This is a genomic window from Vibrio sp. 2134-1 (assembly GCF_033339495.1).
In genome coordinates this window covers 1-115,343 of record NZ_JAWOUS010000010.1, presented here as the reverse complement: position 1 = coordinate 115,343, position 115,343 = coordinate 1, and the positions used below count along the sequence as shown (strand labels likewise).

Annotated in this window: 113 protein-coding genes and 1 riboswitch (1 of these 114 running past the window's edge); of the genes, 58 read left to right on the top strand and 55 right to left on the bottom strand. The window is 45.2% G+C overall.

The window, feature by feature from the left end; genetic code table 11:
- The 5 genes from R7R78_RS13195 to R7R78_RS13175 all read left to right on the top strand — a co-directional run.
- A protein-coding gene (locus tag R7R78_RS13195) for a glycogen/starch/alpha-glucan phosphorylase (protein WP_005374836.1) crosses the window boundary here: on the top strand, positions 1-2,011 show its 3' portion. The gene continues 443 nt to the left of window position 1, outside the view; 2,011 of the gene's 2,454 nt are visible here — the last part of the coding sequence; its start codon lies beyond the left edge, outside the window; it ends in the stop codon at positions 2,009-2,011.
- Between the two features lie 117 nt (positions 2,012-2,128).
- A complete protein-coding gene (malQ, locus tag R7R78_RS13190; RefSeq protein ID WP_005374838.1) occupies positions 2,129-4,309 on the top strand; it encodes a 4-alpha-glucanotransferase in 2,181 nt (726 codons plus the stop codon).
- A gap of 232 nt (positions 4,310-4,541) precedes the next feature.
- A complete protein-coding gene (gene glgB, locus R7R78_RS13185) occupies positions 4,542-6,785 on the top strand; it encodes a 1,4-alpha-glucan branching protein GlgB (RefSeq protein WP_170893975.1) in 2,244 nt (747 codons plus the stop codon).
- A gap of 151 nt (positions 6,786-6,936) precedes the next feature.
- Positions 6,937-7,614, top strand: a complete 678-nt coding sequence (mtgA, locus tag R7R78_RS13180; RefSeq protein WP_151515271.1) for a monofunctional biosynthetic peptidoglycan transglycosylase — start codon at positions 6,937-6,939, stop codon at positions 7,612-7,614.
- Between the two features lie 180 nt (positions 7,615-7,794).
- Positions 7,795-9,855, top strand: a complete 2,061-nt coding sequence (locus R7R78_RS13175) for an alpha-amylase (protein ID WP_225473753.1) — start codon at positions 7,795-7,797, stop codon at positions 9,853-9,855.
- A 69-nt stretch (positions 9,856-9,924) separates the two neighbouring features.
- Here the strand turns inward: R7R78_RS13175 and R7R78_RS13170 are convergent, their stop codons facing one another.
- Both R7R78_RS13170 and R7R78_RS13165 read right to left on the bottom strand, forming a co-directional pair.
- Complete coding sequence (locus R7R78_RS13170) at positions 9,925-10,641, bottom strand: DsbA family protein (RefSeq protein ID WP_005374842.1); 717 nt, start codon at positions 10,639-10,641, stop codon at positions 9,925-9,927.
- Positions 10,642-10,737: 96 nt separating this feature from the next.
- Complete coding sequence (locus R7R78_RS13165; RefSeq protein ID WP_049872671.1) at positions 10,738-11,025, bottom strand: hypothetical protein; 288 nt, start codon at positions 11,023-11,025, stop codon at positions 10,738-10,740.
- Between the two features lie 448 nt (positions 11,026-11,473).
- Between R7R78_RS13165 and R7R78_RS13160 the strand changes: the two genes are divergently transcribed.
- The 4 genes from R7R78_RS13160 (at position 11,474) to R7R78_RS13145 (ending at position 14,399) form a co-directional block, all read left to right on the top strand.
- On the top strand, positions 11,474-12,214 hold the full coding sequence (locus tag R7R78_RS13160) for a nucleoside recognition domain-containing protein (protein WP_213891063.1): 741 nt from the start codon (positions 11,474-11,476) through the stop codon (positions 12,212-12,214).
- The gene (locus R7R78_RS13155; protein ID WP_005374849.1) at positions 12,214-12,681 is read left to right on the top strand and encodes a YjiG family protein; all 468 of its coding nucleotides are present in this window, start codon (positions 12,214-12,216) and stop codon (positions 12,679-12,681) included. The genes R7R78_RS13160 and R7R78_RS13155 overlap by 1 nt, the downstream gene beginning before the upstream one ends.
- 9 nt (positions 12,682-12,690) lie before the next feature.
- Positions 12,691-13,815 carry a M20 family metallopeptidase gene (locus R7R78_RS13150; RefSeq protein ID WP_225473750.1) on the top strand — a complete coding sequence of 375 codons (1,125 nt, stop codon included), beginning with the start codon at positions 12,691-12,693 and terminating at the stop codon, positions 13,813-13,815.
- 209 nt (positions 13,816-14,024) lie between these two features.
- A complete protein-coding gene (locus R7R78_RS13145) occupies positions 14,025-14,399 on the top strand; it encodes a YkvA family protein (RefSeq protein WP_225473747.1) in 375 nt (124 codons plus the stop codon).
- Between the two features lie 104 nt (positions 14,400-14,503).
- Here R7R78_RS13145 and R7R78_RS13140 read toward each other — a convergent pair whose 3' ends face one another.
- From R7R78_RS13140 to R7R78_RS13130, 3 genes are all read right to left on the bottom strand, one after another.
- The gene (locus tag R7R78_RS13140; protein ID WP_017820133.1) at positions 14,504-15,808 is read right to left on the bottom strand and encodes a dicarboxylate/amino acid:cation symporter; all 1,305 of its coding nucleotides are present in this window, start codon (positions 15,806-15,808) and stop codon (positions 14,504-14,506) included.
- A gap of 389 nt (positions 15,809-16,197) precedes the next feature.
- Positions 16,198-17,463 (bottom strand): DUF1835 domain-containing protein, encoded by a 1,266-nt coding sequence (locus R7R78_RS13135; RefSeq protein ID WP_085569412.1) that lies wholly within the window; start codon positions 17,461-17,463, stop codon positions 16,198-16,200.
- Between the two features lie 280 nt (positions 17,464-17,743).
- Positions 17,744-18,634 carry a LysR family transcriptional regulator gene (locus R7R78_RS13130; RefSeq protein ID WP_042521726.1) on the bottom strand — a complete coding sequence of 297 codons (891 nt, stop codon included), beginning with the start codon at positions 18,632-18,634 and terminating at the stop codon, positions 17,744-17,746.
- A gap of 109 nt (positions 18,635-18,743) precedes the next feature.
- Here R7R78_RS13130 and R7R78_RS13125 point away from each other — a divergent pair, with 109 nt between their 5' ends.
- Together R7R78_RS13125 and R7R78_RS13120 are read left to right on the top strand one after the other, a co-directional pair.
- Complete coding sequence (locus R7R78_RS13125; protein ID WP_005374871.1) at positions 18,744-19,052, top strand: monooxygenase; 309 nt, start codon at positions 18,744-18,746, stop codon at positions 19,050-19,052.
- A gap of 7 nt (positions 19,053-19,059) precedes the next feature.
- Positions 19,060-19,431: a hypothetical protein gene (locus R7R78_RS13120; RefSeq protein WP_017634450.1), complete on the top strand. Its 372-nt coding sequence runs from the start codon at positions 19,060-19,062 to the stop codon at positions 19,429-19,431.
- A 65-nt stretch (positions 19,432-19,496) separates the two neighbouring features.
- Here the strand turns inward: R7R78_RS13120 and R7R78_RS13115 are convergent, their stop codons facing one another.
- The 3 genes from R7R78_RS13115 to R7R78_RS13105 all read right to left on the bottom strand — a co-directional run bounded on the left by R7R78_RS13115 (position 19,497) and on the right by R7R78_RS13105 (position 23,405).
- Positions 19,497-21,665, bottom strand: coding sequence for a polysaccharide biosynthesis tyrosine autokinase (locus R7R78_RS13115; RefSeq protein WP_005374875.1), 2,169 nt, complete (start codon positions 21,663-21,665; stop codon positions 19,497-19,499).
- A 51-nt stretch (positions 21,666-21,716) separates the two neighbouring features.
- A complete protein-coding gene (locus tag R7R78_RS13110) occupies positions 21,717-22,157 on the bottom strand; it encodes a phosphotyrosine protein phosphatase (RefSeq protein WP_031780905.1) in 441 nt (146 codons plus the stop codon).
- A 129-nt stretch (positions 22,158-22,286) separates the two neighbouring features.
- Positions 22,287-23,405, bottom strand: coding sequence for a polysaccharide export protein (locus R7R78_RS13105; RefSeq protein ID WP_017820139.1), 1,119 nt, complete (start codon positions 23,403-23,405; stop codon positions 22,287-22,289).
- A gap of 458 nt (positions 23,406-23,863) precedes the next feature.
- On the opposite strand from R7R78_RS13105, the gene R7R78_RS13100 reads away from it, so the two are divergent.
- Positions 23,864-24,757 (top strand): hypothetical protein, encoded by an 894-nt coding sequence (locus R7R78_RS13100; protein WP_017820140.1) that lies wholly within the window; start codon positions 23,864-23,866, stop codon positions 24,755-24,757.
- A gap of 69 nt (positions 24,758-24,826) precedes the next feature.
- Here R7R78_RS13100 and nfsA read toward each other — a convergent pair whose 3' ends face one another.
- Positions 24,827-25,549: an oxygen-insensitive NADPH nitroreductase gene (gene nfsA / locus R7R78_RS13095; RefSeq protein ID WP_149191710.1), complete on the bottom strand. Its 723-nt coding sequence runs from the start codon at positions 25,547-25,549 to the stop codon at positions 24,827-24,829.
- A gap of 194 nt (positions 25,550-25,743) precedes the next feature.
- Between nfsA and R7R78_RS13090 the strand changes: the two genes are divergently transcribed.
- The gene (locus tag R7R78_RS13090) at positions 25,744-26,385 is read left to right on the top strand and encodes a MarC family protein (protein ID WP_005374889.1); all 642 of its coding nucleotides are present in this window, start codon (positions 25,744-25,746) and stop codon (positions 26,383-26,385) included.
- A gap of 190 nt (positions 26,386-26,575) precedes the next feature.
- Positions 26,576-27,448 carry a patatin family protein gene (locus R7R78_RS13085; protein WP_017634445.1) on the top strand — a complete coding sequence of 291 codons (873 nt, stop codon included), beginning with the start codon at positions 26,576-26,578 and terminating at the stop codon, positions 27,446-27,448.
- A gap of 52 nt (positions 27,449-27,500) precedes the next feature.
- Here the strand turns inward: R7R78_RS13085 and gbpA are convergent, their stop codons facing one another.
- The 3 genes from gbpA to R7R78_RS13070 all read right to left on the bottom strand — a co-directional run bounded on the left by gbpA (position 27,501) and on the right by R7R78_RS13070 (position 31,498).
- Positions 27,501-28,964, bottom strand: coding sequence for an N-acetylglucosamine-binding protein GbpA (gene gbpA / locus R7R78_RS13080; protein ID WP_225473745.1), 1,464 nt, complete (start codon positions 28,962-28,964; stop codon positions 27,501-27,503).
- Between the two features lie 98 nt (positions 28,965-29,062).
- Positions 29,063-29,163: riboswitch (cyclic di-GMP riboswitch) on the bottom strand.
- A gap of 272 nt (positions 29,164-29,435) precedes the next feature.
- Complete coding sequence (locus tag R7R78_RS13075) at positions 29,436-29,936, bottom strand: fasciclin domain-containing protein (protein WP_005384595.1); 501 nt, start codon at positions 29,934-29,936, stop codon at positions 29,436-29,438.
- Positions 29,937-30,016: 80 nt separating this feature from the next.
- Complete coding sequence (locus R7R78_RS13070; protein ID WP_225473742.1) at positions 30,017-31,498, bottom strand: cryptochrome/deoxyribodipyrimidine photo-lyase family protein; 1,482 nt, start codon at positions 31,496-31,498, stop codon at positions 30,017-30,019.
- Positions 31,499-31,606: 108 nt separating this feature from the next.
- On the opposite strand from R7R78_RS13070, the gene R7R78_RS13065 reads away from it, so the two are divergent.
- Positions 31,607-31,912, top strand: a complete 306-nt coding sequence (locus R7R78_RS13065; protein WP_136976810.1) for a DUF6482 family protein — start codon at positions 31,607-31,609, stop codon at positions 31,910-31,912.
- Between the two features lie 68 nt (positions 31,913-31,980).
- On the opposite strand, the gene R7R78_RS13060 is transcribed toward R7R78_RS13065, so the two are convergent.
- Both R7R78_RS13060 and R7R78_RS13055 read right to left on the bottom strand, forming a co-directional pair.
- Positions 31,981-32,961, bottom strand: coding sequence for a rhodanese-related sulfurtransferase (locus R7R78_RS13060; protein ID WP_005374899.1), 981 nt, complete (start codon positions 32,959-32,961; stop codon positions 31,981-31,983).
- A gap of 455 nt (positions 32,962-33,416) precedes the next feature.
- Entirely contained in the window at positions 33,417-34,712 is a 1,296-nt protein-coding gene (locus R7R78_RS13055) for an alpha/beta fold hydrolase (RefSeq protein WP_225473741.1), read from the bottom strand.
- Positions 34,713-34,922: 210 nt separating this feature from the next.
- On the opposite strand from R7R78_RS13055, the gene R7R78_RS13050 reads away from it, so the two are divergent.
- On the top strand, positions 34,923-36,080 hold the full coding sequence (locus tag R7R78_RS13050) for a D-alanyl-D-alanine carboxypeptidase family protein (protein ID WP_077283423.1): 1,158 nt from the start codon (positions 34,923-34,925) through the stop codon (positions 36,078-36,080).
- An 84-nt stretch (positions 36,081-36,164) separates the two neighbouring features.
- On the opposite strand, the gene R7R78_RS13045 is transcribed toward R7R78_RS13050, so the two are convergent.
- Both R7R78_RS13045 and R7R78_RS13040 read right to left on the bottom strand, forming a co-directional pair.
- The gene (locus R7R78_RS13045) at positions 36,165-38,822 is read right to left on the bottom strand and encodes an alpha-amylase family glycosyl hydrolase (protein ID WP_225473738.1); all 2,658 of its coding nucleotides are present in this window, start codon (positions 38,820-38,822) and stop codon (positions 36,165-36,167) included.
- A 129-nt stretch (positions 38,823-38,951) separates the two neighbouring features.
- Complete coding sequence (locus tag R7R78_RS13040) at positions 38,952-40,415, bottom strand: helix-turn-helix transcriptional regulator (protein ID WP_225473736.1); 1,464 nt, start codon at positions 40,413-40,415, stop codon at positions 38,952-38,954.
- Positions 40,416-40,582: 167 nt separating this feature from the next.
- Between R7R78_RS13040 and R7R78_RS13035 the strand changes: the two genes are divergently transcribed.
- Together R7R78_RS13035 and R7R78_RS13030 are read left to right on the top strand one after the other, a co-directional pair.
- Positions 40,583-41,236 carry an oxygen-insensitive NAD(P)H-dependent nitroreductase NfsB gene (locus tag R7R78_RS13035; protein WP_005374924.1) on the top strand — a complete coding sequence of 218 codons (654 nt, stop codon included), beginning with the start codon at positions 40,583-40,585 and terminating at the stop codon, positions 41,234-41,236.
- Positions 41,237-41,305: 69 nt separating this feature from the next.
- Positions 41,306-41,596, top strand: coding sequence for a putative quinol monooxygenase (locus R7R78_RS13030; RefSeq protein WP_005374925.1), 291 nt, complete (start codon positions 41,306-41,308; stop codon positions 41,594-41,596).
- On the opposite strand, the gene R7R78_RS13025 is transcribed toward R7R78_RS13030, so the two are convergent.
- A complete protein-coding gene (locus tag R7R78_RS13025) occupies positions 41,593-42,516 on the bottom strand; it encodes a LysR family transcriptional regulator (RefSeq protein WP_025768616.1) in 924 nt (307 codons plus the stop codon). The two genes, R7R78_RS13030 and R7R78_RS13025, sit on opposite strands and share 4 nt — an antisense overlap.
- A gap of 132 nt (positions 42,517-42,648) precedes the next feature.
- On the opposite strand from R7R78_RS13025, the gene R7R78_RS13020 reads away from it, so the two are divergent.
- Complete coding sequence (locus R7R78_RS13020) at positions 42,649-42,867, top strand: VF530 family DNA-binding protein (RefSeq protein ID WP_005374929.1); 219 nt, start codon at positions 42,649-42,651, stop codon at positions 42,865-42,867.
- A gap of 970 nt (positions 42,868-43,837) precedes the next feature.
- Here the strand turns inward: R7R78_RS13020 and R7R78_RS13015 are convergent.
- Positions 43,838-44,290, bottom strand: a complete 453-nt coding sequence (locus R7R78_RS13015) for an acyl-CoA thioesterase (protein ID WP_005374933.1) — start codon at positions 44,288-44,290, stop codon at positions 43,838-43,840.
- A gap of 210 nt (positions 44,291-44,500) precedes the next feature.
- Here R7R78_RS13015 and R7R78_RS13010 point away from each other — a divergent pair, with 210 nt between their 5' ends.
- Positions 44,501-45,265, top strand: a complete 765-nt coding sequence (locus R7R78_RS13010) for a ferredoxin--NADP reductase (protein ID WP_005374935.1) — start codon at positions 44,501-44,503, stop codon at positions 45,263-45,265.
- Between the two features lie 180 nt (positions 45,266-45,445).
- On the top strand, positions 45,446-45,892 hold the full coding sequence (locus R7R78_RS13005; RefSeq protein WP_025768614.1) for an RDD family protein: 447 nt from the start codon (positions 45,446-45,448) through the stop codon (positions 45,890-45,892).
- A gap of 59 nt (positions 45,893-45,951) precedes the next feature.
- On the opposite strand, the gene R7R78_RS13000 is transcribed toward R7R78_RS13005, so the two are convergent.
- The 10 genes from R7R78_RS13000 to R7R78_RS12955 all read right to left on the bottom strand — a co-directional run bounded on the left by R7R78_RS13000 (position 45,952) and on the right by R7R78_RS12955 (position 57,151).
- Positions 45,952-46,623 carry a DUF2057 domain-containing protein gene (locus tag R7R78_RS13000; RefSeq protein WP_017634411.1) on the bottom strand — a complete coding sequence of 224 codons (672 nt, stop codon included), beginning with the start codon at positions 46,621-46,623 and terminating at the stop codon, positions 45,952-45,954.
- Between the two features lie 216 nt (positions 46,624-46,839).
- Positions 46,840-47,988: an AI-2E family transporter gene (locus R7R78_RS12995; protein WP_005386936.1), complete on the bottom strand. Its 1,149-nt coding sequence runs from the start codon at positions 47,986-47,988 to the stop codon at positions 46,840-46,842.
- Positions 47,981-48,667 carry a potassium channel family protein gene (locus R7R78_RS12990; RefSeq protein WP_225473733.1) on the bottom strand — a complete coding sequence of 229 codons (687 nt, stop codon included), beginning with the start codon at positions 48,665-48,667 and terminating at the stop codon, positions 47,981-47,983. The genes R7R78_RS12995 and R7R78_RS12990 overlap by 8 nt, the downstream gene beginning before the upstream one ends.
- 16 nt (positions 48,668-48,683) lie before the next feature.
- The gene (locus tag R7R78_RS12985; protein ID WP_033906681.1) at positions 48,684-49,574 is read right to left on the bottom strand and encodes an HlyD family secretion protein; all 891 of its coding nucleotides are present in this window, start codon (positions 49,572-49,574) and stop codon (positions 48,684-48,686) included.
- Between the two features lie 12 nt (positions 49,575-49,586).
- Complete coding sequence (locus tag R7R78_RS12980; protein ID WP_005374946.1) at positions 49,587-49,790, bottom strand: DUF1656 domain-containing protein; 204 nt, start codon at positions 49,788-49,790, stop codon at positions 49,587-49,589.
- Positions 49,790-51,433: a TolC family protein gene (locus R7R78_RS12975; protein WP_033906682.1), complete on the bottom strand. Its 1,644-nt coding sequence runs from the start codon at positions 51,431-51,433 to the stop codon at positions 49,790-49,792. The genes R7R78_RS12980 and R7R78_RS12975 overlap by 1 nt, the downstream gene beginning before the upstream one ends.
- A 10-nt stretch (positions 51,434-51,443) precedes the next feature.
- Positions 51,444-53,618, bottom strand: coding sequence for an FUSC family protein (locus tag R7R78_RS12970; RefSeq protein WP_054574893.1), 2,175 nt, complete (start codon positions 53,616-53,618; stop codon positions 51,444-51,446).
- Between the two features lie 388 nt (positions 53,619-54,006).
- Positions 54,007-54,876, bottom strand: a complete 870-nt coding sequence (locus R7R78_RS12965) for a DMT family transporter (protein WP_225473731.1) — start codon at positions 54,874-54,876, stop codon at positions 54,007-54,009.
- Between the two features lie 141 nt (positions 54,877-55,017).
- Entirely contained in the window at positions 55,018-55,986 is a 969-nt protein-coding gene (gene yidZ, locus R7R78_RS12960) for an HTH-type transcriptional regulator YidZ (RefSeq protein WP_054579373.1), read from the bottom strand.
- Complete coding sequence (locus tag R7R78_RS12955; protein WP_138939454.1) at positions 55,961-57,151, bottom strand: MFS transporter; 1,191 nt, start codon at positions 57,149-57,151, stop codon at positions 55,961-55,963. The genes yidZ and R7R78_RS12955 overlap by 26 nt, the downstream gene beginning before the upstream one ends.
- A gap of 132 nt (positions 57,152-57,283) precedes the next feature.
- Here R7R78_RS12955 and R7R78_RS12950 point away from each other — a divergent pair, with 132 nt between their 5' ends.
- The gene (locus tag R7R78_RS12950; RefSeq protein ID WP_033906687.1) at positions 57,284-57,754 is read left to right on the top strand and encodes a GNAT family N-acetyltransferase; all 471 of its coding nucleotides are present in this window, start codon (positions 57,284-57,286) and stop codon (positions 57,752-57,754) included.
- Positions 57,755-57,778: 24 nt separating this feature from the next.
- On the top strand, positions 57,779-58,237 hold the full coding sequence (locus tag R7R78_RS12945) for a GNAT family N-acetyltransferase (protein ID WP_213866712.1): 459 nt from the start codon (positions 57,779-57,781) through the stop codon (positions 58,235-58,237).
- Between the two features lie 26 nt (positions 58,238-58,263).
- Here R7R78_RS12945 and R7R78_RS12940 read toward each other — a convergent pair whose 3' ends face one another.
- Positions 58,264-58,776, bottom strand: a complete 513-nt coding sequence (locus R7R78_RS12940) for a DUF2799 domain-containing protein (protein WP_225473730.1) — start codon at positions 58,774-58,776, stop codon at positions 58,264-58,266.
- 259 nt (positions 58,777-59,035) lie between these two features.
- On the opposite strand from R7R78_RS12940, the gene R7R78_RS12935 reads away from it, so the two are divergent.
- From R7R78_RS12935 to R7R78_RS12915, 5 genes are all read left to right on the top strand, one after another.
- On the top strand, positions 59,036-59,746 hold the full coding sequence (locus tag R7R78_RS12935) for a response regulator (RefSeq protein ID WP_182016018.1): 711 nt from the start codon (positions 59,036-59,038) through the stop codon (positions 59,744-59,746).
- Positions 59,746-61,188: a two-component system sensor histidine kinase CreC gene (gene creC / locus R7R78_RS12930; protein WP_213876152.1), complete on the top strand. Its 1,443-nt coding sequence runs from the start codon at positions 59,746-59,748 to the stop codon at positions 61,186-61,188. The genes R7R78_RS12935 and creC overlap by 1 nt, the downstream gene beginning before the upstream one ends.
- Before the next feature lie 75 nt (positions 61,189-61,263).
- Positions 61,264-62,604, top strand: coding sequence for a cell envelope integrity protein CreD (creD, locus tag R7R78_RS12925; protein ID WP_213875848.1), 1,341 nt, complete (start codon positions 61,264-61,266; stop codon positions 62,602-62,604).
- The gene (locus tag R7R78_RS12920; RefSeq protein ID WP_017634425.1) at positions 62,591-63,019 is read left to right on the top strand and encodes a DUF2809 domain-containing protein; all 429 of its coding nucleotides are present in this window, start codon (positions 62,591-62,593) and stop codon (positions 63,017-63,019) included. Before creD ends, R7R78_RS12920 begins: the two co-directional genes overlap by 14 nt.
- Positions 63,016-63,150, top strand: a complete 135-nt coding sequence (locus R7R78_RS12915) for a hypothetical protein (RefSeq protein ID WP_255201262.1) — start codon at positions 63,016-63,018, stop codon at positions 63,148-63,150. Before R7R78_RS12920 ends, R7R78_RS12915 begins: the two co-directional genes overlap by 4 nt.
- A gap of 108 nt (positions 63,151-63,258) precedes the next feature.
- On the opposite strand, the gene R7R78_RS12910 is transcribed toward R7R78_RS12915, so the two are convergent.
- Entirely contained in the window at positions 63,259-63,933 is a 675-nt protein-coding gene (locus R7R78_RS12910) for a fructose-6-phosphate aldolase (protein WP_031778878.1), read from the bottom strand.
- A gap of 254 nt (positions 63,934-64,187) precedes the next feature.
- On the opposite strand from R7R78_RS12910, the gene R7R78_RS12905 reads away from it, so the two are divergent.
- Positions 64,188-65,129: a glycyl-radical enzyme activating protein gene (locus R7R78_RS12905; protein ID WP_029788304.1), complete on the top strand. Its 942-nt coding sequence runs from the start codon at positions 64,188-64,190 to the stop codon at positions 65,127-65,129.
- A 2-nt stretch (positions 65,130-65,131) separates the two neighbouring features.
- Complete coding sequence (locus tag R7R78_RS12900; protein WP_225473728.1) at positions 65,132-67,555, top strand: formate C-acetyltransferase/glycerol dehydratase family glycyl radical enzyme; 2,424 nt, start codon at positions 65,132-65,134, stop codon at positions 67,553-67,555.
- Positions 67,556-67,639: 84 nt separating this feature from the next.
- On the opposite strand, the gene R7R78_RS12895 is transcribed toward R7R78_RS12900, so the two are convergent.
- A complete protein-coding gene (locus R7R78_RS12895) occupies positions 67,640-68,185 on the bottom strand; it encodes a TetR/AcrR family transcriptional regulator (protein ID WP_054574902.1) in 546 nt (181 codons plus the stop codon).
- Positions 68,186-68,283: 98 nt separating this feature from the next.
- Between R7R78_RS12895 and R7R78_RS12890 the strand changes: the two genes are divergently transcribed.
- The 4 genes from R7R78_RS12890 to R7R78_RS12875 all read left to right on the top strand — a co-directional run bounded on the left by R7R78_RS12890 (position 68,284) and on the right by R7R78_RS12875 (position 69,830).
- The gene (locus R7R78_RS12890) at positions 68,284-68,757 is read left to right on the top strand and encodes an HPP family protein (protein WP_005386883.1); all 474 of its coding nucleotides are present in this window, start codon (positions 68,284-68,286) and stop codon (positions 68,755-68,757) included.
- A 138-nt stretch (positions 68,758-68,895) separates the two neighbouring features.
- A complete protein-coding gene (locus R7R78_RS12885; protein ID WP_225473725.1) occupies positions 68,896-69,111 on the top strand; it encodes a TIGR02450 family Trp-rich protein in 216 nt (71 codons plus the stop codon).
- A 112-nt stretch (positions 69,112-69,223) separates the two neighbouring features.
- A complete protein-coding gene (locus R7R78_RS12880) occupies positions 69,224-69,601 on the top strand; it encodes a PH domain-containing protein (RefSeq protein ID WP_005375000.1) in 378 nt (125 codons plus the stop codon).
- 10 nt (positions 69,602-69,611) lie between these two features.
- Positions 69,612-69,830: a DUF6500 family protein gene (locus R7R78_RS12875; protein WP_065275490.1), complete on the top strand. Its 219-nt coding sequence runs from the start codon at positions 69,612-69,614 to the stop codon at positions 69,828-69,830.
- Here the strand turns inward: R7R78_RS12875 and R7R78_RS12870 are convergent.
- The 9 genes from R7R78_RS12870 to fliD all read right to left on the bottom strand — a co-directional run bounded on the left by R7R78_RS12870 (position 69,827) and on the right by fliD (position 76,458).
- Positions 69,827-70,114: a hypothetical protein gene (locus tag R7R78_RS12870; protein WP_005375002.1), complete on the bottom strand. Its 288-nt coding sequence runs from the start codon at positions 70,112-70,114 to the stop codon at positions 69,827-69,829. The two genes, R7R78_RS12875 and R7R78_RS12870, sit on opposite strands and share 4 nt — an antisense overlap.
- A gap of 77 nt (positions 70,115-70,191) precedes the next feature.
- Positions 70,192-71,187 (bottom strand): flagellar motor protein MotB, encoded by a 996-nt coding sequence (locus R7R78_RS12865; protein ID WP_053307940.1) that lies wholly within the window; start codon positions 71,185-71,187, stop codon positions 70,192-70,194.
- Complete coding sequence (motA, locus tag R7R78_RS12860; protein WP_005375006.1) at positions 71,187-72,044, bottom strand: flagellar motor stator protein MotA; 858 nt, start codon at positions 72,042-72,044, stop codon at positions 71,187-71,189. The genes R7R78_RS12865 and motA overlap by 1 nt, the downstream gene beginning before the upstream one ends.
- A 10-nt stretch (positions 72,045-72,054) precedes the next feature.
- Positions 72,055-72,783, bottom strand: a complete 729-nt coding sequence (locus R7R78_RS12855; RefSeq protein ID WP_005375008.1) for a FliA/WhiG family RNA polymerase sigma factor — start codon at positions 72,781-72,783, stop codon at positions 72,055-72,057.
- A gap of 12 nt (positions 72,784-72,795) precedes the next feature.
- Positions 72,796-73,296, bottom strand: a complete 501-nt coding sequence (gene fliL, locus R7R78_RS12850) for a flagellar basal body-associated protein FliL (protein WP_005375011.1) — start codon at positions 73,294-73,296, stop codon at positions 72,796-72,798.
- Positions 73,297-73,318: 22 nt separating this feature from the next.
- Entirely contained in the window at positions 73,319-74,392 is a 1,074-nt protein-coding gene (locus R7R78_RS12845) for a flagellar hook-length control protein FliK (protein ID WP_005375012.1), read from the bottom strand.
- A complete protein-coding gene (locus R7R78_RS12840; protein ID WP_005375013.1) occupies positions 74,389-74,709 on the bottom strand; it encodes a hypothetical protein in 321 nt (106 codons plus the stop codon). Before R7R78_RS12840 ends, R7R78_RS12845 begins: the two co-directional genes overlap by 4 nt.
- Complete coding sequence (gene fliS / locus R7R78_RS12835; RefSeq protein WP_005375014.1) at positions 74,693-75,079, bottom strand: flagellar export chaperone FliS; 387 nt, start codon at positions 75,077-75,079, stop codon at positions 74,693-74,695. Before fliS ends, R7R78_RS12840 begins: the two co-directional genes overlap by 17 nt.
- Before the next feature lie 32 nt (positions 75,080-75,111).
- On the bottom strand, positions 75,112-76,458 hold the full coding sequence (gene fliD / locus R7R78_RS12830) for a flagellar filament capping protein FliD (RefSeq protein WP_225473723.1): 1,347 nt from the start codon (positions 76,456-76,458) through the stop codon (positions 75,112-75,114).
- A gap of 416 nt (positions 76,459-76,874) precedes the next feature.
- Here fliD and R7R78_RS12825 point away from each other — a divergent pair, with 416 nt between their 5' ends.
- The gene (locus tag R7R78_RS12825; RefSeq protein WP_137283020.1) at positions 76,875-77,162 is read left to right on the top strand and encodes a hypothetical protein; all 288 of its coding nucleotides are present in this window, start codon (positions 76,875-76,877) and stop codon (positions 77,160-77,162) included.
- Positions 77,163-77,232: 70 nt separating this feature from the next.
- Here the strand turns inward: R7R78_RS12825 and lafA are convergent, their stop codons facing one another.
- From lafA to R7R78_RS12780, 9 genes are all read right to left on the bottom strand, one after another.
- A complete protein-coding gene (gene lafA, locus R7R78_RS12820) occupies positions 77,233-78,084 on the bottom strand; it encodes a lateral flagellin LafA (protein ID WP_213897517.1) in 852 nt (283 codons plus the stop codon).
- A gap of 302 nt (positions 78,085-78,386) precedes the next feature.
- Complete coding sequence (locus R7R78_RS12815) at positions 78,387-79,157, bottom strand: EAL domain-containing protein (protein WP_005375023.1); 771 nt, start codon at positions 79,155-79,157, stop codon at positions 78,387-78,389.
- Between the two features lie 19 nt (positions 79,158-79,176).
- Positions 79,177-81,267, bottom strand: a complete 2,091-nt coding sequence (gene flhA, locus R7R78_RS12810) for a flagellar biosynthesis protein FlhA (RefSeq protein WP_005375024.1) — start codon at positions 81,265-81,267, stop codon at positions 79,177-79,179.
- 31 nt (positions 81,268-81,298) lie between these two features.
- Positions 81,299-82,426 (bottom strand): flagellar biosynthesis protein FlhB, encoded by a 1,128-nt coding sequence (flhB, locus tag R7R78_RS12805; RefSeq protein WP_005375025.1) that lies wholly within the window; start codon positions 82,424-82,426, stop codon positions 81,299-81,301.
- On the bottom strand, positions 82,423-83,199 hold the full coding sequence (gene fliR, locus R7R78_RS12800) for a flagellar biosynthetic protein FliR (protein WP_005375027.1): 777 nt from the start codon (positions 83,197-83,199) through the stop codon (positions 82,423-82,425). Before fliR ends, flhB begins: the two co-directional genes overlap by 4 nt.
- Positions 83,199-83,468 carry a flagellar biosynthesis protein FliQ gene (gene fliQ / locus R7R78_RS12795; RefSeq protein WP_005375036.1) on the bottom strand — a complete coding sequence of 90 codons (270 nt, stop codon included), beginning with the start codon at positions 83,466-83,468 and terminating at the stop codon, positions 83,199-83,201. The genes fliR and fliQ overlap by 1 nt, the downstream gene beginning before the upstream one ends.
- Positions 83,469-83,480: 12 nt before the next feature.
- On the bottom strand, positions 83,481-84,239 hold the full coding sequence (gene fliP, locus R7R78_RS12790) for a flagellar type III secretion system pore protein FliP (RefSeq protein WP_005375037.1): 759 nt from the start codon (positions 84,237-84,239) through the stop codon (positions 83,481-83,483).
- An 18-nt stretch (positions 84,240-84,257) separates the two neighbouring features.
- Positions 84,258-84,629: a flagellar motor switch protein FliN gene (fliN, locus tag R7R78_RS12785; protein WP_005375038.1), complete on the bottom strand. Its 372-nt coding sequence runs from the start codon at positions 84,627-84,629 to the stop codon at positions 84,258-84,260.
- The gene (locus tag R7R78_RS12780) at positions 84,626-85,444 is read right to left on the bottom strand and encodes a FliM/FliN family flagellar motor switch protein (RefSeq protein ID WP_005375039.1); all 819 of its coding nucleotides are present in this window, start codon (positions 85,442-85,444) and stop codon (positions 84,626-84,628) included. The genes fliN and R7R78_RS12780 overlap by 4 nt, the downstream gene beginning before the upstream one ends.
- A gap of 379 nt (positions 85,445-85,823) precedes the next feature.
- On the opposite strand from R7R78_RS12780, the gene R7R78_RS12775 reads away from it, so the two are divergent.
- Genes R7R78_RS12775 through fliJ form a run of 8 tightly spaced genes read left to right on the top strand, consistent with a single transcriptional unit; the run spans position 85,824 to position 93,847 of the window.
- Complete coding sequence (locus R7R78_RS12775; RefSeq protein ID WP_213893260.1) at positions 85,824-86,843, top strand: OmpA family protein; 1,020 nt, start codon at positions 85,824-85,826, stop codon at positions 86,841-86,843.
- On the top strand, positions 86,843-88,174 hold the full coding sequence (locus tag R7R78_RS12770) for a sigma-54 interaction domain-containing protein (RefSeq protein WP_031778880.1): 1,332 nt from the start codon (positions 86,843-86,845) through the stop codon (positions 88,172-88,174). The genes R7R78_RS12775 and R7R78_RS12770 overlap by 1 nt, the downstream gene beginning before the upstream one ends.
- A gap of 15 nt (positions 88,175-88,189) precedes the next feature.
- Positions 88,190-88,546 (top strand): flagellar hook-basal body complex protein FliE, encoded by a 357-nt coding sequence (gene fliE / locus R7R78_RS12765; protein ID WP_005375045.1) that lies wholly within the window; start codon positions 88,190-88,192, stop codon positions 88,544-88,546.
- Positions 88,547-88,549: 3 nt separating this feature from the next.
- Positions 88,550-90,301, top strand: coding sequence for a flagellar basal-body MS-ring/collar protein FliF (gene fliF, locus R7R78_RS12760; RefSeq protein WP_005384024.1), 1,752 nt, complete (start codon positions 88,550-88,552; stop codon positions 90,299-90,301).
- Complete coding sequence (locus tag R7R78_RS12755; RefSeq protein WP_005375048.1) at positions 90,270-91,283, top strand: flagellar motor switch protein FliG; 1,014 nt, start codon at positions 90,270-90,272, stop codon at positions 91,281-91,283. Before fliF ends, R7R78_RS12755 begins: the two co-directional genes overlap by 32 nt.
- A gap of 4 nt (positions 91,284-91,287) precedes the next feature.
- A complete protein-coding gene (gene fliH, locus R7R78_RS12750) occupies positions 91,288-92,043 on the top strand; it encodes a flagellar assembly protein FliH (protein WP_064354936.1) in 756 nt (251 codons plus the stop codon).
- On the top strand, positions 92,036-93,382 hold the full coding sequence (gene fliI, locus R7R78_RS12745; RefSeq protein ID WP_137283022.1) for a flagellar protein export ATPase FliI: 1,347 nt from the start codon (positions 92,036-92,038) through the stop codon (positions 93,380-93,382). The genes fliH and fliI overlap by 8 nt, the downstream gene beginning before the upstream one ends.
- Before the next feature lie 24 nt (positions 93,383-93,406).
- The gene (fliJ, locus tag R7R78_RS12740) at positions 93,407-93,847 is read left to right on the top strand and encodes a flagellar export protein FliJ (RefSeq protein ID WP_005384016.1); all 441 of its coding nucleotides are present in this window, start codon (positions 93,407-93,409) and stop codon (positions 93,845-93,847) included.
- 16 nt (positions 93,848-93,863) lie between these two features.
- Here the strand turns inward: fliJ and R7R78_RS12735 are convergent, their stop codons facing one another.
- Complete coding sequence (locus R7R78_RS12735) at positions 93,864-94,916, bottom strand: S1 family peptidase (protein ID WP_225473720.1); 1,053 nt, start codon at positions 94,914-94,916, stop codon at positions 93,864-93,866.
- 73 nt (positions 94,917-94,989) lie between these two features.
- Positions 94,990-95,883 (bottom strand): LysR substrate-binding domain-containing protein, encoded by an 894-nt coding sequence (locus R7R78_RS12730; protein ID WP_033906699.1) that lies wholly within the window; start codon positions 95,881-95,883, stop codon positions 94,990-94,992.
- A 128-nt stretch (positions 95,884-96,011) separates the two neighbouring features.
- Here R7R78_RS12730 and R7R78_RS12725 point away from each other — a divergent pair, with 128 nt between their 5' ends.
- From R7R78_RS12725 to R7R78_RS12700, 6 genes are all read left to right on the top strand, one after another.
- Complete coding sequence (locus R7R78_RS12725) at positions 96,012-96,935, top strand: DMT family transporter (RefSeq protein ID WP_225473717.1); 924 nt, start codon at positions 96,012-96,014, stop codon at positions 96,933-96,935.
- 99 nt (positions 96,936-97,034) lie between these two features.
- Positions 97,035-97,481 carry an SRPBCC family protein gene (locus tag R7R78_RS12720; RefSeq protein WP_005375065.1) on the top strand — a complete coding sequence of 149 codons (447 nt, stop codon included), beginning with the start codon at positions 97,035-97,037 and terminating at the stop codon, positions 97,479-97,481.
- 83 nt (positions 97,482-97,564) lie between these two features.
- Positions 97,565-98,317, top strand: a complete 753-nt coding sequence (locus R7R78_RS12715; protein WP_005375066.1) for a phosphatase — start codon at positions 97,565-97,567, stop codon at positions 98,315-98,317.
- 156 nt (positions 98,318-98,473) lie between these two features.
- The gene (locus tag R7R78_RS12710; protein WP_225473714.1) at positions 98,474-98,863 is read left to right on the top strand and encodes a cytochrome b562; all 390 of its coding nucleotides are present in this window, start codon (positions 98,474-98,476) and stop codon (positions 98,861-98,863) included.
- A gap of 173 nt (positions 98,864-99,036) precedes the next feature.
- Positions 99,037-99,396, top strand: a complete 360-nt coding sequence (locus R7R78_RS12705; protein WP_225473713.1) for a hypothetical protein — start codon at positions 99,037-99,039, stop codon at positions 99,394-99,396.
- Between the two features lie 151 nt (positions 99,397-99,547).
- Entirely contained in the window at positions 99,548-100,987 is a 1,440-nt protein-coding gene (locus tag R7R78_RS12700) for a PepSY-associated TM helix domain-containing protein (RefSeq protein WP_225473709.1), read from the top strand.
- 51 nt (positions 100,988-101,038) lie between these two features.
- On the opposite strand, the gene R7R78_RS12695 is transcribed toward R7R78_RS12700, so the two are convergent.
- The 3 genes from R7R78_RS12695 to R7R78_RS12685 all read right to left on the bottom strand — a co-directional run bounded on the left by R7R78_RS12695 (position 101,039) and on the right by R7R78_RS12685 (position 102,914).
- Entirely contained in the window at positions 101,039-101,422 is a 384-nt protein-coding gene (locus R7R78_RS12695) for a VOC family protein (protein WP_041053963.1), read from the bottom strand.
- A gap of 11 nt (positions 101,423-101,433) precedes the next feature.
- Positions 101,434-102,363 carry a LysR family transcriptional regulator gene (locus R7R78_RS12690; protein WP_041053959.1) on the bottom strand — a complete coding sequence of 310 codons (930 nt, stop codon included), beginning with the start codon at positions 102,361-102,363 and terminating at the stop codon, positions 101,434-101,436.
- Positions 102,364-102,440: 77 nt separating this feature from the next.
- Complete coding sequence (locus R7R78_RS12685; protein WP_225473707.1) at positions 102,441-102,914, bottom strand: hypothetical protein; 474 nt, start codon at positions 102,912-102,914, stop codon at positions 102,441-102,443.
- Between the two features lie 288 nt (positions 102,915-103,202).
- Between R7R78_RS12685 and R7R78_RS12680 the strand changes: the two genes are divergently transcribed.
- The 4 genes from R7R78_RS12680 (at position 103,203) to R7R78_RS12665 (ending at position 106,933) form a co-directional block, all read left to right on the top strand.
- Positions 103,203-103,886, top strand: coding sequence for a spondin domain-containing protein (locus tag R7R78_RS12680; protein WP_225473704.1), 684 nt, complete (start codon positions 103,203-103,205; stop codon positions 103,884-103,886).
- A gap of 9 nt (positions 103,887-103,895) precedes the next feature.
- On the top strand, positions 103,896-104,591 hold the full coding sequence (locus R7R78_RS12675) for a spondin domain-containing protein (RefSeq protein ID WP_005383999.1): 696 nt from the start codon (positions 103,896-103,898) through the stop codon (positions 104,589-104,591).
- Between the two features lie 146 nt (positions 104,592-104,737).
- Positions 104,738-105,469, top strand: coding sequence for a response regulator transcription factor (locus tag R7R78_RS12670; protein WP_017635499.1), 732 nt, complete (start codon positions 104,738-104,740; stop codon positions 105,467-105,469).
- Positions 105,470-105,559: 90 nt separating this feature from the next.
- Positions 105,560-106,933, top strand: coding sequence for a sensor histidine kinase (locus R7R78_RS12665; protein ID WP_104976433.1), 1,374 nt, complete (start codon positions 105,560-105,562; stop codon positions 106,931-106,933).
- 27 nt (positions 106,934-106,960) lie between these two features.
- On the opposite strand, the gene R7R78_RS12660 is transcribed toward R7R78_RS12665, so the two are convergent.
- Complete coding sequence (locus R7R78_RS12660; protein ID WP_104976434.1) at positions 106,961-107,476, bottom strand: superoxide dismutase family protein; 516 nt, start codon at positions 107,474-107,476, stop codon at positions 106,961-106,963.
- Between the two features lie 541 nt (positions 107,477-108,017).
- Here R7R78_RS12660 and R7R78_RS12655 point away from each other — a divergent pair.
- The 5 genes from R7R78_RS12655 to tdh all read left to right on the top strand — a co-directional run bounded on the left by R7R78_RS12655 (position 108,018) and on the right by tdh (position 115,231).
- Positions 108,018-109,427: an aminotransferase class V-fold PLP-dependent enzyme gene (locus R7R78_RS12655; RefSeq protein ID WP_225473702.1), complete on the top strand. Its 1,410-nt coding sequence runs from the start codon at positions 108,018-108,020 to the stop codon at positions 109,425-109,427.
- A gap of 62 nt (positions 109,428-109,489) precedes the next feature.
- Entirely contained in the window at positions 109,490-110,422 is a 933-nt protein-coding gene (locus R7R78_RS12650) for a transporter substrate-binding domain-containing protein (RefSeq protein ID WP_005375093.1), read from the top strand.
- The gene (locus R7R78_RS12645; protein WP_225473700.1) at positions 110,419-112,749 is read left to right on the top strand and encodes a putative bifunctional diguanylate cyclase/phosphodiesterase; all 2,331 of its coding nucleotides are present in this window, start codon (positions 110,419-110,421) and stop codon (positions 112,747-112,749) included. The genes R7R78_RS12650 and R7R78_RS12645 overlap by 4 nt, the downstream gene beginning before the upstream one ends.
- Before the next feature lie 212 nt (positions 112,750-112,961).
- Positions 112,962-114,155: a glycine C-acetyltransferase gene (locus tag R7R78_RS12640; RefSeq protein ID WP_005375095.1), complete on the top strand. Its 1,194-nt coding sequence runs from the start codon at positions 112,962-112,964 to the stop codon at positions 114,153-114,155.
- 44 nt (positions 114,156-114,199) lie between these two features.
- Positions 114,200-115,231: an L-threonine 3-dehydrogenase gene (gene tdh, locus R7R78_RS12635; protein ID WP_005383983.1), complete on the top strand. Its 1,032-nt coding sequence runs from the start codon at positions 114,200-114,202 to the stop codon at positions 115,229-115,231.
- Positions 115,232-115,343: the final 112 nt, after the last annotated feature.

The window sequence follows — 115,343 nt, the reverse complement described above, 5'->3', positions numbered from 1 at the left end:
CGAATACGGTCTATTTAAACAGTCATTCAAAGATGGTCGCCAGCAAGAAGCACCTGACGCTTGGCGCGGTGTAGAAGGCTACCCTTGGGAAATTGCGCGTCCAGAACTTGCGCAAGAGATCGGTTTCTACGGTCACGTTGAAGTGATTAACGAGAACGGTAAAGAAGTTCGCAAATGGGTACCAGGCATGACAGTAAGAGCAATGCCTTGGGATCTTCCAATTGTGGGTTACGAATCAGACACGGTTTACCCGCTACGTCTTTGGGAATGTCAGGCGATTGCACCATTCTCACTAGCAAGCTTTAACAATGGTGATTACTTCGAAGCTCAGCACGCACTGATCGACGCAGGTAACATCACTAAAGTGCTTTACCCGAACGACAACCACGAGAAAGGTAAAACACTGCGTCTAATGCAGCAGTACTTCCACTCAGCAGCGTCTGTACGTGACATCCTACGTCGCCACGAAGCTGCGGGCTACTCGCTAGCGGATCTACCTAAGCAAGAGACTATCCAGCTTAACGATACGCACCCAACGATTGCGATTCCTGAACTAATGCGCATCCTGATGGATGAAAAAGGTTTAGCTTGGGAAGCGGCTTGGGAAATCAGCTCTAAGACATTTGCGTACACCAACCACACGCTACTTCCAGAAGCACTAGAGACATGGCCAGAGTCGCTAATCCAGCACCTGCTACCACGTCATATGGAGATCATTTACGAGATCAACCACCGCTTCCTACAAGACGTACGTGCAATGTGGCCGGGTGATGTCGCGAAGCAACAGAAGCTTTCTATCATCGAAGAAGGTTTCCACCGCATGGTTCGCATGGCAAACCTATGTGTAATCGGCTCTTACGCAGTAAACGGTGTAGCAGCACTTCATTCTGAATTGGTTAAGAAAGACCTATTCCCAGAGTTCCACGAAATGTACCCGACACGTCTACACAACGTAACGAACGGTATTACGCCACGTCGCTGGTTGAAGTTCTGTAACCCAGGTCTGTCTCAGCTTATCACTGAGAAAGTCGGCCCAGAATGGCCAGCGAAACTAGAGCAACTTGAAGGTATTGCGAAGTACGCCACTGACGCGACATTCCAAAAAGAATTCATGGCAGTGAAGAAAGAGAACAAAGAACGCCTAGCAACTTGGGTGAAAGAGAACATGGGTATCGAGCTCGATACTAATGCAATCTTCGATGTTCAAATCAAGCGTCTACACGAGTACAAACGTCAGCATCTAGACTTGCTACACGTACTGTCTCTGTACCACCGTATTCTTAATGAACCAGGTTTTGAGTGTACGCCACGCGTTGTGTTCTTCGCAGCAAAAGCAGCACCGGGTTACCACCTAGCGAAAGAAATCATCTTCGCAATCAACAAGATTGCAGACAAGGTGAACAACGATCCTCGCATCGGTAACAAGCTGAAAGTGGTATTCATCCCTGACTACCGTGTGAGCATGGCTGAAATCATTATCCCTGCGGCTGACGTTTCTCAACAAATCTCGCTAGCGGGTAAAGAAGCATCAGGTACAGGTAACATGAAGATGGCGCTAAACGGTGCCCTAACTATCGGTACGATGGATGGTGCGAACGTTGAAATTCGTGAAGAAGTGGGCGATGAGAACATCTACATCTTCGGTCTAGACGTTGAAGGTGTGAAAGCGCTAAAAGCTCAAGGTTATAACCCATTTGACTACTACAACGCGGATCACCTACTCAAAGCGTCCATGGACCTACTACTGGGTGAAGAATTCACTCCAGGTCAACCGGGCCTACTACGTGCAACGTACGATAGCCTGCTGGATGGCGGTGACCCATACCTATGTCTTGCGGACTTCGCATCGTATGTGAAAGCGCACGAAGACATGAGCGAACAATATAAAGATCAAGCTGGCTGGGCGAAGAAGGCCATTCTTAATACCGCCCTTGTTGGCAAGTTCACGTCAGACCGCTCAATCCGAGACTACGTGAACAATATCTGGAAACTTGAAGCGGTGAAACGCTAATAGAACCTAGTTAAGACCAAGGTAGCCAAGCGCTACCTTTGGTCATTTTCCAAAAGAAGTTATTGATAACAATAAAACCCTACATGGAAGGTGTTGGTATTACCTTCGGAGAAAGCGATGAAAGAACAAACAGCATTAAAGAAAGTCGCGGAAATGGCGAGATTGGCTGATAGCTATGTCAGTGCTTGGGGAGATGAGGCTAAAGTGTCTGAGGAGACGCTACGCCGCTTGCTCGCTTCGCTTGGCTACGATACTAGCAGTGATGAAAAACTACTGGCTTCTGCTGAAAAGAAACATAAAAAAGACGTACTAGCCCCTGTTCTTGTTTTACGCGACGGCGAACCAGTCGAAGTGGAACTAAACCTAGGTACGAGTGCTCGTGAGAGTGAATTCAGCTGGCGTTTAGAAACAGAACAAGGAGAGGTACTTGAAGGCTATCTTCAGTCCCAAATTGTTCGTGATGAGCGTGCTGAGGGTGGCCCTCTAGTGTTTGCATTGCCAAAGAACTTGGCTTGGGGTTATCACAAACTGATCATCAGTCGTAAGCGTCGTAAAACACCTTACGAGATGTCATTGATCATTACGCCGAAAGCGTGTTTCAAACAAGACGATCTAAACCAACACAAAAAGCTATGGGGTCCTAGTATCCAGCTTTACACACTGCGTACTCAGCATAACTGGGGCATCGGTGATTTTGGCGACCTAAAACAACTGGTGAGTGATATTGCCTCTCGTGGCGGTGACTTCATTGGCTTGAACCCTATTCACTCGCTGTTCCCTGCGAATCCAGAAGGGGCAAGCCCATACAGCCCGTCTTCTCGTCGTTGGTTGAACATCATGTACATCGACGTAAGCTCTGTACCTGAATTCGCGCTAAGTGCAGAAGCACAACAGCGTGTTGGTAGCGCAGAGTTCCAACAACGTTTACAAAAAGCGCGAGACTCTCATTGGGTGAATTACACCGAAGTTTCGCAACTAAAAATGAGCGTTCTTCCGCTACTATTCAGTGAGTTTAAAGCTCGCCATTTAGACAAGAACACCGATCGCGCTCGTGCCTTCTTGGACTTTGTTGAAAAAGGCGGCGACAGCTTGCTACATCAAGCTGCATTCGATGCACTTCATGCTGATTTACATGCAGAAGATGCAAACATGTGGGGTTGGCCTGTATTCCCTGAGAAATACCGCACATTCGACGCAGCTGGTACTCAGAAGTACATTAAGGACAACCAAGATCGTGTTCACTTGTACATGTACCTGCAATGGATCGCAGACGATCAAATCAAAGAAGCGCAAGCGCTAGCCGAAGAAAAAGGCATGGCTGTGGGTTTATACCGTGACCTTGCGGTTGGTGTTGCTGATTCTGGTAGTGAAACATGGGCTGATGAAGGCGCGCTAGTATTGGATGCAAGCATCGGTGCACCACCAGATGTACTTGGTCCACTAGGCCAAAACTGGGGTCTGCCTCCGCTTAACCCTCAGGTTTTAGAAGCGACTGGCTACGACGCTTACATCAAATTGCTACGTGCTAACATGAAGCATTGTGGAGCATTGCGTATCGACCACGTACTTGGCCTGCTTCGCCTTTGGTGGATTCCAAAAGGCGAGAAAGCGACAGAAGGCGCATACCTGTACTACCCAGTTGAAGACATGCTAGCAATCCTAGCGTTGGAATCTCACCGTCATCAGTGTTCTGTAATCGGTGAAGACTTGGGTACTGTACCTGATGAAATCGTTGATATCCTTCGTGATGCGGGTGTGCATTCGTACAAAGTCTTCTTCTTCGAAACATCAAAAGACGACGGCGGTTTTATTTCTCCGAAGCACTACGCTGAGCAGTCTATGGCTGCGCTGTGTACGCACGATATGCCAACACTACGCGGTTTCTGGCACTGTGATGACTTGAAGATGGGGCGTGAGATTGGTCTGTACCCTGATGAGCAGCAGTTGGAAGGCCTATTCGCTGACCGCTTGAAGTGCAAACAAGGCATTCTAGACAGTGTTCGCTGGCATGGCTATCTGCCAGAAGGCATTGGTCATGATGCTCAGTACGTGCCAATGGATTCATACCTAAGCGAAGCGCTGCAACTGCACGTAGCCGCGGGTGACTCTGCACTGCTTAGCGTTCAGCTTGAAGACTGGCTAGAAATGGATCAACCTGTCAATATTCCTGGTACGGTGGATGAGTATCCAAACTGGCGTCGTAAATTGTCGATGAACCTAGATGAAATCTTCAGCCGTGAAGATGTGAATCGTATTTCTAAACGCCTTACTGAAGTTCGCGCACAGGCGAGTAAGTAAGATGCCTAGAGTGACGTAGATGGACGAGCTGATTACCAATTTTGTTAGCTCAGAGGTACGAAAGTTCCGTCTAGGTCACTCATTCCTAAAACACAATCCGTTAGGATGAAGTACCGTTATTATGCCCGCGACAATAGCGGGCATTTTTGTATTTTGACGCCGTTTACGCAACGAACGTGAGAAGCGGAGTCTTTTTGTGAGTTCACAACGTTGGCTGTGGAGAAACCGATGTTTGATTCAGATCTCTGGTCTTGAAAAGGATGTTGGCTCTAGGGAGAAAGATTTGAAAACCACCAAAACCAAGAAAATAAAGAAACAACACGAACGCGCATACGAACTGCTTGCTGAGGCGGCTTACTCAGATCCATTTGCGGCGCTGGGTCCATTCATTGACGACGAAGCTTCGCTGAGAGTTTGGATGCCGGGCGCAAACAAGGTTGAACTGCTTGTTAATGGTGAACCTCGCGTGGCGCTTGAGCGTGATGGCGACAGCGGTTTCATCTTAAAAGAGCAACGCGATTTACACCTGACCCACTACCGTTTAGCGGTCGATTGGAATGGTGTTGAACAAATTATTGATGACCCGTACCAGTACCACAATATCTACCAAGAGTACGAGCATCTGCATACGCCAAAAGACATGTATCACTACATGGGCGCACACTTTGTCACGCTAGAACGTGGCGGTGAAAACATCTCTGGTGTGCGTTTCCTTGTTTATGCACCACATGCATCTGCTGTTAGCCTTGTGGGTTGCTTCAACCAATGGGATGGCCGTCGTCATCCAATGCAACGCCTAGACTACGGTATCTGGGGCCTATTTATTCCTGGCTTAGAAGAAGGCGTTCAGTACAAATTTGAGCTAAAAGGGCCAAATGGGGAAGGGCTGCCACACAAACAAGACCCTTGGGGTTTCTACTCTGAGCAATACCCATCGTTCGCATCCATCACCTACGATCACAAGCGTTACCAATGGCAAGATGCGAAATGGCAAAACCGCGCAGTGACACAAAAGCGTGATGAAGCGTTATCGTTTTATGAGCTGCATGCTGGATCATGGAAGCGCGACGAGAACGGTGATTTCCTCAACTACCGCGAACTCGCGGAGCAGTTGGTGCCATACCTTGTGGATATGGGCTACACCCACGTTGAGCTGATGCCTGTGTCTGAGCATCCATTCTATGGTTCATGGGGCTATCAACCCGTTGGCTTATTTGCGCCAACTAGCCGTTACGGCTCTCCGGATGATTTCAAATTCTTCGTGGATGCGTGTCACCAAGCTGGTATCGGTGTGGTGCTGGATTGGGTTCCGGCGCATTTCCCATCGGATGACCACGGTTTAGCAAACTTTGACGGCACACCGCTGTTCCACGACCCGGACCCACGTCGCGGTTGGCACCAAGATTGGAATTCCTACATTTACGATTTAGGCCGTGAACATGTGCGTCGCTTCCTTGTGTCGAATGCGCTGTACTGGTTTGAACAATTCCATATTGATGGCATTCGCGTGGACGCAGTCGCATCGATGCTCTATCTCGATTATTCACGTAGCCACGATCAGTGGGTCCCGAACGTTGATGGTGGCAACGAAAACTACGACGCAATCGCAACCTTAAAATGGATGAACGAAGAAGTGTACAAGCACTTCCCGAATGCGATGACGATTGCGGAAGAGTCAACGGCGTTTCCGAGTGTGTCTGCGCCAACCTTTATGGGTGGTTTAGGCTTTGGCTTCAAGTGGAATATGGGGTGGATGCACGACAGTCTTTCATACATCAAAGAAGATCCTGTTCACCGCAAATACCACCACAATACCATCACATTTCCGCTGGTTTATGCGCACAGCGAGAACTACGTCTTGTCTCTCTCTCACGACGAGGTGGTGTACGGCAAAGGCTCTATTCACAACAAGATGCCGGGCGATGAATGGCAGCAAACCGCAAACCTACGAGCATACTACGGTTATATGTATGGTCAACCGGGCAAAAAGCTGAACTTCATGGGCGCGGAAATCGGCCAAACGGCGGAGTGGAACCACGATGATCAGTTGCAATGGTTCTTGCTGGAATACGAACGTCATCAAGGCGTTCAAAAGCTGATGCGCGATTTGAACCACTTGTACCGCAATGAAGCGGCGATGCACGATCAAGATTGTGTTCCTGCTGGTTTTGAGTGGCGTCTACAAGACGAAGCGGATGCGAGCATCCTAGCGCACGAGCGTATTAGTAAAGAAGGTGAGCGTATTCTGATCATCACCAACTTTACGCCCGTACCACACGAGCGCTTTCGTTTAGGCGTTCCAAATGCAGGTCAATACGAACTGCTACTGAATACAGACGATAGCAAATACGGCGGCAGCGATTTTAAAGTGCTGACCAGTGTGAAAACGGAAAAAGTTGAAAGTGAATCACTGCCTCAATCACTTGAGCTTCGTTTGCCTCCACTTTCAACCGTGTTCTACAAGCTGCACAAATAATTTAGTCTAATCAAATTCTAAGCCCGTTTTACATTGTAAATCGGGCTTTTTTTGACCTATTTTTTACCTCTAAAACTTGTTGTTCTTGATTGAATCAGGCAAGCTCACGGGTTTGTTTATCATCAATCGCTAATGCATTGGGGAACTACACATGTTGAAAAGGCTTAAGTCATTTCTATTTAAAATGGTGTTGATATTGCTGATCGCCCCAGTCGTTTTGGTTGGTTTGGTGAAATATGTCGATCCACCAATATGGGGATGGAAGTTAAGCCGCATTGTTGCGCCACCAAAGAACTATCCAGACAATAGTCAACACGAATGGGTATCCTTGTCGCGCATTTCAAAAAATATGCAGTTAGCGGTGATTGCGACCGAAGATCAAAAATTCCCTCATCATTATGGTGTCGATTTCGAATCGCTATTCGACGTGATTTCCGAGGCTGGTGATAATGGTCCGTCGAGAGGCGCGAGCACTATTACCCAACAGGCTGCGAAAAATGTGTTTTTGTTTCCTTCTCACTCCTACGTTCGCAAGGCTTACGAGCTTTACTTTGCCTTACTGATGGAGCTGATGTGGAGTAAAGAGCGTATTCTAGAAGTGTATCTAAATGTGGTTGAATTTGGTCCCGGTATTTACGGAGCCGAAGCGGCGGCGCAGAATTATTTTGGTGTCAGTGCAAAGCAACTCTCGAAGTGGCAAGCAGCGCGTTTAGCCGTGGTGTTGCCAAACCCATATCGAATCAAAGTCTACCCACAAAGTGAGTACACTGCTCGCCGCACAAGATGGGCGATGAATCAAATGAGCAATCTTGGCAGCGTGCAACTTTAACTCCCTCAATCTATTGCACTTAAATAGAACTACGCCCCTATATCAATAAAATGTGAAGCGTCACAAGCTTTAGGGCGTAGCCTTTCAGAATGATGTGCTCAGTTTTTCATCCATTTACTATTAGTGTGAATAAAAATACAACACGAATACTGCGCCTATGCGCAACCAATGGACTGAACGATGAAACTGAATCTGATTACGACTACCTTATTGCTTGCATCGGAAAGTGCCATCGCCGAGCCAAACATCACCATTTCGACCACGACCAACAGCCGTGACTTTCCTTTAAATGCAGAGCAGCCTTTGGTTGTGCCCTTAACCAAAGATGGATACACGCTCAAAATTACGGGTGTTGAAGGCGACTGTGTCGCGCCTGATGGCCAGAAGGTCAAATTCAATAAACCTATCGCGCTGAACTGCGGAAAGCCAACGGAACTGCCGTTAAAAATCCGCTTTACTGGCGATTACTCTTTTGCTTTTGATGCGGAAGCGAAAACACTGCGCTTCAAGCGTGAACCTAAGAAAGCCGCGAAGACTGAATTCAAACGCCCAATCCCACAAGTGCAATGTGAGGTTTACCAAGGCGGCGAAGTCACCATCGCGCTGGGTGACAGTTTCCCCGATGGCACCAAGTTGCGTGATGCTTACTCTGGGCAAATGGTTGAAGTAAAAGATCAGCAAGTATCGCTGACACCAAGCAAAGACTCAGGCGGTTTGGTGCTACTAGAGCCAGTGAAGAAAACCAAAGAAGCAGTGCCGTTTGATTATCGCAATGCCAACATTTACTTCGTGATGGTCGATCGTTTCAACAACGCCGATACCAGCAATGACAACAGCTATGGGCGTAAGAAAGACGGCAAAGAAGAGATCGGCACCTTCCACGGCGGTGACCTAAAAGGCGTGATCGAAAAGCTAGATTACATCAATAGCCTAGGTACCGATGCGATTTGGTTATCGCCAATCGTTGAGCAAGTACACGGTTTTGTGGGTGGCGGCGATAGCGGCTCATTCCCATTCTACGCTTACCACGGTTACTGGACGCGTGATTTCACCAAGATTGATGAGAACTTCGGTAACGAAGATGACCTGAAAAAGCTGGTGGAAGAGGCACACAAACGTGACCTTAAAGTATTGATGGACGCAGTAATCAACCACACCGGTTACTCAACGTTAGCCGATTTGCAATTTGACGGTATTGAGGTGTTAAAACCAAACGCTGATTTACCGAATAAGTGGGGTGACTGGCAACCAAAAGCGGGTGAAAATTGGCATAGCTATCACCAGAATATTGATTACCAGAGTCCAAACTGGGCGAAATGGTGGGGCGGTGACTGGGTAAGAACAGGTCTACCGGGATACCCAGTTCCGGGCAGCAGTGATATCACCATGTCATTGGCGAGTTTGCCAGACTTTATCACTGAATCAGACAAAGCCGTGAAGCCAGCTCAATGGCTATTGGATAACCCTGGCACTCGCGTTGAGGAGCGTGATAATTACACCGTCTCGGACTACCTAATTGAGTGGCAAACTGATTGGGTGAAACGCTTTGGTATTGATGGTTACCGTGTCGACACGGTGAAGCACGTTGAAGGCGATGTGTGGAAACGCTTGAAAGAAGAGGCATCAAGCAGCCTTGAGCAGTGGCGTAAAGAGAACGGTAAGTCAGGTCAGCCATTCTGGATGATGGGTGAAGTATGGGGACATACCGCATATCGCAGCCCTTACTTCGACGACGGCTTTGATGCGTTGATTAACTTCGATATGCAGAAGAAGTTAGACAAAGGCGCGGCGTGTTTCAGCCAAATGGCAGACACTTACCAAAGCTATGCGGACACTATCGCCAATGAGAAAGACTTTAACCCTGTGAGCTACATGTCTTCTCACGATACCGAGCTGTTCTTCTCTCGCTTCAAAGATTACGGTATGCAGCGTAACGCCGCGAATGCACTGCTTCTGAGTCCTGGTGCTGTTCAGGTTTATTATGGTGATGAAGTTGGTCGTAACATTGGTCCTTACGCGGACGATTTCCACCAAGGCACTCGTTCTGACATGGTATGGAAGCTATCTGATGAGAAGCAAGCGCTGCTCAAACACTGGCAAACTCTTGGTCAGTTCCGTAAAGCGCACCCAGCGATTGGTGCGGGTCAGCATCAAGTAATTGAACAAGAAGGCGCGTACGTGTTCTCTCGCTCGCTTGGCAATGACAAAGTCGTTGTGGCGTTTGTGGGTCGCGACAAGTAGTTAGAACTTCGTTTTAAGCCTAGATAGAAAAAGCCCTTCCTTGAGTTATCAGGGAAGGGCTTTGTTGTATTAGTTCGCCAGTTCTTGGTCGATGACTTTTTCTAGCTCGTCAAACGGCACATAGCCAGGAATGACTTGATCATTAATGATCAACGCGGGCGTGCCGCGTAAACCAAGTTGCGTGAAATACTGATAGTTTTTATCAAGCAACGCCTTGGTCTCTTTGTCGTCGACAAGCTGTGCTTCTGTCCCCGTTTTTTTCGCGATTTGATTTAAGGAACGTGCGTCATGTGCGCCCGGTTTTTTCACCAATAACTCATGCACTTGTTCGTACTTATCTCGCTGGTTTTGCCAAACATTTAATGCGTAACTTGCCGAGTTGTAGCCGTTTTTCTCGTATTGTTCTTTAAAAGAGACATTGAGGTTAAGCACTTTTACCTGCGGATATTCCTTACCAACTTTGACCAGCTCTCCTTCTAAACGTTTACAAAAAGGGCAGCTGTAGTCTGTTACGTTAATAATGGTTAACTCAGGGTTTTCAGCACCAAAAGAGGAATGTTTGCCATCACTTAGATATTGACGAACCTCCTTCAAGGTGTCGCCAAATGACTGTTGATACGCAATGTACTCTTGAAGGTTTTGGTGCAATGAATCAAGAATTTGAGGGTTTTCTTTTAGTATCTGAGTAACTTCCTCTAGCTTTTGTTCTGCGGTCTTTTCTGATGCGAAAGATACGGCAGGTACGATAGCCATCGTTAACGCCAAAAGTGTACGAGTGAATGTCATAATATTTCCTAAAACTTTTAAATTTCGTTGTTTGTTATGTGAAGTGAATAAAATATTTACAAAAGTCAGGCAGAAAGGTCTCTCGCCTTGCTGGCTTTATTCTCTAAATACGCAAAGTTTTAGGTGAACCCGATACTTTTCCGGTATCGGTTCTGTGTATTCCAGATAACGAATTGCTGTGGTTGTCATCGGCAGCGCCACAATCAAAGCAAATAGAAAAAATGGAATAAGAATATGATCAAACTGATGTTGGTACGCTTGAACCAGCTTTTCTGAAAGGTCGCAAGATGGTGATAAATTCACACTCTCATCTTGCTGACTCTGTATTTGGTGAGCCTTCGGGCAGCTTTTCGAGAAACCAGAATTTTGGCTTAAGCATATCATCACCACCCAAAGCACGAGGGCGAGTGTCCATTTGGCTATTTTATATTGTGAGCGTAACAATGGGTCGTATAGTCCTGTTAATTCTGGTTTATGCCGTTTACATATGACCGGGCCATCCTAACCTAAATTTCGTGGCTGAATGTTACTTTCGAGTTAATCGATATTGCCTCAATGCCAAAGTATGAAGTACGTCATGAATGTTGTAGAAAGCAATATTCGTCAGAATCATTTGTTGAGTTGATGAAGAAGTCGTGAGCTATCGACATAGATTAATATACCTAATTGTTAGCACAAATTTTTATTATCTTTCAATTGTGATTGGAATCATAAAACAAAACTTCATAACTGAGTCGCGATAATGTTCGGCAGGCGGATTGATTTTGATCATCTCTCTAGCACATTATTCAGGTGAACATATGTGTTAAGTTCCACATGTGTAGGTAATGTTATGAAAATTCCTGTTCAAACTGAGCGTAAAGTTACACTGGGGTGCTACGTTGCTCTGGCGTTTGCGGTTGTGTTCTTTTCTGGTCTGATGCAATCCAACGAATGGTACGGTGTATTCGACTTTACAACGCTTAATGGCTCTTTCGGTAAAGTGGCTTACGGCGTAACGGAAGGTGCGGATGGCGAGGTACAAGCTGCGACCACATCTTTCCGTGGTACTGGCGGTAGCGGTGCTCGTGACGGTTTCATTTTCGCACTTACTTTGATTCCAACCGTTATGTTCGCATTAGGTATGATCAACGTACTTGAGCACTACGGTGCACTTGAAGCAGCTCGTAAGCTTCTTACTCCTCTTCTACGTCCTCTAATGGGCATCCCTGGTAACTCTGGTCTGGCTTTAATTGCTTCTCTACAAAGTACCGATGCAGGTGCGGCAATGACGCGTCAGCTAAAAGACGAAGGTCACCTAACTAAGCGTGAAACGGACGTATTTACCATGTTCCAGTTCACTGCAGGTGCAACCATCGTGAACTTCTTCTCATCGGGTGCTGTGCTGTTCACACTGACGATGGCTGACGGCTCTCTAGCAGTAACGTCTTCTATTGGTTTAGCAGTTGTGGTGATGTTCGCATTTAAGATCATCGGCGCGAACCTGTTCCGTATCTACCTGAACATGACGGAAGGTAAAGAAGACAAGCAAGACCAAAACAAATCAGAGAACCTAAAAGAGGAGACGGCATAATGGGTGACGTTAAAGCGAAAAAACCAATGGTGACGGATATCTTCGTCGAGGGTGCTAAGAAAGGCTGGGTAATTGCGACTACCTCTACGGTGCCTAACGTATTGATGGCGTTCGTTATCATCAAAGCGCTTCAAATCACTGGCGCGTTGGATCTGATGGGCACGGTGTTTTCTCCAATCATGGCAGTGTTTGGTCTTCCGGGTGAAGCAGCAGCGGTATTGATCGGTGCTTGGATGTCGATGGGCGGTGCGGTTGGCGTAGTGATTACGCTGTTTGACCAAGGTATCCTGAACGGTACGCACATTGCGATTCTTGCGCCTGCTATCTACCTAATGGGCTCTCAAGTTCAGTACATGGGTCGTATCATGGGTCCAATTGGTACTGAAGGTCGTTACATCCCAGTTATGATTGCAATCTCAGTATTGAACGCGTTTGGCGCAATGCTGGTGATGAATCTGTTTGTCTAGGAGTGAGTCATGCAATTCTCTCTAAATGAATATCTAGAAGAGCTACGTCCGCTGATTAATGTGGATTGTGGCACTTACACGACTGATGGTATCGAGTTTATCGCTTCTCAATTTGAAGAGAAGTACCAAGCGATGTCAGGTTGGAGCGTAAAACGCATCGACTGTGGCAGAGCGGGCATCGGTCTTGAAGTTCGAAACAAGCCGGAAGCTGAGCAAATCGACGTAATGCTGATTGGTCACATGGATACCGTGTTCCCTGTGGGTACTGCTGAGCTTCGTCCAATGTCTCAAGATGCAGAGAAAGCCTACGGTCCGGGCGTCTCGGACATGAAATCTGGCTTGCTGAACATCGTATACGCGATGCGCAATCTAGACCAAGCGGTGTTGGATAAGTTGTCTATCGCTATCTGCATGAACCCAGATGAAGAGACGGGCTCTCTGGACTCTGTGGATTGGATTCAATCAGTAGCGAAAAACGCTAAGAATGTGCTGGTTGCAGAAGCAGCACGTGCAGACGGTGGTTTAGTGAAAGCGCGCAAAGGCATGGCTCGCTACAAAATGACCTTTAATGGCGTTGCTGCTCACGCAGGTAACGAGCCAGAAAACGGCCGCAGCGCAATCACTGAGATGGCGAATTGGATTCTGGCTGTCAATGCAATGACCAACTTTGAATCTGGTACTACGCTGAACGTCGGCATTGTTTCTGGCGGCAACAGTGCGAACATCGTCCCTGAGCACGCGGAAGCGATCGTGGATGTGCGTTTCTGGAGCAATGAAGAATACGATGATGTCGACAGCAAGCTAAACGGCATGCTGGAAACACCATTCGTTGATGGCGTGAGCATTGAGTTGGTTCGTGAAGCGTATAAGCCTTCTATGGTGCCAAGCCCACAAACAGAAAGTTTAATGACATTAGTTGAAGAAGCGGCAAGTGAACTGGCTATCGACATCAACTGGAAAGAAGTGGGTGGCGGCTCTGATGCAAACAACACGGCGATTCTTGGCGTTCCAACTTTGGATGGTCTAGGGCCTATCGGTGCAGGCTTCCACAGTGATCAAGAGTACTTGTTGCTTAAGTCTATTGAACCACGTATCAAAATGCTGATGCGTGTACTGGAGAAGATTGTTCAATAAGGCATTCTGCTTTTAAAGCTTGGTTCCCAAAGCTTTCGGCTTCAACTTTTTGGTTTCCAAGACTTTTTTTTCAATGCAATAATCCCCGGACTTCGGTTTGGGGATTTTTCTATCTGTGTTTCACTTTACTATCATTTCTTGTTATTAATCTTGCGTTCAGGTTCGATTAATTAATATGTTGGACATAGTCATAAATTTCGGAGGCAACGATGACCACAACAATGTCTGTAAAATCGGCGCCGAAAGACGCCAAAGATCAAACGATACAAGCGCCAGATGAGAAAAACTTCTGGCGAAAAATGAAAGGGTCGGTTAAGAAAGCGGGTGAAGAAATTGCCGTAATGGGCATAAAATCATGGCTCGCGATGGCAGATTCCAACACCTCAGTTCGCCACAAGGCTATACTAGGTGGCGCGCTGGCTTACTTCGTCCTACCAACAGATATGGTGCCAGACGTACTAGCTGGCGTCGGTTTTACCGATGATATGGCGGCACTTACCTTAGCCGCGAACTCAGTCGGTAATGCCATCACTAAAGAACACGAAGCACAAGCCAGAGAAAAACTGAATTCGATGGCGGATTAGAAAGAGTATTTCTAGACGCGGAGAAAACAAAAGCCCCGATGTTTCCATCGGGGCTTTCTTTTAGACAGGACTATATAATTTCAGAATGGTAATCGTAGAACGATTTAGGCGTCAGCGCGTTTAAGATGCACTTCTTCTTCGGCTACGCCTGCCATTGGGTCGTTGAAGCGAGCTTCATCCAATGCACCTTCTGATTTCGCAACGATGACGGTCACAGCACTATCACCAGTGATATTTACCGCGGTACGAATCATATCAAGAAGACGGTCAACACCCATGATAAGTGCAATACCCTCTAGAGGCAGGCCTACTTGGTTCAATACCATTGCCAACATTACTAGACCCACACCAGGAACACCTGCGGTACCGATAGACGCCAGAGTTGCCGTCATGATAACCATTAGGTAATCGCCCATAGTTAAATCAATATTGAAAGCTTGAGCAATAAACGCAGTTGCTACGCCTTGCATGATCGCCGTACCGTCCATGTTCACGGTTGCACCAAGTGGTACAGTGAACGATGATACACGGTTCTCAACACCCATGCGGTGCTTTGCTGTTTCCATTGTCACTGGAATCGTCGCGTTCGATGATGCTGTAGAAAAAGCAAACATGATCGCGTCTTCCATCTTGCGTAGGAACGTAATTGGGTTTAGACCAGTGAAACCTTTTAACATCAAGCTGTAAGTGACTAGACCGTGTAGGACAAGCGTACCAGCCAGTACTAAGAAGTACTCTGCCAGATTGACGATCGCGCCCAGACCAAGACCAGTGAATAGCTTCGCCATTAAGAAGAACACCCCATAAGGCGCCAAGTTCATCAAAATCGCGACCAGCTTCATGATCACTTCATTCAGATCAGAGAAGAATGCTGCGATGCGTTCGCCTGGTTTACCCGCTGCACTGATCGCGATACCGAATAGCACGGCGAACACGATAACTTGCAGAGTTTTACCTTCTGCCATTGCGCTGATTGGGTTGGTCGGGAACATATCGATGATCACCTGACCTAAAGATGGCGCTTCGGCTGATTTGAATGAACTTGCTGCCGTTAGATCTGCCCCTGCCCCTGGCTGGAATAGAGTACCCATAGTTAGAGCAAGCGTAATCGCGATAGCCGTTGTCGTAACGTAGAAAGCGAGGGTTTTACCGCCCATGCGACCCAGTGTAGAGAGGTCTTTGAGAGAGCTAGTACCACAAACTAACGAAACAAATACTAGCGGTACAACAAGCATTTTTAAGCTGGCAACGAAGATCTGTCCACCAACTTCGAATAATCCATTAACAATGTATGCGTCGACAAATCCGTTGTCGGCAAAAAGTGTGCGAATTGCAAATCCTGTCAAGATACCCGCAACCATACCTAAAATTACGCGGCTGGTAAGCGACATCGGTTTCTTGGTATTCATGAGAACACTCCTTATAGTTATGCACCTTGAGTTCACTTCAAAGCGGCGAGCAGATTAGCAGCGGAGTGAGAAAATACGAAAGAATAATCCTCTAAATGGTTAATAGATGTGAACTTTATCACTAATAAAAATGGAATTTTAACCAAATATTAACGAATTGGCTGGATAAAAAGTTTGTATTTTAACACTTTTATCGAATATACAACCGATAACAAAGAGGATTTACAATAAATTCTAATAAGAGATAGAGTGCATACTCTCTTTGAGTGGATGCATTTCTGCATAACTATTTAAGTTATATTCAGGCTAGCGGTCGCTTCTTTAGGGATAATTTAGTATTGAGTGTTCATCAGAGCCAACGAACCCTTTATGCTTTCATATTTGTCAACTCAATGATGGTTGGCAAGTGTAGTTAGTTGGAGGTGATCCCAGCTCCAATAACTTTGACTGGTATTTTTAATCCCTCCAACCCAATAGCATTGTTTCGCTCGTATTAAGCCTTCCAAACACTGCTTGCCAGCCTCAGTGATACGGACGCTTTGTTCCCACCAGTGCCTTTCACGTGACTCAATCGTGATCAAAGGTGTTTGACACTGTGCTAGAGGGAGGAGTAACGCGTAAAACATCACGTCTCCTAGGTAAGGAAGAGGTTCTAGTTGTTGATATTGCTCAAACCAATCTTTGATGGGAATTGAACGATTTTGCGAGCTCAAGACCTTTAGTGCGAGGTGTTGTGTCAAGCTCAATCCAGTTTGTGAATTAGGTAACTCTTGCAAATGGCGTTTAAGCACGTTGAATATATTGGGCAAGCAATCCAGGTTATGCTGCTGAATCAAATTAACTATGGAAATAGGTGTCGGTGATGTAATAGCGTGCCAACACCGTTTAGCCTGACTGAATAATTTTGCTGTCACAGGTTTACGGTATCGCCAACAAGAACGAATAGCTTCTTCAGGCAACTGCCCAAAGCCGATGAATCGTTCAGTGCCCGGGAACTGGTTCAACTCAATGATCTCTATCACTTTATTCTCTACATTCTCTAACTGTGTTAGAGCACGAATTAGCATCAATTGATCATAACTGTCATGTTCGACCCAAAAGACGATTCGTTCAAATACATCACTTTGCAACAGATCGAGGTTTGATTGTTCCAATGTGACTATATCTTGAACCGAGTCTTCACGCTTCATCACAGGCAGCAGAGTCTCTACGACATATTGGGCACGAATGGCAAGGAAGTTCTGCGGTGTTGCTGGTATGGGGCCAATACAAAGCGGATCGATCAGGGCTAAAAATGTCCCTTCAAATCCACTGGTTTTAAGCTGTTGTTGTATATCGTGACCGCAACGAACGTGTAGCGTTTTTACTTTCGCATCTAGGGGCGGTTTTTGTTGTTTGATGGCTAGTTTGTGCGCTTCTAGCTCTTCGACATGAGCTTTTAGTTTACTCCAACTGGATAAGCCAAGTTCTCTTGCGAGTGCATGTTGAACGTCAGCCAATTGAATTGTATTGGGAGCCAAAGATTCTGGTTTGGAGTGAAATCGCTTAACTAACTCCAACATGGCGTCATCGTATAGGCGGATAGCTTTGAGCCTTTTTTTAGCAATGGATTTTTGCTGATTGATATTGATCGAGAAGCTATTTGTAGAGTTCATATTTCACCTTTCTTATTTCTTCCACACTCGCCTATATAGAAGCAAAAAAGAAGGTAAAAACAGATTGTGCCTGCTAAACCAAGCAGGTGAGGATATTGCCGTGAACCGAGTTCTTTCCGCGAGTGTTGGGTGCTTTAGGCATGAGCAGAGTGATAGTAGGTGGTCGCTATCCTTCGTGCAACCTTTTGTGAGAGTGTAGCGTCACAAAATGGCCGTTTCTCTATATTTAGGGAGAATCAATAGCCGATAACACTAGCGATTCAACTCAATACCACTGTTGCTAGACTCGAGTTTCTACACTTTTGAGTAAAGTACGATAAAGCGCTTGAGTCGCAGGACCACTTTTGGCTCCTTTGGGCAAAGTGAGGTGCAGCGCAACTTGATATTGATGGGAGTGTTCGATCTCCAATACGTTAATTTTATCGCTCTTGCGGGTTGCGACTAAGTGCGCTGGTAGCCGACAAAATCCAGCGCCTTGCTCTACGGCGTGAAAAGCGTGGTCGAAGTTATCGACGGTAATACGCTGACGTGCGCGTAACCAACCCACATCTCTTTTCGTTTTGTCTGAATCACCTAAGTCACGGATGACAATTTGGCTGGTGGTTGCAAAATCGTCGATGGAAACATGCGGCTTTTTAGCGAGTGGATGGTGTGCTGCGATTACAGGTAGCATGGTTGTTACGCCAAATGCTTCGGCAGGGTAGTTGGTTATCGGTAAGTTGATGATTGCGATGTCAGCGAGCTCATTTACGACCATTTCGGTTGTTTTGCTCAGTGACGTTTCAACCACTTGAACGGAGGTCGTGTTGTTGTCCTCCAAAAATTGACTGAGTGGTGCATAAAGCCAACAAGGGTCACAAAGATGATCTATTGCGACCGTGATTTGAGATTCCACCCCACTTTTTAACTGCTCGCTGATGACTTCTAGTTCCCGCGCTTGTTCAAGCATGGATTGTGCACGACGCAGTATGGTTTTGCCGTGCTCTGTCAAACCCGCTTTGCGCCCTCGTACTTCGATAAGTTGAATACCAAGTTGGTCTTCTAACTTCCTCACCGAGTAGATCAATGTGGTATGGCTCTTGTTGAGCAGTAAAGCTGCGGATTGAATGCTGCCTTCTTGATTAATCGCTTGTAGCGTTTGCCATTGTTCTAAGGTCGTTTTTAGTCTCATGAGTCAATTTTTTAGACAGTTAATGGCGAAATTATGAACTTTTCTGTCAGTTTTATAAAGGTAATAATCTTGTCATCGAAAACGAGTCAATAAGAAGAGGAGACTCAAGATGGCGAAATTATTGCAAGTTGATTTTGAATTTCATGGTCCGTTTGGTGACGAGATGTCGAATGCTCTGGTCGACTTAGCTAAGTCGATTAACCAAGAGCCGGGCATGATTTGGAAAATCTGGACGGAAAGCGAAAAAGACAAACTCGGTGGCGGTATCTATCTTTTTGAAGATGAAGCCACGGCGCAAGCTTATCTCGAAATGCATGCCGCACGCTTACGAAAAATGGGCGTAGTCGAAGTACGAGGTCAAATTTTCGATATCAATGTGCCGTTAACGACGCTCAATCAAGGGCCTATTAGAGGATAAGGAGATGATGACCAACCGCACTTTTCTAACCGTTCATGGTGTCGTATATACGGTATTCGCTTTTGCGTTGTTTTTTGTACCAACCATAATGTGGCCGATGTATGGAGTACAAATTAACGACCAGTACGCGCTGTTTTTATCGCAGCATACTTCGATCTTTTTAGGTGGAATCGCAGCGGTGAGTTTGATGTTACGTAATGTGGAATCAGGGCATACTGCGAAACAGCTGTTTAAAGCATTATTGATTACTAATGGCTTAGGGGCAGTGATAACTACCTATGCCGGCATTATCGGAGTATTTGTCGGTTTTGGTTGGAGTGACCCAATATTCTTTGTCTTGCTTAGTTTGATTACGTACAAGCAATTAAGAGTGCAATAGAAAAAGCCCTGCTGTTTCTAGCAGGGCTTTGTCATATTTGGTTTAATTAGCGATCTAAATTCAACTTATGATTCGCTTTTGTACGCGTAGTTATAGTAGCCGTATCCATAGCCGTATGAGTTAGATGCTTTTTTCTCAACTGCATTGAGAATCACACCTTTAACTTCAACGCCTGATTGCTCGAAGCGACCTTGCGCGACTTCAATCTCCTTCAAAGTCGTTTGATCAAAACGAGCGACCATCAGAGTTGTTCCTGCAAGCGCGCCAACAATGCTTGGGTCGGTAACTGCGAGTACAGGCGGCGTATCGATGATGACTAGATCGTATTGTGCAGACATCTCGTCAACAAAGCTCTTGAAGCGAGGGTGCATAAGAAGTTCTGACGGATTTGGTGGTACTTGGCCGCGAGTCACAACATCTAAATTATCAATGGATGTAGATTTAATGATGTTGCTAAGGGATGTCTTACCGCTCAAGTAATCAGAAAGACCGTTGTCCCAGCGTAGACCGAAGCATTGCTGCAAATAACCTTTACGCATATCCGCATCAATAAGCAGCACTTTCTGACCGGTTTTCGCAGCGACGGCCGCAAAGTTGGTCGATACAAATGTTTTGCCGATAGATGGTGCAGGACCTGAAATCATAAGAACGTTATTCTTCGCTTCCATCATTGCAAAGTGCAAGCTAGTGCGAAGACTACGTAGAGCCTCAATGGAAAGATCGGCTGGGTTAGCTTCCGCTAGAAGGACTAGCTCATTGTTGCTGCCTTTGTTGCGCTTAAGCTTGTTTGCAAATTCCAGTTGTTGAATAGATTTTGGAACGCTTGCGTAAACTGGCATGCCAATCTGTTCAATTTGATCTGGTGTTTCCACACCACGGTGGAATGCTGCACGAATTAATACGAAAGCCACGCCTGCCATACCGCCAAGCAGTGTTGCTAGCACAACGATAAGCGCTTTTTTCGGCTTGATTGGCTTAGAGAAAGATTGAGCGTTATCTAAGATTCGAACGTTGCCAACTGTTCCGGCTTTAATAATGTTGAGCTCTTGAACCTTGTTCAATAGTTGGATGTAGATTTGTTGGTTTACTTCTACATCGCGTGTCATACGTAGAACTTCACGCTGTGTTTTCGGTAACTTTTGAACTTGTTTATTAAGACGTTCTTTCTCTTTTAGTAGTGTTTCACGTTTATCAAGTAGCGACTTATAAGCTGGGTGATCCTGTGTGAAGCGTTGGCTGATCTCACTTTCTTTGAATGTAAGCTCATTTAGCTGTGCTTCTAACTCAACCATTACTTTCAGCGTTGACTGAGCTTCAAGGCCTAAATCGATAGATTCATTTTCTTGACGGAATCGATTTAAAACGTCTTCAGAAGCGGTCAGTTTTGTTTTGATGTCTGGGAGGTGACCTTTCAAGAACTCGAGGCTTTGCTCTGCCTCTGCAGAATTTCTTTGAACGTTTTGTAAGAAGTAGTTTTGGCTAATGTCGTTCAAGATATCTTGAATCTTAGCGCGGTCTTCACCAGAGAAGCTTAAAGATATAATCCCGGTTTGCTTACCACGTTCGCTAATCGATAAGTTTTCTTGAAGTTTATTAATTGCATCTAATTTACTGATTTTGCTGACCGTGAATGAGTCACCAGTTTGAGCCACAAGTTCAGTCGCCAAAAATTGGTATCCATTCTTCTCAAGCAGTTCACCAACTTTACCTTCTAAAATGACGTTATTGTCATCTTCTAAGAGCCTGAACGTCTGTTTTTCAGAATCAATAACTTCAAGAGTTAAAGGAACGCCAACTGCGTAAGAAGGAGCATTAAATCGTGAAACGCTCAGACTGATTTGCTCACCTTGTAGTCGAGCTAGGCCTTTACCAATAATTGGCATGTAGTTTGGAGAAACGACAGTCGTTAAGTTGAACTTATCAACAGTACCGCCCAAGATCATACGAGATTTGATGATCTCTATTTCTGTTGTCGCTGATGATTCTGCTGAAAACAGCTCTCCCATATCACCAACCATCGCTGAAATACCACCTGAACTCTTACTTTCGATTTGGATAAGAGCGTCAGCTTTATAGATAGGTGTTGATAGAATGGCAACGCCGACGCCTATAATCGAAAATAGGACTACGGTACATAGAATGAGCCATTTGGCATCGAGAATGATCCCAAATAACTTTCCCAAATCGATCTCATCGTCGGCTTGACGTGATTGCTTAATAGTTTGTGTTGTCATTACTTTAACTTCTTAAATACCTTGCCATTGGCGTTTATTTAGCCTTGCGGCTTATAGTTTTTGAGACCACGCTTTTGCTGCTTTTTCTATAAGCGTATATGCATGTTCGAAAGCTTCTCTACTTTGTCTGTATGGATCAGGGATGTTTTGTTCATTTATCCACTGTCCAAACAGCATCGTTTTACCTCGTGCCTCAGGAGCGATTTTGGTTAAGGCTTCTAAATGACCTTTTTCCATAACCAATATCAGATCGTATTGAGCGCAAAGCTCAGGTGTTAATTGTCGTGCTTCGTGTCCATCTAAGCTTACGCTATGTTCGTTCGCGATAGTGGTTGCCATCTCGTCAGCAGCTTTTCCCGTTAGATGGCTCTTATCTACTGCGATTCCTGCTGATGCGACATGTTTGTTTGGTAGTAAAGACTGCAAAAGCCGCTCTCCTGTTGGAGAGCGGCAAATATTACCGACACAGACGACAAGAATATTAGAAAACAAATGCTTACCCTACTTTAAGTTGTATGCTTATGATCTCAACTGAATTGCTGGTTTCTTTATATTGCGCAATTGAGCTGAGTAGCTATCGATTACGTGCCGCAAGAGATAATTTTCTTGCGGCACGTTGTTTTACGGCCAAGTGCGTACTCGTAGTACACCTTCAGTTAGTTCATTAAAGCCGGAAATGGTTGGAACGAGCTGAGCAATCACACGATTCCAACGACTAACAGGTGCAGCCGTCACATAGACTATGTCGTAAGGGTTGAGATCAAACTCAGTACCAATCACCAAAGCAGAAGCGTCAGAAACATCTAGCTGATAAATGTCCGCCATTTTAGCTTCTTCTTTTGAACGTCTGATGACAAACACACCGGTAGCATCTGCGGAGATTTCACTGATACCACCAACGCTGCTAAGAGCCTCAGTAAGGCTCATGCCGCTACGATCAATTTTGAGTAATTTCGGATCGTTAACCTCGCCCATAACAAATACTTTTTGCGCATCGTTTCGAGGAATATGAACAATATCGCCAGGCTTTAGAAGGCGGTTTTGAGTTAAATCGCCTTGTTGCATCAGAGCATACAAAGAGACGTTTTCAACAACGCCATTGCGTGTCAGTGTCGCATTACGCCAATCAGCCTCGGCAGCCAGTCCGCCAGCTCTATTCACAGCATCTAGAAGTGTAAGGGGGATGTTTGTAATTGGTTGTTGTCCTGGCTTGTTAACTTCGCCAGTTACATAAGTCTTTTTAGAGCGAAATGCCGCAACGCTTACATCGACCTGTGGGCTCTCAATGTATTTTGCAAGGCGGCTTGCAATGTCTGCACGAATCTGACGTACGTTTTTGCCTTCAACATGTACGACACCTATGTAAGGGTAGAAGATCGTGCCATCCGAATGCACCCAGTTACCCGCTTCGGCTGAGCTTCGGTATGAGCCCGCTGGGATCGTTAGCTCTGGGTGATCCCAAATAGTGATATTTAGGATATCGCCAGGTCCTACTTCGTATTCATATTTTGCGATTTCAATATCTAACTCTGGGTTTGGTTTTGAAAAAGGGTCCACTGAATTTAAAGACGTTACGCGCTCCAAAGTTAAGGGATAAACGGTAACCTGAGACTCTATATCACTCGATTCAGTGCTCATTACTGTTTTGTCACTGACCGAAAGGTGGCTACCAGGCAAAGTACACCCTGTAAGAAGGATAGGAAGTACTGATATCCCCAAAAATTTATTAAATGTGTTCATTGGTTTATAACTACCGAAAGAAAGTTTGCCGACTGAAATTGATTCATTCTAATTGAACTGCATTTCATCAATATTGATGATTTACTGCAGTTTTAAGCCTTTAGAAAGCGAGTCCATTCAGAATTATTTGTGTAATAAACACTCCAAATGGCTGCTAGCGACTTAGAGCTCTTAGTTTCATTAATGAAGGTGTGAAAATCCGACCCACAAAAAATAGTCAACTATTATCCATCTGGTTGCAATAAAGGCAACAAGTTACTTGAAAAAATACTGACGAATACATGACAAAATTGTGTCTATTTAACGTTAATGAGATGAATGCATGATTTTGCACAAGCAAACAGGCAAGAATGTGAAAAAACTCATGCCAAAGTTGTATGCATCCTATTTACACTATATGCAACTGCCGTTATGCTTCCTGTTGCGGTCGGATATAACAACAAATATTGGAGCTAATTTTGAAAATCAAACTTTTAACGGCAAGTGTGGCAGCAGTCCTACTAGCAGGTTGTGGTAGTGACAGCGATCCTGAGGTAAAAAGATACTCAGTTCAGGCTTATGACCCAGCTGTTATCGGCATGAAAGTTCAAGCAGTATGTGGTGGTGAGACATACGACGCTATTGAAAATACAACAAACTATGAAGGTATGGTTGGTAAAGCGCGTTTTGAAAATATCAACGTTGTAAATGCGCCAGGTGATTGTGCTTTCGTATTAACGCACACAGAAGATAGTAAAGACGCGTCAAATGGTAAACCTATTACATCTGACTACAAAATCCCTCAAGGCCTAGCCCAGACGGATTCATTGGTAACAGGCTCTCCATTTACGACTTTGGTTGCTAACTCTTTAAAAGATGGTGAAGTATACTCTTCTGATATCGCTGAAAAAGTATTCGAGAATTTGGGTATCGATATCAATGCAAGTGGTAAAACAGTTGACGAAATCCTTCGTGATACAGAATCTGTAGTAGCAGGACTTGGTAGTGAGGGTGGTAACAGCGCACTTGCTACTCAGCTAGTTGCAACAGCAAACGTTGTATCAGATATCATCAAAGCGAACCCAACAGCTTCGCCTGAAGCTGTAGCTGTTGCTGCAAAAGCAATAACAGAAGATGTAATCGCGGCGAACCCAAATTATCCTGAGAATGATTCGGGTGATGTTATCTACGTAACGATTCCAGCTGAAGATACTCAGAAAGTTGTTGCTGATGTACAAGAGGCTATTGATAACGACACTCCACTAGAAGATATCGAACCTGAAGTACCACAAATCCCAGATGCGGAAGTCGGTGAGCCAATTGAACCTGAAGATCCACCGGGTCCAGGCACTGGCGCGACAGGCGGTAACTAAGCAAGTTTTTGCTGATAAATTCTAAAGGCCTCTTCAGAGGCCTTTTTTGATCCTATCGTATTGTAGTCATCACCTTTTAGTGAGCCCTTTTCTGTTTAAGTAAGGCAGGATGTGCGGACGTGATTCGCCAGCCAGTTTACTGGTGACTTCTTGCGACCAAGTACTCTGTTTTTGATTGCTCGAACGGTTTGCATAGTAGTTTTGCATGGTTTGGTCATACGTCTGAATATCATCCAAGTTTAGGTCTTGATACTGATTCTCATGCACCACGACATGCTTAGGTAGGCGAGGTTTTACTTCAGGGGCTTGATCTGGATGACCAAGACACATACCAAATAAAATGGCGGTATTTTTAGGTAAACCTAATAATTCGTCTACTTTTGGGGCATTGTTTCGTAAACCACCAATATACACGCCTCCTAGCCCCATCGACTCCGCCGCAAGCAAGCAATTTTGTGCCATGATCCCCGAGTCTACAGCGCCTATTAGTGTTAACTCGGTAAAATCAGCTTGAATATCTGGGTTGATACTGGCATGGCGCTGGTAATCAATACAAAACACCAAAAACTCAGCCGCGCTTTCAACGTACCCTTGATTTCCGGCATATTGAGCTAATAGCGTACGTTTTTCTTTGTCGGTCACGCGGATAATTGAAACGACTTGCAACATGCTTGATGAGGACGCCGCAAGGCCGGCTTGAAGAATGGCATCTAATTGTTCGCTCTCAATCGGTTGTGAGGTGAATTTTCGAATTGAGCGGTGATTGAGAATTGTTTGAATCGTGCTGTTCATGGTGACTTAACATCCCCTGTTACGTTAAAGGCTGAAGACTCACCTTAGCGACATTTGATGAGTCGGTAAACTATCTCAAAAGAAAAACAATGCTTGGCGCATAAGTGTGAAGACGATTCGAGATTACACCACTCGTTCTGTTTGAGAGCGTATATACTGTTTTTAGAATCAATAATTTAAATGCAGTGGAAAATATGAAAGAACTCATTGTTCATACAGTTACGGTGTTTATGGGCTTCTTTGCCATCATGAACCCTATCGCCAATATTCCCATCTTTTTGAGTTTAACTGCTGATGAAGATAAAGAAACCATCCGTTCCATTGCGCTCCGCTCGGTTTTTATTGCATTTATTATCATCGCGATATTTTCTATTGCCGGTAAGTTAATTTTTGATTTGTTTGGTATCACGCTTTATGCATTGCGAATAACAGGCGGCATTTTGGTGTTTTTGATAGGTTTTAACATGCTTCAAGGTGATTCGACGCATCAGAAAACCAAAGAGAAGGCGTATTCACCAGCTCAGCAACGGGCGGCATTGAGTATTGCAGTGTCTCCACTGGCGATGCCAATATTAGCTGGGCCTGGAACGATTGCTACCGCGATGAACTTTGCGACAGCGGGTGGTTTCGATCAAACCATTATTACTATCGTTTCTTTCGCTGTCCTCTGTGTGATCACCTATGTACTGTTTTTATTTGGAGACAAATTGGTCAAAGCGGTTGGACCAAGTGCTCTAAATGTTGTGACTAAAATGATGGGCTTAATTCTAGCGGTTATTGGTACTCAAATGTTCATTGATGGCGCGGGCGAAGCCTATAAAACGGTTTTCTCCTAGATTTCTCTTAGACCTTGCCACCTTGGTTAAGCCCGCAATTACATTTCTAACGGGTACGGATTTTTTGAACTTTAGTTTTCATTTTCTAAGAGAGAAATAAATAGACTTCACCTATTTCAATAATAAGAATATTCAATTGTTGTGATTGCACGAATTTCATTACTCTTTTGGCAAGGAGAATGGGGGATATATGGCAACAAAAGCAATTGTAGTAGAAGGTGGCGCGATGCGAGGCGTCTTCGCAAGCGGAGTGTTAGATGCGTTTTTAGAGCAGAGTTATAAACCGTTTGATTTTGCAATCGGTGTATCTGCTGGTGCATCAAATTTGATTGGGTATTTGACCGACTACCCACATCGCAGTATTAACGTCATTACTAAGCTGGCCACAAGCAAACGCTTTTTTGACCCAACTCGCTTCGTTAAAGGTGGGGACCTCATTGATGTGAAGTGGCTGTTTGAAGAATCTAATCGCTTGTATCCCGTCGATGAAAATAAACTGTTTAATGGCGTTCCTTTTCTCGCAGCGACAACAAATGTAGATACAGGGCAAGCAGATTACTATCGCGTGACACGTGATAATTTTCACCATGCGATTGAAGCGACAACAGCATTGCCGATTGCCTACAAGCATACCCCTTGTTTTTCTGGCGGTTGTTATACCGATGGTGGGGTCGCTGACTCTATACCAGTGCGTGAGGCTTATCGTCGAGGGGCTCGCGATATAACCGTAGTACTCTCTCACCCGCTGAATTATGCCAAAAAGCCAGTTAAGACCACATGGCTGATGAAGAAACTGTTTGCGGAGCACCCCAAAATGGCGGATGCGATGTTAAGACGTGCAGATAACTATAATCAATCATTAGAGTTTATTCGTAACCCTCCACCAGGAACACATGTTAGGGTAATTGCCCCACCAGATAATTTTCATGTTCAGCGCTTATCAATGCGACAATCCGTTTTACTAGAAGGGTATGAAATGGGGCTGATTGAGGGGCGAGCGCATCTCACTAGTTTATCTGGTGTTCATGGTTTAGACCGGGAAAATTGTCATTTTTGCGTTTGATTATAAAAGAGCCTCATAGTGAGGCTCTTTTGCGTAACGTTCAAAGGGTGATTTAGTTGACTTTATCCCAAGCCATCTCCCAGTGTGAACCTATTCCAGGCTCGTAATGGTTTGCGCTTTCTTTCCACTGCATACAGTAACCAGAGTATGGGAAAGGTTTACATTGATAAATGCCCCCGTCGCTGGCAAGCACTTTTGTGCCCGCCGTGTAGCTAGATAGTCCTTCAGGGAAGACAAAATCGTACTCACCAGATGGTGGTGGCGTTACTGGATCTTCTTTTAAGTGAAAGTCGAGCGTTTGCTGATCCACCAAGTTGCCATCTTTATCCTTAATACGTGTTACGAGCATATGGTGACCCGGCTCCGATTTACTTAAAGCGAGCGATATCGCTTCTACCGAGCCGTCTTTCATTTCGTTTGCCCAACTTGCAAGTGGTTCGCGATGGTGATTGTAAACGGTGAGTTCTGCATTTAAATCGCCTTCAGCAGTTAGTGTCAGATCCAACGTTGTCGGTGTTGACTCAATGATATATTCGTCTGCTAAGCCATCTACTGTGAGTGAGTATTCTGGAACAGGAGTTTCAATGTTATAGCCGATCTCTACTCGCTCAAGGCCGCTATTTGCTTGCAGATACACCGGATTAGTACCATAAACAGGAGTGAATTTATCCTCTGCATACTGCCCGGCTTGCAGTTTTGCTTGTTCTTGGTTTAGCTTAGTCGCGAGTGCGTAAGACCAGTTTTTCGCTTGGCCCATTGCTGCATCGGTAATTTCTAGTTTAGTTCTATACGCTATGTTTTCACCTGCTTGATCAAATACGCGCGTATAAACCGAATCCCCAATATTTAAATCCATTGTAGGAATAATTTGACCGCCTTGCTTCCAATCTGGAATAACGGGACTGTCACCATCAAATTTCACATCGATCACGTTATAAAATGAGGCTGCAGTGTCGCCAACATCCCATACTGCCAGAATGACATGGTATCCCTCGCGAGTAGGCACATTACATTGATGGCTTACCTGTTTCGGGGGTTGAACCATATTGCCGTTGACGACACAGAAAGGAGTTAGATCAAAAGAGTCTCGTGATAGTGAAGCGTTTGGGTTCCAATCAGGCTTGGTGATGTAATATTTCCAGTCGCGCGTCACGTGGTTAGCGGTAAATGTCCATTCAAAAGTTTGTGTACCTGCTTGAATAGTGCGTTTTACCCAACGGTCGGCAGTTTGCTCATCAAGGGCAGCTGCTAAAGCGGTTTCGGCACTCGCTATTTTACCATCGCGAGGCCCTGTTTCGGGAAAGCCATCAGGGCCTTCAACGCTTTGCGGTTCATATTGAATCGCACCGCAGTTATTATTTTTTTCGTTAGTATCTGGCGTTGGATACTTACATAGTGCCGAGCGACTTGCAGCGACACCACCATTGGTTTCTGATACATAACCGTGAGCCGCAGCACCTGAGCTAATGCTTGCAAGTGCTAACGCGAGTACGGATTTGGTTGGAAATGATTTCATCACATGTCCTCTGTTATGGCTGACAAACTAGTGTCACACCCCGGCGCATGCTGAGCATAAAGCAACGCTACAGAAATTGGACTTCTGTAACACTGCGTCATGGTAACCCCGCTATCATGAGCATTCTTTTAGATTTTTAAATGCAGACAGACCGGAAGCTTTGCGTCCCACCCTTTCGAATGGTTTGCCGAAATGTGATTGAGCAGCCAAAATTTAGCTTAAGAATTTACATGTGGAAAAGTAAACGTCACTGACATGGAATCCTGTTCTCAAATTGAAAGATAACGATATCTTAACCTCGTCAATATTGTGCAGTGTCGTCTTGCAAGGTATTGATTTTAATTTTGTTTTTATCTTTTTTATAGTCATGGTGAATGGGTGGAGGTTTGTTGGGGATAAGTGGAGAGGAATCGTGCTAAGGGTGGAAGAAGTTCTGTCTAAAGGGCGGAGTGTACCGCCCTTTGAATGGTGTTATTTCGGCATGATGACAGTATCAATCACGTGAATGACACCGTTTTTAGCTTTCACATCGGTTGCAATGACATTTGCATCGTTAACCATGACTTTATCGCCCATGGTTTTAATCATGACATCTTGCCCCTGAACCGTAGTCGCTTTGTCTAGCTTAACAACATCGGCAGCCATCACTTTCCCTGGGACGACGTGATAAGTCAAAACAGATACTAACTTGTCTTTGTTTTCCGGCATTAAGAGCATGTCGACTGTGCCGTCTGGCAGTTTTGCAAAAGCGTCATCCGTTGGTGCAAAAACAGTAAATGGGCCTTCCCCTTTGAGAGTGTCAACCAGGCCCGCTGCTTTCACCGCAGCAACAAGCGTATTGAAAGAGCCATTTTCAGCGGCAACGTCGACAATATCGGCTTTCATCATGCCATGCTCATGAGCCTTGACGGGCAGCATAAAAGATAACGTCGCCATCAGTGTCGCCGCGATAACTAAGATACGTTTGAACATAATGTGTTCCTTACTAGTTGAGGGTACAACGGGTTCCCTGGAGTGTGTTGGCATTTGTACGCATTGTGATTGAGAGATGATCATCGCGTCCTACTTTCTTTTGAGGGTCTAACATGTCGCGCAAGAATTCGTCTGCCTTCTTGTTTCACATCGGCTCGTTTCCGCCACGTCCATAAGCGCTCTCTTGCTGCCTTAGCTGCGTTGTCTGGTGTGATAATAGGTGCAAGGTAACGGCTATCTGGCTGCAACTGATACATGACAACTTCCATCTGGGTCATTGTCCAAGGCTCGAATAAAAGAGGGGGAGGAACCATTTGCAATTCAGGTACCCACTTGTAGATGAACGTGCCGTCAGGATCATGTTCTTGGGCTTGCTTGATCGGATTATAAATACGGATTGTGTTAGTCCCGGTTACTCCTGCTTGCATTTGGAATTGTGGGTAATGAATTCCGGGCTCAAAGTCGAGAAACAGTTGCGCTAAATGCGTTACACCTACTCGCCAATTCATGTTCATGTGGTGAGTAAGAAAGCTAACCAGCATGGCACGCATGCGAAAGTTAATGTAACCAGTGTGGTGCAAACAGCGCATGCAGGCATCAATCAAAGGTACGCCAGTATGCCCGGATTTCCATGCTGCTAACTTTTCTTCATCGAAAGTACTACTTTGTTTAATCAATGGTTCGTAAGCCCGATTAACGCAGTAAAACTCCATGTCGTATTCCGATTCGAATTTTTGGATGAAGTGACAGTGCCAATGAAGCCGTGAAGACAATGCAATTAAGCTGCGACGAAACCCAGCGACTTGCCAGTGTTTCAAAAGGTATTGATAAACTTCACGCAAGGATATGTTACCCCAAGCGAGATACGGAGAAAGTCGAGTACAGGCTGTGCGTGAGGCTGTGGGACTAGAAATGCTTCGATAGTAATCACGACCTCGACGATGAAAAAAGTCCTCTAGTGTTTTCCAAGCGAGCCGGCTTCCTCCCGTTTGCATTCCTTTGCATTTTGATAGCCAGGATGATGGTGGCGAAAACGAACAGCCGAGAGCTTCTGCATCCAATGAATGCAATAAGTCGGTTTGGAGCTCAATAGGGCTTATTGAGGCTCTCATGACAGAGTCCCAATGTTTGTCCCAACCTTGCCGGTTTTTTGCACCTCTGATAACAGCACCGTGTTCGAACTCAAACCAGTCGATGTTCTGCTTATACAGCCAAGCGGCAACTTGTTTGTCGCGCTCAAAGGTGCAGTTGAGTCCTATTTCTTGGTGAGAAAAAACAGCGTTGATTTGATATTGCGCTTGAATTGATTGGAAACATGCTAAGGCATCGTCAAACAGCACCGTGATTCGATGCCCATATGCTTTGAGCGTCTCATCCATGTCTTGCAGTGACTGCCAAACAAATCGCCAGTGGCGCTCAGAATAGTGTGGGTTGTTCAATAGCAATGGTTCAACAATATACAAAAGCACAGTTGGGTGCTTTGTTGATAATGCTTGAGTTAGTGGTTGATGGTCAGTCAGCCTTAAATCTCGTTTTAACCACACGACATTGATTGTTTGCATCGGAATCCTCTTTGTTTCCGATGTTGTACGCAAGTAAACCGAAGAAATCTCATCCAATGATCGGTTTTATTCTACAAAACGTAGAGGTAACTTTCAGGGAGGTGACACATGGCAATACCATTGAGTAAGTTACAAAAATACTTCTATGTAGACAAATTGGTCATTCATTCGCTTGATCTCGCATTGTACCAGGCATCTGTCGTGATTGATGGAGAAGCGCAATTTATCACTGATGACAACGGTATCTTTTTGAGGGCTCATTCCCTGATCGAGATGCAAAAGAAGTGCAGGAATATCAAAGCAAATAAGCAGGTTTTAGTACATCAAAGTGCTTATGATGAAATGGTGGGGCTACCCGAAGGCAAAAGAAACAATCAACTAGAGGTATTGGTGAGGGATACAAAATTGTACTGAAAGAGTATTGGTGCGCAGTAAAAGCGAGCCACCTTACGGCAGCTCGCTAAATATAAGGAGAGTTGGGCTTAGTCTTGTTTACGCTGCGCTTCTTTTTGCGCGTACTTAGCGGCACGTCGGGCTTCTCTTTGCTTGGCACTTTCACCACCAACATGCTGCTCGCCTCGCTGCTCTGCAAGAACAACTTGTTTTTCACGCTCGCGGAATCGAGCAATTTGTTCTTCTGAGTGTGTGCCGTGACATTTTGGACAGCTCACGCCTTGCTCGAACAATTCTGACTGTTTGTCTTCTTCAGTGATCGGTAGACGACAAGCGTTACATAAATCGTAATCTGCTTTTTCTAGCTGGTGGTTCACTGCAACACGACCGTCAAATACGTAACAATCGCCTTCCCACATGCTCTCTTCTTGAGGAACTTCTTCAAGATATTTAAGAATGCCGCCTTCTAGGTGGTAGACCTCATCAAAGCCCTGTTCTTTCATGTAAGCCGTTGATTTTTCGCAGCGGATACCACCGGTACAGAACATCGCAACTTTCTTGTGTTTTGCCGGGTCCATGTTTTCTTTTACATAGTCTGGGAATTCACGAAAGGTTTCAGTATTTGGGTTTACAGCGCCTTTGAATGTCCCGATCTCGATTTCGTAATCATTACGTGTATCGACAACAAACACTTCAGGATCAGCAATAAGATCGTTCCACTCTTGAGGTTTCACGTAAGTACCCACTACGTGGCGAGGGTCTATACCTTCAACACCTAATGTTACGATCTCTTTTTTCAGTTTCACTTTGGTGCGATTGAATGGCTGGGTCTCAGAATACGACTCTTTGTATACGGTGCCAGTCAAACGAGGTTCGTTGTTTAGCCACTCCAGTAGCGTATCAATACCTGCACGATCAGATGCAACAGTACCGTTGATACCTTCACTTGCCAGTAGTAATGTTCCGCGAATATGGTGTTTTTCCATCAACGCAAGTAATGGCTCGCGTAGCTCTTGATAGTTATTCAGCTCAACAAACTTGTACAGCGCACAAACTACATACTGACTCATGAGGTTTCCTTTAAAAATACAGGTGGTCAACGACCTTAAAATTTTAGCGGCACGAAGTATACCTGACTAAACTAGTCGGAAATACGGACAAATTATACGGATATTATGAGTAGGCGGGGCCTGGCGGTCTTTGATAGGGGGAGCATGTCCGCAGGTGAAGCCGCTATGTGTTCAAATTATAAGCATTAATTATAGTGGGTTAGGTAGGTTGGAGCCGATACTTTTGGTTTAAATTTATGCTGTTTTGGGCCCTTCAAAAAAGTTAGGCGCAAGAAGCACCAAGTAATCACCGGAGTCATTGACAAGGAAAGGACATGTCGCAGTTTTATACATGAGGTGGTGAGGGATAAAGGTTTAGGGACAAAGAGTGAATGACTGATCGCCATTGTTCATAAACCGCTATAAACGCCTTTTCATCAAATACTAAAAAGGCGTATTTCTAACGTCTGTCCTGCTTATTTCAACGCAGCTGCGGTCTGTTTACCCATGGCAATGAGCCTGTCGAGAATGCGTTCACCGTCGGCACGCAAACCGTTGTGCTCGTACTCGTTGGTGATCCACGCTTTTGAATTTGGGATTAACGCGAGCGTCTCTCGGCTGATATCCATTTCAACAAACATATCATCGGCGTAAACGGCGCAACTGACAGGCACTTTATTTTGAGCCAGTTGAGTTTGATCGTACAGCGCAGCCCAATCGTCTTTCGCGGCCAATATTTCTGCGGCGTCTTTTAGTGGTTTGAGGTTGACGTATTGGTCGAACATCCACGGGAAGACCATTTCCCCCGTAAAGTAAAATGGCTGGCCAGGTTCATAATTAAACTCTGTTCGGGTTTGGCGAACACGGTGCGCACTCCAATTCGACGCAAAGCCTTGGCAGTAAATCGATTCATGCAAAATGGCGTAGATCGGGTTGGTTTGGAAGTTTTGCTGCGCCAACATATCGTTCAAGAACTCATAGCGAAGTTGTGGTTTGCTGTTCACTTCAATCAACGCACTTTCTAGCCAATAGTAAGTCGGCAAGAAAGTATCACTCACACCAAAGTTGATGCCGATTTGTTGAAATTGCTCCACCGTGAAGCGTTGACCATTTGGTAGGTACTCTTCATTTTCCAGCAAGTGATTCGCAATGTTTTGGCAAAGTTGTTGCGCACTTGGAAATTGTTGGAAGAACGCTTGGTTTTTCTCCATGGTGCGTTTGAAGGTGGCTTCATACACATCGTCGGCATGACGCGAGACTGATGGCACGCCACCTGTGATGTAGCTTTGTAGCAAGCTGTCTGGGAACAAAGACAAATAGGTGAGGGAGCAAAACCCCCCAAAGCTTTGACCTAAGATCGCCCATTTTTCGACGCCAAATTGCTCACGAATGTATTCCGCGTCGCGCACGATGTTATCCGCTCGGAAGTGGCTCAAGTAGTCTGCTTGTTTTTCTGGCGTGAGGTGAGCAAGCGTCTGGTGATTAATTACGCTGCTGTTGCCCGTACCGCGCTGGTCGAGAAGCAAAACTCGGTACTCTTGCAGGGCGCGTTTTACCCAGCCATTATTGCCGTTTTGACGTGGAGAGGGAAAGCCAGGCCCGCCCTGAAAGTAAACCAACCAAGGTTTGGTCGATTCTTCATCGCCAACTAGGCAAACCGCACGGGCGAAGACTTCAATGGTGCCTTTGCTCGCGTCTTGGTAATCCAGAGGAACGGTAAAACCGTGGGGAGTGTAATGCAATCCTGCGTCGATAAATGATTGAGCGTTCATTGTTATCTTTATTTCCTTATTGAGGGGTAGCGCTACTTTACTGCGAATGGCGCGAAGAACCAACGCTATTTCCCAATTGCCTCTTCAGTTCTATACCTTGGTCAAATCAATGTAAGTTCAAGAAAATGAAACGATTAGCGACTGGTGCAACTGGTTGAGTGAGCTATGCTCAATAGAGTTGCGACAAAGTAAGAGCATGGAGGAAGTCGGATGAAAGTGTCACTGGCTCGATGGACAATTGTGACTTGTTTAATAAGCGTACCTACTTTTGCCGTTGTTACGCCCAACCCACCTCAGTTACAGGCAAAAGGCTACGTATTAATGGACTTTCAATCCGGTGCCATTATTGCCGAGCATAACGGGCGAGCAGGCCTTGCTCCGGCGAGTTTAACCAAGTTGATGACCGCTTATGTAGTTGGACAAGAAATCAAAGCGGGGCGTTTGAAATGGGATGATGTTGTCACCGTGAGCGAAAACGCGTGGTCGGCCAAGTTTCCCGGTTCTTCTAAAATGTTCATCAAACCGAAAGATGAAATTAGTGTTGCGAACTTAATGCGCGGCGTGATCATCCAATCAGGAAATGACGCGTGCGTTGCACTGGCTGAGCACGTTGCAGGCAGTGAACGCGGCTTTGTTGCCTTGATGAATGGTTGGGCGGAGAAATTAGGACTGCAAGACACCTATTTTGTAAACTCCCATGGTCTTGATAGTGATGGCATCCAAACCTCACCAACCGATATGGCAAAACTCATGCAGTCGATCATCAGCGATGTTCCTGATGTGTACGCGCTATACAGTGAGAAAGTCTTCAAGTGGAACGACATTACGCAGTACAACCGCAATAAGTTGTTGTGGGACAATTCCATTGATGTCGACGGGGGAAAAACCGGCTACACCAGCAATGCAGGATACAGCTTGGTGAGCTCGGCCAAAGAAGGAAGAATGCGCCTTATCTCGGTGGTGATGGGTACGCCAAGTAAACAGGCTCGGATCAGCCAATCGAAGAATCTACTCAGCTATGGTTTTCGTTTTTATGACACCAAGCAAGTTGCTAAGCAGGGCCAAGTTGAGTCTAAAGTTCGCGTTTGGAAGGGTAATGTCAATCAAGTTGAGGCGATCTTCGCTAAAGATGCCTATCTCACTCTGCCTCGTTCAATGACGGCTGGGCTTGATAAGAGTGTGGTGTTAAATGAACCGTTGATTGCGCCGATCGCGCAAGGAGATGAGATTGGTAAGGTCGTTTGGAAAAGCGATGACAGTACCGTGGCGAGTTATCCCTTGGTCAGCAGCCAAGCGGTAGAAGAGGGCTCGTGGTTTGGTCAGCTTTGGGACAGTCTGGTGCTGTGGGTGAAATCGTTCTTTAACTAGAATAAAAACGAGCAGAAGTGTCTTTCTGCATTCTTTTGTTGATGGCCGCCCAGCTAAACGTTGGGCGGTGTCTTTTTTAACGGTTTATTCCGACAAGGTGATGATTGGTAAATCGTCCCAAATCTTACTTTCATCCGATGCGCCACCGGAGAAGTTCCAAGGGCCTTTGTCTTGCTCTAGCGGACGGTAAGTTGCCGAAAGGCCGTCTAAGTCCCAAGTCGTGACATAGAAGCGGATACCATCGAGCGAATCTGGGCGGCCTAGTGCATCGCTAGCAAAGTCCATCGAAATGGTGTTGTTGGCTTTGTCTACTGTCACTGTTGGTGCTGGCGTTACGGCTTCTCCCCATGTCGTCGCATTTGCTCCTTTGGTGTTGTAAATCGAGCTTTGCCAGCCAAAAACAACCGCATTGCGACTCCAGGTTCCGCTTGGCATAGAAGCGTTGATCTTCGGTAGCTCAGACAAGTTGGTTGCGGCTTCTTCCGGTAAATCAATAAAGATGGTGAAACCTACGTGGTCGAAGCCGTTTGGTGGCAACCAAGTGTCGGTGATTTTGTCCATAGTGAAGGTCAAGCGTACGTTACTGCCAACGGTAAACACTTCTGCTTTGTTGATTGCGAGTTGGCTGCTGTCTTTGTCGAATGTTGGATCCGTTGGTAGCGAGTAGTTACCGTTAGGACCGCCCATGCCGTCTTGTGCATCGCCTGCATCATCAATGGTGTCATCCGGCGTGTTTGACCAGCTTAGTTTCGAGACAAAATTCACGTCCTCGATGCCTGCTTTTTTCTCGGTGGAATAAATCGCGAAGCGGTGCTGTTGTTCGCCAATAGCAAAGTGACGAGTCGACAGCGTGACGCTAAACTGACCATCAGCGCCTACAGTAATGGTTTGTGCTGTTTCCAAGTTACCATCGACGACAAGGTTCAACTTCTCGTTGGCGTTCGCACTACCCGCGATAACAATATCACCAGTGATGGTTTGCCCTTCCCAATCCTGCGCTAGTTGGATGTTGAGGTCTGGTGTATCTACCGATTGGGTGTCGTTAGTTTTCGAGTAAATCACGGCAGATTTGGCTGGTAGCTCAAGGGTTACGTGACCGTTTTCATCTGAGATTAGCTTCTCCGGAGCGTCTGCCCAGTTCGACATGATTTGTTGTTGGAAAACAGTGCCGCCCGCTTGCTCTACATCGAGTTGGTTCATCAACATCGGGGAATTCGATGTGTTCATTACCACTAAGACTTCGTCGTTATCCAACGTTCGGGTAAAAGCGAACACACCGGCGCCGGCTTTATCGCTGCCAATCACTTTCATTTCGCCGCGTGTCATGACTTTGTTTTCGGTACGTAACTTAGCAAGCTCTTGGATGAACAAGTACATCTCGCTGTTTTGGTCGAATGAGTCTACGTAGTCGCCGTCTTCACGGTAGCCGCCAGCAAACATCGCATCGCGCGCTGCTGACATCGCCTGTTCAGTACCTTGGTAAATTACAGGGATGCCCGGCACTGCCATCATTGTGATCAGCGCTTGCTTCATATCGTTGACACTGCCTTGCGATAGAAAACGTGGCATATCGTGGTTATCAATGAAGTTCGGCATGATGTATGGATTCGGGAACATCTCCATCATCTTCTCAAGACGGAAGCGTAAGTAATCGGTCGGTTGCCCTGATGCAAATACGCGCGTCATGGTCGCTTGCAATGGGAAGTTCAGTACCGAGGTTAGCTGTTTCGGCGAGCCACTTTCACCGATGTAAGTCAGCATCTTCTTTTCGCCTTCAGTGTTGTATGGCGTAGATGTTTCGAATACTTCACCAAAAGTGAGGAAGTTGTTACGACCGGTATCAACCGCTTGCGTCATCACACCATCGTTGGCGTGTAGGAAGTCGTTCCAGAAATCGTGTTCAACAAACTTCACCGTATCGATACGGAATCCGTCGACGCCGACTTCGCGAATCCATTTTCGGTAGCTCTCTTTTAGATAAGCGCGTACTTCAGGATCGGACGTATTGAGGTCATCCAAATCAGAGAGCTGCCAGGTTTTCTCTTGTACCGGATCGTTGTGGTCGGTGATAGTTGGCGTCCAGTGGTAGCTGCCTGTGCCGTCTGTTTTACACTCGTTCATGTTGAGTGGGTACGGCAGTTCTTGCCCGGCGGGTAGTGCATTTTTAATCAAACGGAAGCCTTGGCAAGGTAGGCTTGGATCATAACTGTAAGGATCATCGTAGGTGAAGAAGTTGCCTACATGGTTGGTCACGATGTCCTGAATTAAGAACATGTTACGCGCATGCACTTCGCGTGCTAACGCTTGGTAGCTTTCCATGTCACCAAAGTGCTCATCCACTTTTTGGAAATCGCGCGCCCAGTACCCGTGGTAGCCGCCGTAGTTTTGCTCTGCATCCCACCATTGGTTAGCAACTGGCGGAGTAATCCAGATCGATGTGGCACCGAGATCTTCGATGTAGCTTAACTTATCACTCACACCAACGAGGTCGCCGCCGCTAAATTTTTTATCCGAAGTCGGATCGAATTCGTTTTGCCCTTGATCATTAAGAGCGCTGTCGCCGTCGTTAAAACGGTCGATCATCAGGAAGTAAATGATTTGATCTTGCCAATCAGGAGATGCCACGTGGCTGCCTGTATCGACTGGTGTGGTTTCGTCGCTTCCACAGCCAGAAAGAGCAAGAGCGATCGCTAAAGGAAGTATTTTTATTTTATTCATTGGGTTAGGTAGAGTTTCAAACACAGTTTTTGCCTCCGTTATGCAGCAATGCAGAAACGATAAAGCAAAGGTTTGAAATTGAGAGTGTCATCTCACGCCAAAAAAGACGTGAAATGATGTCACGAAGTGATGGTTTTGATCTGACCGACAGTTTTAATTGAGCGGTTGCACAATAGGATATTGTATCGGGTAATGCTCTTTCGCGAGCTCGTTGTCGGATTCATCATAAAGGCGGAAACGGCACTGCTTTGCAGTTTGAGTGAGCGATAATTGCAGCACCCAACAAGCATAATGTAGCGAGTGTTTGGTTAAGCGCATTGCGTGAGGTGTGGGATCATCATCGACGTAACAGTCAATCCTCGCAACGTTTTCAAGTCGGCATGCCAGTTCGATAAAGAGCGTGTATTGCGCCCCAATATTAATAAGCTGCCGAGTCGGGACAATGTATTCCGTGGCACCAATTAAAAGCCCCTTAGAAACCACATAGTCACGCTGGTGGTTATTCTCAATGTAACGTTCCCCATCGACTTCATAACAAAGGCGAAAGGTAAGGGGGTGCGCTACCGGAAGTTCGGTCGTTGCCCAGAGTTCGATGCCATGACTTAAAAAGCGCTCGAAGAAGGCTGGGTAGCGACGCCACGTGCCATCACGGTCACGGCATTCTACCGAGACCACTTTTTCAAACGCAATATTGTCCACTTCCATCCAGATTTTGCCGACAGGTTGGTCGATGTGGTTATCGTCGAAGGTATTGGCTTTGGCGTAGTATAAGCGGATCGGTTGTTGATTTAGTTGAGTTCGGTTATCCAAACATTGTTGGCGATATTGCATGGGTGAAAACGGATACCAACGACGAAAAGTGCGGTGAAAGTTCGAAGGTTCTTCATAACCAAGTTGATAGGCGATTTGCTGCGTTGTGAGTTGGGTGTCGGCAAGCAAAGTGAGTGCTTGCTTTCTTTTAGCGAAATCAACGCATTGAGAGTAGCTCATTTGCTTCTCTTGCAGTCGACGTTGCAAGGTGCGTTTGGAGACGCCCAGTTGCCTTGCCGCTTGCTCTAACTTGAGCGCGTAATTGCTGTTTTTGATGAACAAGGCGTTCAAAACACTCAGCAATTCGGGTTGCTCAATTGGCTGGTGAGAAAGCAGCAAATAAACATGTTTCACCAGTTCAAACACGCTTGAACTCGTTTTAGAATCTCGCGTTTCCCCTAGAAAAATATCGGCCGCGAATGGATTGCTGGCTTGAACTTGTACTTGTATTGATTCGCTTAGCTCAAGCATCTCCAACTGCATTCTGAGCAAGCCAAACACCGATTCCGCCCAATTTGGCATATCGCCCGTTCTGCATTCTACTTGCAGATGGATTTGGGCATCACCATGTTGAAATGTGACGTACAAACGGCGGTCGAATAATGAGACACTTTTACTCCACCAAAGCAGCCCTTCTTGGAGGTTAGGCGCTTCTTTCAACATCATACATTGCAAGGCCACCAACTTCTCAATGTGCCAATATTCGCCAGCAATTCGAAGGTGATTGTGACCGAGCTTTTTGCACAGAAAGGATGTAATAATGTTATCTTGAGGCAGCATGAGTTGAGTTTGGTTGCGAGCAAACATGCATTATTGCTGAAAAGATGAAGAAGTTCAGTGAGAACGCTCAAAGCCTTTCTTATCGTTTTATTTTCAAATTTATTTTGAAAATGTTTTTAATCGAAATCGGTTTTTCCCTTTATCTCATGAGGTTATGCTGTTACACAGCTTAAATTCATTAATTGGAGAACCTCATGGATATCGTACAAGCTGCAAAATCTCGTTACTCAACGAAAGTGTTTGACCCAACGCGCAAGCTACCTCAAGAAAAAATCGACGCAGTTAAAGAGCTGATTCGTTTTAGTCCATCGAGTGTGAACTCCCAGCCTTGGCATTTCATTCTGGCAAGCACAGAAGAAGGCAAGCAGCGCATCGCTAAAGCGGCGCAAGAGAATTACGCGTTTAACGCGGCGAAGATTCTCAACGCTTCTCACGTATTGGTGTTTTGTGCAAAAACAGGCATTGATAACGACTACATTGAAGCGCTAATGGTGCAAGAAGAAAAAGATGGTCGATTCCCAACTGAAGAAGCGAAAGCGGCTGTGCGCGGTGGCCGTAGCTACTTTGTGAACATGCACCGTTTTGATTTGAAAGATGCAAACCATTGGATGGAGAAACAAGTTTACCTCAACGTGGGTACGTTGCTGTTGGGTGCTTCGACGCTAGAAATCGATGCAGTACCAATTGAAGGGTTTGATCCAAAAGTGCTGGATGAAGAATTTGGCTTGCGTGAAAAAGGTTATACCAGTGTTGTGATCGTGCCGCTTGGCTACCACGCGGAAGATGACTTCAACGCGAAAACGCCAAAGTCTCGCTGGGACGCAGAAACCGTATTCACCGAGATCTAATTCGAGCTTACTTACAGGTGACGTAGCACCCCGTAATCAATATATAAATCGCAAAAGAGTGATAAAACGATGATCCACTTAGTCGCAGAAGTGAAAGCCTATCCAGATAGTAAGGATCAGGTGGTGAATTTGCTTGCTGGTTTACTAGAGCCAACTCGTAAAGAAGAAGGCTGTTGCCAATACGAGTTGTATCTCGACGAAAAAGTTGATGGCCTATTTATGTTCCAAGAAATCTGGGCGTCGCAAGAGGCCTTGGATAAGCATTTGCAAAGCCCGCATATGGCGACGTTTCTTGAAACATTGGAAGAGAACGATTGGGTTGAATATACCCAGATTCGTCCTCTTCGATTTATCGCCTAATGACAGAAGGTTGCCAGCACGTTGGCGCGTTGCTGGCAGCATTTTTGTTGGATAAAGTCGCGGAAAGTCCGAATCGTTGGCGTCAATAACCGACGATCGGCACATACCATGTAGAGCGGCACTGGGCCGCAATCCCACTCTGGTAACACTCGTACCAATCTTCCCTCGATTAAGTCTCGGCTAATGTCCATCAATGATTTATTCGCAATGCCTTTGCCTTTGATCGCTAACCGGTGTGGCAAGTCACTATCGTTGCTCAACAAGTTACCGCTGACCACGATTTGTTCTTTCTCGCTGCCACGCGTGAGCGTCCATTTGTTGTAGACCGAATCCGCGACCATGTAGCACAAGCAATTGTGTTGCGTTAAATCGGCAGGAGAGGTGAGTTCTGGATGTGTAGCTACGTACTCTGGCGATGCACATAATATCCGTTCGTTTGACCCACACAATGCCAATACGACCAGATTGGAGTCGGCCGGTTCGCCGTAGCGAATCGCAATATCGACAGGCTTGGTGTACATATCCGTCAAGCTATCGGACAGCTCTAGTTTAATGGAAACATTTGGGTAGAGATCGATGAACTCATCCACCCAATCGAGCAACATATTGCGACCAAAATCGGAGGGCGCAGTAATGTGCAGTTGACCAGACAACTCCCCGCGCGCACTTGAGATCTGATCCAACCCCTCTTGCAATGTTGCCAACGCTTGCGTGGTTTTGTCTAAAAACAGTTCGCCCTCTGAGGTTAAACGCAGGCTTCGGGTGGAACGCACAAACAACGGGAAACCGATTTGCCCTTCAAGACGCTTAATCGATGCGCTAATGGCGGCAGGTGTCATGTCCATACTGTTAGCGGCTTTTGAAAAGCTGCCTTGGCGCGCGGTTTCGACAAAAATATTGAGGTCGTTGAGGGCTTTCATAATGAAAAGGGCTTTTAAGAAGTTTGGGCTACTATAGGGGAGAGTCGTAGGCCAATTCAAGGTTAAAACATTAGGTTGCACGGCGAGTTTGAGTTAGATTAGCGCGCAACTTCACTTTACCGGATCAATAGCATGAGCCAACAGCAGCCGAATAACCCACTTCACGGGTTGAGTTTAGAGAAAATCGTCACCCGACTAGTTGAACACTTTGGTTGGAATGGCATGTATGAGCGCGTTCGTGTGAACTGTTTCAAGAAAGATCCTTCAATCAAATCGTCGCTGAAGTTCCTGCGTAAAACGCAATGGGCCAGAGATAAGGTGGAAGCGCTGTACATCGAGACATTCTGCTAACCGCTCTATGGTCTGCAGCAAGCGGTAAGTGGATTCTTAGTCTCGCTTTGGCTCGCTAGAATGACGCAGCTTTTCTTATCGCGTAGGCTGGAAGAGTCGCTCTGCTGATGCGTCTAAAGCGAGATCTCGGATGGTCAAATAGGCTCGTCTGGAATCGCTTTTTTTGATGGTTTTGTAGAGGTCAGAGCCAAACTCGAACCGTCATTCTGAACCGCGAGGAACGAGCGTGATTCAGAATTTACCCTCAGATTGTATTGAGTTTATTCATGGTTCTATGGTCTGCAGCAAGCGGTAAGTAGATTCTTAGTCTCGCTATGGCTCGCTAGAATGACGCTAGTTTTCTTATCGCGTAGGCTTGAAGAGTGGCTCTGCTATTACGTCTAGCGAGATTTCGGATGACTCGCTTGTGCTCGTCTGGGATGGTTTTCTTAGATAGTGTTGTAGAGTTCAGAACCTAAACGAGGTTCGTCATTCTGAACCGCGAGGAACGAGCGTGATTCAGAATTTACCCTCAGATTGCATTGAGTTTATTCATGGTTCTATGGTCTGCAGCAAGCGGCAAGTAGATTCTTAGTCTCGCTATGGCTCGCTAGAATGACGTAGCTTTTCTTATCGCGTAGGCTGGAAGAGTCGCTCTGCTGATTCGTCTAAAGCGAGATTCCGAGTGACTCACTTAGGTTCTTCTGGAATCGCTTTTTTAGATGGTTTTGTAGAGCTCAGAGCCAAACTCGAACTGTTATTCTGAACCGAGAGGAACGAGCGTGATTCAGAATCTACTCTCAGATTGTATTGAGTTTATTCATGGCTTTATGGTCTGCAGCAAGCGGTAAGTAGATTCTTAGTCTCGCTATGGCTCGCTAGAATGACTCTAGTTTTCTTATTGCGTAAGTTGGAATGGTACCTCAGCATCATTCCCGATAGCGATGAAGAAGCGCTGTCGGGAACCTCGCCTTTAATCTCTCGTTTCTTGCTACTCCAAATGATGCGTACTACCCACGGTTCCTTCCAAGTCTAAAATCGACTGGCGAACGTGATCTGGAATCGCAGCTTTAACGTTGTTCTTAAAATCAAACATCACACCAGTGGCGGTCGCGATGGTCGCAATTTTACCCCACTTCTTACTCAGCACTTGGTACTCCATCGTGATGCGATCTTCTTGCATGTCGATTACGCGAGAACCGACTAATAGCGTGTCTGGGTAAGTAACAGGCAATTTGTAGCGGCATTGAGTCTCGCTCAGTACTGGCCCAATTTGCGAGGTCTGCAGGTCGACCAGCAGGTTAATTTTGTTGAAGTAATCTAAACGTGCGGTCTCGAAGTAGCGAAAATAGACCACGTTATTAACGTGTTGCAGAGCATCCATTTCACCCCATGCGACTTTTATCTCTGTGATAACGGGAAAGTCCTTTAACAGTGTGTCCATTTTTATTGCTCCTTTTTCATCTGCTTTGCCACAAATTGCGACGCGACTTATCACTTTGAGCATTTATTCTAGATGTAATCATTTAATATGTAATAAAATTGTTTTTAAAATGTGAAATGAAATAGTGGTTTGATTATGTAAACCAGAAACTTTACATAATCGAGTTGAAGGCGTAAGTTTAACTAAGAGTAACCAGATAGGAGGTGTCTCATGATTGAACTCAAAGGTTTCAACCTCGCAAGAGTTGAGAAACGCATTGATTGGACAGGTGAGCTGTTCAGTTTGAGAATATCTGGCGCGCCTCTTTCCTTTAAAGCTGGCCAATTCACCAAGCTTGCTTTGCTTGATGATGAAGGTAAGCCGATCAGCCGTGCTTACTCTGTGGTTAATGCGCCAAGCGAGCAATTCGATTGGTTGGAATTTCTAATAGTAGCCGACCCTCAAGGACAACTTTCTCCACGGCTCCAAAAGCTTAAATCTGGTGATAGCATTTATGTCGGTGCCACCGCACATGGCGATTTAATCCATGACTCTATTCCTAAACAGGCTCATGACCTGTGGCTGCTATCTACAGGTACGGGGATTGGACCGTTTTTGTCGCTGCTGGATGATATAAACCTACCGCCTCACAATGAGCGCATTGTGCTGGTTCATGCTGTTCGTTTCGAAAAAGATCTGGTTTATAAATACCTAATTGAACAGCTTCAGCAACGATATGAAGGCAGATTAAAGTATATACCGATAGTCAGCAGGGAAGTGGTTGATGGTAAATTACAAGGCCGAATTCCTGAACTCATCGAATCGGGTTTACTGTCCAACGCCGCTGATGCGCCATTCTCAGCTCAGCGTAGCTTTGTCATGATGTGTGGGAATCCACAAATGATCAAAGATACCGTGCCCGTCTTACAAGAGCTAGGCTTGGAAAAGTATCGCCATCAAACCGGGGGAAATATCATTTACGAACGTTACTGGTAGCGTTTTGTTAAATTGATACGGTTATGCTCAAGATGTAATGATTACTTTTGAGATACGACCGCGATTTAGTATGTTCTTAGTTGAATATTATATTGGCAATACCTAAACTGCGCTCACCATTGCGCGTCTGTACACTCAGTCATTCTCGCTTAACCAATTACATTGAGGTGACTGAAGTCCATGTATGCTTTTATCGCGAGCAAGCAACAGAGAATCATTGCTGGTTTTATCGACCTGCTCTTTACGATGGTGGTCGTGTTAATAATTGCATTGAGTATTAACTCTTTTCTTAACGACTTTCAGCTCTCTTTAGCAGATAACCTCACGCTTGTTCGTGAAACTCAGGCGTTTTACTTGCTTTCTTTACCAACGGTTTTAATGATCAACTGGAATGCATTGAGTCATGGGCAAACCATTGGTATGCGCATGATTGGTATTAAAGTTGTAATGAAAAATGATAGTAAGGCAACGAAAGTTACAGCAGGGTTAAGGCTTGTTATTAGCTACTTACTGGAGATGCTCATTCCGGGGATCCCGTTGGTAAATTTGGCATTGTTGTTCTTTCATCCGGAGCGACGTTTGTTGCATGACTTGATCGCCAATACTAAAGTTGTCCAAGTTTCCTAATTTTTTGATCGAAAAAGCCACGTGAAGTGGCTTTTTAATATCGATAAAGTTAACCAGATTTACTGTTGATTAACATATTTCTTAAAGCGAGCTTTGGTTTCTGCGTCTGCTTTTTGGTACCAGAAGTGCAGCATCTCTTCAGCTGTCGAATCCGCTTTAACCGCAGTTGCTCTCACTTGCTTCATATCCGCAGGAACCTTTGCAGGAAGCGTGACTGGCTGCATGGTCGCTGCGCCAGCAAAAGCCACGGCTGCTGCACCGCCAGCTTGGTTATAATCTTCGATTTCACGTACGTAATCACGACCGATTTGCATACCCGGTTTGAGCAACTTGTCTTGGTCAACCGCGATTGCGTTGCCAGAATCATCAACCAGTTTCCAATCTAAGTCTTTGATCTTCTCTTCCGCATCACGTAGGTTGCGGTATTCTGGCATTTGTAGAGTGAGTTCGGCATTGGTCGCGTCAAATCGTGTAACGATAACATCGCTTTCAACACTTAAACGGTCATTACCTTGGTTGAAGTAAGGGGCGAAACGAAATACGACTTGGTTAAGGCCATCAGGTAACGTCAGTGTTCTTTCAGAGGCGAAAAAACCACCCGAAAGATCTGCTTTTTCACCGTTAGCCGCTAATACTGAAACGTTGTCAGGAACACTCACGGTTACATCTGCGAATGCCATGCCACTCATTGCGAGAGCAAGCGCACAAGTTAAAGGCTTGATCAATTTCATTGTTTTTATCCTAAGCAAATTAGTGGTCATCGAGAGTGCATCGTTCATTGCCCGATTGCAACTCCCAAGTGTAATAAGTATGAAAATTTAACAAGAACGTCATTTTTATCGCATTTATTACGACGAAACTGTGATCCAAATAGAATCAAACCGCTGAAATTCAGCGGTTTGATATCATAACTTATAGATTAAATTTCTTTCTAACTTATTGATTTATTAAATGCCAGCACCATGTCCAGGTTCTGATTGGTCATCAGAAGCGTCTTGTTGTTCTGCCATTTCTTCTTGCTGTTGTGCTTTCTCAATGCTCAACCACCAAACAAATAACTCATACCAAATTGCTAGGATAACGGCACCTAAGAACAGACCAACGATGCCGTAGAAAAGCATACCACCGATGGCACCGAGCAGAATCACAGGCATTGGCACGTCGACGCCACGTCCCATTAACATTGGTTTGAACAGGTTTTCAGAAAGAGCCGCAACTACGACCCAAACAGTAAACATGGTTGCTGTTGAGGTGTCTTGGGTCATGTACATGAAGCCAATCACAGGTAGCACTGCGAGCAACGCCGGGAGCTGAGCGATACATAAAATCATTAGAAGCAGTGTGAGTAAACCTGCTGCCGGAACGCCAAATACGAAGAAACCAGCACCGATCAACAGTGCTTGAATCGCCGCTACACCGACTACGCCAAGCAGTACGCTTTTAATTGTCGCAGCGATAAGCGTGGTCCAGCTTTTTGCGTTTTCACCAGCGGTTCGAATCGCGATGGTTCTTAAGCCTGATGCTGCAGATTCAGAGTACGTCATGAAACCTGCTGCAATCGCAAGTGACAAGATTGAAAGCAGTAAACTTCCCAATACGCCCCCCAGTGTACCCAGTAAAGATGTGAGCCCTGCCTTTATTTGTGGCATAAAGGTTTGAATCGCTTGTTCAAGATTAGTAGCGAATAGGGTCCACACTTCGTAGAGCTTATCACCCACGATAGGCCAATCCGCTACGGAAGGTTTTGGCCCTGGTATTTTCACTTGTCCATTTTGTAGTACTTCAAGCGCGTGCGTTGCACCATCCACAATGGAGCCTGATACCATAACAAGTGGCGTGACAAGGAGGGCAATACCAAGTAAAGCAATGGTTGTGGCTGCCAGACCTCTGCGACCACCATATACACGCTGCAATTTTTGGGTAAGCGGCATTAAAGCGACGGCTATAATAGCGCCCCAAATAACCGGAAGGATGAAGGGTTTGATGATGTCGTACGTAAACATCAGCAAGACAAAGATCAAGCCAATGCGTATTGCTGATTCCACCATATTACTGATGAAAAGCTTACTGTCGATTTTTACCGATTGTTTATCCATTTTTGTTTACCTGATGATCAATGTTAGAACTGACGAGACTTGAAACAACAATCGCCATATAAAAAACACCTGTGATGGCCTCTAAATACACCACGACTTGAGCCAGTGGTGTTAGAGGACTAATGTCGCCATAACCGAGCGTGGTTAAGGTAACGAAACTGAAATACGCTGCATTGGAGAAGTTCTGCCCCCAAGAAATCGCTTCCATACCGGTAAAGGCTTCAGGCGAAAACTCAAGCAGAATGAGGTAGGCAATCGCCCACATCAGACCAAGTAGCAAGAAAAGCGCTACCGAGCCAATGACTTTGTTGCTGTTGACATGGCCGGTGAAAAGAATCTGTCTTGCGATGGATTTAAAAGTGCCGAGAAAGAACGCAAAGGTGAGGGCAAGCATCACCACATTCATCTCTCTGATGTCGAAAACGGTCTTGATCACAATCACAAGAACCCAAACACCAAACAGGCTGTAGAGGAAACGAGACCAGGTTTTGTCAAAGCGAAGGCTCGCAAAACAGACGATAAACGTCAGAACCGTGAAAGCCTGAAGTATGTGTTCAATCGTCCCTTCACCTACGACTTGTGCCATCGCACTCCCTAGCAACAAAATCACTAGTGCTAAGGTTAGATAGAAGAAGTTGTTTTCTTCATTAATATTTTTGAGGTTTTTACCAATGACCATGGCTCTTCTCACTTAGTTATTGTTCACTTTCTGCGGATGACTCTTTCATCACCATGATGGACGCAGAAAGCCCGAATCGAAGATCAACATCTTCAGGAAGTTCTTGTAGGGAGATTCGCACCGGAATACGTTGTGCTAGGCGAATCCACTGAAAAACAGGGTTTACGTTTGGAAGAAGGTTGTAGCCGACCGTGCCGTCTTTGGGCGCAATACCCCAACCAATCGAGTCAACCGTCGCGTCAATTGGCGTGTCTGGGTGAGACATCAAAGTGACACGCGCTTGGCTGCCTGGTTCGATTTGCGCAAGTTGGTTTTCACGGAAGAAACCAAATACCCAAAAGCTGTTTTTGTCGATCAGTGCGAGCAGTGGTTGGTTTGCGACCGCTTGCGTACCGTTTCTAATATCGAGGTTAGATACAAAACCATCGACGGTCGCATAAACTTTGGTAAAGCTGAGGTTAAGGCGTGCTGATTTTAGTTGTTCTTCTGCAGATTTGATTTGCAGTAGCGATTCTTCGTAAGCGATTTCACGACGAATCAGATCCTTATGAGAAACTGCGCCACGGTCTTTGGCACGAATGTCTTTTAAGCGGTCATATTCGATTTTTTTACCGCGAGAGCTAACAATGGAGCGCTCCAGTGCTACTTCGGCTTGAGATAACGCAACCTGGTAAGTCGCAGGGTCGATTTCAAACAGTAAATCCCCCGTTTTTACTTCTTGGTTGTCTTGCACCGCGACATTTACAATTGGGCCTGATACGCGAGGAGCCACTTTGATGACGTTAGCACGCACTTGCCCATCTCGTGTCCATGGGTTATTAAAGTATTCCTCAAACTTTTGATAGCCGAGCCAAGCTGCGCCACCAAGAATGACAAGATTGAGTGCGATTACGAATAGTTTTTTCATCTTGTTTGGCACCTAAAATTGAATATAAAAGCTGTCGATGGCCACCACATAACCGACCATGATGGCAATAAACGTCAGAGACGGAAAAGCGATGAAGCGAGACAAACGTGTCTTGTTCAATATCATCACCGTTATCCACGTGGCCGTGACGGCGAGAAAGAGCACGAGTAGCGTAGGAGAAAAGTAAACGTCTCCCCAAGAGAGTTCATGAGGCATTACCGATCCTCCGTTTTGTTTTCATCACTGGTCTCAGCCGGAGTTTCGAGTCGCAAAGGCGGCAATACGCGGTTTTCTTCATTTAAATAACTTCCCCAGTCAGTGCGCTCTGTCATCTGCGTGGCAATCGATTCACTGATGAAAGGTTTGCCTGTTTGGGTTTGCCAGCCTCCACCGAGGGCTTTGTAGAGCGCGACAACTTGGTTCGCAACATTACCTTTGATCGTTGCGTAGCTGTCTTCTGCGCGGGTCATTTTTTCTACCGAGTTAAGCAGACGTTCGAATGAAATTTGTCCGTTTTCGTACTGTGTCATGGATATGTTGAACGCACGAATGGAAGAGTTGACCGATTGCAAGCGTAAATCTTTTTGCTGCAAATACAGGTCATATGCTTCGATTGCATTGGTGACTTCATTAACGGCTTGCAGTACCTTTTTGTTGTAGTTCGTCAGCGTTTCTTGGAAGCGAGCATCTTCGAAACGAATGTTATTTTTCACGCGTCCGTATTGGAAAATGTTCCAACTGAACGTTGGGCCAACCACCATGGTGAGCGAATCGCTAAAACTGAAACTGCTGCCATCGGGAACCGTACTGTCGATACCGATGGAACCGAACAACGAAAAGCTTGGGTACAGAGCGGTTTCTGCCACGCCAATCTGCGCACTTTGCGCGCGAGCTTGCATCTCAGAGACTTGCAAATCCGGACGTCGCATCACTAAGTTAGCATCCACTTGCGTATCCAAAAGCGGTGGACGTGGCACAATGGAACGCTCGTCGGTGCCCGATAGCGCCGATTTTCTGCCCGTCGATTTGAACTGGGCTTCGTACTCAGCGATTTGCTTGTGCATCCCATCCGACTGTAGCAGTCGATCTACTTCTTCTGGTAACAGACCCAGTAGCAAAGCCAACACAGTACGTGATTGCTTCATTGCCACTTCGAGGCTCGGTAACGCTGCTTTGGTGGTGTAGAGTTGGTTTTTAGCTTGTTGAACGTCCAATTCTGTAACGTTGCCAGAGTCGAACTGCACCTGAGTAATACGTACGACACGCTCTTGAATCTCGATATTGCGGCGAGACAGCAAAATACGTTCTTGGAATGTGCGATAGTTGATGTAATTGCGCGCCACTTCGGCGGTTATAGTGACCATGATGTCGTGATACGATGCGATGGATGCGTAGTAACCCGCTTCTGCCGACTCAATACCGCGAGCATACTTGCCCCAAACATCCATTTCCCAAGCAGCATCAAACGACAAAGTGGCGTTATTCACGCCCTGATCATTTACGTAGGCACGCGCTAGGTTTCCTGACACGGTTTGAACTTGTGGGTATTGCAAGCCAGTCGAAATACCAAGCAATGAACGTGCTTGGACAATTCGTAGCCCTGCGGCTTCTAAATCGAGGTTTTGTTTGCTCGCCAACTCAACCAGCTGATTAAGAGTTGAGTCATTAAATTGCTGCCACCATTGTTGTAGCTGTTGCTCTGATTGCTGCGTATCTTTGGCTGCTTTTTGCACCGACCAGTCACTTGGCAGTGGCGCCTGCTTTGGATGAACATAATCTGGTCCTACCGTGGTACACGCACTTAGTCCGAGCAAAGAAAGTATGGCGAGGCTTGGTTTGGTTAGTTTTGGAAGCATCATATCCCCACCTTTAAAAACGCTTCTGTTGTAAGTTCACCCAATCGATATCCTCGTAGGTTTGCTTGCAATGCTTGATTGCTTCGAACACGTTCCGTTTTAAATTCAGCAAGATATAAAAACCGGCTATCTCTGAATAAGAGTAGTCAGATAAATCCAACTCACTAAAAAAATCTTCCAGTTTATCTTCGAATGTTTGGTAATCCTGACTGTATTGGTCGAATACGGAGTCGAGTTCTTGTGTTGCTTGATGGCTGGCTAAAGCGCCTGCCATCAAAGGAATGATGGAATCGCGGTGTTGTTGACGAAGCTGAGTAATCAGCGGATTGGCCATCAACTTTTTCTCGGCGGCCATTAAGATGTTGATGTGATTACTGAGTACATCACACGCTTTGCTAAACGCGCCAATCGCTTCTGGCGTGGTTTTATCAAAGTGTTTGTGGTTGATTTTCGAACCCCAGACTTTGAGCTTTTTCGATGAGACATTGAGTGTCACCAAGTGCAAGGCCCGTTTGAGCGGCGTAATAACCGAGCTGGACTGCTGTTGATAGGTAGTGAACAGCTCTCGGGTATGTCGGAAGTAGCGTTCTTTTATGGTCAAAAAGAGGTGTTCTGGTCGTGAGCTAAACGGGAAGTAGTGCGCGAAAATAATCATGAACACCACCATGTAGAACAACAGCATGATCGTCATGAGGATCCCGAAGTGATAAAACATGTTGTTGTCTAAACCAAGAACAAACAAGCCAATCATATAGAAAATCGTCACTGGCCCGTTAAACAGATAAAAGCCGATAAAGGTGTAGATAAAGATGAACAGGCCAAGTTCTAACCCGAGATCCAATTGCGGAAGAATGAAGACGTAAGAAGGCACCGCGAACAAGAAGCCGAAAGTGAACAGCACAAGCAACAAAATTGGGTGCACAGGCACGAACGACAGCAAAGACATAAACATGGTCGAGAAGACCACGAACGAGTAGCCGCCTGGTGGATTGAAATAAATCCAAATCAGTCCTGCAACCCAATAGGTAACAAAGGTTTTGACCGCAGTTTTAAAGTTTTCTGCGTCCCACCATAGAAACTTGCCTTTCGGTTTCGGCAGTGGCACGTCAAAGGAGACATTGTTCGTCACAGAGTCAATACAGCTAATGCTCTCCGCTAAACGCGACAAGTTTTGATGCATCAGTTCCAACAGGTGACCAAGCGTAAGCGCAGAGCCTTTCTCTAGGTGAGCTGCGTCTTCTAGCAACGCTTGGTTGTATTTGACTTTGAATTCCTGAGCACGAAAAGCGGGCTCTTTTTCGTCCCAGACTTGTTGGCAGGTATCAAATAGCGCGTCAATTTCCGCAACGGCTTGATCAAAGTTGCTGATGCTTTCACGGTCTTGCTGGTGGCTAAAGTGGCTGTGCGCCGCAACGGTCAATTGTTGCGTTACCTGCTTGTTCAAATGAACCGCCAAGCGCCACTCTTTCATGTAGGCCGACACGTCACTGCATTCCACACTGACCGTAGCAAAGCGCTGTTCGAGCGCATTTTGGGCGGCAAACATCTGTTCGATGAGAGTGTCCACGCTAGGTTGTGGCTCTTCAGCTTCTGGATTTTCTTCTCCGCCTTCTTGAGGAGAGATTTGCCCTGCCGATTTTTGCTCGAAATTTTGCAAGATAGCGGTGAACAACGCGCGTTGTGCTTGGTTGAGTTGTTCGATGAGCTGTCTTAGGTTTTGTTCTGTTTTGGTCGGGAATAAGAAAGTCCCCACGAGTGTGTAAACCACCACCCCAAACACCGTCATATAGGCGCGGTCAACGCCATAAAGAAACGCACCTTCTGCGTCACCGCCATTGGACATCATCAGTGTCATCACACCGGTCAGCATGAGTAGCGTAGGATCTTTTTGATAGGCATTACGGAAGTAAAAAATGAAAGAGACCACAACCGACACGCTCAGCATGTACAGCAAGCGATCTTGAGCAAACAACCCCACCAGTAACAAGCCAACCACGGCACCAACCAATGTACCTAACACGCGTAAGGTACCTTTGGCGAGGGATTCACGACGACTGCCTGTGGATGCAATCAGCATCACTGTGGTTGCGGCCGTCGATGCTTGCGGCCAACCCATGGCAAACGGGATCAGATAAGCCAGAGTTAGGCTAAGCGATACTTTAATAGCGAATTTTATTTTGTCGTTCATAGTGTCAAAGTTTGCTCAGGCTTATCGTTATAAGTTGATGAATTTCTTATATGAATAATCAGAATCTTGTTCTGAATAAATTCGGGGGGCGGAATATAGCGGGTGAAAAAGTGTGCTTTGTAAACCCTTTGTCAAAACAAAAAGTGCGTATTTGGCTTGATCTCGTGCTAGCCCTTGGCGTTATTGGTGAAACGCCTAAAACGAGCAAATTCGCGATCTGTGATGATTCTCACTTTTGAAACAAAATCGCTGCATTGTGTGAGCCAATTCTCACCTTATATTCTTCGCCTGGTACCAAAGCAGACCACTTGTACCATCTGCAATGAGCTTTAATGCTTTAAAAAGCATAGATGATGAATGGGTACTTGAGAGGGAAAGTTATTACTTTTTATCGGCTTGCCGATTGTTTGTTTATTTTTTTGGATCGAGATAAAAAAACCAAAGCGATCCCACCAAGAATGATGCCGCTGGTTAAAAGAATATGCAGTGAAAGAGGCTCGTGGAGTACGATGCTGCCGAGTAGTAAAGCAATGGCTGGCACGGAAAGTTGGCTGACGGCGGCTTGAAGTAAAGAGAGCTTACGTACGACTTGGTACCAAAGTGTATAACCAAGGCCAGAGGCAATGGCACCAGATGCGATAGCGAGCAACACTCCGCTCAAAGAAAGTTGGATTGAGGACAAGATTAATGGCGAAAGGAGCACGCCAATTATTGATGCAGCGATGAATCCCCACGTGATGCCACTACTTGGAGAAGGCGCTTGTTTGCCGAGCGCAGTAAACGCAGCCCAGCAAACGCCAGAAATCAACATGAGAAGTGCAGAACTGATATCGGGGCGAGTGGCAGATGGCAACATTAACCAAACAAAGCCAACAATCGAAAGGCCGATACCGATGATTTCGAGAAACTGAAAGCGCTCACCTTGCCACCAATAGATTGCCAGTAACGTCAGTTGCACGACACCAAACAAAAGCAAAGCACCGGTTCCTGTCGCCAGTTGTAAGTACGCGAAAGAGAAAAGGGCAGCGTAACCAAATAACGCCACGCCAGCAAAAAAGCGAAAGCGAGAAGTTGGCCGATCGGTTTTCCACTGGCCTCTCACGACAAGCAATGCGATTAAGATAACAGCGCCAGATATCAATCGAACGAGCGTGAAGCTTCCTGCATCAATTAACCCTTCTGCCAAGGCAATTCGACACAATAATGAATTGGCAGCGAACGCCAGCATTGCAATGGCAGTGAGTAAAAAGGTCGACATCCTTGATCCTTAGCGTGTAAATGAACAGCTAGTGTAGATCCAAAAGAACATTTTTATTAGTTGATAAAGTGATTAGTTATAGCTATCAGAGCAAGAAAGTCATTAAAAATAACCAGAGAAAACCTGACCTTAGCCTGGGTCTTACTGTGGTTGGGAAGGTTGTTTGTACAATGACTTAATGGTGTTTTTCAACCATAGCAATTTGGGATTGTACGCATTGCGTTTATGCCAAATCATGGTAAATGGAATCAGTAACTTGTCTTGTTGAGCTTGGTCTAATGGAATTGGCAAGCACACCAAATCGAGATGCAGCTTTTCTGTGTAACTTTTGCAATAGTGCGGCGCGGTGGTGATCATGTCATGCGTCGGCTGCGCTGCCATAAAAAGAGATTGCTCAAAGTTGGACATCGTCAGCCCGATAGAGCGCTGTAGCCCTAGTTCCGTTAATACTTCATCCAACGCCCAAGTTTCACTTTTTTCCCAAACAATATTGATGTGTTGGTAGCTCAGAAAGGTCTCGAGATTCCACTCTTGCTGTAATGCCGGATGATCTTTATGTAAATACACCATCGGCAGGTCATAAAATAGAATCTCAAAATCCAAGAAATAAGGCAGAAGATCCAACGACTCTTTCGATCTAGGGTGACTTTCTCGGCCGGTAAAACCGATATCCGCCTCGCCCCGAATGATGGCGTCGAGTGAATCGTAATCCCAGTTACTGGTTTTTACTTTCGCTTCAGGGTATCGCTGGTGGATAGCGACGATGAGTCTGTCCAGCACTGTGAGCACTAATGGCGACTCAATCGTGATATCAAAACGCACTCCTTTAGGCGTAATATCGCTGCGTTTTTCTGCAATCTGGCTGCCAATTTGCAGCCATTCTGCAAGATCTTGCTCCATGCTTTGCGCCAAAGGCGTTGGCGCAAGACCTTTAGGTGTTTTGACAAACAAAGGATCATCGAACCAATGACGAAGTTTGTTGAGCGACTTACTTACGGTAGAGGGCGTAACGTTCAGCTTTTTCGAGGTTTTCGAGACGCTTTGCTCTTGCAACAATAATTGCAGAGTGAACAGTAAGTTTAAATCAAGTCGCGCTAGGGATTTCTTCATAATGGGTATCGTGAACAGGCTTTGGAATCAATAGTATTAGAGCAAGGCTGATTACGCTACCTAGCACTAAGATAAACACCAACATATTCAGTGCAGTAACGCCGATGAAACCCATAAACCAAATATAGAACGCGGAACTACAAACTTGAGCAATGCCCAGTAACGAGCTTGCCACGCCAGCTTGTTGAGAGAATGGGCTGAGCGCTTGGCTCATGGCCACGCCAAAGCCACAAGCGAAGCCTGCGCAAATCAGCCCAAGTCCGAACACATAGTAAAAAGGTTGTCCATCATGGAAATGGGCTGCACTGAGCACGATGGCTGAACAAACGAGCAATACTTGAGAGCTCATCATTAAGGTTCGCTGCTTGAAAATCCCCAATGCCAATGGCGCCGAGAACGAAATCAACATACTGATCGTCGCAGTCCCCGCCATGATGGAAGAATAGCCACCGCGATCAAAACCAAGCATACTCATCACAACAATTGGTGAAGCGTTAACAAAGGTCAGGATGGTGGTCACTCCAAGTGCAGTAATGATCAGCCTACTGATAAAAAATCGCTCGAAGAACGTCTCTTGATGGCTCTCTGGCGTTGTCTGTTCTTCACCTTGTTGGCTGGGTAGTGATTCCTTGAGAACAAAAATGGCCAATACACTGACGAGAATGCCCATTCCTGCCATCGTGGTAAACAAACTCGGCCAAGGAAATTTCAGCATAATCAAGTGACCAATCACGGGTGCGATCACTGGAATGATACAGGTGATGCCATTGAGCATCGACAATACTTTCGCGCGGCGTTCATCGTCTAACGTGTCGCGTAAAATCGCGAATGCGACGACATAGCAAGATCCAGCCCCGATGCCTTGGCAAAAGCGAGCAATCAAGAAAGTGTTTGGTTGCTCAGCCATCCCGCCGAGAAAAGACGCGAGCACGAAGATCATCGCGCCGACGACGGCAACAGGCTTTCGTCCCACAGAGTCTGCAATTTTCCCCGCGAATAACATGGTGGTAGCCATGCCAGCTAAATAGATCGAAAACGCAATATGCAACTGAGACTCACTGGCGTTGAGATCTGACGCAATTTGAGGCAAACCAACAAGATACAAATCAATGGCAGTAGGGTAGAGTAAAACGAGTGCAAAACTACAAAGTAAAAAACGGGACATGGAAACCTCTCTATCGAATGGCGAGGATAATAGAGTGCTAAACGTTTGCCTGCGAGTGGGAAATACGACACTAGGTATTTCTATTTACGACATACCCTGTATGAATTGAGCATAAAAACAACAAGGAAGATTATGATTACTATTGAAAAGTATTCGCCTGAGCGACATGAACAAACTTGCGAACTTAGCGTGCTAGAAGAGCAATCGCAGTTTACGGTCGCGGATGTGGGTGAAATGCTTACGCGTCTTGAACCTACAGAACTTCCGCATCTGATTTTGACAGACGATGATGTGGTTGGCTTTTTTCTATTTGATGCAGCTTACAGTGAGAAATACGATTTTTGCCCGGAAAACAGTTTAGGCGTGCGGGCTTTGCTGGTGGATCACCGTCATCAAGGCAAAGGCATCGCCAAGCAAGCCATTCAACAGTTTGCCGATTTCGCCAAACGCCATTATCCCGAGTTTGATGCGCTTTATCTCACTGTGAATTGCCGCAACATACCTGCTTATCAGTGCTATTTAAAATCAGGGTTTGAAGATACCAATGAGCTTTACCACGGCGGCCCAGTTGGACCGCAGCACATTATGAGACAGCCGCTTTAGCTATGAAAAACCAAGGATGGAAAGATGAGAATTGAAATCGACAATTTAGAACGGCCGCAAGTGATTGCGATGTTGGAAGGACATTTACAGGACATGTACGCCACGTCGCCACCAGAGAGCGTGCATGCGTTAGATTTAGATAAGCTCAAAGTACCGGAAGTGACATTTTGGACCGGATGGAAGGATGAGCAACTGCTTGGGTGTGCAGCGATTAAAGAGTTGGATGATCAACATGCTGAGCTTAAATCCATGCGCACCACGCCAGCGGCAAGAAACCAAGGTGTGGCGTCTCAATTATTGATTCATGTAATTGAGCAAGCGAAGCAAAAAGGTTTGCAGCGCTTAAGTTTAGAAACTGGCTCGATGGAATTTTTTAAACCTGCGCGCCTGTTGTATGAAAAGCATGGCTTTGTGTATTGCGATCCGTTTGGTGACTACGAACTCGATCCAAATAGTCAATTTATGACCCTAGAACTGAGCTAGGGTCATTGATTGATAGTGAGTTGAAATTAGAAGTTCAAATTGAAATTGATGGTTGGCGACAAGAGGTTTGAACGTTCGTCAGCCAATCGCTTTCTCTTCTCTTTCAGTCTCTTGGCATTGTCTTTGTCTGGATTGCCATCAAGCTGATTATCGATGACCGAGATTTCAGTATCGATTTGTTGGATGCGTTGCTGGCGTTGATATTCTTGATGACCTAACTGGTAGTTCTCAATGAACTCTTTGCTGCTGCACACACCGTAGTATTCTTTGCCTTCGATACCGACAGTGTACCCATTGTCTGGTGAGCAATATTGGATAGTGCCTTTATCAAAGCCTTCTTTCCATTTCGCTCGGTCGGGTGTCACACCCGCTTCACCACAGTCTTCGGTATAGCTATTGATAATGTTTGGATCGTTGCCATCTCGGCCATCTTGATAACCTACGTTGTACCAGTTCGCCGTTTTGCACTCATCCGGAGACATGCTGGCGCAACCTGAGAGCAAAGTCAGTAAAGCCAGGGGGATTAGCGCTCTTTTCATCAGTGACTGTCCTTTAAATAAAATCGAATTGATAACTTGAGTTTAAAATGAACACTGTTCATATCAATGGTTGAAATCATTGTATTCACAATTGTGGTGACTCATTAATCTAAGTGATAAATTTATTATGCTGAATAGAAGTGTGTTTGATTAGTATTATCCACGAACTGCGCCTTTGCTGCATCAATCCACTAGCCTTGGCCCCAAATTAAGTGATAATACCAACATAAAGATAAACACCGTCAATGAGGCTAAGACATTGAGCGAACAACCCACCGTCCTTATTATCGAGGATGAATCTGCTATCGCAGAGAACCTGATTCATGTATTAGAGATGGATGGCTACCACGCAGAGTGGTTTGCAACAGCAGGAGAGGGCTTAGCTTTTTTGCAGCACAACTCCGCAGCGTTACTTGTCTTAGACGTAGGCTTACCGGATGGCAATGGTTTTGAATTATGCAAAACCATCCGTGAGTTTTCTGATATTCCCATAATCTTTCTCACCGCAAGAAGCGATGAAATTGACCGCGTAGTCGGTTTGGAAATTGGCGCGGATGATTACGTGACTAAGCCATTTAGCCCGCGCGAAATGTTGGCTCGCATTAAACTTCGAATCAAAGCTAAAGCGCCAATGATGGAGGACAAACCAGAGCCTGTAGCTGTTCCAGAACAACCTCATTTGAACCATGATTTAGTTGCGCAGAACTTCGACTACGGTGTTGGCGGGCAAATGCTTGGGCTGACCGCGGTGGAGTTCAAGATCCTCGATAAACTGATTTCTGTCTCTTCCAATGTATTGAGTCGAGAGCAACTTATGATCGCGGCAGACATGGCGCCAGAGGCTGCATATGAGCGTAATATCGATACCCATATCAAAGCCATTCGCAATAAGTTGAAGCCGTTTGAGATGTCTGAACGCATCTGTACCAAACGTGGCTTTGGTTACTTTTACTGCATTAAAGGTGAATGATGAATCGCTGGCCGAAGATCCCGCTTGGACTCAGACTGTTTTTTCTCTACTTCATCTTAGTCGGGATGACGGCTTACATGGTGAGCAAAACGGTTGTCCAAGAACTTAAGCCAACCGTGCGCCAAACCACCGAAGAGACGCTAGTGGATATGGCGAACTTGCTTGCGGTATTGGCGGAAGAAGACGTTGCGAACGGAAAGTTGTCTGAGAGTCGCTTCTCCAAACTATTAACGGCTTATGGACAGCGAGAGCCTCAAGCGCGCATTTGGGAAATCGGTAAAAAAGCGATTAACCATCGAATTTACATCACCGATAAACAAGGGATTGTGATTGCGGATTCTTGGCTGCAAGACGTAGGCAAAGACTACTCGCAATGGAACGATGTTTATCTCACGTTGCGTGGTCAATACGGCGCGCGCAGTACCATCGAAGACCCGAAAGATCCGCTCTCAACCGTTATGCACGTGGCTGCGCCCATTTACCACAAAGGTGAAATCATTGGCAGCGTGACGGTGGCAAAATCCAATCGCTCAGTACAACCCTTCATCGATCTTTCTAAACGCAATGTGCTGTTTTGGATGGTGTGGATGAGTGGTTTAGTGCTATTGGCAGGGGCATTGTTTGCTTGGCGAATTCACTCGGCACTGAACAAGCTAGAAGACTACGCGACCAAAATGGGTGAGGGTGAAAAGGTCTCTAAGCCGACATTTCGTATCTTTTATGAGTACGGCACGCTAAGCGACGCATTAGAGAAAATGCGCAATCAGCTCGATGGCAAACAATATGTGGAAGAGTACGTACAGACGCTGACTCATGAGCTGAAAAGCCCGTTATCAGCGATTAAAGGCGCGAGTGAAATATTACAAATGCCGTTGCCTGAAGAAAAGGTCGCGCGCTTTGCTGGTAACATTGAGCGAGAAAGCGACCGCATGCAGTCATTGATTGATAAGTTGCTAGAACTTGCTCGTCTTGAAAAGCGCCCCGAGCTAGAGCAAGTCGAAGCTATCTCGCTAAAACAAATGGTCAATGAAGTGGTTGAATCGGCGGATGCGCGCTTGAGTGCAAAGTCGGTGATTGCCAACATCCAAATTGATGACCATCTCGCCGTGCTTGGTGATGCCTTCTTACTGAAACAAGCCGTTTTTAACTTGATGGACAATGCGCTGGATTTTGTTGATTCGGAGGGATGCATTGAATGGAAAGCTGAGGTCGCGAAAGAGAAAATGTGCCTGTCGATTTTCAATTCAGGTCCTCACATTCCCGACTACGCGATGTCGCGTTTGACGGAACGCTTCTACTCCCTCGCTCGGGAAAATGGCGTTAAGAGCACTGGGCTCGGGCTGAATTTTGTTGAGCAAGTGATCAAGCTGCACAAAGGTCAGTTACAAGTCGAAAACGTCGATTCTGGCGTGAAAGTGACCCTGATTTTACCAACTCCATAGAAACTCCACATTAGCTCCATTCGTTCTCCAAATTGCTGATTTAGATTACTTCCATCAGCAAATGGAGAATGAAACATGAAAAAGATCCTCAATAACCAACTCGGCACGAAGTTCGCCTTCGTGCTGTTTTTGTTTGTCTTACTGCAAATCCCGCTTTCAATGGTCACAGGGCTGATCTCAGAACGCTCATATCGCCAAGATGAAGTCAGAAACGACATCGCACGCAGCAGCAGCGGCGAACAGCGCATCATTGGCCCATTCATCATGGTTAACTACACCGAAACCAGTTACCGAGATGACAAAGTACAGATTAAAGAGCGTCGTAAATTCCTCCTACCTAGCACTTTTGATATGAGCGCAAATCTGGACAGTTTTGAAAAGTACCGAGGCATTTACCGCGCGCGTTTATACAAAGCACAAGTGGCGCTGAAAGGCACTTTTGATGCAGACGATCTCGCAGCGTTGCAGGGGATTGATATTGAAAACATGAGTCTAGTGGTTGGCATTGAAGACAGCCGCGGATTGATTCGTCTGGATGACATGACCATGGCGAGCTCTGATATCGAAGTCGCACCGGGAACGGGGTTAAATCAGTTACCACAAGGCTTCCACAGTGATCTGACACTTGCAGACCTAAACGCAGAACAACCTTTGGCATTCGATCTTAACTTCTTGCTACAAGGGATGGGACAGCTTCAAGTCACACCAATTGGCAGTCAAACAACAGTGGAGCTCTCTTCAGCATGGGCGCATCCAAGCTTTATTGGTGATTACTTACCGGTGTCGTCAGAGGTATCTGAAGATGGATTTAACGCGCAATGGGCGAGCAACAACTTCTCTACCAATATCGCGCAGCTGTTCCAAAGCTGTTTGTCATCGAATCATGCGTGTCACGAGCTTGAACAGCGACAAATGGGCGTAGATTTGATTGATCCCGTGGACCACTATTTGAAATCCCATCGAGCTGTGAACTATTCACTGTTGGTTATCACATTAGTATTTGCGAGTTTCTTCTTACTGGAGCTGTTCCAAGCGCGTCCGGTTCACCCAGTGCAATACGGCTTTATTGGTCTGGCTTTAGCGCTTTTCTATCTATTGCTGATTTCGATGAGTGAACACCTCGGCTTTAACTGGGCGTATGTGGTGTCGGCAGTCGCATCGACCGGGCTTTTAAGTGTGTACGTGAGCGGTATGTTGAGCAACACCAAAAACGGCGCGATATTTGGAGCATGTTTGCTCACTCTCTACGGATTACTGTTTGGCTTGCTACAAGCAGAAAGCTACGCATTGGTGATGGGGACATTACTGTGTTTTGCGATTTTGAGCTTCACTATGGTCATTACACGCAACGTCGACTGGTACGCCCGAAATAAGAAAGCAGAAGAAAGTGCAAAGGCGAATCATGAAGACGTTTAAGCGAGCAACTCTCACTGGTCAGCCAAGCGATATGGTGGAAGAGACGTCCGCTATCCACCTGCGATTATCTGCAAAAAATGGACTCAAAAGCTTGGTGTGTTTTATCGCATTGGTCGTTATTGCGCTCTATGTTCGAGACAGCTTTATTCGTCCGACATTTGGTGATGTTCTCGTTGTGGTTTGGCTCTACTACTTTCTTGCAAGCTTGTTCTCCATGCCCGTTAACTGGCTGGTTTCACTGGTGGTGTTGATTGCGTTTGCTGTTGAGTTAGGGCAATTGTTACAGGTTACGGTTTGGCTTGGTATCGAATCTTCATCGCCTCTGGCTGTAATTTTGGGCGCCACATTTGATTGGAAAGATCTGCTGGCTTACTGCATCGGAGGTCTACTGTGTTGGTGGATGGAAAAGAAATGAAAACCGAAATGAAAGCCATTGTGCTGCCAGACCGACTTCGACATTCCAAACGAGGTATTCGTAAGAGGCTCAAAATCAGTTTACTCAAGCGCGTGTACCTTTGGTCACTGACCAATAGAGAACTGCTGTAAACCTCGCCTCTTTATATGAAATACAAAAAGGGAATCTTAACTCACCGGCGCACAGGGTGAGTTAAGATTCCCTTATTATTGACTAAGATATTGAGTTCTTACTTTTAATTAACTTTCAAATGAAAGTTTCTCGCCGAACGTCTCTTTCCAGTCTTTATCGAACTGCTCAACCGCCGGTTTTACTGCTGGGTGAGTGAACATTTGTGCCGCCACATCGGTTGGTAATGTAATGGCTTCGATACCCAGTTTCATCACTTCCATCGCTTGTTGAGTGTTCTTGAAGCTGGCTGCCAAAATCTTCGCTGGTAGTTGGTTCTGATCGAGCAACAATTGAAGATCCGCGACCACTTCAACACCGTTGCCGTTCATCGCATCAATGCGGTTTACGTAAGGTGCTAGGTAGTCTGCACCGCACAGTGCCGCTAGGAAACCTTGTTGAGCTGAATAGATAGCGGTAGCAAGAACCTGAATTCCCTCTTTTTTCATTAGCTTAATCGCTGCTAAGCCGGTTTCTGTTGCTGGCACTTTTACTACCATGTCGTAAGGCAATTCATTCAGTTGGCGTGCTTCTGCCACCATACCTTCGACGGTTGAACTCACGACTTGAGCGTGAAAGCGAGGTGTACCGCCAAGTGCTTCTTGCATGCCTGCTAGGGTTTCATTCAGTCCCTGTTTTGACTTCGCCAAAATGCTTGGGTTTGTCGTCACGCCTTTTAGCGGTAGGCACTGGTTAAAGCGTTTTACTTCTGCCACATCAGCAGTATCTAAATAAAGTTCAATCATGGTTTCTACCTTAAACAAAATCTTCGTTTTGATGATGGGATCACTATAGATCTGACAATCGAACGAGATCTTGATTTTGATCAATTGAAATTTCATTTGAAACTATAATAATTTCATTAAATGAAAGTTAAGTGAAACTTGTAAACGCTCAAATGAAGCTTTCAGTTCGAACAAAGAAAAGCCGCTGATAAGACTTAACCAGCAAGAAACGGATTAAGTACACAGCGGTAGCACAGACCAAGAGGCAAGCAGAGATGTATTTCAATATCCAACGATTCTCTACCCATGATGGCGATGGCATTCGTTCCATTCTTTTTCTTAAAGGATGCAGCTTGTCTTGCCCTTGGTGTCAAAACCCAGAAAGCCGCAGCGAAAAGCATTCACTGTTGTTTGATCAGCGAAGCTGCATGGAAGATTGCCAGCTGTGCGTTTCTGCGTATCAAGCTACAACTCAAACCACGGCGGGTAGTGAAACGGTGAGCGATGGTATTCAACGCATCGACAACCAAATCATCATCAATCGCAAAGCCATCAAAGAAGACCAACTGATCGCGCTGCGAAACGTCTGCCCTACGCAAGCACTGACCGTTTGCGGTGAAGAGGCGAAATCAGACATGCTGTTCGACACCTTGATGAAGGACAAACCTTTCTACGACCAAAGCCAAGGTGGCGTGACCTTCTCCGGTGGTGAGCCACTCATGCAAGCGGATTTAGTGGCAGAACTCGCGCAGCGTCTGCATGACAACCAAGTCTCTACCGCCATTGAATCGTGTATGCATGTGCCGTGGAAGAACGTCGAAAAAGCCGCGCCGCATATTGATTGTTGGTTGGCGGATTTAAAACACACCGATGAAGAAAAGTTTCTTAGCTGGGCGAAAGGTTCACTGAAACGCATCAAAGACAATTTCCGAAAACTGGCACCTATCGCGAAACGCATTGTGATTCGCGTTCCCGTTGTGCCGGGGTTCAATGACACCATCGAAGAGTTGAAAGACATCATCGATTTTGCGGCTTCACTAGAAAGCTGCCAAGAACTTCACTTGCTGCCGTACCACACGCTCGGCATCAATAAATACCGTTTGCTCGATATGCCTTACGAGTGTTCTGACAAGCCACTAAACAAACCAGAACTGCTAGAAAGCGCCATGCAATACGCAAGCGAAAACACCCAACTTAACGTGATTGTAAGAGGTTAACTATGGACCTGAATTACCTTCCTGAGCGTATCAAAGCGCACAAATCGGCACTGGTAAATATCGTAACGCCACCTGTCTGTACCGAGCGTGCAGAGGCATACACTCGTGCTTATCAAGCAAACGAAGACAAACCTGTAATTGTCCAACGTGCGCTAGCATTGCAAGAGCACTTACGCACTCGTACTATTTGGATTAAACACGATGAATTGATCGTCGGTAACCAAGCGAGCAAAGTGCGCGCTGCGCCTATTTTCCCAGAATACACTGTACGTTGGATTGAAGCGGAAATTGATGAGCTAGCCGACCGTCCTGGTGCAGGCTTTGCGGTCACTGAAGAAGATAAGCAAAGCATCCACAGCATCACACCGTACTGGCGTGGCAAAACCGTTCAAGACCGTTGTTATGGCTTGTTCACTGATGAGCAGCAAGAAATCTTAGCCAGCACCATCATTAAAGCTGAAGGCAACATGACTTCGGGTGACGCGCACCTTGCCGTGGATAACGAGAAAATCTTGAAGCTAGGCATGAACGGCTTGCTAGAGGATGTTCGTCAGCACCGTGCTAACAATGATGCTTCGACCTTTGGAGGCTTGAAGAAAGAGCAGTTCTACAAGTCGGTCGAAATCGTACTGCTTGCGATTCAAGAGCACATGGTGAGCTACGCTGAATTGGCGGCAAAAATGGCGTTAGAAGAGACACGCCCGCTGCGCAAAGCTGAGTTAGAAAGTATTGCGGCAAACTGTCGTCATGTCGCGAGCCACGCGCCAGAAAACTTCTGGCAAGCACTGCAATTGAGCTACTTTGTTCAGTTGATGCTACAAATCGAATCGAACGGTCACTCGGTTTCTTTCGGTCGTATGGACCAATTCCTCAACGAGTTTTATGTTCGTGATATCGAAAACGGCGCGATTGAAAAAGACTTCGCATTAGAGTTGCTGCAAAGCTGCTGGTTGAAGCTGCTTGAAGTAAACAAGATTCGCTCTGGCGCGCACTCAAAAGCCTCCGCAGGTTCTCCGCTGTACCAAAATGTGTGTATCGGCGGTCAGAAGTTGAATGAAAAGGGTGAGCCTGAAGACGCAGTGAATCCCCTTTCTTGGGCGATTCTGGAATCTTGTGGCCAGTTACGTTCGACGCAACCTAACTTGAGTGTGCGCTACCACGAAGGTTTGAACCAAGAGTTCTTAATGGGTTGTATCGAAGTGATTAAATGCGGCTTCGGTATGCCTGCGTTCAACAACGATGAAATTGTCATCCCTGAATTCATCAAGCTTGGTGTAGAGAAAGAAGACGCTTACAACTACGCCTCTATCGGCTGTATCGAGACGGCGGTTCCGGGCAAATGGGGTTACCGTTGTACGGGCATGAGCTTCATTAACTTCGCTCGTATCCTGCTCGCTTCATTGAACGAAGGTGTGGATGCAACAGCGGGTAAAGCCTTCTTGCCGCACGATAAGTCATTAGCAAAAGGTAACTTTGAGAACTTTGAGCAAGTGACGGCTTCTTGGGCAGAGCAAATCCGCTACTACACCCGTAAATCGATTGAGATTGATACAGTCGTCGACAGTGTGCTTGAACAGCAGGCACAAGACATCTTCTGTTCAACGCTGGTGGATGACTGTTTGGCTCGCGGTAAAACCGTGAAAGAAGGTGGCGCGAAATACGATTGGGTATCTGGCTTGCAAGTCGGTATCGCAAACTTGGGTAACAGCCTAGCCGCCATCAAGCACCTTGTTTTCGATGATGCGCAAATCACCCAACCAGAGTTGGCAAAAGCATTGGCAGAAGATTTCGACGGCATGGAGAACGAGCAGCTTCGCCAACGTCTTATCAACTTTGCACCAAAATACGGTAACGATGATGACGCAGTAGACCAACTACTGGCAGACGCGTACCAAGTGTACATTGATGAGCTAGAGCAGTTCGTTAATACGCGTCATGGGCGTGGTCCAATTGGCGGCGGTTACTACGCAGGTACATCAAGTATCTCGGCAAACGTCCCATTCGGTGCTTCAACCATGGCAACGCCAGATGGCCGTAAAGCGAAAACACCATTGGCAGAAGGTGCAAGCCCGTCATCTGGCTCAGACCGTTTAGGTCCAACAGCGGTATACAACTCGGTCGGTAAGATCCAAGCGAATAAGATCCTTGGTGGCGTGCTGCTTAACCAGAAGTTAAGCCCGGCGGCGGTTGAGTCTGAAGGGGATCAGCTCAAGCTTTCTATGTTGATTCGTACCTTCTTCAACCACCACAAAGGTTGGCACGTGCAATATAACATCGTCTCTCGTGACACCTTGCTAGCTGCGAAGAAGAACCCAGAGCAATATCGTGATCTTGTTGTGCGAGTTGCAGGCTACTCAGCCTTCTTCACCGCGCTATCACCAGATGCGCAAGACGACATCATCGCACGTACCGAGCACGAGCTGTAAGTACACTCACTAAGTAATACGAAAGGCACCGATTGGTGCCTTTCGTTTGAATACTTAATCCGCAAATGACTATACCTGAACGCATTAAAGCTTGTGCAAAATGGTCACGCATTTCTTCGTGACGTTGTCGTACTCTTTCGTCATGTAAGCGGTAGTGATCGCGCCCTCTTTCATGATGCAAATGGCATCGAGTAATGAAGCGTTGTCTGATTTGAGATAGCGTTGAATTAGCTCTCTGACTTGCTGCTTATGGTAGCGGCAATACGTTGCGATCTCGCCACTGTCGTCACTGAATTCCGCGGACGTATTGATGAAAAAGCAACCGCGAAACTCGCCCAGCTTTTCTTCAGAGCCATGAAACCAGCCGTTGAGTGCTGTAAATAACTGATCGATCACCTCCGCGCACGTTTGTGCTGAAGAAAGCTTTTCCTCCAACCATTCCATAAATACTTGGTGGCGTTGTTCTAATGCGGCGATGATAAGCGCTTCTTTGCTCTCAAAATGGTTATATAGCGTGCGTTTAGCCACGCCGGAAACATTGAGGACTTCATTGATGCCAATAGAGTTGATGCCTTGTTTGTAAAACAGTGACAAAGCTGTGTCGATCAATAACTGTTTCTTTTTGTTCATAACTATGTCCTCAAAAAGTTCCATAAACACATATTGACAAAGGTAGACAGATTTGTCTATTTTATTTTGTAGACAATTCGGTCTACTTTGAGGTGTTTATGAATAATTTAATTTTATCGTTGGTTGCCGGGCTTGGCGCTACGTTGGCTATTGGCGTATTGTCCTACGCTGAGGTATCACTGACGGAGGTTGTACTCCTGATGGCACCATTTGGTGCTACCGCAGTACTGGTGTTTGGGGTGCCTGGCAGTCCTCTTGCTCAACCCAAAAACGTGATCATTGGTCACTTCATCACGGCCTCTATCGGTATTGCGTTTAGCCAGTATGTTGACGTCACGCCGGTCACGCTCGCGATTGCGACGGGGCTAGGTGTTTCTGCGATGCTGATTACGAAGACCACTCATCCACCTGCGGGTGCAAATCCAATTTTGATCATGGCGTCTGGGCAGGGATGGAGTTTTCTCTTCACGCCTGTCCTGATTGGCGCGGTAGTGATTGTTCTGGTCGGTAAAGGGTTACAGTTGCTACAAAGTCAGTACCTAAACCCTCGACTGAATGGTCAGAAGACCTAGTCGGATTGTAGTTAGAGCCGCGAAAGGGAGTGATCTCTTTTGCGGTTTTATCTTTTGTCGGTTTGCAAAAACAAAATCTAATTCTCTCTTGGTATTCAGTCGTATACATCAACATGGTAGTTAAATTGGTACAATGCGATGAACAGAATCCAACCTAAGAAACTATTGCATAGTAAATGGACGGCAATTTCACCTAAAAACAAAGAGAAGCATTTTGTCGTGACGGAAATGGAACTAGATGAAGATGGTAACGTTGTGAGATGTGTCATCGAGGCTGTCATGAGTAAACGCGACCGAGAGATGAACTGGCAAGACCTAAAAGACTCTGAGCAATGGATGCAAGGGTGGAAGTGAGTGACGCTTCGTTGTTGGGCGAATCAAGCAGAAACCTGCGTTGCGAGTAGGCAAAAGTGGTGCTATCTGATACGTTGATAATTCGTTCTAACGCCCACTCAAAGGATTAATTATGATTGATTTCGACAATTCCTCTGTATTTAAGCTTAAGCCCATTGACGTTTCTAATGCCAGAGAAGACTTCCTTAAGTTCTTGATTGATGGTGAGACTATTTTCGCTGTTTTTAAAACAGTTCGTGACCAAGTGGTGTTTACGAACAAGCGAGTGATAGCGGCAAATGTGCAAGGGATTACCGGCTCAAAAGTGGATTACACTTCTTTGCCTTACAGTAAGATCAATGCATTTTCTATCGAGACCTCTGGTACTTTTGATTTGGATTGTGAAATCGAGTTCTTCATGAGTGAGGTGGGAAGAGTGCGTTTTGAAATTAAAGGCTCGTTTGATTTGATTTCTTTCAACCGTATGGTTAGTGAGTATGTACTAGGTTAAGGGATTAGAAATGAGAGCTTCGCTGAGAGACAAAATTATAGAGATCTGTGACAAAAAGATCGCGAGTAAAGGTGAATTGGTTGGTCTCTCATTTTATGCGTTTTTCGCTAATAAAAATGACGACCCAGAGCTGTTGATGGAAGCGGCTACGTGGTGGATTCAGACTCATCAGCTCGACCACTTCGAAAAAGCAGTAAAAATAAAATCAATGGTCGAGTCGGGGAGCTAAATTAAAAAAAAGAAGTAAAGAAAGCAGACAAATGCTAATAACGTTGCGGACAAAACAGGGTAGATAATGTAAGAGTCCTGCTTGTTGGTTCGTTGAAAACATAGCGAAACAAGTAAGACGTTATAAACAACAAGTAACAAGCTGATCATGGTTCCGCTGTTTAATGTCATACTTGATAGCTGAGTTAAGAAAAACGCCAATAAAAGGTAATCGAAGACAATGAGCCATAAAAAGGCTTTCTTTAGTAAGTCGCTTTTTCTTTTTTCGGATGATGTTATGTGCATATAGAACTCAACTAAAAAGTCACAGTAACAGAGGCTTTGGTTAGAGAGGTCACCATCAGAGTGGTGACCTTTTAAGATTATAATTCTTGAATTTTTACTTCGTTGGTGGCGGTATCGCCGGAGTAATTGATGACTTCTTGACGAATGACTGGTTGGTTAAATTCAGCCTTATCTTTCGCTTTTTGCAGTTCACTTTCTTGGTGGTTGCCAAAAAGGGTCTCAAGCACTTTAGCGGCAGGAGTCGTTAAAACAAACAGCTCAATACGACGGTTTTCGCTAGAATCTGGCTCATCAGGATTAAGCAGCGCTCTATCTGACATACCCGTTACCTGCATTACTCTATCGTCCGGCATACCGCCTTCAACTAACGTATTTCTTGCTACGTCTGCTCGAGAGGCTGATAACGCCCAGTTAGATTGACGACCAAAACGCTTTTTAAATGGAATTGCATCTGTGTGTCCGCTGATGATCAGAGGGTTGTTAACACGATGAAATACAGGTGCTAGTGCGAGCAGTAAATCTTCAAAAAAAGGAGTAAGTTCTGCACCACCACGGCTGAACATGTGCTGTTTGTAATCATCTTGAAGGACGATACGCAAACCTTGTGGTGTCACCGTGACGTTTACATTTCCCTGCGCATTAATTTGGGCAGTCATTTGCTCAATTACTTTCGCTAGTGCGGCAAGTTGCTCTTGAGTATCGAAGTTACCAGGAATCAAAGAATCAATTTCTGGTCCATCCCCATCACCTTTGAAGTAAGAGCTTACCACATGGTTGGAGTTGTGTTTACTTGGCACAGAAGAGTCCTGTGCCAAGTCGATAGGAGAAATACTTTGTGACGTATCAAATGGGTTGCCGTAACTCTTGTCGAATACGCTTGAACTATGCAAGTGGGCAACAATCGCTTTACGCTCTTCTTTGTCTACCACCTGCATAACCCAAAGTACAAGAAACAGCGCCATTAGGGCGATCATGAAGTCAGCAAACGCGACTTTCCACGCGCCGCCATGAGACGACTCATCATGGCTGTATACTTTGGCACGTTTGAACACTACATGCTCTTGTTTTTGCATTATCCCTCCTGTTCAGCTAACCACTTCTCCATTTGGTTGAATGTTGGTTTGATGTCTAGCTGAATATGTTTACGACCAGCGTCAATGGCGAGCAATGTCGGCTTTTTCGCTACGTAGGCAACCAAGGTTGCACGAACGCACTCAAAAGCAGTCATATTACGTTTTACTCGCTGAGCCATGGCGTTACTTAGTGGATCTAAGCCACAGTAACAACCGAAAATACCAATGAATGTACCAACGAGAGCTGCCGCAACGTGATAACCAATCATAGCGATTGAGCCATCAATAGCTTGCATGGTGATAATGATGCCACCAACTGCTGCAAGAATACCGAAGCCAGGTAGTGCTTCTGCTGTACGCTGTAGTGAGCGTGAAGGTAAAAGCATTTCGTTCTGTATTGCTTCGATTTCTTGCTCTAGCAGTCCCTCTAATTCATGAGGCGACATCTGTCCCATTGCCATTAAACGTAAATTGTCAGTAATGAAAGAAATTAGGCGATGATCTTCTGCGATCGTCGGGTAAGCGAGGAACATAGAGCTTTGCTCCGGAGCCTCAATATGAGAATCCAGAAATTTGTATCCGCGGTTTCTCGCTGTCTCTAGCAAGTTGTTGAGTAGTGCCATTAATTCCATGTAGTACTCATGCTCTTCTGTTGGACCTTTAATGGTCGCTGGCACTTGGCGACGCATTTCTTTCAGTACATGAGGCGGATTACCGATGATCAAAGAACCAGCAGCGGCGCCAATAATGATAAGGAATTCGGCTGGCTGCCAGATAGCACCTAAGCTACCACCGGCCCACATATATCCACCGAAGACGCACACCAGGATAGTGAGCACTCCAAAAAACTTTTGCATCTTGTGACTCCTAAGAGGACATTAATTGGTTGAGTTGTTTCAGCGCTTGTTTGTGAAGCTGACATATACGAGGTGGTGTCAGATCCAATACCAGAGCTATTTCGTGTAAGTTGAGTTCATGTTGATAGAACAGAGTCAGGAGCAGTTGATCGCGCTTAGGTAATTTACCCAAAGCACTGTCTAAACTACGACGAATATGTTCATGTTCCATGCCATCGTATTGCCCGCCAATGTAGCTATCACCGCTGCTCTCCATCAGTTGGTCAAGGCTTTGCATCTCGCCTGCGAGAGCGGCATTTTGGCGGTTGTAATAATCTTGCTCATTCGTCCCTAAAGCCTGGATGATTTCGGCATCCGTTGGCATTCGACCTAACGTTCGAGTGAGATCTCGAGTCACGTCGTTGAGCTCGTGGGCTTGTTGACGAGTCTTACGTGAACGCCAATCTAGTCGGCGTAATTCGTCTAAAATAGCTCCCCGAACTCGACAAACGGCGAAAGCAGGAAAGTGAGGATCGTCAACATCGCCATATCGGCGTCCAGCCTCGACTAGAGCGATAAGGCCTATCTGCTGCATATCTTCAATACTACAGTGAGAAGTGGCATGAACGCGCAGCTGGTTAACTACGCGTTTTACCATGACCTGATGACGTTGTAGCAATGCGTTTTCATCAATTGGTCGTGACGGTGTTGTCACTTCCTCTTCTGTGGTGTAAGTGTCTTGTACATTCATGTCTAACATGGTTGTGCTCCGTTATTGCACAACATATTTAGTCAACAAAACATCGTCGATTTCTCGGACGATGTCTGTTTTAGCAAAAGCGAGTAGAAGCGTTTGCTTCACTTCGTCTTGCAGAATATCGATGGCACCCGCTTGCTGTAACTGATCAAACGTTTTGTCGCTAAACAGTTTTAATAGAGAGTTTTGTACCATAGGCATGTATTCATCGATCTCTTTGATACGCTCTGGGCGGCGTGTCTCAATTGCCAGTTCTAGCATCACAAAGTGAGTCTGTTTCTTGCCTTTAACGGTCAAAACGACTTTGTCCAAAGGATGGAAGCTAGGACCTTTGCTTGTCGGTTGTTCTGTGACCAAAAAAGACAGTGGAGAGTCTTCGATCAGTGAACCAGAGTCAGGTGACTCTTGAGCGTGTTTGTTTAAGTACCAGATTCCGCCCATAATTGTGACGGCCGAAACGAGGGCACTGGTGATGATCATGGCGATAAACAGGGCGATCATTTGTTGTTTGGTCATAACCTTTTTCCTCGAAGATTCACTAAGCTTGAGTGCTTAGCCAGTGTTCTGAATAGTTAGTTGTTGTCGTGGTTTGGAATGCACCAGATTCTCGTGCGGCGAAAATATTGGCGTCTTCTTCGTTAGCATGTGGGTCATTTCGACCTTGGTTTTGATCAGAGCCAACATTGACATCGACATGAACGAAGTTTTGCTCTTGTAACTCAGTACGCAATCGTTCCGAAACTTGCATTAAAGCTTCTCGTGTTGCTGCGGCATTGGCGTTGATGTGGACACTCAATCGGTCACCTTCAACACGTACAAGTAAATCCAATTTCCCTAAGTCTGGTGGGTCTAGGCGGATTTTTGCTTCTTGTACATTTTGTTGAGCTTGGAGCGTCACGCGATCATGTAATACTTGCATCATTTGCTCCCCCCACTTTCCGGCAGTGGTATCAACACGCACCGCTGCCCACTCAGAGCCTTGAGCTTGAACATGACTCGTCGCAACCGGTGAATGTGCAGGTTGTGTTGTAGGAGCTTGTGCTTGAAGTAGAGAGGCGGTTGGTTGCCCTTGAACAGGTTGATTCAAAAGAGTTTGAAACTCAGCACCGGAGATAGGCAAACGCGAACTCGATGAAGTCGGCAGACTTTGCTTCACATCTTGTTTTGATGATGTGTTTAACATAGCGTTAGACGAATCTTGAGTAACAGACTTAACTTCGCTCGCAGTCATTAAAGATGACGCTTTTCCTAGTTTCTCAGCCTGCTTCTCTGCCATGGTAATCATACCCTGGGTTAAAGCTTGAGCTTGCGCTGCAAGATCAGTCGATTCTGTTAACCCTAGTGTACTGGTCAAGTTGGCATCCGGATCTGAAGCTGAGCGGTCATCAGTATCAAAACCATGACTTTGTACTTTGTTTGCGCTGTTCAAAGTAGAGGCCGTAAGGTGAAAACTCGGTACCGCTGACGCAGAGTTAAAGTCTTGCTCACCATTCTGCTTGTTCCCTGATTTAAAACCATGAGAAAAGCCGTGTACCGAGTTCGCTTGCTTGATGTGACCCTCATTGTTAGCTGGCGAATTACCCGAGTGCTGAGTTGAAGAAGGTATGATCATTGAGTTAGCTCCATGGTCATTGCTAATTGATAGGCCATAGCGCGTTCTTGATGGTCATTGACCATGTTCATCTCTTTTTTCAACTCGTTGGTCGACTTCTCTAATACTGCGAAGGCATTAGCGTGCACTGTTTTCGCTCGCTGGATTTCAGGTGCAAGCTTAGGATCTTTCAAAAAAGGCTTGTGACTGATCAAAAGCTCTCGCAACTGCAAGTCGTACCGCTTGAGCGCATGCCAATCGGCCGTTTTTGCGGCGAACTGGATGAGCTGAGATAAATGACGGAATCGCTCTGGCGATACTTTATGCTTGTTGTCCAAAATTCATCCAACCTTCACGAATGTTACCCATTACACGCTCAACGTTAACCAAGCGATTTGCATCGTTTTGCACGCTAGCGTAATAAAGTTCGACTTGGCAGAAGTCATACAGCTGGCGTAGGTTTTCCGCAATTTCACCGCCGTTTTCATCATCTAAAGCACTTGTTAGTCCAATCAAGATGTTCATGCATTTGTTGATTCCATTCCCTTTCTCGGCCAAACGATTTGCGGCTAGGTGGCCGCGAATACGTTCAACTTCATCGAGTAGGCCATCGATTAACATGATGACCAATTGGTGTGGATTTGCTGCTGCCGCTTGAGCGTCGAGATCGACTTGTTGGTACGAATCGTAACCAGAATCCATAAGCATGAATATTTCTCCTAAATTTGGAACCAAATGTCTTATTTTTGAGCTTTAAACATGGACATGGTTTGGTTCATTTGGGTCATAATTGAATTCATTTGAGTGAATTGTTTGAGGTAGCGGTTGTACGACATTTCGTACTTACGCTCTAAATTGGTTTGTTTATCTTTGATTCGGTCTAAGCTTGACTGTATTGCGTCTTTACGCGTGCTGAAGGTACCTGATGAGAACTTCAAGAAAGGCTCTACCATTGCGTCAAGAGAATCTAGCAAAGCGTCATCCCCATTAAACAACGCCTCTAAGCCTGCGCTATTTGTTTGTTGAGCTTCTTTGAACTTTTCTTGATCAACTTTCATTTTACCGTTGCGGTCTAGGCTAACGCCGATCTCGCTTAGGCGCATACCATTGTGTTCACCTCGGATTAACCCCGTTAACTGACTCTCAATAGAACGCAATGTCGAGTCGCTAGCGAGCACGCCGCGTTTCTGATCTTCACCGCCAATTTGGGTGTACTGATCGATAGTCGAAACAAGGGCATTGTAGGTTTCCACAAACTTATCTAGTTGTTCTTTAGTGCCTTCGCTATCAGCTCCAATTTTTAAACCGATTGGCGAATCTCCCACGGCTTGCGGTTTAGATACGGTAATGTCAACACCGTCGATGACACCTTCAAAAGTATTACTTGCGTTGGTTAGTTTCAGGCCTGAGTCTTTTGCACCTAGCCACATAACCGCATCTTGCGGAGCGTTAATTTGCTTGAGGTTGGTGAAGGCGTCTTCAAACCACGCTTGGCCAGTACCCGTTGCAGATACGTTGATCTTATTTTCGACACCAGTCTCAGTGCTCGATAGCATAAAGTGTGTTTGACCATTCGAGCGAACTAGAGTGGCGTTAACGCCAGGGTTATCCGTGTGATTGTTAATCGCACTGGCTAAATCGCTGATCGTTGCAGTGCCGTCACCATTAACATCAACGGAGGACAAGTCTAGAGTCATTGTTTCACCGTTGATGGTGAATTCTAAAGATCCAGTTGTTGGTACTTCTGTCGTTGCCTCAAGGTCTGCAGGCATACCTGTAGATACTTGATGCGCCGTTGCCACTTTTTCTACAAAAATCTGATAGTTACCCGTTAGCGCTTTAGCATCCGCGTTTGCAGTAAAGTTACCTTCTTGAGAGAGTGTCGCACTGTTTTTGATGATGCTGTTTGTGCTGTTATTCATCTCTTTCATTGCAGTACGAAAATCACGTAGTGCGCTTTCAACTTTATTAAAAGCTGACAGTTGTGACTGGTACACATTAGCTTGCGCTTGGTAACGGCTTTTGAATGGGTTTGTGTCCAATTGTGCGAATTGGGTTGCCATTTTTACTGGGTCTAAAGAACTCATGAGGTGTGCTCCTCTCATCTCTTATTGGCTTGAATACTTTGAATGCTACGCCTTAGTTTAATTATCAGTGGCAAGATACGTGCCGTATATTAAATTCAATTAAAACAAAGGTTTAAAGCTATTTTGTTTTCTTGGGAGGAAGTGGTGTTTCCACCTTGTTTGTTCCGCCTTCCTCCATGGAAAAAGTAATTTCCTTATAAGAAAAGGCGACCTAAACAAAGAAAATATTTAATTGTATTGACGGTTCTAATTAGGAGAGGTGTTTTAATTAGACGTTATATTCAGCCTTTACTTCAGCTTGATTCAGATAATTCTTACAGAGTGCATTAATTGCGTTCTGATATTATTTTTGATAGTGCGAAGTGCAAGTGTTCTCACTAAAAATTAAATTTTTTACGTTTCAAAGAATGTCAGTTATGAATGAATTTGCGTTGAGATTGATGAAATGTGCTCGTGCATATGAAGAGTTCATTAACAAAAAACTATTAAGTAAACAGAGCATCAATTCTGATGAGATAGCTAGTATCTTAAAGGAAGCTAAGTTCAATTTTCCTGAACTTAGAGATAGTAAAATAGGAAGCAAATTAGAGACGATAGAATTAGAACTGTTTAATAAGATTTTATTTAATATTATGTTGAAATTCGGATTCAGAGTGCCTGAATCTCACAAAGATAATACGAGCTCTATTTATATTCGTAGATAAAAATAAAGCCTTCCATAGGAAGGCTTTATAATTAAGACGATTTAAATTAAGCGCACTATTAACTAAGTAATTAGCGTAGTAGTGACATTGCCATGCTTGGAAGCTGGTTAGTTTGAGACAGAACAGTTGTACCTGCTTGCATCAACATTTGGTTCTTCGTCATGTTTGAAGACTCTACTGCAAAGTCTGTATCCATGATACGACCTTTAGATGCTGTAACGTTTTCTACCATGTTACCAAGGTTAGCCATTGTGTGCTCAAGACGGTTGATGTTCGCACCGAAGTCTGCACGAGAGCTACCAATTTTTTCTACTAGACCGTCAGCGCCGCTGATTTTGTCTAGTGCTGCTTTTGCTTTAGTCGCGTCACCGATACCATCAGTAATTGCTGCATCGCCAAGAATATCTGTGATCGCAGTGATACCTGCACCAGCGCTTACAGTTAATGTCTCAGCAGAAGATGCACCGATTTGGAATGTTACGTCACCTGCACCGAAGCCGCCGCCTTTAAGAAGGTTTTGACCACCGAACTTAGTGTTGTCTACGATGTTGTTTAGTTCTTTGCTAAGCTGTACGAATTCTTTGTCAAGAGACGCACGGTCTGTCGCACTGTTTGAACCGTTCAACGATTGTGTAGCAAGGTCGTTCATACGGTAAACGATGTTTGTCATTTCATCCATCGCACCTTCAGCAGTTTGCATCATAGAGATGCCGTCTTGTGCGTTACGCATTGCTACTGACATGCCGCGTGTTTGCGCTTCTAGACGGTTAGCAATTTGAAGACCAGCAGCGTCATCAGCAGCTGAGTTCACACGGTAGCCTGTGCTTAGACGTTCCATTGCTGTGTTTAGAAGTCCGCTTGTTGTGTTCATTGTGTTTTGAGTTACAAGCGAAGCGTAGTTAGTGTGCATTGATAAAGCCATCTTAGTCTCCTTAGTTAGTCACTATATCTTTCAGGCCTCGGGATATTCCCTTGTCACTAACTAGAGGCGGTCGGTCGGCTTTAATGATTAATTTGAAAATTAAAAAATTTCTAAAAAAGATAAAAATTGATGATTTTTAGTGATTTGTATTCCATGAAAACCGGGAAAATCATCATATAAGCCTAAGTTTTTTTAGTTAAGTTAAAGAAACTATTGCCCAATGATCTTTTGGTTATCCGTTATAAATAAAAAAACAGCACGAATAAATCGTGCTGTTTTAAATATAAGTGGTTGAGTTTCAACTATTCCTCATCAAAAGACTGAAAGGAGAGAGAGGTTGGGATATCGCTGAAATAACCAAAATAATAACTGGCACCCAATAAACGATAACGGTTAAGTTCCGTTTGACTCGCTACACGTCCGGCAACCCAAGTATATTTATGCTTTCTTAAGAACTTAGCAATAGGTAGGAAAGCGTGTCTTTCTTCTTTATCCTCTAGTGTGACTGACAATTTGATCATATCGGGACTAAAGTCTGCGACGCGTTCGAAGTTCACTTGCGATGTCGCGACTTCAAACCAAAGTGAATATGCATTCTCTTTTAACTTTTTGGTGAGTGTGGCGACTTTATCACGATCACATAACGTTTCATCAGCTTGAAGAGAAGGAATCACATGTTGAAAAGCAGAAGAGTGGAATTGAATCGTCTGTTCGAGAAAATAAACCCCAGGCTCCCAAAGTAATGCATCCACGCGAATCGGCACGACAACATTACTAATCAAGTCGTGATGAAAGGCTTCTAACTGAAATTGTGTTTGTCTTAGTGCAAGGTAAAGACTGAACAAATCCAGGCAGTACTGCATTTGTTCAGAGAGTTTGAATTGATAGACACTTTGTTCTCCACGCATACCAAATCTCAACGTCAGGTGTTGGAATTCTACTTCCCCTGATTGAGCTTCCCTAATTGCTTGGCATGCGTGTTGGACATCATTGTGTTTTAAAGCATCAAAGACTAATTGATCGTCATCCGTGACGATATGCTGTACTGCGAGACCAACCAAATGTTCGTACATCGCATGTGTTGAAATAAGATTAACCAAGGTTTCCTACCACATTGATTTGTTTGTTTTCTGGGATTTCGTTGTAAGACAATACTGCCAGCCCTTGTGTAAATGTACGAGCGTAACGCGCTAGAAGAGGGCGCAGTTGTGGCATAACGAGAAGGATCGGAGGTAGCCCCTGTTGCTTAAGCTGTTGTCTGATTAATGGCAAGTTTTGTTGGAACTGACCAAGAATGTTTGGCTCAATTGGGAAGCTATCTAGTGTTACCGTACCAGAAGATTGTGCTTGTTGCAGTGAAGTTAGTAGCATTTGTTCTAGCTCATCAGACAGTGCGTAGACATTTAACTCGTTCTTTTGTCCTGCAATTAAGTTAACAAGCGTACGCTTTAGTGCACAGCGCACATCAGATGCAAGTAGGATCGGGTCCTTTGTATTTTCCGCGGATTCCAACATTGTGTTGGCAATCGTGCGAATATCTTTTAGTGGCACTTGGTCCAATAAAAGCTGACGATATACTTTCAGCTGCTGCGCTGGATTAAGTGCTGCTGCTAATGCTTCTGCTAGTTTCGGGGCTTGTTGTGTCAAACGCTGGGTTATTGCTTCCACATCGTCGTGCGTAAACAATTCTGCAAGGTTTGTCTTCATGATTTTACTAATATGAGTGGCAATAACAGTGCCATCATCGACAACTTGGTAACCCATATTAAGTGCTTTTGCTTTATCTTGATGCTCAATCCATACAGCTGGCAACTGATAAGCAGGATCGCTACCCAAAATGCCATCTACCTCACCGTAAGTTTCGCCAACCGCTATCGCCATTAAACGCTCTGGTTCAATAAAGCCTTGCTCAATGACTTCGCCATTTAGAGAAATTGTGTATTGGTTTGGCTTGAGGCTCAGATTGTCACGAATACGAACTTCAGGTAATAAAAAGCCAACTTGTTCAGAAAGGTTTCGACGCACACCGCGAATTCGTTGTGATAAAGGTGCCCCTTGTTCTTTGTTGACTAGATGGACGAGTCGGTAACCAAGCGCAAGTGATAATGTTTGGACGTGAGGAATATCATCCCATGTCAGCGGTGTATCATCGTCTTGCATCGCTTGTGAAAGTGCTTCGACCTCTTCAATCTGGGAGTCTTGCACTGGCTTCTTGGTTTGACGCCACCCTGCGAACGCTAATGCGCCAGCAAACGCAAAAAAGGCTAGGTGTGGCATACCCGGTACCATACCTATTACCGCCATAATACCTGCGACAGTAAATAGCGTTGCAGGAGTTGCCAGTAATTGCTTTTGCATGGTTTCCGACATGCCATTATCGCTATCATTAATTCGCGTAACGATAATCGCGGCAGCCGTTGCCAATAGTAGTGAAGGAATTTGAGCAACTAGACCATCACCGATTGTGAGTAGGGCATAAGTTTTAAAGGCGTCAGACGCAGCGAGTCCATGCTCGAAGACACCAATACTAATACCACCAATGATATTGATAAACAGAATCAACAAACCTGCGATGGCATCGCCACGCACAAACTTTGATGCACCATCCATCGAACCATGAAAATCGGCTTCGTTGGCGACTTCTTTACGGCGTAAGCGAGCCGTTTCCTGATCGATAAGGCCAGCGTTTAAGTCGGCATCAATTGCCATTTGTTTGCCTGGTAAAGCATCCAACGTAAAGCGGGCTGAAACCTCAGAAATACGTTCACCACCTTTGGTGATTACGACGAAGTTGATGATCATCAAGATGACGAACACCACCATACCAACGACGTAGTTACCGCCAATGACGACTTCACCGAATGCTTGAATGACCTTACCCGCTGCGTCACCACCATTATGTCCTTCTAAAAGTACAATTCGCGTAGAAGCCACGTTCAATGTGAGACGTAATAATGTTGCGACCAGCAAAATAGTTGGAAAAACAGAGAAATCTAATGGTCGCTTTGCGGTTGTGCTGACCAGTAATACTAGGATTGCTAAGACGATATTAAAGGTAAACAGCGCATCCAGTAGCAGAGGAGGCAAAGGAAGAATCACCATTGCTAATATCATTAGCAAGACGATTGGAATGCCAACGTAGCCTTTGGTTGATGTTTGAAGTTGTTTTAACCGGTTAAGCATACTTTCGTGTCCTTGGATAAACGCGGGTTAATCAGTGCTGCAAATGTTTTGGAATCGAAAAATGAGGTAAAGGAATTGGCTCTTTTCCCTCACCTTTACGAAAGGCTTTCAATTGCAAAACGTAAGTAAGAATATGTGCCACTGCGATGTACAGTTGGCTTGGGATTGCTTGTTCAATCGCCGTCGTGTGATAAATCGAACGGGTAAGTGGCGGGGAGTTAATGATTTCCACTTTGTTTTCTCGGGCGATACGTTGAATGTGCATAGCAGTTTCGTCTACGCCTTTTGCGACGACAAAGGGCGCGTCAGAAAGCGAAGGCTCGTATTTCAGTGCGACTGCGTAGTGCGTTGGGTTTGTGATGATCACGTCAGCCGTCGGCACCATTTTATCGATCTTACGGCGCGCAAACTGTTGCTGTATTTGACGAATACGTTGCTTTACTTCCGGACGACCTTCATTATTTTTAAATTCCTCTTTCAATTCTTGTTTCGTCATGCGGAGTTCTTTTAGGTGTTCCCAACGCTGATAAGGAATGTCGATAACCCCAAATAACAACAATGCAAAGCCCATTAAGAGTAAGCCTTCAAACAGAATTGACATTACTAGAGAAAAACCTTGGCTGAGCGGGAGATTTTGCATGCCAAGTAATGGCTGTAAGTGGTTGTCTAAGTAGCCATATAAGATGCCGAAGATGACGGCTACTTTGAACGTCGACTTTAAGAGCTCAACCACCGAACGTGTCGAAAAAATGCGCTTTATCCCGCTCAAAGGATTAATTTTGCTCAGCTTTGGCATCACGTTCGCTGGACGGAACATCCAGCCGCCTAGCACAAGGCTACTACCACAGGTCACGATAATAATGACGGTAAACAATGGTAATAGCATGTCGATGATGACCGCTAAACTTTGTCCCAATTGCTCGACAAGTTGTTTAGGATTTTCTAGGTCGGCTCGCGTCAGCATCATGTTGTAGCGAAAGATCCCCGACATGCTTTCCCAAATACTATTAAGCTGAGAGTAAAAGTAGAGCGCCACCGCTAGAAATATAACCGCAGTAGTAAACTCTTTCGCGCGAGGAATTTGTCCTTCCTGGCGGGCTTTCTTTACCTTCTGCGGTGAGGCTTTTTCAGTTTTGTCTTGAGAAGATTGATCGCTCATGCTCCCCCCAACATAAAGTTACTCAAGTGTCTAATGGTGTCGTGAACGAGCGCCGTGTAGCGACCAGGAACACCAGAAACTGAGATTAATACGCTGAATAGACCCAGCAGCATCGTCATAGGAAAACCTAACGCATAGACATTAAGTGATGGTGCGGCTCGGTTCATTACACCAAAACTGATGTTGGCTAGAAGCATGGAAACAATAGCGGGCAAAGCCAAAGCGAGTGAAGAGGCAAACATCCAACCGAAAATATTGACAACACCTTGCAGAGAAAGCGATGTGATACCAGATCCGACTGGCCAAACAACAAAGCTTTGAATCACGATATCTATGACGAGTAAGTGTCCTTCTAGCGCAAGAAACAACAAGGTTGAGAAAATCAGAAATATGCGTCCCAAAATGGCGACAGAAAGCCCGTTAATAGGATCATTCATCATCGCCATACCTAAGCCCATTTGCAGAGAAATCACCTGACCAAGCATGGTGAAAACGTTAAAGAGCATGTGCAAAATTAACCCAAACATTACCCCCCAAATAGCTTGCTCAAAAGCAAGGAACAGGGAAGTCATAGAGAATAACTCGACTTGTGGCATGGGTGGCATTAACGGTCCAGTAATGACAACGATCGAGAGGGCCAGTAAAGTACGAACCCAAACAGGAATAATCGCATCACCAAAGAAAGGCATTGAAATAAATACGGCTCCCACACGAAAAAACGGCCACCAGAGTTGACCGAGTATCGCCGAGAGCTCTGCAAATGTGATGGCCATTAGCCAATCATCCCTGGTATGTTGTGGAACAAGAAATCAAACAGTTCCATGATCTTACGGAGCATCCAGTGACCTGCAAAAATCACCATTAATAAGGTAACGAGCAAACGTGGCAAAAAGCTGAGTGTTTGCTCGTTGATTTGTGTGGCAGCCTGAAATACGGCGATACACAAACCGACAATTAAGCCTGGAACAACCAATACGGCAACCATCAAAATGATCAGCCATACTGCATCGGAAAATAACGTTACGGTTAGTTCTGGGGTCATAACTGCTCCTAGTTAACCGAAGCTGGCAGATAAGGTGCCAACTGTCATTGCCCAACCATCCACGAGTACAAATACCACCAACTTAAAGGGAAGTGAGACAATCAAAGGTGATAGCATCATCATACCCATTGCCATCAGGACACTGGCGACAACCAAGTCGATGACCAAAAACGGGATGAAAAGCATAAAACCAATTTGGAAGGCGGTTTTCAGTTCACTAATGACAAATGCAGGCAAGACAACGGCAAATGAAATATCCTCAACGTTTTGGTCGAGAGGCTCATTGGCAATACGTAACATTTGTTCAAGAGAGCTTTGGTGCGTCTGTGCCAACATGAACTCTCTCACTGGTTTCTCTGCAACAGAAAAAGCCTGTATTAGCGTGATTTCGCCGTTGTCGTATGGCTGAAACGCATTTTCATAAATATCGCTCCAGACAGGGCGCATAATCAGTAACGTCAATGCGAGAGCGATCCCGACCAACACTCTGTTAGGTGGGCTTTGTTGAAGACCAAGAGCTTGGCGCAAAATCGCAAGGACAACGACAATTCGAGTAAAGCTCGTCGCCATCAAAATAAATGCTGGAAGAAAACTGAGCGCCGTCATCAACAACAGAATTTGCAGTTTAACGCTGTATTCTTGTTGTGTGTCGCCATCAGAAACGGACAAGATAGTTAAGCCGTTGTCAGCCGCCATTGTTGGGAAAGCAAACAAAAGTGACACCAATACCAAAAGAGGTAACCAACGGTGCCAAGCGCTCAGATTTTTCATTGTGATGCCTACCTAAGATTATTGACCAACGCCACTCAATGCAGAGTCATGTACATCGATCAGACGAAGTCCATACTTATCATTGACAACGACAACTTCAGCGTGGCCCATAAGAGAACCGTTTACTTTCACGTCTAAAGGCTCGCCATTGAGCTTTTCTAACTCGATAACCGTGCCTTCACCCGCTTTCATTAAGTCCCCAAGTGGGATCTCCTTACTCGCAACTTCCAGCGTGACTGTGACAGGAATGCTTTTGAAAAAGCTAAGGTCACGTTCCGCAGTGGCTGGTTCTTGTTGGAGCGTATCTTCGGCTTCAAAGTCTTCTAATTGAAAATCATCAAAGTTCAGTTCTTCTGCGTCGAATGCATTAGTTTCTAGCGCTTCGCTCATCGCTGCGGTTCCTTATCAGGGTTAAAGATCAAAACAAGTTGGCCGTCTTGCTCGGCAATACGACCTGTAAATAGAGATTGGTTGCCAATGCTTACTGGAACCGTGTTAAGAAGCTCAATAGGTAAAATATCGTTGGGTTGTAAGCCAACCACATCACTTAAAGGCATCTTCTTTTTACTTAGAACAACGTTCAGTCGAACGGGGGTCGTCTCTAAAGAACGACAGAAAGGTTGAAACAAATCGGTATCAGGTTGCAGTTCAAGCTGCTCGATCAGCGTTTGAATAAGATGACCATCTAGCTTGAGATGAATTGAGCCTTGATGATCGTCAAACGCAATGTTTAATTGAACGTTAATGCCAATACCTCTAGGGGTCTCATACTCACCCGTGTCCCACATTTCACCAGGAGCAAGCCAACCGATGATGATTCGACTGATGCGCTCTTGTAAACGTAAGTCACTGGCCGTCAGAGTAGCGGCTGAACGCTCTGCACTTGCACCATAAAATCTATCAGCTAACTTTATTAGCGTGTGAGGGTTACCATGGATGAATACCATGCCGCCTTCCTGATGTTGATAGGTCGACGTTTGCTCTTTGTCCATCTCAACCGATGTAAAGCGGTGCAAGTCTACTGAGGTTAAGCTAGCTTCCACTTTTCCTGTGCTGAGCCAATTTTGTAATTCAGTCGTAAGGTTTGAGCAAGATTCTGAAATTAAATTATCGAGCTTCTCACGAATGATATGAATAGGTTTGCCTAATAATTCTACATCAAGTAGTTGACTATCAGAAATAGGCTCGCTAACTCTATTTTCCATTTATATTTTACCGTGCGTTAACAATCGAAAGTGTTTTAACTTAATGGCGTGTAGTCTACACAGAAATTTTAATGATCTTTTAGCTCCAAACTCTAAGATTGTGACTTTAGTTCACATGTTGCTTTGTTCATATAGTCATAATCTTTTAATGAAATTTAAAAAGAGTTAGTTTTCTTTATAAATCGCTTAATAAATAAAATAACAATGTTGAGCGTTTTAGTTGTTATAGATTTTTTAAATTGCCTTTATGGCGTAACAACAACTTCAAACAAATAAATTATAAGATACTGTTTTTTATGCTTAAAGCTTCCATTGGAGGCTAAGCGTGCTCTCTTGAGCGTTTTGTAACCAATTTTAATATTCAGAATAGGTAATTAAAATGATTAGCTATGCCAGTTCTCTCGGCTTGGTGGCATATTTAATTAAACGGTTTAAGTCATGGGAATGTAAGATATACATGAATCATGTCCGTTTGATAATTTGTAACACAATTATTGTTATCAGTTTTATTTTTTCAAAAGTGTCATATTCAGAAGAAGTCTTAACAATCCCTATGGACCTCTCTAAATGGACATATGAGGGAAATAAATTCAAATGCAACTTGTTGCAATCAAATAATGACTATGGGAAGTTTTATTTCCTAGCGGAACCTAATAATAAATTCTATTTTATTTCCGATATAGAATATGAAAACAATAAATGGAAAACGATTGCTTTAACAACTCAAAATGCTCCTTGGAGTAATGAGCTTTATAGAAAAGAATTTGGCTCCCTTGAATTTACTAAGCCGTCTCAGCGTTTCATCTTTAATAAAGGCGCTGAAGAATTCATGGATTCAATTGCTTCGGGTAGTTGGGTGACGCTGTCACTTAAAGGAAGTAATGCTTCCTCTGTTTCAGAGATTGTGATTCCTACTCTTCAAATTCAAAACGCATTGAAATCATTTAATGCGTGTCGCGCGCGATTGCCTAAATTGTCTTTTTCAGAGGCAAGGGATATGGCGCTCTCATTTGAGTTTGGTCAGAAGACGTTAAGTCGTGGACAGAAAGCAACACTAGAAGCGCTGTATAGCTATGTATCTGTGGATGATCGAGTGACCAAAATCCTCATCGACGGTCACACCGATAACGTTGGTTCAAGTTTAACGAACCTTTCTGTGTCACGTACTCGAGCAGAGCAAGTCACCAACGCTTTGATTGAGCTTGGGGTCGACGAGTCGATGATCGAAACACGAGCTCATGGTTCGCGTTACCCAATTGCCAGCAATAACTCGGTTAATGGCCAAGCAAAAAACCGACGTGTCACCCTGCGTTTAGTGAGGGACAACGAGTATACGGCTACGAAACACCACCCAGATCTACAATCACAAAATCAACAAACGAAAGTTAAGGTTCAATGATGACGAAAACGAAAATTTTGTTGGTTGAGCCAAATGAAGCTCTTGCTCAACCAGTATTGGATGTGTTGCAAAATGCAGGTTACACCGCGAAACACACTCGTACTGGTCGAGGCGCTTTGCTTGAAGAGCGAGCAGAAATCACTTTAGTGAGCTCTACGCTGCCGGATATGTGTGTTCGTGAGTTTGTCGCGTGTCACCAAAAGCAGCGAAATTCGGGTGTTGTTATTGCGATTGTCGACCAAGAACAAGGCATCTTGGCTGCTGAGACGATGAAAGCGGGCGCTACTGATTATCTATTACGCCCATTTGAATCTAATCAGTTGGTTAATCTGCTTAAACGTGTTGAAGCGTTAGGTAAGCCAATGGCCAACATTGTTGCGGAGTCTTGGAGAAGCAAACAAGTTCTGCAATTAGCGCATCGTGCAGCATGTACTAACGCGAGTGTGCTTATTACAGGTGAATCGGGAACGGGTAAAGAAGTGCTGGCGCGATATGTGCATGAGCACTCTCCGCGTATCAATGGTCCATTTGTGGCGGTTAACTGTGCCGCCATTCCAGAGTCAATGTTAGAGGCTGTGCTATTCGGTCATGTAAAAGGCGCGTTCACCGGAGCGACAAATTCTCAAAGCGGTAAGTTTGAAGAAGCAAATGGCGGGACGATTCTGCTTGACGAGATTGGTGAAATGTCACCTGCGGTTCAAGCTAAATTGTTACGCGTCCTTCAAGAGCGTGAAGTAGAACGTGTTGGTAGCCATAAAGCCGTTCAGCTCGATATTCGTGTTATTGCGGCAACCAACAAAGACTTACGTGAGGAAGTTCAAAAAGGCACGTTCCGTGAAGATCTTTATTATCGATTAGATGTGCTGCCTCTGCACTGGCCGCCTTTGCGTGAAAGAAAAGAGGACATTCTACCGATTAGCCAATTCTTTATTGAAAAGTATCAAGATAGCAGCCGCTGTCACCTATCCCAAGATGCGATTAGTGCGCTGAGTCAGTATCACTGGCCGGGCAATATTCGTGAGTTGGAAAATGTCATTCAACGCGCTTTGGTCATGCGTCATGGTGATTACATTACAGCCCATGACCTGATGCTGCCTATTGAGCTTGTCGCGTCAGTTCCTACAGCAGAGCCAACTTCAAGTTTTGGTCATGTAGAAGCGAAGAAGCAAGCTGAATATCAGTTTATTTTGGAAAAGTTACGTCAGTTTGGTGGAAACCGAACGAAAACCGCAAACGCGCTTGGAGTCTCTACTCGAGCGCTACGCTACAAGCTCGCAGCAATGCGAGAACATGGTATTGATTTACAGTCGGCACTAGGCTCGGCTGCCTAATAGGAGAAAAAATAGATGGCAAGTCAACCTACTCATGCGGTCTCGGCAGAGCAACTTATGTTGTCAAAAATGCAGGCGATGCAGGCACAAGTGCAGCCGCCAGAGTTTATCGTGAGTGCAAATCCTTTAGATCAACAATCACTAAACGCACCTTTATCGTTCTCACAAGCGATGACAAATGTGTTGGATACAGTGAATCAACATCAATCAGTGGCTAGTCAAAAAATGACGGCCGTAGAAACAGGAAAAAGTGATGACCTAGTTGGTGCAATGGTCGCGAGCCAAAAAGCCAGCTTGTCCTTTAATGCTTTGATGCAAGTGCGCAACAAAGTCGTGACCTCATTTGAAGATATTATGAAGATGCCGGTGTAATTCATGTCAGAACTAACCCCCCAAGTCGCCGGAAACACAGCTATGGCTACCGGCACAGCACAGACATTTTCTACTGCCAACGGCATGGACGATGTGACAACGAAGCTGAAGCAAATCTGGTCTAGCAGTCAGAGAAACTTAGTGCTATCTGCGGTGTTAGCTGCGATTGTTGCAGCGATTATTGTGGTTGCACTATGGAGTTCCTCGCAGAGCTTTCGTCCGCTATATAGCCAGCAAGAGCGTTTTGATATCGGCGAAATTGTGTCGGTATTAGAAAGCGAAGGCGTAAGCTACCGCATGCAAGAGCAAAATGGACAAGTTCTTGTACCAGAAGGTGAGGTTGCGAAGGTACGCATGTTGCTTGCATCAAAAGGTGTTAAAGCTAAGCTGCCGACAGGTTTGGATTCGCTCAAGGAAGATAGCTCTCTTGGTACGAGCCAATTTATGGAAACGGCGCGTTATCGTCATGGTTTAGAAGGTGAGTTAGTACGTACTATCATGTCTTTGAACTCAGTAGCGAACGCGCGTGTTCATTTAGCAATACCTCGTCAAACTCTATTCGTCCGCCAAAACAGTGAGAATCCTTCAGCATCTGTCATGCTTGAGCTCAAACCTGGTGAAGACTTAAAGCCTGAACAAGTTGAAGCGATCATTAACCTAGTGGTCGGCAGTGTCACGGCAATGAAGCCAGAATTTGTTTCTGTCATTGACCAGTATGGCCGTCTTCTTAGTGCGGATGTCGCTTCTGCGGAAGCTGGTAAAGTAAATGCGAAATATCTTGAATACCAGAAGAGTGTTGAAAAACAGATCATCCAACGCGCAGCAGATATGCTTACGCCGATTGTGGGGCCGAGTAACTTCCGAGTACAAGTCGCTGCCGATCTGGACTTTAGCCAAGTTGAAGAAACACAAGAAATTTTGGATAACGCACCGGTTGTGCGTAATGAGCACACCATTCATAACAACTCGGTTGATCAAATTGCGTTGGGTGTTCCTGGTTCTCTAAGTAACCAACCGCCAGTGACAGGATCTGGTGAAGTGGAAACGAACGATAGCCAAAACACGAATGCGCGATCTGAAGTGAATCGTCAATATGCTGTAGGGAGCAGTGTTCGTCGTACTCAATACCAACAAGGCCAAATAGAAAAGCTTAGTGTATCGGTTCTGTTGAACTCCAAAGCTTCGCCAGATGGTGTGGCGTGGAGTGAAGCCGATAAAGAGCAAATCTCAAACATGATCATGGATGCTGTTGGTATCTCTGCCACACGAGGTGACAGCTTAAGTTTAATGAGTTTCAACTTCACCCCAATCGAAATTGATGCTCCTCCTGCACTGCCGTGGTGGCAAGACCCTACAGTACAGCAGCCAATACGCTACGTTATTGGTGGCTTGTTAGGCTTGGCGATGATCTTCTTCGTACTGCGTCCATTAATCATGCACCTAACTGGCGTTGATAAACCTGTGCCTGAGCTAAATTTTGCTGAGCCTCAGGAAGAGCCTGACTACGAAAACTTGCAAACGCGTGAAGAACGCGAGCATGAAGAAGTACTTGATCGCCGCCTATCTGAAAAAGGCATCTCAGCCTCTTCAGGTTTAGATGTAAACAGCGACATGCTACCACCAGCAGGTTCGCCATTAGAAATTCAATTGAAACACCTACAGCTTATTGCTAATGAAGAGCCAGAGCGCGTAGCCGAAATACTGAAACAATGGGTAAACATCAATGAACACAGTTCTATCAAAGCAGACGCTTAGTTATGTTGAACAAACCGCGCTCGTGCTATTAGGCATGGGCGAGGATGCCGCAGCGAAGGTTTTGCAACACTTTAGCCGTGATGAAACCCAGCGTGTGACTCGTGCAATGGCGAAGTTAAATGGCATTAAGAGCGATTCTGCTCGTGGTGTTATTCAAACTTTCTTTGAAGATTTCCGTGAGCACAGCGGTATTCGAGGAGCCTCGAAGGAATACCTATCTAATACATTGCGTAAAGCATTGGGTAACGATTTGGCAAAAGGGTTATTAAATACCTTATATGGCGATGAAATTCGCAACAATATGCAGCGCTTACAGTGGGTGGAAGCAGAAACTCTCGCTCGTTTCATTGTGAACGAGCACCCACAAATGCAAGCAATTTTTCTAGCGTATTTGCCAGCAGACAGCTCTTCAGCGGTATTGAAGCACTTGCCACAAGATTACCATGACGAAATCTTGTTCCGTATTGCTCAATTGCAAGATATCGATCATCAAGTTGCCGTTGATTTGCATGAACTCGTTGAGCGTTGCATCGAAAAAGTATCCGCAAGTCAAAGCACGCCGTTATCAGGTGTTAAACAAGCAGCAGATATCATTAACCGCTTTGAAGGTGACCGTGGTTCATTGATGGAAATGCTGAAGTTGCATGATGAAGATGTTGTTAATGCAATTGAAGAAAACATGTTCGACTTTATGGTTCTTGGCCGACAACGCGAAGAAACTATGGACATGTTGGTGCAGCAAATCCCGCTAGAGTTGTGGGCAGTTGCGCTAAAAGGTTCCGATATTACCTTACAACAAGCTATTAAGCGTTCAATGCCGCAACGTATGGTGAAAGCGCTAGAAGATGACATGGACGCACGCGGCGCTGTTGCGTTAAGTCGAGTTCAAAAAGCACGTCAAGACATCATGCAAATGGTACGTGAGCTGGATGAATCTGGTGAAGTTCAGCTGCTTCTCTATGAAGAGCCAACGGTGGAGTAAGGTCATGCTAGAGATAAAATCAAGTACTATGCGATTGCCTCCGAGCGGGTATCGTTTACACCGTTTTCCTCCTTTAGCGCAACCTAAGACTATCGAAGACGAATTCGGGCTAGATAACCAAGGCTGGCAAGAACCTCAAATTGATATCCAACAGCAACTTGAAGAAGGTTTTCAACAAGGTTTGCAACAAGGACATGAGGAAGGCTTACGCCAAGGTATCGAACAGGGCAAGCAACAAGGTCTGTTGGAAGGCCAAAAAGAAGGTTTCCAAAAAGGCTTTGTTTCCGGTGAGCAGTCTGGAAAGCAAGGCTTTTTGGAGGCGGCGAAGCCTGTCAATGAACTTTTTCACGCGCTTTCTCGTTGGCAGGATGAAAAAGAGCAGCAACAACGTCATATGATTTGTGAACTGGTACAAAAGGTAGCTCAGCAAGTGATTCGTGCCGAGCTCACTTTAATGCCTCAGCAGATCCTAGCTTTGGTGGACGAGACATTGTCTGCCATGCCTGGTAAAGCGGAAACAGTAACTGTGCATTTAAATCCGCAAGATTTAGAGCGCATTACTCACATCAATGCTGATTTGCCGCAATCTTGGAAACTGGTCCCTAATACGGAGCTTCCTATTGGTGGCTGTCAGTTAGTGACTGATGACGCAGAAGCGGATGCGAGCTGCGACTCTCGCTTGGAAGCCTGTATGGACAATGTAAAGCAACACCTTTTGGATGAAGTCAGTATTCCACAGGTAGAGTCTGAGCATGAGTAATACCCTAAGCCATGAACTATTAAGTGAGCGTTTGAGCGAAGCCTTGGCTTCGCTCGATTCAATCCCTGTTGCTCGCGTAACAGGGCGATTGATAAAAGTAAACGGCCTAATGTTACAAGCCGTAGGGTGTCGGTTTAAGCTTGAGCAGCGTTGTCTCGTAGAAACCGCGGAAGGCGATATGATCGAAGCGCAAGTTGTGGGTTTTGAACACACTATTGCTTACCTCATGCCTATCCGCCGTTTAGGCGGTCTGTTTGCAGGTGCAAAAGTCATCCCTCTTGATGGTGACAGTACCGTGCAGCTAAGCTCTCAGTGGTTAGGACGCGTACTGAATGGTTTAGGTGAGCCGTTAGATGATGGGGCACCGCTTAAGGGGGGAGATCGAGTTTCACTTGAACCAAAACCGATTAACCCACTGAAGCGACGCCCAGTTGATACACCACTCAACGTAGGCGTGCGTGCTATTAATGGACTATTGACGGTAGGCAAAGGCCAACGTATTGGTTTGATGGCTGGCAGTGGCGTCGGTAAAAGTGTGTTAATGGGGATGATCACCAAAAACACGGAGGCCGATGTAATTGTGGTCGGGCTTATCGGTGAGCGAGGCAGAGAAGTACGTGAGTTCATCGAGAGAAACTTAACCCCAGAAGCGCGCAAGAAAGCGATCATTATCGCGGCTCCTGCTGATGAATCCCCGCTAATGAGGTTAAGAGCGACACTACTTTGTCATCGCGTTTCAGAGTATTTCCGAGACCAAGGCAAAGACGTTCTACTTCTGATGGACTCTCTAACCCGATACGCCATGGCACAGCGCGAAATCGCTCTTTCGCTCGGTGAGCCTCCAGCTTCTCGTGGTTATCCGCCTTCTGTCTTCAGCGTGTTACCTCAACTCCTAGAGCGAGCGGGTAACAGTGAAAATCAACATGGTAGCTTAACGGCAATTTACACCGTATTGGCAGAAGGGGACGACCAACAAGATCCTGTCGTGGATTCCGCGCGCGCCATCTTAGATGGGCATGTTGTTTTATCGCGTCAACTAGCTGAGCAAGGGCATTATCCCGCGATAGATATCAACGCGTCTATTAGCCGTTGTATGAATACTTGTACGCAGGACGCACACAGCACGATTGCGAATAACTTCCGTCAAATGTACTCCAACTACCTTCAGGTTAAAGAGTTACTGCCATTAGGGGGTTATCAACCAGGACAAGATCCTGAGTTAGATCAATCAGTTGCTATGTACCCAAACTTGCGTGCATATCTACAACAAGCTGCCAACGAGTCTGTAGATTACCCAACCAGTTTGACCGAGCTTGCGCAGCTTTTTCAAAATGCTTAATCAAATGGGAGTGACAAGGCTGAAATGAAATCCAAGTTAAAAGCCGTAGGCAAGTTACAGCAAATGGAAGAAAAACAGCGTGATCGTGTGGGTCAACAACTTGATGCCATGCGTCAGCGTCACTCCCATCTTTCAATGCAATTGGAACAGTTATCGGCGTTGAAAGGCCACGCTGGACAATCAACCCGAACCGGCCCGACGCTGACGAGCGCGGCTTTGATGAACTTTAATCGTGTTGACCAAATGCTACAAAGAATGCTTCGTCACCACGAGCAAGAGCAAGCCGTTATGCAAGCGGAATGTGCATCTGTACAGAAAACACTAGAACACAAGCACGCACGCGTTCAAGGGTTAGAAAAAGTGCTTGAGCGTTGGCGTACTAAGCAGAACTATGAAAAAGCGAAAAAAGAGCAAAAGATGATTGAAGACATCATTAACTCTCGCGTTAAGCGCAAGATATTATGATGTCTTGTTGACGCAACTAGGAGCGTGAATCATTTCTGCGGTGTCTTAGCCAACCAAACCAGCCTCCAAGCATGATCAACCCTGATCCGAGACCACCGCCGCTGCCGTTATCGTCAAAGCCCGACGTGTTAGTATCTTCTGGTTCAAAGCCGGAATCGCCTTCACTATGATAATCTTCTGTACTTGCTAGGAGGGCGTTATAACGAGTTTTCACTCCCGAACTGGTTTGGGCTTCAATCCACGTTGTATAATTTAGAACCTCAGTAAACACACTCGGAATCGCAGCAGATTCACAAACAGAAGAACCATAGCTAACAATACCGATTTGCTGATACATGCCATTATTGTCTTGATAAGTGAGAGGACCGCCTGAGTCACCGCGGCAGATACCAGTGTAGCTTCGCTCAGGAAATCCATTCGCGCACAAACTTTCCTGAGCATTAAACCCTGTTACCAGCGAAGCGCATTGGGTGTCGGTAAGGGGTTTTACTTCTGCCCAGCGTAAATAGTTTGGCCCGTTTTCATCACTAGTCGAGGTCTGACCTAAACCGAATATCTGATAAACCGTCTTGCTGCTGTAGTCTCCAAAGTCTTGCGGTAAAGTGATGGATTGAACGTTATCGGTAATAGGGCGAGTCAATTCAAGGACAGCGATGTCATTAATCCATAAATCGCTAGGCACATAATCAGGATGAATCGTGATAGAGCGAACATCTTTGAATTCTTCAACAAACACGTCATTCATCGTAGGGTTTTTGACTAGCACTCGTAGATCGTTGATTGTCCACCCGTCAGTGAAAACGCTTGGTTCTACGCAGTGAGCCGCAGTTAAAATGAAACGGTCGTTTACAATGGTTCCCCCACAAATATTGGCAAACTGATTAGCGCCAGTTTTATGTAGAATAAGACGTGCAAAAAAAGGAAGTTGGTTTTGGGTCGCCTGCTGCCCTCCAATAATTGCCGTGGAGATCCCTTGTTCTGAAAGGCGGTTATCATTTTCTGCTTCTGCGGTCGCACTCAAAGATACTGCAAAACAGAGTGCGCTTAGCCATATTTGATACTGCTTCATAAACCATCCTTGGATGAAAAGTGCTCCTCTAACTTTATACTAGTTTTTCAGTGAATGTGCTTAACAAAAGTTTCTAATAGTTGAATGATTGTTGTAGCCAAGATCGCAACAGATGAAACGATTCAAGCTTTAGCTTGTGTGGCGGGCATACAAAGTAAAGCTGTTGATGAGGATTAATGACGGGTTCACCCAGCTCGATTAGCTGACCATATTTGATGTCATCCTTCACAAACAAGCGATGAGTGACCAATAACCCCAAACGACGAGTTGTGGCCTGGACGGCTTGTATCGACATGTTAAAAGTGATTGGTTTTTTATTTTTAGGTCGCTGGATACCCGTCGCGTCCAGCCACACGTTCCAGTCATTTTTTCTTCGTTCGTTAGTAACTTCAATGATGGGATACTGCTTTAAGAGTTGAGTGATGTTTGAGTCCTTTGTCTTCGCTATCAATTCAGGACTGCACACCAAAACCAGTTCATCTTCACTGAGCTTTTCGCAGTAGTAATCCTGCCATTCTTCGGGATTTCCATGCACCAAAGCCGCGTCGATGCCTTCTTGTTCTAAATTGAATCTGCCAGACAGGTTTGATAAACGAACGTCTAATTGAGGAGCAAACCCTTGTAAATCTGACATTCGAGGAATCCACCAGTGAAGAGCCAATGAATTCACCATATTGAGCGTAACACGTTGCAAATTCTGATCTTGGATGAGTGCTTCCGTTGCATCGACAATTTGCTCTAAAGCGGGTGCCACCTTTCTGTAATACTTCTTACCGTCCGCATTGAGTTGAACTTGTCTGCCTATGCGATCAAACAGAGGCTTGTTGACTTGACTCTCCAGCGATTTAATTGCCTGACTTACGGCTGAGTGGCTTACACTTAATATCTGTGCTGCTTCTGTCATGCTGCCAGACTCAGCTACTGCAACAAATGCGTAGATGGACTTTAAGGGGACTAGTTTCCGCATAATTTAAAAACCGTAGCTGGTGATAGATAAGTTAAACTGTAAGTTTTTCTTACATCAATGGTTAATATTACTCGCTATTTACGATAAGTGATGTCTTTTAAAATGCTCCATATATTAAGGAGTATTGAATGAATGCTGTAAATAAATCTATCCTTTTCATGTTGATGTCTACGTTAAGCTTATCTGTTACTGGACTGTTAGCAAAGCAGTTGTCAGGCGAACTTTCCGTCACACTATTTAGCTTCTTACGTTTTTTGGTGCCTGCGCTTATCTTGCTTATCTTACTTCGTGTGAAAAACCTTACCTTTCCTAAAGCGGGCACGCTAAAGCCTATTTTATTGCGTGCTCTTTGTATCGGTTTGTCACAACTTTGCTTTATCGCGTCATTACAAACGTTAACGCTCGTTGAGGGGGTCGTTTTGTTTGCTACTGGCCCATTATTTATTCCCTTGGTTGAAAAGCTGTTCATGAGGGGGCGCATTCGTGTTTCAACATTGGCGGCTTTAGCAATGGCGTTCACTGGTGTGGTTATGTTGGCGGGCGGTGGAAGTGAGATTACATGGCGAGCGGATTTATTGCTCGGCTTGGCTGGTGGACTCTTCAATTCTGGTTCTCAGCTTACGTTATATAAAGTGAGTAAAACAAATATGTCGCCGCTAGAAATCAACTTTTGGGCGTTTGGTTTTGCTGCCGTATTTCTGTTGCCGCTAACTTTGTTTAACGACTTCGACGTGTTACTTAATATGAGTGTTATTGCGCCTGAGATTTCTTCAAATACGCTGTGGATCGGTATGATGTCTCTGATGATCATTAACACCCAAGTTTTTCGCTCCAAAGCATATAAACTGGCAAGCAGTGGCTCTCAACTTGCGCCACTCATTTTTACTAACTTATTGTTCACTGCGGTTTGGCAGAGCCTGTTTTTTGAAGACCGAATGAGTCAAAGTCAAATTGTTGGGATGAGTTTAATAGTGCTCGCAATCATACTGAACACATGTTGGGTTCGTTTTACGGCGCATCGCAGTGGCGGTTTACAAGCGAGAACTTCTTAGTCTGTCGGAAAATGAAGGGGGCAGGTAGATAAATTGGTCGTGTGGTTTGATTTTTCCTGAGTATGGGCTAGCGTCAAGAAAGGTTCAGGGAGAGAAATCATGCTTACGCTAAATTATTACGTCGAAATTTCGGCGACACCGCAACGAGTGTGGGAAGTGCTAACCGATGTTGAGTTGTATAAACGTTGGGCACAAGCCTTTTCACCGCAGTCTCAATTTGAAGGAGCTTGGGAAGAAGGAGGTGGCATCACTTTTTTTGATCCAGATATGGGCGGGACAAGGGCGATCATAGATACGGTGCTACCGCTTCAAAAACTTGAATTTCATCATGTTGCCATTTTTAATCCGGATAATCGTCAACAACTCGATGCTGACCTAGCATCTAGGTGGATCGGATCGCGAGAGATCTACCAGATCGATACCAACAACGATCGTTTACTACTCAATGTTACCATTCATACTCACAACGACTTTGTTTCCATGTTTAATCACGGATGGGAAAAAGCTTTACCCTTGATAAAAGCCATTAGTGAAGAGCAAGCTTAGGGTTCTTGCTTATCTTGGGCTGACGATGCGTTGCCTGAAGGTATACAATAGCACGCAAGATAGCGCACCTAAGAGAGTGGATGATGGAATTTAAAGTTGATACCCATACACATACGTACGCAAGTGGTCACGCGTACAGTACCTTGATTGAAAATGCAAAGTTGGCAAAAGAGAACGGGCTGGATATGTTCTGCACGACCGATCACGCAGAATCAATGCCGGGTGCGCCTCATTACTGGTTCTTCTCGAACCAGAAAATTCTGCCTCGCTTTCTTGAAGGCGTTGCGATTATTCGTGGCGTTGAATCTAACATTATGAATACCGAAGGCGACATTGATATTCCACTGAGTGTGGACCGCAACTTAGATTGGGTGATCGCGAGTTTTCATGAACCCGTTTTTCGTCCTGCAAACAAGCAAACTCACACGGAAGCACTTGTTAATGTCATTCAGAGTGGTCGTATTGATGCGCTCGGTCATCTTGGTAATCCAAATTTCGACTTTGATTTTCAGACCGTTTTAGCGTGCGCGAAAGAGCACAATGTCGCGATTGAAATTAATAACACCACGCTGAAAGGCAACAGCCGAGTAGGCAGCGTAGACCGTTGCCACGAGATTGCACAAATCGGGAAAGATCTTGGTGTTTTCTTCACCACGGGCAGTGACGCGCATTTCTGTCACGATGTTGGTAATCTGGATTTGGTTGGAGAGTTAATGGACAAAGTGGGTATTGATAGCAAGAAAGTGATTACTCACACCGCTCAGCAGTTTTTGTCTTTCTTAGCTTTGAGAGGCCGTAAACCAATTGCAGAATATGACAGCATTCTCAACGCATAAACTTGATTACATTTAAGGTATGCACCCGACGCCAGATTGCTTTACACTGCGACCCGGAAATACTCAACTAAGCTAGTTTTTCGCCTCTTATGGCGTAGGTTATTTGGGTGAATAAAGCCGACACAGAATTCGGCACTATAAATGGAGAAGTGAAAAATGTTACGTCCTTTAGTCCTAGGGTGTGCGATTGCGTTTGGCTCAACATACGCAATGGCAGAAGCGGTTGATTTAAAACAAAACATGAAACAGATGAAGATGGAATTCAAACAGGCGGCAGAAGCATCTGATGTCGAAACCATGAAATCTGCGATTGATAGCTTGCAAGCGATTGTTGAACAATCTAAGCGTGGTAATTACCCACCAGAGAAGTTTGATACTTACTTAGAAGGCTTTAACAAGCTGACGGTAACGCTAGATAAGATTGAAGCGGATCTTGATGCGGGCAAGCTAGAAGAAGCGAAAGACCAACTGCGTGAAATCGATAGCCTTCGTGAAGAGTACCACGACAAACGCAACCCAAGCATCTGGAGCAAACTGTTTAGCTAACCGTTTATCCAACTTGAAGAAATGACCATCAGCCTGCCACTTCGGCGGGCTTTTTTGTGCCTGTCAATCGAGGTATTCAAGAAAACCTGTGAGGTAGCAGCCACTTATTGATCCTGTTTTTGAGCTACCACTCAGAATTAGTTACGCTGTGTGAAATTTGTTAAGTCACCGTTATGCGTAGATTAATTCCTTTTTACCGCTCGATGTTATTTGCTAGTGCTCTCAGTTGGGTGCTAGTGACGCTGATGCCTGTTATCAATGCTCATGGTAACAGCATGGGCGTGTGGGCGACGCTATGTACGCTTAACGGATTTGAGTTGGTTCAAATAGAAGAGGGCGACAATTCGGTCAGCCACAAAGGTAAGCCTTGTCCGTTTAGCCACTTCTCGACTTTTCATCACGATACACTTCCAACGACACAAATACTCTCAAGACTGAGCTTGGTGATTTCTGACAGCTACGCTTATTTGGCTCTAAGTGTGCGATTTGAAACGCCAGTTCCCAGAGCGCCGCCAGTTTCTCTTTTCTCATAACAAAAACAATTACAAGTAAAGTCACATAACACTGCCACTTCGAGCAGTGGTACTCCCAAATCTAAGTCAAATAGCGCCGCATACGAATGCGTATGTGCAGGATGCGTTTGGCTGAATTTGGGTGTTCAACAATGAAAAAAGGAAAATACACATGTTGAGAAACTCGGCAAAGCCTCAACTCAAGGAAGCCTCACGCGCAAAATCCATCTACTTTATGACGTGGCGATGGCACTTCTACGCAGGTTTGTTCGTCATTCCATTTATGCTCATGCTTTCCCTCACGGGGTTGGTGATGTTGTTTGATGATGAAATCGAACTGGCTCGATACGAAGCGACATTGCAAGTTTCACCACAAGAGCAAATGGTTCCTGTCTCTGCACAATTAGAAACCGTAAAGCAGGCGTATCCCGATTTTAATGTCACTCAATTTGTACCTGCTAAAACGGCCGATATTGCCAACCGATTCTCGATTCAAAACCAAGAAGGCAGCTCGCTGATTGTTGCAGTAAATCCTTACACAGGAGACGTACAAGGCACCATTAATCGTGGTGATAGCATCTATGAACTGATGAACAGCATTCACGGCACCTTGCTCATCGGCGACCTAGGCGACCGTTTAATTGAAATCGCCGCAAGTCTGGGGATTTTGCTGTTGGTGTCTGGTTTGTACCTTTGGTTACCTAGAGACAACGCCAGCCGCGCTGGCTTTTTGAAAATTCGCCTTAACAATGGCCTTCGAATTTTGATGCGTGACCTGCATGCGAATTTAGGTGGTGTGCTGTCGATTGTTCTGTTGTTCTTTTTGATTTCAGGATTGTCGTGGGCAGGGATCTGGGGGGCGAAAATGGTGCAAGCTTGGAATACCTTCCCAACCTATTACACATGGGGTGAAAAACCGGAATCCACACTGACACACAAAGATCTTAACCACGGTGCTTCAGAAGAGATGCCATGGAACTTAGAGCTTGCTGCTGTGCCAGAATCGAAAGATAAGCCCGCTCATGATCATGCCACTATGAAGGAAGAGATGGCATACGCAGGCAACCATGATGCGCTCTCCATTGATGATATCATCCTCAAGGCTGAAATGATGGGCTTCACTGGCTATAAGCTGTTTTTACCACGCTCTGAGACGGGCGTTTACACCGTTGCAGCTAACTCTATGGGCGGCGACATTTCCGACCCAAGACAAGATCGCACCAGCCACTTTGACCAATATTCCGGTCGCTTGTTGGTGGACGTCACATGGCAAGATTACAGTTTGTTTGCCAAGTTCATGGCGGCAGGTGTGTCATTGCATCAAGGTGATGTGAGTATATTGAACAAAGTACTCAACGTAGTGTTCTGTTTGATGTTCATCTTAATCTCAATCACAGGCGTGGTGATGTGGTGGATTCGTAGACCAAGTCGCAGTGCTGCATTGGGTGCGCCACCTAAGTTTCAGCAAGACGGCATTTGGAAGCTTGGCTTAGTAACGTTGGTAGTATTGTGTCTGGCGTTCCCGATGGGCGGTTTGGCGATTGTTACGGTTCTCACTCTGGATTGGTTGTTGTTTAACCGCGTCGAGAAGCTGAAAACGGCGTTGAATTAGTAACAGACAAAGAATGAAATAGTAAAAGAGCCAGCGAAGTGCTGGCTCTTTTTATTTCTGGTAAATCTCCAGCGGTAAGCCATCTGGATCTTGGAAGAAGGTAAAGGCTTTGCCTGTGAATTCGTCAATACGAATTGGCTCAACTTCAACGTCATTCGATTCTAGGTAGGCTTTTATTTGCTCAATATTATCAACCAAAAATGCGAGATGTCGTAGCCCTTGTGCTTCAGGAAAGCTCGGTCTCTCTGGTGCGCCCGGAAAGCTAAACAGTTCAACTTGGCTGCCGTCAGGTAAAGCGAGGTCAAGCTTGTATGAGTCTCTGGCTTCACGATAGTTTTCAGCAATGACTTTTAACCCCAACACTTCAGTGTAAAAGCGTTTTGACCTTGGGTAATCGCTGCAAATGATCGCGACGTGATGAATGGCATTAAACATGGTTAGCCTCTTCAAGCATGGTTAGTATCGTCGGAGACTAAATGCTCCTTAACGAAGTCGATAAACACGCGCAGACGAGCAGGCATGTATTTGGTTTGCGCATACTGCATCGCGATAGCGCCGTGGTAGTTACTCTTGATCATCCAATCCGGCAATACTTCCACCACTTCCCCTTGCTCTAACGCGTCTTTGATCACGAAGTCATGGAAGATCCCAACTCCCAAGCCAGACTTAACCCCGTTCAAGCGCATTTGAGAGTGGTTGACGGCGTAGCGTCCACTTACTGCAATCGAGTGGAAAGCTTCCTCTTTAAAGAACGACCAGATATTGTCTTTGTCGTTCTCGGCAAGGTAAATACAGTCGTGCTGCTCAAGCTCGGTTGGGTGCTCAGGCATACCGTGTTTGGCTAGGTAATCTGGAGAGGCGCACAAAACGAGATTGGTCTTGCTGATCTCTTTGAGGACCAGATTCTCATCGGGTTTGTCGGTGAGCTTAAATGCGACATCAATTCCTTGGCGGAAAAGATCGATCTCACCATCTGCTGCACGCAGCTTAAGCTGAATATTTGGATAACGTTCTAGGAATGGCAACACAAACGGTTGAAGCACCGAATTAAGAAATGCTTCAGGGGCTGCCACTGTGAGTGCGCCTGTTGGCTCAGCATGATCTTCTGCAGATAACTCAACGGCTTGCTGCGCGGCATTCACCATTGCGATGCTTTGGTCGTAAACCTTTTGCCCTGCTTGAGTGATGATCAACTTACGAGTCGTGCGCTCAAACAGTTTGACCGAGAGGGCTTGCTCTAATCGTGTGATCAACTTACTTAAAGCCGATGGCGTCACGCCGAGTTGTTTGGCTGCAGCGGTAAAACTGCCTTCGTTTACCACTAAGATAAACGACGCAAGATCAGGAAGTAGGGCAATGAGTTTTGGATTAACCATAATTGTTCAGTTCTGCGCAGCGGAATAACGATATTGTCTGGTACGGTTTCACGAGGTTCAAGTGTCACCGTCTCGCTTTAACGATATTTTGCCAAAAATGCATTGAGTGCAGGCAAGCCAGATTCACCAGTATGGTATTGCTGCCAACAGTGATAAATGGCCGTTTCGTGGTCTGCAATCAACTCGATAGCTTCTCGCTCAGCGATTGAATACTGCTGTGAAGCTTTCACTTCTTCATGCCATTCTCGATACTTGACCTCATAAGGTTCTACCCATTTCAGAAGAGTCGCCACCAACTCTTGCCATGGTAAACCAATCCATTTGGTTGCATCTTCCAAGCCTTTATCTAGCATCTCTTGGTGTCGACTTTCGATATCCATGCCATTTTTCAGCAGTACAGGTTTGAGCTTTTCTGCGGTTAGCTCTTCCACTTTAATCAAGGTTTGCCACAGCGTTTGTTGTTCACTTTGGGCGTAATGGCTCAAGTAGTGGTTGAAAAAAGCGATGCCGTAGATTTCGCCATAGTAGGCAGACAGAACGTTATGAATCATGGTGAGAATCGTGATTTAAACAGAGAATACCGCATTGTAGGAGGGGAAAGCGCGAAGTGTAAATACCTGATTAAGAATAAAAAAGTGCTGCTGACAGAATTCGAACAGAACTTGTGAGAGTTTTATGAGAATTCGATGAAGTTGCTGATAGATTTGCTCGTCATTCTTAGAGGCAAGAACGCAAAACGTTCGAAACGTAATGCTTAACCTACTCAAGTCACGAACAAAGAAGTAAAGCCGTACACATGGGCTTGGGTAGTTCAACCCTCATTAAAGGATGGAATCACAATGAAAAAACGTACCCAACTCGGACTCGTCATGACTTCAGTCGCTATGGCACTAGGCTCTGTATCAGTGAATGCGGCGGAATTGGAAATCACCGTGACAAACGCAACTAAAGGCATCTACTTTACGCCACTTATTGTTGCCGCACATGGCTCTGACCTTCAAATGTTCAGAACGGGTCAAGCAGCAACGCCAGAACTAGAAGCAATGGCAGAAGGCGGTGATATCTCTGGGCTTGCTAGTGTGATTGGTAACGCTGGTGGTGCGGTAGTTGAGAACCCTGCTGGTGGTATTTTGAATCCGGGTGTTGCAACCACCTTCACCTTGGACAGTGGCGACCACGGTTATCTTTCTCTGAGCGCGATGTTGCTGCCAACCAATGACGGTTTCGTCGGTCTGGATAGTTGGAAGATTCCAACGGAAGCGGGTACATACCGAGCAACGCTAAGAAGTTACGATGCTGGTACAGAAGCGAACGATGAACTTGCGTCTAGCATGCCAAACCCACCTTTCATTACCTTTGGTACTGGCGGCACAGGCGTTGAAGCAACGGTAACTAACGACAAAGTTCACGTGCATCCGGGTAACCTTGGTGATAGCGATCCAACCGGTGGCATCAGTGACCTAGACAGCAGTAGCCATCGTTGGTTAAACCCAGTTGCAACCATCACAATTGTTGTGAAGTAAGGGGGATGTATGAAATACAGAATCTTACTCGTAGCAGCTTCAGTCGGCTTACTCGCCGGTTGTCCAAGCGATGATGATAACGATGTAGTGAAATCTTACCGCTACACCGTCAACGTGGCGAACTTGACTGCGAATCAACCTATGTCTCCGCTTGCTGTACTCACTCACAATGGTGACTACCAATTGTTTGAAATTGGTCAAGCCGCATCCGTTGAACTTGAGCACCTTGCTGAAGGCGGGAGTAACGCTGAGCTGATTGAGTTGATGAACAGCAATGACAGTGTTTACCAAGGTATTTCGGGCAATGGATTGGTGTTGCCGGGTGCATCGGACGAAGTCACCATCACGGTTGACCCTAGTCGTTACGGTTACTTGTCTGTGGCGTCTATGTTTGTGAATACCAATGATGCCTTTGTTGGCGAAACGGGGCTATCGCTCAAATCGCTCGCAGTGGGTGAAAGCTATGAAATGAGCATGAACGTTTGGGATTCCGGTACAGAGCTAAACGATGAGCTTGCCGCAACCATTCCGGGCCCAGCAGGTGGCGGTGAGGGTTTCAATGCCGCACGTAATGACAGCAATGACGTTGTTGCATTCCATGCGGGTGTTGTTAGCCAAGATGACGGATTAGCAAACTCAGCACTTTCTGCGAACCATCGTTTCTTGAACCCAGGTGCGAAAGTCACCATCACTCGAGTCGAGTAACACAGGCTCCGATGACGTCTCCTTTCCAAAGCGCTTGTAGCCGAGCGCTTTATCCCTCATGGCGTCATCGGAACCTTTTTTGAAAGAATTTCTAATTTGTTCCGGTCATGTGCAAAGTGAGGATACTCGAAGGCAAGGAAAGGACCATGGAACAACAGGCAATCAATTTAGTCGCGAACATCTTGTTGGTGGAAGATGACGATGATTTGGCAGAACTGGTTCAGATGCATCTCAAGTTTCAAGGACACCAAGTATCGCGAGCCACAAATGTCGCCGATGCTAAAACGCAATACCAGCAACAACCCTTTGATTTATTGATCCTTGACCGAGGTTTACCAGATGGTGATGGTCTAGACATTTGCCATTATTTGCGTCAGCAACAAGATTGGAGCCCAGTGCTCATGCTGACAGCCAGAGACGGTGAAATGGACAAGGTAGACGGCTTAGAAGCGGGCGTTGATGACTACATCACCAAGCCATTTAGCGTATTAGAATTCCAAGCACGAGTGCGAAACGTGCTACGCCGAGTCAGCCAAACCGCAGAAGTCAAAGTAGCAAATGAAGTCCTCGATGATGCGATGGATTTTGGTCCGCTGAGAATCATTCCGGAGTTGCACCAAGTATCCCTAAACGACAAAGACGTCACTCTTACCGCGACAGAGTTTACTTTGCTGCAGTTTCTCGCGACTCGTCCGGGCAGAGTCTACAGTAAAGATGAATTGCTCGATCACGTTTGGAACACCAGTCATTCTGGTTATCACCACACTGTGTGTAGCACCATTAACCGTTTACGCAGCAAGTTGTCGTTGTCTGATTCTGATCATCACTTCATTCAAACTGTTTGGGGTGTTGGATATAAGTTTCAGCCAAGACACTAATGCAAGAAAGTAAGTCGGCAGTTGTTTTCACCGTCATTTTTCAATCATCACGGGTGTTGAAAAAACATCGCTGTTTAAGGAGGCGATAGGATGAGCTTCAAATCTCGCTTGGTAGTATTTACTAGCTTGTGGTTCTGCCTCGCGGCGGTGGTGATTGCACTGACTTACAATTGGCAAAAAGAAACCATTGAGTTACGCACTAAGCAAAGCCTGCATAAAGAGCTAGCTAGCCACATGCGTGATGATAATCCACTGATGATCGGTACGGATTACAACCCTAAAGCGCTTAAGTCGATCTTTCATACGCTCATGCTGATCGGCCCTGATTTTGAAATCTACTTCCTCGATAGCCAAGGTAACATCACCACTCATGCAGCGCCGGAAGGGGCGGAGATCATGGGGAAGGTGGATCTCAATCCCATTAAGCAATTCTTAAATGACCAACCTTTTCCTATTTTGGGTGAAGACCCACGTAATCGTGGTGAGCACAAAGTCTTTTCTGTCGCGGCGATAGAGGAATTAGGCTCTACGGTCGGTTATCTCTACGTGGTGATTGGCAGTACCCGACATGACGCCATTGCCAATGCTCAAGTTGATACCCCTTACATCGCGCTAGCAGGATTGGTCTTAGTGTCCATTTTAGGCTTTGCTCTTGGGGCTTATGTGCTTGTGAAACGTAGCCTATTGAACCCAATTGAGCGCGTGACCAAACAACTTCAACAGCAAGCTGAACATGATTTCCGTCTGCAACCTGATTTTACTCACCAAGTACCGGAGCTCGTGCCGATTGCGCACTCTTATCAGATGATGGCGAAGCACATTCAGCAACAGTTTTTACAGTTGGAGTATCAATCGTCTCATCGTCGTCAAAGCTTGTTGCAGCTTAGCCATGATTTAAAAACGCCGTTATCGAGCGTGCTTGGCTATTTGGAAACGTGGCGTTTGCAACATCCGGAATCCGACCCTTTGATTGACGTTGCTTTCCGAAATTGTGAGAAGCTCTCAACTCAATTACATTCTTTGTTAGACGCTGCGCGCAAAGAAGCTCCAATGCCAAATTACGAGTACCGCCCCGTAGATCTTGGCGTGTTGATGGCAGAATGTGCCGAAACGATGCAGAGCCAGTTTTCTCGTAAAGAAGTGGTGTTGAAAGTGGATATCGATAGCGAAATCAAAACTGTGGGTGACAAGGGGCTATTGGAGAGGTTGGTATTGAACCTGCTTGAAAATGCATTGCGCCACAGCCCAATCGGCTCGGAAGTGCATTGCCAAGCGCATTTGAGTGAGGATAAGTCGCGTATCCACTTTACCTTCGTCAATCACATCGAGGAAGAAGCGGAGGGCGGTTCTTTGGGGATCGGGACGAAGATTGTCCAATCGATCTTAATGCTTCACCACAGCTATCTTGAGACCAATGCAACCTCCTCTCAGTATCAACAGAAGTTCACACTTCTCGCAATCTAAAGAGAAGTGTGAGACATAAGTTAATGTTTATTCAATAACACCACATACAACGCGAGCGCCACCACCACCTAGCTTACTTGGGTGATCGGAGTGATTGTCACCACCTGCATGGATCATTAACGCTCGACCTTTTAAATCCGATAATTTTAGGCGAGGCGCGACAACGGGCTGATTGGCATTGCCGTCCATGTCCACATAGAGTGGAGGCAAGTCGCCTAAATGATTGTCATCGGTCCAAGGATAGCCATGCTTCCCTGTGTTGTTAGGATCATAATGGCCACCTGCTGCGCCGCCTAATACGGTTTTGTCATCCTTTTCTATGCTATCGCAAGATGGATTAGTGTGAACATGGAAACCGTGCACACCTGCTGACAAACCTGATAATTGAGGCGTAAAAACAACGCCATAATCACTTTGTGAAATCTCAATGGTACCCGCACTCTCATTGGTGTTGAGAGCAGTCATTTCTACCGTTTTTGCTAGCACGTTAGGGGCGGCGACAAGAGCGGATGCAACTGAAATGCATAGCAATCCTTTTAACATGGGACCTCCTTCTTTTTGGGTGTACGCTCAAGCACATATTAGTGAAAACCTGTTTTACTTATGTATGTTGAGCGGTGAGTTTATGTCATAGAGTGATGTGTATCACTTTATGGTCTTAAACTGATATCTCGATCCGAAATCAGCTTTCTTTTATTTAGTCTTAACATGTTGAGATCGTTAAGATATAAAAAGAATAGACGCCAATCTTAAAATAGCCTGAATATTTTTAAATTAACGCAAAGTTAAATTTTTAATGACTTTATAACAAAGCTCATAATTGTTTTATAAAGAATTTGGTGGAATTGTCCGCAATAAAGAATAATCAAATTAACGAATATATTAATGTGAACATTGTTGTTTATAGATTTGTGGTCAAACTGTTGCTTATATCATCAAATAAGATAAAAAATTGGAACTAAAGTCACTTAATGGCAGAGGAAAAAATTAAACTCTGATTGTAATGGGTAATAATGTTTTAGTAACAGATAGTTACGCACTTAAAATTAATAATATGGCTAATTTCCGACAAGGATTGAAAAAGATGAAAGACAAGGAATCTATTCAGACTAATAGCAGCCGCCGTAATTTTCTGAAAGGCGCAACAGGAGCTGTTGTTGCTGGTGTGAGTGCTTCCGCTTTCTCAGGCGTAGCTCAAGCACGAGAACAGAAAATTGATTGGAGCAGCCGCGGGCTAGGTAGAAAACACGATAAGCGCTTCTGGCGTAAAGTGCGAAGACAGTTCGTTTTGGACAAACGAACCACTTACATGAACATTGGTACAACAGGTTCAATGCCAAAACATGTTCTTGAAGATTACGAGCATAACAACAAGCTGGTGGCTAAATATCCTTGGGATATGAAAGGCAAATTTGGCTCTTGGCCTTATGTTTCAGAGATGGTTAAAGACGTCGCACCAGGTTTTGGTGCTAACCCAGAAGAGATCATTCTCAGCCGCAACACTACTGATGGCTTATGCTCGATCATTAATGGCTTACACTTTGAACCAGGTGATGTGATTCTAACGACACACCATGAACATATTGCTGCAACATCACCTATGAACGTAGCGAAACATCGTTTTGGTGTGGATGTGGTAGAAATTCAACTACCAGTATTTACTGGTACCGAAAACGTTTCTGAGCAAGATTACATTCAAGCGTTCCGAGACGCGCTTGATGCGAATCAAAACGTTCGCCTAATTGTTTTCTCTCATATCACATACAAAACAGGAACCGCGCTACCAGCAAAAGCCATTTGTGCTTTAGCAAAAGAGTATGGTGTACCTACTCTTGTTGATGGCGCGCATACGGTCGGTATGTTTGACCTTGATTTCCACGATATGGATTGTGATTTCTATGCAGGATCTGGTCATAAGTGGCAGTGTGGTCCGGGCGCGACAGGTATTCTGTATGTTCGTGATAACGGTAACCGTTTGAATGAGTATTGGAGTGACCGAGAGAACCCGTTATGGTTGATCAACTCCTCACTTTCTCATGCTGATTACCTAGGTAAACAGCTGCAAATGCAATACATTGGTAACGATAACTATCCTGCGAAACAAGCACTAGTTGATAGTTGCAAAATGTGGGATGAGATTGGTCGAGACCGTATCGAAGAGCGAGTTGTAAGCCTTGGTAGTTTATGTAAAACCTTGCTTCAAGAGTACTTACCACAAGCCAAAATGTATTCACCAAACGTGGAAGGCTTAACCAGTAGCTTAACGACGGTTAACCCGTTCTCCGATGTAACTAATGAAGAGATACTGACGGAATTCCGAGATCGTTTACGTGAAGAGTATGGTTACATCATCCGTACGACTAGCTTTAAGCTGCATAAGGATGATGACTTTGATACTTACGCGCTGCGTATCTCTACGCATTTGTTCCATGACGAACAAGATGTGGAAGGGCTCGTAGTGGCGATGACGAATTTGTATTACTCGTCGTTCTAACATCGTTGTTTATCACTCAAGCGCCCATTATTGGGCGCTTTGTGAAAGGTAAGGATATTATTATGTCAGTCATAACATTCAAAAGAACTTTAGCGACGGTGGCGCTCATGGTTACCTCTGTTGCGTCGTCTGCCGCTTGGTCAGACGATTTACAACAAATCCGTGAACGCGGTGTACTGCGTCACATTGGTGTCCCGTACGCTAACTTTGTCTCCTATATTGAACAAGGTGAAGTGGAAACTTTGACTGGCTTGGATGTAGAGATAATAAAAGGTTTTGCCAAGTCGTTAGGTGTTCAGTACCAGTATGTTCCAGCACAGTGGAGCGACGTGGTTGGTAAGTTGACAGGGCAAAATGTGCAATATCACAACAAGCAGGCTGTTGTCGGAGAAAGTGTTCCAATTGAAGGCGATTTGATCGCAAATGGCGTTACTATTCTTGATTGGCGTTCTGAGGTTGTCGATTTTTCACAGGATTATTTTCCTTCAGGTGTATGGTTGGTTTCCAGATCCGACTCTAGTCTGAGCCCGATTAAACCAAGTGGGTCGGTCGATGAAGATGTTAAAAACGTCAAGCAGCTGATCGATGGTCGCGAAGTGTTAGCTTTAGAACATTCTTGCTTGGATCCTAACCTTTATGACTTATATGACACAGGTGCAAAAGTTATATTGCCTGATGGGGCGCGTCTCCTTAATGAGATGGTTCCAGCGATAATGAAAAATGATGCGGAAAGCACATTATTAGATGTTGCGGATACGCTAATTGCCCTCGAAAAATGGCCGGGCGAAATAAAAGTCATTGGCCCTATATCTGAAAATCAAAAAATGGCTGTTGCATTCCGTAAAAATTCCCCTGAATTACGCAAAGCATTTGATCGTTATTTAGACTCGATAAAAAAAGACGGTTCATACGAAAAACTAGTAAAAAAATACTATCCATCTATTTACTACTTTTATAACGATTACTTTATAGAAGATAAAAAGAAAGTCCGATGAATAAGGCCGTTAAAAAATTTTCCAGTAAAAGATTTATTACAATAAGCGCAATATTAGTTTCAATTTACTTAGCTATGCTTATTACTGTGACTAGCGTAGGTCAAAATAAATTAAAAGCATCTCAATACAGAGAACTAGATTTAAAAGTAAAAAGTTATGCAAGCACACTCGATAATTTATTTACCATAGCGAGTGAAGATGTTGATAATTTAGCTACAGATAAAACAATACAAACATTCTTTGGTAATTTAGCTTCTGGTATGTCAATGGAGTATGGGTTAGGTGCAAGTTTAATTAATTTAAAGCGTCGCTTCGATGAGAAGATAGACAGTAAGCTAATTAATAGCAGCCAAATCTATAAGAAGCTCACGCTGGTAGGCAGTGATGGAGTCACCATTGTCACCACTGGATCTGAAAACCTTGCCGAGCACAAAATGGACATACAAACCTTAATGACTCAACACGGGCATCCCGAAGAGGTTTGTGCGACGCGATACAATGATGACGTTCGCATTCAAGTCATTAAGCAAGTTAAGTTCTCCGGAAAGCCTGTTGCCTTTTTAATTGCCGATCTTAATAAGAATATTGTTATTGACCAACTTACTAACCAAGAACACGAAGATAGTTATAGCCGAATGGTGCTAAAAATAAAAGACGTGGAAATGGTTGTATGGGATACCATAAATAAAACACCTTCTCACAATAAGGATGAGAATTATTTCGTTTCTGAGGCTGTAGACGGAAAAATTTACTTTGAAGTGCCTGTGGATAAACATCACTTCAAATTGATGGCGTGGTTCGAGCCTTTGAGTGAACGAGATATATTTACATCACGGCTCTTTATTATTGGTTTGAGTATTCTCGCCGTTATGATCGTCATTGCTTTATGTTATGCATTCATCACGAACAATAATAGGATTGAATTGAAAATTAAGCTTGAGGAAGAAAAAAAGCGTAAAGATATTCTTTCTAAACAGAATAAAAAATTAACGAACGAAATTGAACGTCGAAAAGCGTCTGAAAAAGAACTCGCCTTCCAAGCTAAATATGACACATTAACCAATTTACCTAATCGTAGTTATGGTTCCGAGCGATTGGCTTTGGAGTTAATTAGGGCATCGCGTAGTGGGTCTAAAGTTTTGGTGATGTTCATCGACTTAGACCACTTTAAGCAGATTAACGATTCAATGGGACACTTTGTTGGGGATGAAATCCTTAAACTCAGTGCTCAGCGACTGTATCAAGTCGCGAGAAAAACAGACTTATTGGCGAGAATTGGTGGGGATGAGTTTTTACTCGTCATCCCTGATTTGCCTGATAATGATACTGCAAAGCGAGTTGCTTCAAGTGTACTTTCGGCGTTTAACGATCCGTTTGTTTGGAACAACCATGAATTCTTCTTGAGTAGCAGCGTCGGAATGTCTGTGTTCCCGGATGACGGAGACAACGCTGAGCAGCTTCTTGCATGTGCAGATATGGCAATGTATCGGGCGAAACAAGATGGGCGTGATGGCTTTTGTTTTTATAACCATAATATGAACCAAGATTTGCAACGCTATTTGGATCTGGAAAATCGTCTGAGAAGTGCGATCTCCAATCAGTTGTTAGAGCTGTATTATCAGCCAATTATTGAGCTGAGTAGTGGTAAAATCGTAGGTGCAGAAGCGCTAATGCGTTGGAATGATGACAAGTACGGATTTGTAAACCCTGAAGAGTTTATCTCTATTGCAGAGAAAAATGGTTTAATTCATCAAATTGGTGAGTTTGCTATTCAACAAGCGTGTCGACAAGCGGCACAATGGCAAAGTCTGACTCCGTTGTTTGTTTCTGTAAACTTTTCTAGTGTTCAATTTAGGTACTGCGAGCGCTTACTTACGTTTATTAAACACAGCCTTGAGGAGTCTGGTCTTCCGTCAGATAAGTTCGATATTGAAGTGACAGAAAGTCTCCTCTTCAATCACGATTCTGAGCTATTAGACATGCTTAATAACTTACGAGCGTTAGGCACCAAACTTACTATTGATGATTTTGGTACTGGTTATTCTGCGCTGAGTTACTTGCAGAAGTTTCCGTTCGACCGCTTAAAGATTGATCGTAGCTTTATGCAAAATATGTTCGAGAACGACTCCGATCGCGAGCTTGTGAACGTAATCATAGCAATGGCGAAAGCGCTGGATCTTAAGATCGTCGCAGAAGGCATCGAAGAACAGCGTCATGTGGATTACCTGAAAAACCTAAACTGTGAGTTCGGACAAGGTTTCCACTATAGCCGACCATTACCTGCTAAGGACTTTGAAGCACTTTTGGCTAAGCCTACCTGGCTATAATTCCTTTTATAACAACCTCATAGAAAAGCATTAATCGAATTTGTGCCTAGGATTCATTAATGCTTTTCCACCTTAAGGTATAATCCTTCCTCCTTCCTTGAATTACACTACAATTAATTGATGAGAGATAGCCCGTGACGCCCGTCACATAAAGGCTCAACCTAATTCTAAACGAGTAAATACTCGCCAAAATAACTAGGAAGGAATTTCAAATGTCTTCTGCATTCTACCAACAGATTCAGCAGCAAATCGAAGAAGTAAAGGCGGAAGGCCTTTACAAATCAGAGCGTGTCATTACGTCTCAACAGCAAGCGGCTGTTAAAATCTCTACTGGTGAAGAAGTACTAAACTTCTGTGCGAACAACTACCTTGGTCTTGCTAACCACCCGGCACTTATCGAAGCGGGTAAAGCAGGCATGGACGAGCACGGCTTTGGTATGGCTTCAGTACGTTTTATCTGTGGTACGCAAGACATCCACAAAGAGCTTGAGCAGAAGCTTTCTAAGTTCCTAGGTAAAGAAGATACGATTCTTTACACATCATGTTTCGACGCAAACGCGGGCCTATTTGAAACTATTCTAGGCAAAGAAGACGCAATCATCTCTGACGCTTTAAACCACGCGTCAATCATCGACGGTGTTCGTCTATGTAAAGCGATGCGTTTCCGCTACTCAAACAACAACATGGAAGAGCTAGAGCAACAACTGATTGCTGCAAAAGAAGCGGGCGCTCGCCACATTCTTATCGTAACGGACGGCGTGTTCTCAATGGACGGCGTAGTAGCAAACCTTCCTGCTATCTGTGACCTTGCAGAGAAGTACGGCGCATTGACGATGGTTGATGACTCGCACGCTGTTGGCTTCATGGGTAAAACTGGTGCAGGTACGCACGAGCACCACAACGTGGTTGACCGTATCGACATCATCACTGGTACGCTAGGCAAAGCAATGGGCGGCGCTTCAGGCGGTTACACATCTGGTAAAGCGGAAGTGATTGACTGGCTACGTCAGCGTTCTCGTCCATACCTATTCTCTAACTCTGTTGCACCAGCAATCGTAAGCGCTTCTATCCGCGTTCTAGATCTACTAGAAGAGAGCGGTGACCTACGTGATCGTCTATGGGAAAACGCAGCACACTTCCGTACTCGTATGGAAGACGCTGGTTTCACAATGGGTGGTGCTGACCACGCAATCATCCCAATCATGCTTGGCGACGCAAAAGTAGCAGCAGAATTTGCAGAGCGTGCGCTGGAGAAAGGCATCTACGTAATCGGCTTCTCATTCCCTGTAGTACCAAAAGGTCAAGCACGTATCCGTACTCAAATGTCTGCGGCGCACTCTCGCGAGCAACTAGACCGTGCAATCGACGCGTTCATCCAAGTTGGTAAGGACATGGGTCTTATTTAAGATTCTAGGCCTTAGACAATAGGGCCTTTAATTAAGGTTACATTATGAAAATTAAAGCATTATCAAAGCTAAAGCCTGAAGAAGGCATCTGGATGACTGAGGTTGATAAACCTGAAGTTGGCCATAACGACATTCTGATCAAAATTAAGAAAACCGCTATCTGTGGTACAGACGTACACATCTACAACTGGGACGAATGGTCACAAAAGACAATTCCAGTGCCTATGGTTGTCGGTCACGAATACGTGGGTGAAGTGGTTGCGATTGGTCAGGAAGTTCGTGGCTTTGAAATCGGTGACCGCGTATCTGGCGAAGGTCACATCACGTGTGGTCATTGTCGTAACTGTCGTGGCGGCCGTACTCACCTATGTCGTAACACGATTGGTGTGGGCGTTAACCGCGAAGGCGCATTTGCAGAATACTTGGTGATCCCAGCGTTCAACGCGTTCAAGATCCCTGAAGGCATCTCTGACGATCTAGCGTCTATCTTTGACCCGTTTGGTAACGCAGTACACACAGCACTTTCTTTCGACCTAGTAGGCGAAGACGTGCTTATCACAGGTGCTGGCCCAATCGGTATCATGGCAGCGGCAGTCGCGAAACACGTTGGTGCTCGTCACGTAGTGATCACGGATGTGAACGAATACCGTCTAGAACTTGCTCGTAAGATGGGTGTAACACGCGCAGTAAACGTGGCTGAAGAGAAGCTAGAAGACGTAATGGCTGAGCTAGGCATGACAGAAGGCTTCGACGTTGGTCTAGAAATGTCTGGTAACCCAGCAGCATTCAACTCAATGCTAACCACAATGAACCACGGTGGTCGTATTGCACTACTAGGTATTCCACCATCAGACATGGGTATCGACTGGAACCAAGTTATCTTCAAAGGCTTGGTGATCAAAGGTATCTACGGTCGCGAAATGTTCGAAACTTGGTACAAGATGGCTTCACTGATCCAATCTGGTCTGGATCTATCGCCAATCATCACGCACCACTACAAGATTGATGATTTCCAAGAAGGCTTCGACGTAATGCGCAGCGGCATGTCAGGCAAGGTTATTCTTGATTGGGAATAACTTATTCAAGTAAGAAATGCGCTCCTTTTTGGGGCGCATTTTTGTTTTCAGCCCTAAACCACCTACTTCAGTAGGTGGTTATCATCCGTTTCGGCTTTGCCTGTAAAACTAC

Coding starts and splice junctions, on each gene's coding strand:
- R7R78_RS12640 (WP_005375095.1), top strand. CDS start 112,962: ATGTCTTCTGCATTCTACCAACAGATTCAGCAGCAAATCGAAGAAGTA.
- R7R78_RS13130 (WP_042521726.1), bottom strand. CDS start 18,634: ATGAGACTAAAAACGACCTTAGAACAATGGCAAACGCTACAAGCGATT.
- tdh (WP_005383983.1), top strand. CDS start 114,200: ATGAAAATTAAAGCATTATCAAAGCTAAAGCCTGAAGAAGGCATCTGG.
- yidZ (WP_054579373.1), bottom strand. CDS start 55,986: ATGAAGAAATCCCTAGCGCGACTTGATTTAAACTTACTGTTCACTCTG.
- R7R78_RS12870 (WP_005375002.1), bottom strand. CDS start 70,114: ATGCACATAACATCATCCGAAAAAAGAAAAAGCGACTTACTAAAGAAA.
- R7R78_RS13030 (WP_005374925.1), top strand. CDS start 41,306: ATGATCCACTTAGTCGCAGAAGTGAAAGCCTATCCAGATAGTAAGGAT.
- R7R78_RS12995 (WP_005386936.1), bottom strand. CDS start 47,988: ATGGATAAACAATCGGTAAAAATCGACAGTAAGCTTTTCATCAGTAAT.
- R7R78_RS12720 (WP_005375065.1), top strand. CDS start 97,035: ATGCTTACGCTAAATTATTACGTCGAAATTTCGGCGACACCGCAACGA.
- fliP (WP_005375037.1), bottom strand. CDS start 84,239: ATGAAAAATCTGAGCGCTTGGCACCGTTGGTTACCTCTTTTGGTATTG.
- fliH (WP_064354936.1), top strand. CDS start 91,288: ATGCTAGAGATAAAATCAAGTACTATGCGATTGCCTCCGAGCGGGTAT.
- R7R78_RS13125 (WP_005374871.1), top strand. CDS start 18,744: ATGGCGAAATTATTGCAAGTTGATTTTGAATTTCATGGTCCGTTTGGT.
- R7R78_RS12695 (WP_041053963.1), bottom strand. CDS start 101,422: ATGTTTAATGCCATTCATCACGTCGCGATCATTTGCAGCGATTACCCA.
- R7R78_RS12665 (WP_104976433.1), top strand. CDS start 105,560: ATGAGCTTCAAATCTCGCTTGGTAGTATTTACTAGCTTGTGGTTCTGC.
- fliS (WP_005375014.1), bottom strand. CDS start 75,079: ATGCTTATGGATTCTGGTTACGATTCGTACCAACAAGTCGATCTCGAC.
- R7R78_RS12700 (WP_225473709.1), top strand. CDS start 99,548: ATGTTGAGAAACTCGGCAAAGCCTCAACTCAAGGAAGCCTCACGCGCA.
- R7R78_RS13075 (WP_005384595.1), bottom strand. CDS start 29,936: ATGTTCAAACGTATCTTAGTTATCGCGGCGACACTGATGGCGACGTTA.
- R7R78_RS12715 (WP_005375066.1), top strand. CDS start 97,565: ATGGAATTTAAAGTTGATACCCATACACATACGTACGCAAGTGGTCAC.
- R7R78_RS13175 (WP_225473753.1), top strand. CDS start 7,795: ATGAAACTGAATCTGATTACGACTACCTTATTGCTTGCATCGGAAAGT.
- gbpA (WP_225473745.1), bottom strand. CDS start 28,964: ATGAAATCATTTCCAACCAAATCCGTACTCGCGTTAGCACTTGCAAGC.
- fliF (WP_005384024.1), top strand. CDS start 88,550: ATGTCAGAACTAACCCCCCAAGTCGCCGGAAACACAGCTATGGCTACC.
- R7R78_RS13055 (WP_225473741.1), bottom strand. CDS start 34,712: ATGAACGCTCAATCATTTATCGACGCAGGATTGCATTACACTCCCCAC.
- fliR (WP_005375027.1), bottom strand. CDS start 83,199: ATGGCCATCACATTTGCAGAGCTCTCGGCGATACTCGGTCAACTCTGG.
- R7R78_RS12735 (WP_225473720.1), bottom strand. CDS start 94,916: ATGAAGCAGTATCAAATATGGCTAAGCGCACTCTGTTTTGCAGTATCT.
- malQ (WP_005374838.1), top strand. CDS start 2,129: ATGAAAGAACAAACAGCATTAAAGAAAGTCGCGGAAATGGCGAGATTG.
- R7R78_RS13120 (WP_017634450.1), top strand. CDS start 19,060: ATGACCAACCGCACTTTTCTAACCGTTCATGGTGTCGTATATACGGTA.
- R7R78_RS12905 (WP_029788304.1), top strand. CDS start 64,188: ATGTATTTCAATATCCAACGATTCTCTACCCATGATGGCGATGGCATT.
- R7R78_RS13005 (WP_025768614.1), top strand. CDS start 45,446: ATGTATGCTTTTATCGCGAGCAAGCAACAGAGAATCATTGCTGGTTTT.
- fliI (WP_137283022.1), top strand. CDS start 92,036: ATGAGTAATACCCTAAGCCATGAACTATTAAGTGAGCGTTTGAGCGAA.
- R7R78_RS12875 (WP_065275490.1), top strand. CDS start 69,612: ATGAGAGCTTCGCTGAGAGACAAAATTATAGAGATCTGTGACAAAAAG.
- R7R78_RS12900 (WP_225473728.1), top strand. CDS start 65,132: ATGGACCTGAATTACCTTCCTGAGCGTATCAAAGCGCACAAATCGGCA.
- creC (WP_213876152.1), top strand. CDS start 59,746: ATGAATCGCTGGCCGAAGATCCCGCTTGGACTCAGACTGTTTTTTCTC.
- lafA (WP_213897517.1), bottom strand. CDS start 78,084: ATGGCTTTATCAATGCACACTAACTACGCTTCGCTTGTAACTCAAAAC.
- R7R78_RS12880 (WP_005375000.1), top strand. CDS start 69,224: ATGATTGATTTCGACAATTCCTCTGTATTTAAGCTTAAGCCCATTGAC.
- R7R78_RS12985 (WP_033906681.1), bottom strand. CDS start 49,574: ATGAAAAAACTATTCGTAATCGCACTCAATCTTGTCATTCTTGGTGGC.
- R7R78_RS12730 (WP_033906699.1), bottom strand. CDS start 95,883: ATGCGGAAACTAGTCCCCTTAAAGTCCATCTACGCATTTGTTGCAGTA.
- flhA (WP_005375024.1), bottom strand. CDS start 81,267: ATGCTTAACCGGTTAAAACAACTTCAAACATCAACCAAAGGCTACGTT.
- fliN (WP_005375038.1), bottom strand. CDS start 84,629: ATGAGCGAAGCGCTAGAAACTAATGCATTCGACGCAGAAGAACTGAAC.
- R7R78_RS12690 (WP_041053959.1), bottom strand. CDS start 102,363: ATGGTTAATCCAAAACTCATTGCCCTACTTCCTGATCTTGCGTCGTTT.
- R7R78_RS13020 (WP_005374929.1), top strand. CDS start 42,649: ATGAGCCAACAGCAGCCGAATAACCCACTTCACGGGTTGAGTTTAGAG.
- nfsA (WP_149191710.1), bottom strand. CDS start 25,549: ATGAACAGCACGATTCAAACAATTCTCAATCACCGCTCAATTCGAAAA.
- flhB (WP_005375025.1), bottom strand. CDS start 82,426: ATGAGCGATCAATCTTCTCAAGACAAAACTGAAAAAGCCTCACCGCAG.
- R7R78_RS13015 (WP_005374933.1), bottom strand. CDS start 44,290: ATGGACACACTGTTAAAGGACTTTCCCGTTATCACAGAGATAAAAGTC.
- R7R78_RS12775 (WP_213893260.1), top strand. CDS start 85,824: ATGATTAGCTATGCCAGTTCTCTCGGCTTGGTGGCATATTTAATTAAA.
- R7R78_RS13060 (WP_005374899.1), bottom strand. CDS start 32,961: ATGAGTCAGTATGTAGTTTGTGCGCTGTACAAGTTTGTTGAGCTGAAT.
- fliE (WP_005375045.1), top strand. CDS start 88,190: ATGGCAAGTCAACCTACTCATGCGGTCTCGGCAGAGCAACTTATGTTG.
- R7R78_RS12845 (WP_005375012.1), bottom strand. CDS start 74,392: ATGATCATACCTTCTTCAACTCAGCACTCGGGTAATTCGCCAGCTAAC.
- R7R78_RS13010 (WP_005374935.1), top strand. CDS start 44,501: ATGATTGAACTCAAAGGTTTCAACCTCGCAAGAGTTGAGAAACGCATT.
- R7R78_RS12780 (WP_005375039.1), bottom strand. CDS start 85,444: ATGGAAAATAGAGTTAGCGAGCCTATTTCTGATAGTCAACTACTTGAT.
- R7R78_RS12650 (WP_005375093.1), top strand. CDS start 109,490: ATGTCAGTCATAACATTCAAAAGAACTTTAGCGACGGTGGCGCTCATG.
- R7R78_RS12670 (WP_017635499.1), top strand. CDS start 104,738: ATGGAACAACAGGCAATCAATTTAGTCGCGAACATCTTGTTGGTGGAA.
- R7R78_RS12895 (WP_054574902.1), bottom strand. CDS start 68,185: ATGAACAAAAAGAAACAGTTATTGATCGACACAGCTTTGTCACTGTTT.
- R7R78_RS12825 (WP_137283020.1), top strand. CDS start 76,875: ATGAATGAATTTGCGTTGAGATTGATGAAATGTGCTCGTGCATATGAA.
- R7R78_RS12970 (WP_054574893.1), bottom strand. CDS start 53,618: ATGAACGACAAAATAAAATTCGCTATTAAAGTATCGCTTAGCCTAACT.
- R7R78_RS13150 (WP_225473750.1), top strand. CDS start 12,691: ATGCAATTCTCTCTAAATGAATATCTAGAAGAGCTACGTCCGCTGATT.
- R7R78_RS12770 (WP_031778880.1), top strand. CDS start 86,843: ATGACGAAAACGAAAATTTTGTTGGTTGAGCCAAATGAAGCTCTTGCT.
- R7R78_RS12815 (WP_005375023.1), bottom strand. CDS start 79,157: ATGTACGAACATTTGGTTGGTCTCGCAGTACAGCATATCGTCACGGAT.
- R7R78_RS13140 (WP_017820133.1), bottom strand. CDS start 15,808: ATGAATACCAAGAAACCGATGTCGCTTACCAGCCGCGTAATTTTAGGT.
- fliQ (WP_005375036.1), bottom strand. CDS start 83,468: ATGACCCCAGAACTAACCGTAACGTTATTTTCCGATGCAGTATGGCTG.
- R7R78_RS12915 (WP_255201262.1), top strand. CDS start 63,016: ATGAAAACCGAAATGAAAGCCATTGTGCTGCCAGACCGACTTCGACAT.
- fliJ (WP_005384016.1), top strand. CDS start 93,407: ATGAAATCCAAGTTAAAAGCCGTAGGCAAGTTACAGCAAATGGAAGAA.
- R7R78_RS12910 (WP_031778878.1), bottom strand. CDS start 63,933: ATGATTGAACTTTATTTAGATACTGCTGATGTGGCAGAAGTAAAACGC.
- R7R78_RS13040 (WP_225473736.1), bottom strand. CDS start 40,415: ATGTTTGCTCGCAACCAAACTCAACTCATGCTGCCTCAAGATAACATT.
- R7R78_RS12685 (WP_225473707.1), bottom strand. CDS start 102,914: ATGATTCATAACGTTCTGTCTGCCTACTATGGCGAAATCTACGGCATC.
- R7R78_RS13115 (WP_005374875.1), bottom strand. CDS start 21,665: ATGACAACACAAACTATTAAGCAATCACGTCAAGCCGACGATGAGATC.
- R7R78_RS12675 (WP_005383999.1), top strand. CDS start 103,896: ATGAAATACAGAATCTTACTCGTAGCAGCTTCAGTCGGCTTACTCGCC.
- R7R78_RS12645 (WP_225473700.1), top strand. CDS start 110,419: ATGAATAAGGCCGTTAAAAAATTTTCCAGTAAAAGATTTATTACAATA.
- mtgA (WP_151515271.1), top strand. CDS start 6,937: ATGTTGAAAAGGCTTAAGTCATTTCTATTTAAAATGGTGTTGATATTG.
- R7R78_RS13035 (WP_005374924.1), top strand. CDS start 40,583: ATGGATATCGTACAAGCTGCAAAATCTCGTTACTCAACGAAAGTGTTT.
- R7R78_RS12945 (WP_213866712.1), top strand. CDS start 57,779: ATGAGAATTGAAATCGACAATTTAGAACGGCCGCAAGTGATTGCGATG.
- R7R78_RS12965 (WP_225473731.1), bottom strand. CDS start 54,876: ATGTCGACCTTTTTACTCACTGCCATTGCAATGCTGGCGTTCGCTGCC.
- creD (WP_213875848.1), top strand. CDS start 61,264: ATGAAAAAGATCCTCAATAACCAACTCGGCACGAAGTTCGCCTTCGTG.
- R7R78_RS12920 (WP_017634425.1), top strand. CDS start 62,591: ATGAAGACGTTTAAGCGAGCAACTCTCACTGGTCAGCCAAGCGATATG.
- R7R78_RS12940 (WP_225473730.1), bottom strand. CDS start 58,776: ATGAAAAGAGCGCTAATCCCCCTGGCTTTACTGACTTTGCTCTCAGGT.
- fliL (WP_005375011.1), bottom strand. CDS start 73,296: ATGACCAAACAACAAATGATCGCCCTGTTTATCGCCATGATCATCACC.
- R7R78_RS12865 (WP_053307940.1), bottom strand. CDS start 71,187: ATGCAAAAACAAGAGCATGTAGTGTTCAAACGTGCCAAAGTATACAGC.
- R7R78_RS13145 (WP_225473747.1), top strand. CDS start 14,025: ATGACCACAACAATGTCTGTAAAATCGGCGCCGAAAGACGCCAAAGAT.
- R7R78_RS13090 (WP_005374889.1), top strand. CDS start 25,744: ATGAAAGAACTCATTGTTCATACAGTTACGGTGTTTATGGGCTTCTTT.
- R7R78_RS13000 (WP_017634411.1), bottom strand. CDS start 46,623: ATGAAATTGATCAAGCCTTTAACTTGTGCGCTTGCTCTCGCAATGAGT.
- R7R78_RS13050 (WP_077283423.1), top strand. CDS start 34,923: ATGAAAGTGTCACTGGCTCGATGGACAATTGTGACTTGTTTAATAAGC.
- R7R78_RS13070 (WP_225473742.1), bottom strand. CDS start 31,498: ATGCAAACAATCAATGTCGTGTGGTTAAAACGAGATTTAAGGCTGACT.
- R7R78_RS13170 (WP_005374842.1), bottom strand. CDS start 10,641: ATGACATTCACTCGTACACTTTTGGCGTTAACGATGGCTATCGTACCT.
- R7R78_RS13155 (WP_005374849.1), top strand. CDS start 12,214: ATGGGTGACGTTAAAGCGAAAAAACCAATGGTGACGGATATCTTCGTC.
- R7R78_RS13065 (WP_136976810.1), top strand. CDS start 31,607: ATGGCAATACCATTGAGTAAGTTACAAAAATACTTCTATGTAGACAAA.
- R7R78_RS12955 (WP_138939454.1), bottom strand. CDS start 57,151: ATGTCCCGTTTTTTACTTTGTAGTTTTGCACTCGTTTTACTCTACCCT.
- R7R78_RS12655 (WP_225473702.1), top strand. CDS start 108,018: ATGAAAGACAAGGAATCTATTCAGACTAATAGCAGCCGCCGTAATTTT.
- R7R78_RS12755 (WP_005375048.1), top strand. CDS start 90,270: ATGAACACAGTTCTATCAAAGCAGACGCTTAGTTATGTTGAACAAACC.
- R7R78_RS12660 (WP_104976434.1), bottom strand. CDS start 107,476: ATGTTAAAAGGATTGCTATGCATTTCAGTTGCATCCGCTCTTGTCGCC.
- fliD (WP_225473723.1), bottom strand. CDS start 76,458: ATGAGTTCTTTAGACCCAGTAAAAATGGCAACCCAATTCGCACAATTG.
- R7R78_RS13025 (WP_025768616.1), bottom strand. CDS start 42,516: ATGAAAGCCCTCAACGACCTCAATATTTTTGTCGAAACCGCGCGCCAA.
- R7R78_RS12980 (WP_005374946.1), bottom strand. CDS start 49,790: ATGCCTCATGAACTCTCTTGGGGAGACGTTTACTTTTCTCCTACGCTA.
- R7R78_RS12890 (WP_005386883.1), top strand. CDS start 68,284: ATGAATAATTTAATTTTATCGTTGGTTGCCGGGCTTGGCGCTACGTTG.
- R7R78_RS12705 (WP_225473713.1), top strand. CDS start 99,037: ATGCGTAGATTAATTCCTTTTTACCGCTCGATGTTATTTGCTAGTGCT.
- R7R78_RS13085 (WP_017634445.1), top strand. CDS start 26,576: ATGGCAACAAAAGCAATTGTAGTAGAAGGTGGCGCGATGCGAGGCGTC.
- R7R78_RS12855 (WP_005375008.1), bottom strand. CDS start 72,783: ATGTTAGACATGAATGTACAAGACACTTACACCACAGAAGAGGAAGTG.
- R7R78_RS12680 (WP_225473704.1), top strand. CDS start 103,203: ATGAAAAAACGTACCCAACTCGGACTCGTCATGACTTCAGTCGCTATG.
- R7R78_RS12885 (WP_225473725.1), top strand. CDS start 68,896: ATGAACAGAATCCAACCTAAGAAACTATTGCATAGTAAATGGACGGCA.
- R7R78_RS12950 (WP_033906687.1), top strand. CDS start 57,284: ATGATTACTATTGAAAAGTATTCGCCTGAGCGACATGAACAAACTTGC.
- R7R78_RS12710 (WP_225473714.1), top strand. CDS start 98,474: ATGTTACGTCCTTTAGTCCTAGGGTGTGCGATTGCGTTTGGCTCAACA.
- R7R78_RS12975 (WP_033906682.1), bottom strand. CDS start 51,433: ATGATGCTTCCAAAACTAACCAAACCAAGCCTCGCCATACTTTCTTTG.
- R7R78_RS13105 (WP_017820139.1), bottom strand. CDS start 23,405: ATGAACACATTTAATAAATTTTTGGGGATATCAGTACTTCCTATCCTT.
- R7R78_RS12725 (WP_225473717.1), top strand. CDS start 96,012: ATGAATGCTGTAAATAAATCTATCCTTTTCATGTTGATGTCTACGTTA.
- motA (WP_005375006.1), bottom strand. CDS start 72,044: ATGCAAAAGTTTTTTGGAGTGCTCACTATCCTGGTGTGCGTCTTCGGT.
- R7R78_RS13135 (WP_085569412.1), bottom strand. CDS start 17,463: ATGAACTCTACAAATAGCTTCTCGATCAATATCAATCAGCAAAAATCC.
- R7R78_RS12990 (WP_225473733.1), bottom strand. CDS start 48,667: ATGGTCATTGGTAAAAACCTCAAAAATATTAATGAAGAAAACAACTTC.
- R7R78_RS13160 (WP_213891063.1), top strand. CDS start 11,474: ATGAAAATTCCTGTTCAAACTGAGCGTAAAGTTACACTGGGGTGCTAC.
- R7R78_RS13165 (WP_049872671.1), bottom strand. CDS start 11,025: ATGATATGCTTAAGCCAAAATTCTGGTTTCTCGAAAAGCTGCCCGAAG.